Source organism: Natrarchaeobius versutus (genome assembly GCF_041205745.1).
GTDB classification, from domain to species: Archaea; Halobacteriota; Halobacteria; order Halobacteriales; family Natrialbaceae; genus Natrarchaeobius; species Natrarchaeobius versutus.
In genome coordinates, this window is record NZ_JBGFCC010000001.1 from 842,045 (window position 1) to 957,387 (window position 115,343).

The 115,343-nt window shown below is 63.2% G+C and carries 91 protein-coding genes, 1 tRNA gene and 1 pseudogene (2 of these 93 running past the window's edge); 35 read left to right on the forward strand and 58 right to left on the reverse strand.

The annotated features are described in order from the left end of the window. Both AB7C87_RS04220 and AB7C87_RS04225 read left to right on the forward strand, forming a co-directional pair. Positions 1 to 732, forward strand: partial view of a dihydrodipicolinate synthase family protein gene (locus AB7C87_RS04220; protein WP_369728146.1) — the 3' portion only. Its footprint begins 441 nt before the window's first position; 732 of the gene's 1,173 nt are visible here — the last part of the coding sequence; its start codon lies beyond the left edge, outside the window; it ends in the stop codon at positions 730 to 732. Between the two features lie 127 nt (positions 733 to 859). Then, on the forward strand, positions 860 to 1,798 hold the full coding sequence (locus AB7C87_RS04225) for a dihydrodipicolinate synthase family protein (protein WP_369728147.1): 939 nt from the start codon (positions 860 to 862) through the stop codon (positions 1,796 to 1,798). A 45-nt stretch (positions 1,799 to 1,843) separates the two neighbouring features. Here the strand turns inward: AB7C87_RS04225 and AB7C87_RS04230 are convergent, their stop codons facing one another. Together AB7C87_RS04230 and AB7C87_RS04235 are read right to left on the reverse strand one after the other, a co-directional pair. Beyond that, the gene (locus tag AB7C87_RS04230) at positions 1,844 to 3,091 is read right to left on the reverse strand and encodes a mandelate racemase/muconate lactonizing enzyme family protein (RefSeq protein WP_369728148.1); all 1,248 of its coding nucleotides are present in this window, start codon (positions 3,089 to 3,091) and stop codon (positions 1,844 to 1,846) included. A gap of 84 nt (positions 3,092 to 3,175) precedes the next feature. Next, complete coding sequence (locus AB7C87_RS04235) at positions 3,176 to 3,949, reverse strand: IclR family transcriptional regulator (protein ID WP_369728149.1); 774 nt, start codon at positions 3,947 to 3,949, stop codon at positions 3,176 to 3,178. Between the two features lie 291 nt (positions 3,950 to 4,240). Here AB7C87_RS04235 and AB7C87_RS04240 point away from each other — a divergent pair, with 291 nt between their 5' ends. Next, positions 4,241 to 4,966, forward strand: a complete 726-nt coding sequence (locus AB7C87_RS04240) for a ThuA domain-containing protein (RefSeq protein WP_369728150.1) — start codon at positions 4,241 to 4,243, stop codon at positions 4,964 to 4,966. A gap of 94 nt (positions 4,967 to 5,060) precedes the next feature. Here AB7C87_RS04240 and dgoD (AB7C87_RS04245) read toward each other — a convergent pair whose 3' ends face one another. Further along, on the reverse strand, positions 5,061 to 6,242 hold the full coding sequence (gene dgoD, locus AB7C87_RS04245; protein ID WP_369728151.1) for a galactonate dehydratase: 1,182 nt from the start codon (positions 6,240 to 6,242) through the stop codon (positions 5,061 to 5,063). Between the two features lie 138 nt (positions 6,243 to 6,380). Here dgoD (AB7C87_RS04245) and AB7C87_RS04250 point away from each other — a divergent pair, with 138 nt between their 5' ends. Together AB7C87_RS04250 and AB7C87_RS04255 are read left to right on the forward strand one after the other, a co-directional pair. Beyond that, positions 6,381 to 10,148 carry a hypothetical protein gene (locus AB7C87_RS04250; RefSeq protein ID WP_369728152.1) on the forward strand — a complete coding sequence of 1,256 codons (3,768 nt, stop codon included), beginning with the start codon at positions 6,381 to 6,383 and terminating at the stop codon, positions 10,146 to 10,148. Between the two features lie 394 nt (positions 10,149 to 10,542). Next, positions 10,543 to 12,375: an RICIN domain-containing protein gene (locus tag AB7C87_RS04255; RefSeq protein ID WP_369728153.1), complete on the forward strand. Its 1,833-nt coding sequence runs from the start codon at positions 10,543 to 10,545 to the stop codon at positions 12,373 to 12,375. Positions 12,376 to 12,459: 84 nt separating this feature from the next. Here AB7C87_RS04255 and AB7C87_RS04260 read toward each other — a convergent pair whose 3' ends face one another. Next, the gene (locus tag AB7C87_RS04260) at positions 12,460 to 13,455 is read right to left on the reverse strand and encodes a Gfo/Idh/MocA family protein (protein ID WP_369728154.1); all 996 of its coding nucleotides are present in this window, start codon (positions 13,453 to 13,455) and stop codon (positions 12,460 to 12,462) included. A 479-nt stretch (positions 13,456 to 13,934) separates the two neighbouring features. Between AB7C87_RS04260 and AB7C87_RS04265 the strand changes: the two genes are divergently transcribed. Further along, positions 13,935 to 14,672: a GNAT family N-acetyltransferase gene (locus AB7C87_RS04265; protein WP_369728155.1), complete on the forward strand. Its 738-nt coding sequence runs from the start codon at positions 13,935 to 13,937 to the stop codon at positions 14,670 to 14,672. A gap of 16 nt (positions 14,673 to 14,688) precedes the next feature. Here the strand turns inward: AB7C87_RS04265 and AB7C87_RS04270 are convergent. Beyond that, positions 14,689 to 15,098: pseudogene (locus AB7C87_RS04270) on the reverse strand (DUF2267 domain-containing protein). Positions 15,099 to 15,247: 149 nt separating this feature from the next. On the opposite strand from AB7C87_RS04270, the gene AB7C87_RS04275 reads away from it, so the two are divergent. Then, positions 15,248 to 16,426 carry a redox-regulated ATPase YchF gene (locus AB7C87_RS04275; RefSeq protein WP_369728381.1) on the forward strand — a complete coding sequence of 393 codons (1,179 nt, stop codon included), beginning with the start codon at positions 15,248 to 15,250 and terminating at the stop codon, positions 16,424 to 16,426. Between the two features lie 404 nt (positions 16,427 to 16,830). On the opposite strand, the gene AB7C87_RS04280 is transcribed toward AB7C87_RS04275, so the two are convergent. From AB7C87_RS04280 to AB7C87_RS04290, 3 genes are all read right to left on the reverse strand, one after another. Continuing rightward, complete coding sequence (locus AB7C87_RS04280) at positions 16,831 to 16,971, reverse strand: hypothetical protein (RefSeq protein ID WP_369728156.1); 141 nt, start codon at positions 16,969 to 16,971, stop codon at positions 16,831 to 16,833. Between the two features lie 25 nt (positions 16,972 to 16,996). Further along, positions 16,997 to 17,185: a hypothetical protein gene (locus AB7C87_RS04285; RefSeq protein WP_369728157.1), complete on the reverse strand. Its 189-nt coding sequence runs from the start codon at positions 17,183 to 17,185 to the stop codon at positions 16,997 to 16,999. Positions 17,186 to 17,362: 177 nt separating this feature from the next. Continuing rightward, positions 17,363 to 18,223: a UbiA family prenyltransferase gene (locus tag AB7C87_RS04290; protein ID WP_369728158.1), complete on the reverse strand. Its 861-nt coding sequence runs from the start codon at positions 18,221 to 18,223 to the stop codon at positions 17,363 to 17,365. A gap of 68 nt (positions 18,224 to 18,291) precedes the next feature. On the opposite strand from AB7C87_RS04290, the gene AB7C87_RS04295 reads away from it, so the two are divergent. Further along, positions 18,292 to 19,980 (forward strand): thiamine pyrophosphate-binding protein, encoded by a 1,689-nt coding sequence (locus tag AB7C87_RS04295; protein ID WP_369728159.1) that lies wholly within the window; start codon positions 18,292 to 18,294, stop codon positions 19,978 to 19,980. A 107-nt stretch (positions 19,981 to 20,087) separates the two neighbouring features. Next, a complete protein-coding gene (locus tag AB7C87_RS04300; RefSeq protein WP_369728160.1) occupies positions 20,088 to 20,978 on the forward strand; it encodes a pentapeptide repeat-containing protein in 891 nt (296 codons plus the stop codon). Between the two features lie 9 nt (positions 20,979 to 20,987). On the opposite strand, the gene AB7C87_RS04305 is transcribed toward AB7C87_RS04300, so the two are convergent. The 3 genes from AB7C87_RS04305 to AB7C87_RS04315 all read right to left on the reverse strand — a co-directional run bounded on the left by AB7C87_RS04305 (position 20,988) and on the right by AB7C87_RS04315 (position 24,896). Then, the gene (locus AB7C87_RS04305; protein WP_369728161.1) at positions 20,988 to 22,442 is read right to left on the reverse strand and encodes an FAD-binding oxidoreductase; all 1,455 of its coding nucleotides are present in this window, start codon (positions 22,440 to 22,442) and stop codon (positions 20,988 to 20,990) included. A 152-nt stretch (positions 22,443 to 22,594) separates the two neighbouring features. Then, entirely contained in the window at positions 22,595 to 23,644 is a 1,050-nt protein-coding gene (locus AB7C87_RS04310; protein WP_369728162.1) for a hypothetical protein, read from the reverse strand. A 583-nt stretch (positions 23,645 to 24,227) separates the two neighbouring features. Next, the gene (locus AB7C87_RS04315; protein ID WP_369728163.1) at positions 24,228 to 24,896 is read right to left on the reverse strand and encodes a CDGSH iron-sulfur domain-containing protein; all 669 of its coding nucleotides are present in this window, start codon (positions 24,894 to 24,896) and stop codon (positions 24,228 to 24,230) included. Between the two features lie 113 nt (positions 24,897 to 25,009). Between AB7C87_RS04315 and AB7C87_RS04320 the strand changes: the two genes are divergently transcribed. Continuing rightward, entirely contained in the window at positions 25,010 to 25,432 is a 423-nt protein-coding gene (locus AB7C87_RS04320; protein ID WP_369728164.1) for a CoA-binding protein, read from the forward strand. 202 nt (positions 25,433 to 25,634) lie between these two features. Next, positions 25,635 to 25,922 (forward strand): DUF8152 family protein, encoded by a 288-nt coding sequence (locus tag AB7C87_RS04325; protein ID WP_369728165.1) that lies wholly within the window; start codon positions 25,635 to 25,637, stop codon positions 25,920 to 25,922. 16 nt (positions 25,923 to 25,938) lie between these two features. On the opposite strand, the gene AB7C87_RS04330 is transcribed toward AB7C87_RS04325, so the two are convergent. Both AB7C87_RS04330 and AB7C87_RS04335 read right to left on the reverse strand, forming a co-directional pair. Then, a complete protein-coding gene (locus AB7C87_RS04330) occupies positions 25,939 to 26,904 on the reverse strand; it encodes an NADPH:quinone reductase (RefSeq protein WP_369728166.1) in 966 nt (321 codons plus the stop codon). A 343-nt stretch (positions 26,905 to 27,247) separates the two neighbouring features. Then, complete coding sequence (locus tag AB7C87_RS04335) at positions 27,248 to 28,414, reverse strand: pyridoxal phosphate-dependent aminotransferase (RefSeq protein ID WP_369728167.1); 1,167 nt, start codon at positions 28,412 to 28,414, stop codon at positions 27,248 to 27,250. Positions 28,415 to 28,535: 121 nt separating this feature from the next. Between AB7C87_RS04335 and AB7C87_RS04340 the strand changes: the two genes are divergently transcribed. After that, positions 28,536 to 29,183, forward strand: a complete 648-nt coding sequence (locus AB7C87_RS04340; RefSeq protein WP_369728168.1) for a DUF6517 family protein — start codon at positions 28,536 to 28,538, stop codon at positions 29,181 to 29,183. Positions 29,184 to 29,650: 467 nt separating this feature from the next. Here the strand turns inward: AB7C87_RS04340 and AB7C87_RS04345 are convergent, their stop codons facing one another. The 9 genes from AB7C87_RS04345 to AB7C87_RS04385 all read right to left on the reverse strand — a co-directional run bounded on the left by AB7C87_RS04345 (position 29,651) and on the right by AB7C87_RS04385 (position 38,544). Beyond that, a complete protein-coding gene (locus AB7C87_RS04345) occupies positions 29,651 to 30,484 on the reverse strand; it encodes an SDR family NAD(P)-dependent oxidoreductase (RefSeq protein WP_369728169.1) in 834 nt (277 codons plus the stop codon). Between the two features lie 2 nt (positions 30,485 to 30,486). Further along, positions 30,487 to 31,641, reverse strand: coding sequence for a galactonate dehydratase (gene dgoD, locus AB7C87_RS04350; RefSeq protein ID WP_369728170.1), 1,155 nt, complete (start codon positions 31,639 to 31,641; stop codon positions 30,487 to 30,489). A gap of 2 nt (positions 31,642 to 31,643) precedes the next feature. Next, complete coding sequence (gene melA, locus AB7C87_RS04355) at positions 31,644 to 32,951, reverse strand: alpha-galactosidase (RefSeq protein ID WP_369728171.1); 1,308 nt, start codon at positions 32,949 to 32,951, stop codon at positions 31,644 to 31,646. Between the two features lie 80 nt (positions 32,952 to 33,031). After that, positions 33,032 to 34,177: an ABC transporter ATP-binding protein gene (locus tag AB7C87_RS04360; protein ID WP_369728172.1), complete on the reverse strand. Its 1,146-nt coding sequence runs from the start codon at positions 34,175 to 34,177 to the stop codon at positions 33,032 to 33,034. 73 nt (positions 34,178 to 34,250) lie between these two features. Then, positions 34,251 to 34,691, reverse strand: a complete 441-nt coding sequence (locus tag AB7C87_RS04365) for a hypothetical protein (RefSeq protein WP_369728173.1) — start codon at positions 34,689 to 34,691, stop codon at positions 34,251 to 34,253. After that, a complete protein-coding gene (locus tag AB7C87_RS04370; RefSeq protein WP_369728174.1) occupies positions 34,688 to 35,341 on the reverse strand; it encodes a DUF624 domain-containing protein in 654 nt (217 codons plus the stop codon). The genes AB7C87_RS04365 and AB7C87_RS04370 overlap by 4 nt, the downstream gene beginning before the upstream one ends. An 11-nt stretch (positions 35,342 to 35,352) precedes the next feature. Then, on the reverse strand, positions 35,353 to 36,213 hold the full coding sequence (locus AB7C87_RS04375) for a carbohydrate ABC transporter permease (protein ID WP_369728175.1): 861 nt from the start codon (positions 36,211 to 36,213) through the stop codon (positions 35,353 to 35,355). Beyond that, on the reverse strand, positions 36,213 to 37,205 hold the full coding sequence (locus AB7C87_RS04380) for a carbohydrate ABC transporter permease (protein ID WP_369728176.1): 993 nt from the start codon (positions 37,203 to 37,205) through the stop codon (positions 36,213 to 36,215). Before AB7C87_RS04380 ends, AB7C87_RS04375 begins: the two co-directional genes overlap by 1 nt. A gap of 22 nt (positions 37,206 to 37,227) precedes the next feature. Further along, entirely contained in the window at positions 37,228 to 38,544 is a 1,317-nt protein-coding gene (locus AB7C87_RS04385) for an ABC transporter substrate-binding protein (protein ID WP_369728177.1), read from the reverse strand. 259 nt (positions 38,545 to 38,803) lie between these two features. Here AB7C87_RS04385 and AB7C87_RS04390 point away from each other — a divergent pair, with 259 nt between their 5' ends. After that, the gene (locus AB7C87_RS04390; RefSeq protein ID WP_369728178.1) at positions 38,804 to 39,577 is read left to right on the forward strand and encodes an IclR family transcriptional regulator; all 774 of its coding nucleotides are present in this window, start codon (positions 38,804 to 38,806) and stop codon (positions 39,575 to 39,577) included. A gap of 954 nt (positions 39,578 to 40,531) precedes the next feature. On the opposite strand, the gene AB7C87_RS04395 is transcribed toward AB7C87_RS04390, so the two are convergent. The 5 genes from AB7C87_RS04395 to AB7C87_RS04415 all read right to left on the reverse strand — a co-directional run bounded on the left by AB7C87_RS04395 (position 40,532) and on the right by AB7C87_RS04415 (position 46,795). Continuing rightward, on the reverse strand, positions 40,532 to 41,395 hold the full coding sequence (locus tag AB7C87_RS04395) for a 2-oxoacid:ferredoxin oxidoreductase subunit beta (protein WP_369728179.1): 864 nt from the start codon (positions 41,393 to 41,395) through the stop codon (positions 40,532 to 40,534). Next, on the reverse strand, positions 41,395 to 43,149 hold the full coding sequence (locus tag AB7C87_RS04400) for a 2-oxoacid:acceptor oxidoreductase subunit alpha (protein ID WP_369728180.1): 1,755 nt from the start codon (positions 43,147 to 43,149) through the stop codon (positions 41,395 to 41,397). The genes AB7C87_RS04395 and AB7C87_RS04400 overlap by 1 nt, the downstream gene beginning before the upstream one ends. A gap of 467 nt (positions 43,150 to 43,616) precedes the next feature. Next, positions 43,617 to 44,852 (reverse strand): aminotransferase class I/II-fold pyridoxal phosphate-dependent enzyme, encoded by a 1,236-nt coding sequence (locus AB7C87_RS04405; protein WP_369728382.1) that lies wholly within the window; start codon positions 44,850 to 44,852, stop codon positions 43,617 to 43,619. A 191-nt stretch (positions 44,853 to 45,043) separates the two neighbouring features. Next, positions 45,044 to 46,108 carry a biotin synthase BioB gene (gene bioB / locus AB7C87_RS04410; RefSeq protein WP_369728181.1) on the reverse strand — a complete coding sequence of 355 codons (1,065 nt, stop codon included), beginning with the start codon at positions 46,106 to 46,108 and terminating at the stop codon, positions 45,044 to 45,046. Positions 46,109 to 46,207: 99 nt separating this feature from the next. After that, a complete protein-coding gene (locus AB7C87_RS04415) occupies positions 46,208 to 46,795 on the reverse strand; it encodes a hypothetical protein (RefSeq protein WP_369728182.1) in 588 nt (195 codons plus the stop codon). A gap of 259 nt (positions 46,796 to 47,054) precedes the next feature. On the opposite strand from AB7C87_RS04415, the gene AB7C87_RS04420 reads away from it, so the two are divergent. Further along, positions 47,055 to 47,972 carry a hypothetical protein gene (locus AB7C87_RS04420; protein WP_369728183.1) on the forward strand — a complete coding sequence of 306 codons (918 nt, stop codon included), beginning with the start codon at positions 47,055 to 47,057 and terminating at the stop codon, positions 47,970 to 47,972. Positions 47,973 to 48,118: 146 nt separating this feature from the next. Here the strand turns inward: AB7C87_RS04420 and sucD are convergent, their stop codons facing one another. The 3 genes from sucD to AB7C87_RS04435 all read right to left on the reverse strand — a co-directional run bounded on the left by sucD (position 48,119) and on the right by AB7C87_RS04435 (position 50,907). Continuing rightward, complete coding sequence (gene sucD / locus AB7C87_RS04425) at positions 48,119 to 48,991, reverse strand: succinate--CoA ligase subunit alpha (protein ID WP_369728184.1); 873 nt, start codon at positions 48,989 to 48,991, stop codon at positions 48,119 to 48,121. Further along, positions 48,988 to 50,139: an ADP-forming succinate--CoA ligase subunit beta gene (gene sucC / locus AB7C87_RS04430; protein WP_369728185.1), complete on the reverse strand. Its 1,152-nt coding sequence runs from the start codon at positions 50,137 to 50,139 to the stop codon at positions 48,988 to 48,990. Before sucC ends, sucD begins: the two co-directional genes overlap by 4 nt. 210 nt (positions 50,140 to 50,349) lie before the next feature. After that, positions 50,350 to 50,907 carry an Rrf2 family transcriptional regulator gene (locus tag AB7C87_RS04435; RefSeq protein WP_369728186.1) on the reverse strand — a complete coding sequence of 186 codons (558 nt, stop codon included), beginning with the start codon at positions 50,905 to 50,907 and terminating at the stop codon, positions 50,350 to 50,352. Positions 50,908 to 51,068: 161 nt separating this feature from the next. On the opposite strand from AB7C87_RS04435, the gene AB7C87_RS04440 reads away from it, so the two are divergent. Further along, the gene (locus AB7C87_RS04440; protein WP_369728383.1) at positions 51,069 to 51,887 is read left to right on the forward strand and encodes a UbiA family prenyltransferase; all 819 of its coding nucleotides are present in this window, start codon (positions 51,069 to 51,071) and stop codon (positions 51,885 to 51,887) included. Positions 51,888 to 51,938: 51 nt separating this feature from the next. Here the strand turns inward: AB7C87_RS04440 and AB7C87_RS04445 are convergent, their stop codons facing one another. From AB7C87_RS04445 to AB7C87_RS04465, 5 genes are all read right to left on the reverse strand, one after another. Next, positions 51,939 to 52,166, reverse strand: a complete 228-nt coding sequence (locus tag AB7C87_RS04445) for a DUF5795 family protein (RefSeq protein WP_369728187.1) — start codon at positions 52,164 to 52,166, stop codon at positions 51,939 to 51,941. A gap of 74 nt (positions 52,167 to 52,240) precedes the next feature. After that, positions 52,241 to 52,489 carry a DdfA family disk-determining factor gene (ddfA, locus tag AB7C87_RS04450; protein ID WP_369728188.1) on the reverse strand — a complete coding sequence of 83 codons (249 nt, stop codon included), beginning with the start codon at positions 52,487 to 52,489 and terminating at the stop codon, positions 52,241 to 52,243. A gap of 98 nt (positions 52,490 to 52,587) precedes the next feature. Next, positions 52,588 to 53,385, reverse strand: coding sequence for a winged helix-turn-helix transcriptional regulator (locus tag AB7C87_RS04455; RefSeq protein ID WP_369728189.1), 798 nt, complete (start codon positions 53,383 to 53,385; stop codon positions 52,588 to 52,590). Positions 53,386 to 53,476: 91 nt separating this feature from the next. Continuing rightward, positions 53,477 to 53,860 carry an ArsR/SmtB family transcription factor gene (locus AB7C87_RS04460; RefSeq protein ID WP_369728190.1) on the reverse strand — a complete coding sequence of 128 codons (384 nt, stop codon included), beginning with the start codon at positions 53,858 to 53,860 and terminating at the stop codon, positions 53,477 to 53,479. 566 nt (positions 53,861 to 54,426) lie between these two features. Further along, positions 54,427 to 54,501, reverse strand: a tRNA-Glu gene (locus AB7C87_RS04465). A gap of 462 nt (positions 54,502 to 54,963) precedes the next feature. Between AB7C87_RS04465 and AB7C87_RS04470 the strand changes: the two genes are divergently transcribed. Then, positions 54,964 to 55,701 carry a fumarylacetoacetate hydrolase family protein gene (locus tag AB7C87_RS04470; protein ID WP_369728191.1) on the forward strand — a complete coding sequence of 246 codons (738 nt, stop codon included), beginning with the start codon at positions 54,964 to 54,966 and terminating at the stop codon, positions 55,699 to 55,701. A gap of 22 nt (positions 55,702 to 55,723) precedes the next feature. Here the strand turns inward: AB7C87_RS04470 and AB7C87_RS04475 are convergent, their stop codons facing one another. Next, the gene (locus AB7C87_RS04475; protein WP_369728192.1) at positions 55,724 to 56,011 is read right to left on the reverse strand and encodes a DUF357 domain-containing protein; all 288 of its coding nucleotides are present in this window, start codon (positions 56,009 to 56,011) and stop codon (positions 55,724 to 55,726) included. A 149-nt stretch (positions 56,012 to 56,160) separates the two neighbouring features. On the opposite strand from AB7C87_RS04475, the gene AB7C87_RS04480 reads away from it, so the two are divergent. Beyond that, on the forward strand, positions 56,161 to 57,189 hold the full coding sequence (locus AB7C87_RS04480) for an aldo/keto reductase (protein WP_369728193.1): 1,029 nt from the start codon (positions 56,161 to 56,163) through the stop codon (positions 57,187 to 57,189). Between the two features lie 261 nt (positions 57,190 to 57,450). Further along, a complete protein-coding gene (gene grxC / locus AB7C87_RS04485; RefSeq protein WP_369728194.1) occupies positions 57,451 to 58,770 on the forward strand; it encodes a glutaredoxin 3 in 1,320 nt (439 codons plus the stop codon). 246 nt (positions 58,771 to 59,016) lie between these two features. On the opposite strand, the gene AB7C87_RS04490 is transcribed toward grxC, so the two are convergent. The 5 genes from AB7C87_RS04490 to AB7C87_RS04510 form a co-directional block, all read right to left on the reverse strand. After that, on the reverse strand, positions 59,017 to 59,238 hold the full coding sequence (locus AB7C87_RS04490; protein WP_369728195.1) for a hypothetical protein: 222 nt from the start codon (positions 59,236 to 59,238) through the stop codon (positions 59,017 to 59,019). Between the two features lie 1,108 nt (positions 59,239 to 60,346). After that, on the reverse strand, positions 60,347 to 63,292 hold the full coding sequence (locus AB7C87_RS04495) for a BGTF surface domain-containing protein (protein ID WP_369728196.1): 2,946 nt from the start codon (positions 63,290 to 63,292) through the stop codon (positions 60,347 to 60,349). Between the two features lie 294 nt (positions 63,293 to 63,586). After that, positions 63,587 to 65,365: a S8 family serine peptidase gene (locus tag AB7C87_RS04500; protein WP_369728197.1), complete on the reverse strand. Its 1,779-nt coding sequence runs from the start codon at positions 65,363 to 65,365 to the stop codon at positions 63,587 to 63,589. Next, positions 65,362 to 65,916 (reverse strand): hypothetical protein, encoded by a 555-nt coding sequence (locus AB7C87_RS04505; protein ID WP_369728198.1) that lies wholly within the window; start codon positions 65,914 to 65,916, stop codon positions 65,362 to 65,364. Before AB7C87_RS04505 ends, AB7C87_RS04500 begins: the two co-directional genes overlap by 4 nt. Positions 65,917 to 66,211: 295 nt before the next feature. After that, a complete protein-coding gene (locus AB7C87_RS04510; protein WP_369728199.1) occupies positions 66,212 to 69,574 on the reverse strand; it encodes a surface glycoprotein in 3,363 nt (1,120 codons plus the stop codon). A gap of 1,092 nt (positions 69,575 to 70,666) precedes the next feature. Between AB7C87_RS04510 and AB7C87_RS04515 the strand changes: the two genes are divergently transcribed. Next, complete coding sequence (locus AB7C87_RS04515; RefSeq protein WP_369728200.1) at positions 70,667 to 71,725, forward strand: hypothetical protein; 1,059 nt, start codon at positions 70,667 to 70,669, stop codon at positions 71,723 to 71,725. Between the two features lie 165 nt (positions 71,726 to 71,890). Here the strand turns inward: AB7C87_RS04515 and AB7C87_RS04520 are convergent, their stop codons facing one another. Both AB7C87_RS04520 and AB7C87_RS04525 read right to left on the reverse strand, forming a co-directional pair. Then, positions 71,891 to 74,344, reverse strand: coding sequence for a BGTF surface domain-containing protein (locus tag AB7C87_RS04520; RefSeq protein ID WP_369728201.1), 2,454 nt, complete (start codon positions 74,342 to 74,344; stop codon positions 71,891 to 71,893). Between the two features lie 888 nt (positions 74,345 to 75,232). Next, complete coding sequence (locus AB7C87_RS04525) at positions 75,233 to 75,874, reverse strand: TetR/AcrR family transcriptional regulator (RefSeq protein ID WP_369728202.1); 642 nt, start codon at positions 75,872 to 75,874, stop codon at positions 75,233 to 75,235. A gap of 298 nt (positions 75,875 to 76,172) precedes the next feature. Here AB7C87_RS04525 and AB7C87_RS04530 point away from each other — a divergent pair, with 298 nt between their 5' ends. The 4 genes from AB7C87_RS04530 to AB7C87_RS04545 all read left to right on the forward strand — a co-directional run bounded on the left by AB7C87_RS04530 (position 76,173) and on the right by AB7C87_RS04545 (position 83,192). Next, a complete protein-coding gene (locus AB7C87_RS04530; RefSeq protein WP_369728203.1) occupies positions 76,173 to 77,807 on the forward strand; it encodes a COG1361 S-layer family protein in 1,635 nt (544 codons plus the stop codon). Positions 77,808 to 77,816: 9 nt separating this feature from the next. Next, positions 77,817 to 80,513 carry an efflux RND transporter permease subunit gene (locus AB7C87_RS04535; protein ID WP_369728204.1) on the forward strand — a complete coding sequence of 899 codons (2,697 nt, stop codon included), beginning with the start codon at positions 77,817 to 77,819 and terminating at the stop codon, positions 80,511 to 80,513. 129 nt (positions 80,514 to 80,642) lie between these two features. Next, positions 80,643 to 81,695 carry a hypothetical protein gene (locus AB7C87_RS04540; RefSeq protein WP_369728205.1) on the forward strand — a complete coding sequence of 351 codons (1,053 nt, stop codon included), beginning with the start codon at positions 80,643 to 80,645 and terminating at the stop codon, positions 81,693 to 81,695. A 402-nt stretch (positions 81,696 to 82,097) separates the two neighbouring features. Next, positions 82,098 to 83,192, forward strand: a complete 1,095-nt coding sequence (locus AB7C87_RS04545; protein WP_369728206.1) for a hypothetical protein — start codon at positions 82,098 to 82,100, stop codon at positions 83,190 to 83,192. A gap of 77 nt (positions 83,193 to 83,269) precedes the next feature. On the opposite strand, the gene AB7C87_RS04550 is transcribed toward AB7C87_RS04545, so the two are convergent. Beyond that, positions 83,270 to 84,061: a VOC family protein gene (locus AB7C87_RS04550; protein WP_369728207.1), complete on the reverse strand. Its 792-nt coding sequence runs from the start codon at positions 84,059 to 84,061 to the stop codon at positions 83,270 to 83,272. Between the two features lie 84 nt (positions 84,062 to 84,145). Beyond that, entirely contained in the window at positions 84,146 to 85,516 is a 1,371-nt protein-coding gene (gene nrfD, locus AB7C87_RS04555; protein ID WP_369728208.1) for an NrfD/PsrC family molybdoenzyme membrane anchor subunit, read from the reverse strand. 252 nt (positions 85,517 to 85,768) lie between these two features. Between nrfD and AB7C87_RS04560 the strand changes: the two genes are divergently transcribed. Continuing rightward, the gene (locus tag AB7C87_RS04560) at positions 85,769 to 86,398 is read left to right on the forward strand and encodes a TetR/AcrR family transcriptional regulator (RefSeq protein WP_369728209.1); all 630 of its coding nucleotides are present in this window, start codon (positions 85,769 to 85,771) and stop codon (positions 86,396 to 86,398) included. An 81-nt stretch (positions 86,399 to 86,479) separates the two neighbouring features. Here AB7C87_RS04560 and AB7C87_RS04565 read toward each other — a convergent pair whose 3' ends face one another. Beyond that, the gene (locus tag AB7C87_RS04565) at positions 86,480 to 87,118 is read right to left on the reverse strand and encodes a GNAT family N-acetyltransferase (protein WP_369728210.1); all 639 of its coding nucleotides are present in this window, start codon (positions 87,116 to 87,118) and stop codon (positions 86,480 to 86,482) included. A 350-nt stretch (positions 87,119 to 87,468) separates the two neighbouring features. Then, the gene (locus tag AB7C87_RS04570) at positions 87,469 to 88,023 is read right to left on the reverse strand and encodes a DUF192 domain-containing protein (RefSeq protein WP_369728211.1); all 555 of its coding nucleotides are present in this window, start codon (positions 88,021 to 88,023) and stop codon (positions 87,469 to 87,471) included. 241 nt (positions 88,024 to 88,264) lie between these two features. Between AB7C87_RS04570 and AB7C87_RS04575 the strand changes: the two genes are divergently transcribed. Then, positions 88,265 to 88,627 (forward strand): hypothetical protein, encoded by a 363-nt coding sequence (locus AB7C87_RS04575; protein ID WP_369728212.1) that lies wholly within the window; start codon positions 88,265 to 88,267, stop codon positions 88,625 to 88,627. 196 nt (positions 88,628 to 88,823) lie between these two features. Here AB7C87_RS04575 and AB7C87_RS04580 read toward each other — a convergent pair whose 3' ends face one another. Beyond that, positions 88,824 to 90,470 carry a cation:proton antiporter domain-containing protein gene (locus tag AB7C87_RS04580; RefSeq protein WP_369728213.1) on the reverse strand — a complete coding sequence of 549 codons (1,647 nt, stop codon included), beginning with the start codon at positions 90,468 to 90,470 and terminating at the stop codon, positions 88,824 to 88,826. Beyond that, the gene (locus AB7C87_RS04585) at positions 90,463 to 92,184 is read right to left on the reverse strand and encodes a cation:proton antiporter domain-containing protein (protein WP_369728214.1); all 1,722 of its coding nucleotides are present in this window, start codon (positions 92,182 to 92,184) and stop codon (positions 90,463 to 90,465) included. The genes AB7C87_RS04580 and AB7C87_RS04585 overlap by 8 nt, the downstream gene beginning before the upstream one ends. A gap of 319 nt (positions 92,185 to 92,503) precedes the next feature. Here AB7C87_RS04585 and AB7C87_RS04590 point away from each other — a divergent pair, with 319 nt between their 5' ends. Continuing rightward, entirely contained in the window at positions 92,504 to 92,938 is a 435-nt protein-coding gene (locus AB7C87_RS04590; RefSeq protein WP_369728215.1) for an SHOCT domain-containing protein, read from the forward strand. Positions 92,939 to 93,116: 178 nt separating this feature from the next. Here the strand turns inward: AB7C87_RS04590 and AB7C87_RS04595 are convergent, their stop codons facing one another. From AB7C87_RS04595 to AB7C87_RS04605, 3 genes are all read right to left on the reverse strand, one after another. Continuing rightward, entirely contained in the window at positions 93,117 to 93,476 is a 360-nt protein-coding gene (locus AB7C87_RS04595) for a hypothetical protein (protein ID WP_369728216.1), read from the reverse strand. Between the two features lie 236 nt (positions 93,477 to 93,712). Then, positions 93,713 to 95,536, reverse strand: a complete 1,824-nt coding sequence (locus AB7C87_RS04600) for a Na+/H+ antiporter NhaC family protein (protein WP_369728217.1) — start codon at positions 95,534 to 95,536, stop codon at positions 93,713 to 93,715. Between the two features lie 272 nt (positions 95,537 to 95,808). Continuing rightward, the gene (locus AB7C87_RS04605) at positions 95,809 to 96,918 is read right to left on the reverse strand and encodes an OBG GTPase family GTP-binding protein (protein WP_369728218.1); all 1,110 of its coding nucleotides are present in this window, start codon (positions 96,916 to 96,918) and stop codon (positions 95,809 to 95,811) included. Between the two features lie 149 nt (positions 96,919 to 97,067). Here AB7C87_RS04605 and AB7C87_RS04610 point away from each other — a divergent pair, with 149 nt between their 5' ends. After that, positions 97,068 to 97,271 carry a VNG_1110C family protein gene (locus tag AB7C87_RS04610; protein ID WP_369728219.1) on the forward strand — a complete coding sequence of 68 codons (204 nt, stop codon included), beginning with the start codon at positions 97,068 to 97,070 and terminating at the stop codon, positions 97,269 to 97,271. A gap of 24 nt (positions 97,272 to 97,295) precedes the next feature. Here the strand turns inward: AB7C87_RS04610 and AB7C87_RS04615 are convergent, their stop codons facing one another. Beyond that, on the reverse strand, positions 97,296 to 100,025 hold the full coding sequence (locus tag AB7C87_RS04615; RefSeq protein WP_369728220.1) for a PAS domain S-box protein: 2,730 nt from the start codon (positions 100,023 to 100,025) through the stop codon (positions 97,296 to 97,298). Positions 100,026 to 100,211: 186 nt separating this feature from the next. Here AB7C87_RS04615 and carB point away from each other — a divergent pair, with 186 nt between their 5' ends. Then, entirely contained in the window at positions 100,212 to 103,397 is a 3,186-nt protein-coding gene (carB, locus tag AB7C87_RS04620; protein ID WP_369728221.1) for a carbamoyl-phosphate synthase large subunit, read from the forward strand. 27 nt (positions 103,398 to 103,424) lie between these two features. Here the strand turns inward: carB and AB7C87_RS24190 are convergent, their stop codons facing one another. Further along, positions 103,425 to 103,538: a DUF7577 domain-containing protein gene (locus AB7C87_RS24190; protein WP_440590504.1), complete on the reverse strand. Its 114-nt coding sequence runs from the start codon at positions 103,536 to 103,538 to the stop codon at positions 103,425 to 103,427. A 487-nt stretch (positions 103,539 to 104,025) separates the two neighbouring features. On the opposite strand from AB7C87_RS24190, the gene AB7C87_RS04625 reads away from it, so the two are divergent. Together AB7C87_RS04625 and AB7C87_RS04630 are read left to right on the forward strand one after the other, a co-directional pair. After that, positions 104,026 to 104,298 (forward strand): winged helix-turn-helix domain-containing protein, encoded by a 273-nt coding sequence (locus AB7C87_RS04625; protein ID WP_369728222.1) that lies wholly within the window; start codon positions 104,026 to 104,028, stop codon positions 104,296 to 104,298. A gap of 98 nt (positions 104,299 to 104,396) precedes the next feature. Further along, a complete protein-coding gene (locus tag AB7C87_RS04630; protein ID WP_369728223.1) occupies positions 104,397 to 104,567 on the forward strand; it encodes a hypothetical protein in 171 nt (56 codons plus the stop codon). Positions 104,568 to 104,765: 198 nt separating this feature from the next. Here AB7C87_RS04630 and AB7C87_RS04635 read toward each other — a convergent pair whose 3' ends face one another. After that, positions 104,766 to 105,953, reverse strand: coding sequence for a M24 family metallopeptidase (locus tag AB7C87_RS04635; protein WP_369728224.1), 1,188 nt, complete (start codon positions 105,951 to 105,953; stop codon positions 104,766 to 104,768). Between the two features lie 225 nt (positions 105,954 to 106,178). On the opposite strand from AB7C87_RS04635, the gene AB7C87_RS04640 reads away from it, so the two are divergent. From AB7C87_RS04640 to aroA, 3 genes are all read left to right on the forward strand, one after another. Then, positions 106,179 to 107,342, forward strand: a complete 1,164-nt coding sequence (locus AB7C87_RS04640; RefSeq protein WP_369728225.1) for a LolA family protein — start codon at positions 106,179 to 106,181, stop codon at positions 107,340 to 107,342. Between the two features lie 114 nt (positions 107,343 to 107,456). Then, positions 107,457 to 107,846 (forward strand): hypothetical protein, encoded by a 390-nt coding sequence (locus tag AB7C87_RS04645; protein ID WP_369728226.1) that lies wholly within the window; start codon positions 107,457 to 107,459, stop codon positions 107,844 to 107,846. Positions 107,847 to 108,175: 329 nt separating this feature from the next. After that, positions 108,176 to 109,465, forward strand: coding sequence for a 3-phosphoshikimate 1-carboxyvinyltransferase (gene aroA / locus AB7C87_RS04650; RefSeq protein ID WP_369728227.1), 1,290 nt, complete (start codon positions 108,176 to 108,178; stop codon positions 109,463 to 109,465). A gap of 163 nt (positions 109,466 to 109,628) precedes the next feature. Here the strand turns inward: aroA and AB7C87_RS04655 are convergent, their stop codons facing one another. After that, positions 109,629 to 110,282, reverse strand: a complete 654-nt coding sequence (locus AB7C87_RS04655; RefSeq protein ID WP_369728228.1) for a bifunctional 4-hydroxy-2-oxoglutarate aldolase/2-dehydro-3-deoxy-phosphogluconate aldolase — start codon at positions 110,280 to 110,282, stop codon at positions 109,629 to 109,631. Positions 110,283 to 110,436: 154 nt separating this feature from the next. Continuing rightward, positions 110,437 to 111,498: a TrmB family transcriptional regulator gene (locus tag AB7C87_RS04660; RefSeq protein ID WP_369728229.1), complete on the reverse strand. Its 1,062-nt coding sequence runs from the start codon at positions 111,496 to 111,498 to the stop codon at positions 110,437 to 110,439. 145 nt (positions 111,499 to 111,643) lie between these two features. On the opposite strand from AB7C87_RS04660, the gene AB7C87_RS04665 reads away from it, so the two are divergent. Continuing rightward, entirely contained in the window at positions 111,644 to 113,689 is a 2,046-nt protein-coding gene (locus AB7C87_RS04665; protein ID WP_369728230.1) for a DUF7997 domain-containing protein, read from the forward strand. 88 nt (positions 113,690 to 113,777) lie between these two features. Here AB7C87_RS04665 and AB7C87_RS04670 read toward each other — a convergent pair whose 3' ends face one another. Further along, on the reverse strand, positions 113,778 to 114,914 hold the full coding sequence (locus AB7C87_RS04670) for an ABC transporter ATP-binding protein (protein WP_369728231.1): 1,137 nt from the start codon (positions 114,912 to 114,914) through the stop codon (positions 113,778 to 113,780). Between the two features lie 276 nt (positions 114,915 to 115,190). On the opposite strand from AB7C87_RS04670, the gene AB7C87_RS04675 reads away from it, so the two are divergent. Continuing rightward, a protein-coding gene (locus AB7C87_RS04675) for an extracellular solute-binding protein (RefSeq protein ID WP_369728232.1) crosses the window boundary here: on the forward strand, positions 115,191 to 115,343 show its start. It continues 1,047 nt past the right edge of the window; only the first 153 of its 1,200 coding nucleotides appear in the window; it begins with the start codon at positions 115,191 to 115,193; the stop codon falls past the right edge of the window.

A 115,343-nucleotide genomic window follows, 5' to 3' on the forward strand; every position in this document is an offset into this window, starting at 1 on the left:
GAAACCCACGTCGACGCGGTCGGCGACGACGCGACCATCGTCGGGGGCGTCGGCGGAAGCCTCCGCCACGCACGACGGCTCGCGAGCGCCTACGAGAACGTCGGGGCCGACGCGGTCATGGTGATGCACCCCGGGCACACGTATCTCCACGAGGCCGGCCTCGAGACGTACTACCACCGCATCTGCGACGCCACGGATCTCGGCGTGGTGATCTACAAACGGGGGCCGGAGGTCACTCGAGGGGTACTCGACGAGCTGAGCGAACGCGAGGAGGTCGTCGCCGTCAAGTACGCCGTCGACGACGTCGAGGCGTTCTCCCGCGCGCTCGAGGGCTCACCAGGGGAGGTCGCCTGGATCAACGGCATCGCCGAACGGTACGCGCTGTCGTTCGGGATCGAGGGTGCGGACGGCTACACGACCGGGATCGGCAACTTCGTTCCGCGGGCGACGCTTTCGCTCTTCGAGGCGATCCGCGACGGTCACTGGGAGCGCGCCCGGGAGATTCAACGGTCGCTCCGGCCACTCGAGACCCTCCGCGCCGAGTCGGGCGAGGGAAACGCGCTTCCGGCGGCGAACAACGTTCCCGTCGTCAAGTACGGGATGGACCGCGCCGGCTACGTCGGCGGTCCGGTCCGGCCACCCCTGGTCGACCTCTCCGAAGCGGACCGAGAGCGAACTCGACGACTCCTCGAGGGAATCGACGCCACACCAACCGAGACGGTTAGACGATGACCGATTCCTTTGTCGCGGGAGAATCCCGCAAACCAGGGCGTCGAGCGGCGGGTTCCGTCCCCCATCACGATAGCGGACGTATGCCACAGCCGATGGGTTTATACCATAAGCGGCGTACGACACGTACATGACCCTGTCCGCCAGTCAGGTACAGGAACACCTCCGCGGGGTCGCCGTCGGTCTCCTGACACCGTTCGACGACGACCGCCGCATCGAACACGAAAAAATCGACGAGAACGCGCGGACGCTTTCCGGGAAAGGGATCGACACCTTCCTCGCGTCGGCGAACATCAGCGAGTACCACTCGCTCTCGCGCGAAGAGCGGGTCACCGTCGCCGCGACGTGTACCGACGCGCTCGCCGACGACGACTGCGTCCTCGCAGGCGTTGGTGGCAACACGAGCGAGGCACGAGAGCTCGTCACGGCGTACGACGACGTCGGCGTCGACGCGATGATGATCATGCCACCCGATCACACCTACGTCCACGAGCAGGGGTTGCTCGAGTACTACCGCGAGATCGACGCGGCGACCGAGACGCCGCTGGTTCCGTACGTTCGCGGCTTCGATCCTTCCGTCGAGTATCTCGCCGCACTCACCCGGATCGACGGCGTCGTCGGCGTCAAGTACGCGCTGAAAGACCCCGTGAAACTGGGGGCGGCTATCGGTGTGGCAGACGACGACGTCGTCTGGGTCGACGGTCTCGCCGAACCGTACGCGGTTTCCTTCTGGGCCGAGGGCGCCGAGGGATTCTCCGCGGGCGTCAGCAACTTCCGACCCGAGATCGGCCTCGCGCTGTACGAGGCGCTCTCGAGCGGCGACTGGGAGCGCGCCCGCGCTATCAGAAACATCTGCGTCCCATTCCAACGGTTCAGAGACGAAACCGGCGAGAACAACGACATCGACGGCGCGATCAGCGTCTCCGCCGTCAAGAAGGGCCTCCAGCTGGCCGGCCTCCACGGCGGCCAGGTCCGCGAGCCCATCAAACCGCTCTCTCCGGACGGCGAGTCCCGCGCCGAGGAGCTGTACAACCAACTCGAGGACGATATCGATCGACTGATCGGCTAACGGAGACTGCAATCGAACGCGTCGAGCGCTTGGACCGTCGCCGGTTCAGCGACGGTCGTCGTCGTACCGGAACTCGGTCCACGGACCGTCGACGAACGGGTACGTCTCGAGGACGTCGAGGGTTACCTCGATGCCGAGGCCGGGTCCGTCGGGTGCGGTCAACGTCCCGTCTTCGACCGCGGGCGCTCCCTCGAGGATGTCGAACGCGAGGTCGAATGGGTACATCCCCGGATCGGGTTCGGCCTCGATGAGCGGATCGTCGGTGAAAACCGGGTACTCGAGGAGCCGAACGTCGGGAGCGGCCGCCACGAGGTGTGCGTTCGCGATCAGTCCGAGCCACGTGCCGAAGTTGTGGGGGACGAACTCGACGTCTCGGCCGCGACAGTACTCGATCGCGGGTCGACAGCCGGTGTACCCCTCGTGGTGGCGGACGTCTCCTTGCAGGAAGTCGACGGATCCCGTCTCGCCCAGTTCGCGGAGCGATTCCGGGGACGGCTCGCTCTCGCCGCCCGCAAGCGCCGCGCCGGTCTCCGCGAGGTCGGCGTATCCTTCCCGGTCGGCCGGCTCGACCGGCTCCTCGATCCAGTAAGCGCCCGCCGCACTCGCGTGCTCGACGAGGTCGCGGACAACGGCGGCGTCGTAGGAGTCGTCGGCTTTCCACCAGGTGTGAACGTCGAGCATGATCTCCATCTCGTCGACCGCATCGACGAGGTGGTCGACGGTCTCCCGGTCACCCGCCGGGCCGATCCCCGGACGGTACTTGTAGCCGAAAAAGCCCTCGCGCTCGAGAACCTCCGCCTGCCGAACGTAGCCCTCTGGCTCCATGTACATCCCCGCGCTCGCGTAGAGGGGCATCTCCGTCGTCGGGTCGGTTCCGTACTCGTCGGCGAGCAGGTCGTAGATCGGCGCACCGAGTTCCTTTCCCCGAAGATCGTACAGCGCGACGTCGATAGCCGAGATCGCCTCCGTCCGGAGGTGTGTCGGGAGATCGGTCCGCGAGAGGATCGCCGCGGCGTCCTCGATCGCCTCGAGAGTCTCGCCCTCGAGTGCGCCGGCGACCGCCCCGTCGACGACGTCTGCGAACGTGCCCTGGGAGTCGCCCTCGAAGTACTCTCGCATCGCCGAACTACTCGCGCCGGCCGTCGAGAACCCGCGCGCGCCGTCGCCGGTCTCGACGACGACCAGAACGACGTCCCGCTTGTTCAGCCGGCGAGTCCCGCCGGCGAATCGGCGGTCCTGTGGCGGGTCGATCGGCGACGACAGTGCGTATCCGCTCACGGCACGAATGTCCATACCTCGACATCGTCGGCCAAACTGATAAATTGCGTGTGATTCCCGTCGTCGAACCGTTTACGGGACGCGAGGCGAAGCCACCGACTACGAAAATTTCGAGTTGAGTTCGATGATGTTTGCCGCACGCGTGACGTATTCGGAGAGCTCACCGTGGAGCCGTTCGTCGGTGAACCGACTCGAGGGACCGGTGAGGCTGACCGCGCCGAGGACGGACTCGCCGTCGGTCACCGGGGCGGCGACGCAACGTAGCCCCTCGAAGTTCTCCTCGTCGTCGATGCCGTAGCCGCGTTCTCTCGTGCGCTCGAGTTCCTCGAAGAGCGCGTCGGCGCTGGTGATCGTCTTCGGCGTCGACTCCGTGAACTCGGCCGACTCGACGTGCGTTTGAGCGCGTTCGGGGGGCATGAACGCGAGGATCGTCTTGCCGAGTGAGGTCGAGTGCAACGGCTGTTGGGTGCCGACGCGGGAGGCGGTGACGACGGCCCTGTCGCCGGCCGCCTTGTAGAGGTAGGACACCTCGCCGTGTTCTCTGATTCCGAACTGGGCGATCTCGCCGGTTTCTTCCGCCAGCTTGTCGACTTCCGTCCGGATCACGTCGTAGTTTTCGACCTGTTCGCGCACGTGATTCGCCATGTCGAGGACGCGCAGACTCAGCCGGTAGCCGTCACCGTCCCGGACCAGGATCTTTCGCTCCTCGAGCGTGCGTAGGTGGCTGTGAATCGTGCTCTTCGAGTGGCCCAGTTCCTCGGCGAGTTCGGTGACGCCGACGCCGTTGTGCTCCTGGAGGACGTCGATGATGTTGAACGCGATCTCCACCGAGCGGATCGTCCGTCCGCCGTCGCCCTGGGAGGTGCTTGCCATACGATACCAATGGAAAAGACCTCACATAAATGTGTTCCCACGTCGGGAACTCCTCTCGATTCGAAAACGGCTGGCGGACGTCACTCGAGAGACTCGTTCGGCGTTTGAAGGAGGCTCTCGTCCGACGATCGAACGTTTCTCTCTGGCGAATCCCCCACGGCTCAGACGGATGTGTTCGAATCTCCGGGTTTCTCACGGGCTATCGCGGATCGAACGGGTGAGAGACGACGTGATCGAGGAGGACGATGGAGAGCCAAACACTTTTCGTGGTCACCGCCGACTACTCCAGCGATGACAGTGCGCGTGACCGTCTGGAACGAGAACGTACACGAACGAGAGGAAAAAGCGGTCGAAAAACGGTACCCTGACGGCATCCACGGCGCCATCGCGGACGCGCTTTCCGGGGAGGGGCGGACGGTTCGAACCGCGACGCTCGAAGAACCCGAACACGGACTCACCGAGGACGTACTCGCGGAAACCGACGTCCTCGTCTGGTGGTCACACTGTGCGAACGACGAGGTGAGCGACGTGGTCGCCGGGCGGGTGGTCGACCGCGTCCACGAGGGGATGGGATTTATCCCCGTACACTCGGGGAAGAACTCGAAGCCGTTCAAACGATTGATGGGGACGACCTGCAACATCAAGTACCGCCACGGCGGGGAGACCGAACGGATCTGGGTCGCAGACCCCGGCCACCCCATCGCGGACGGCCTCGAGGAGTCGTTCGAGGTTCCCTCGACGGAGATGTACGGCGAGCCCTACGACGTCCCCGAACCGGATCGGACCGTCTTCATCTCGTGGTTCGAGGGCGGCGAAGTGTTCCGCTCCGGGCTCTGCTATCGGCGCGGACGCGGGCGGATCTTCGCGTTCCGCCCCGGCCACGAAGAGTACCCGATCTTCTATCAGGACGAGATTCGACGGGTGCTCGACAACGCCGTCGAGTGGGCCACACCGACCGAAGGCTCGAGTACCGTCTGGGGCGAAGTCGAGCCCGAAGAGCCCCTCGAGGAGGAATAGCGGCGGACTTCGCGGCGAGAAACGAACGCCGTCGTTCGCTGGTGATCCCGGAGTCGGGTTCCTGTCGTTCGCTGGTGATCCCGAAATCGGGTTCCTACCGTTCACCGACGCTCCCGTCCGCCCGGTAGCCCGGCGATCGGTCGAACGCCAGATCCGTACCCGCGAGTTCGCGGACCCGGTCCTCGTCGACGTCGATCCCGAGACCCGGCCCGTCGGGCAACTCGAGGAAACCGCCGGTCCGCTCGAAGACGTCCGGATTCCGGAGGTAGCTCATCGCGCGGTCGTCCTCGAGGATCGTCTGTTCCTGAATGAGGGCGTTCGGCGCGGCCGCGTCGACGTGCAACGACGCCGCGAGCGCCACCGGCCCGATCGGGCAGTGGGGTGCGATCGAGACGTCGTACGTTTCCGCCATGTCGGCGATCTTTTTCGTCTCCGTGATCCCGCCCGCACTCGAGACGTCGGGCTGGACGACGTCGACCGCGTCGGCCTCGAGTAATGGGCGAAACTCCCAGCGCGAGTAGAGCCGTTCGCCGGTCGCGATCGGAACCGACGTCCGGGCCGCCAGCCGGTCCATCTCCCCGACCTGTTCCGGCGCGAGCGGTTCCTCGACGAACATCGGATCGAACGGCTCGAGGGCGTCGACGAGCCGGGCGGCCATCGCCTTCGAGGCGCGGCCGTGAAAGTCGAGAGCGACGTCGACGTCGGGGCCCACGGCCTCACGAACCGCGCCGACGACTTCGGCCGCGCGTTCGACCGCCGACGGCGTATCGACGAGTTCGAGCCCGTCCGTCGGAACGAGCTTTACGGCGGTGTAGCCGGCGTCGACGTGTTCGCGGGCTTCCGCCGCCGCCCGCCCGGTCGCCTCCGAGGCCTCGAGCGAGACGTCGCCGTGTGATCGGACGTGCTGGTAGACGCGGATCCGATCGCGGGCCGGCCCGCCGAGTAGTTCGTACACCGGCAGTCCCGCGGCGTTCCCCTTGAGATCCCACAGCGCCTCGTCGATCCCCGCGATCGCGCTCATCTGGACCGAGCCGCCCCGATAGAAGCTACTGCGGTACATCGCTTGCCAGAGCCGTTCGATCGCGGACGGGTCCTCGCCGAGGACGTACTGGTGCATCAACTGGTCGACGGCGTTGGCCGTCGCCGGCTGACTGTCGCCGGTAAAGTGCCACTTCGTGTAGACTTCGCCCCAGCCGACCCGGCCGTCGCTCGTCTCGAGTTTGAGAAGTTGCCACCGCGGCGGGACCGCGTACAGCTCGTAACTGGTGACTTCCATCCCGTCGGGGTGTGACTCGTTCGCTATTCAACGTTTCGACGTCGCGCCCGGCGTGCTGGGAACCACAGTATTCTTATTGTAAATAATCCTAGAATATCTTTATTTGCTATTACCAAAACTATCGAACCGTCGAGAGCCATGACATACCAAGACAGACGAACGTTCATGCAGACAGTTGGCGTCGGGAGTCTCGGCGCGCTGGCGACCGGAGCGGCCGGAACCGCGGCGGCGGAGACGACGATCACCGTCGACGGAGGCGGATACGACGTCTGGAACGACTACGATGAATTCCACTACTACTACGCGGAACTCGATGGCGACTTCGACGTCGCGGTCGGGATCGATGCCCTCGAGGACACCGACGAGTGGGCCAAAGCGGGCCTGATGATTCGCGGAACGCTCGCGGACGACGCCGCTCACGCACTGATTCGGAAGACACCCGGCCACGACACGTCCCTGCAGTGGCGGCCGACCGATGGCGACGACGCCCGCAGCACCACCTCGGACGAGGGTGAAGACCGAAGCGAGGTCCCTGGTGGCACGATGGCGGCCGACTACCAGCGACTCGTCCGCGACGGCGACACGATCCGCGCGTACGGCTCGAGCGACGGGACGAGCTGGACGCGGATCGCCGAACTGCCCGCGGACGAACTCGACCTCGCCGAGTCCGCCTACGTCGGGCTGGCGGTCACCAGCCACGATCCCGGAACGTTGTGTACCGCCGAATTCTCGGAGTTGTCGGGACTATCGCCGTCCGCAAACGGTGACGTCGGCGACGTCGAGGTAGCCGGAAACGTTTCCGAGAGCCCGAGCGAGGAGGACGAACTCGCCGTCTCGACGGGGTCGGCCGCCGACGTCGACGCCACTTCGGCGACGCTGGGGGGCTCGCTCGACGATCTGGGCGAGGCGGAGTCGGCGGACGTCTCCTTCGAGTACCGCGAGAGCGGGACCGGCTCGTGGTCGGCGACGTCCCCGACGACGCTGTCCTCGCCGGGCTCGTTTAGCGACGGGGTTTCCGGGCTCGCCGCCGAAACCGACTACGAGTTCCGGGCGGTCGCCGAAGCCAGCGACGGCGACCGCGACGAGGGATCGATCAACGCGTTCACGACCGACGAGGCCGACGAGCCCGGCACGTTCACCGTCGAGGGTGCCGGCGACGACATCTGGGACGACGCCGACGAGTTCCACTACTACGTGACGGACGTGGCGGGCGACTTCGACGTCACGGTCGGGATCGACGACCAGGAGGAGACCGACGAGTGGGCCAAAGCCGGCCTGATGGTCAGGGAGTCGCTCGCGGACGACGCCGTCCACGCGCTGATCCGGAAGACGCCGGGCAACGAGACGTCCGTCCAGTGGCGACCCGAAACCGGCGCGGACGCCGGTAGCACGACCTCTGACCTCGGGGAAGGCGAGACCGAGGTCCCCGATGGCACGATGGAAGCCGACTACCAGCGCCTCGTCCGAGAGGGCGACCAACTGCGCGCGTACGGCTCGAGCGACGGCGACGACTGGACGCTGATCGTCGAACTCGTCCTCGGCGAGGATCTCGAGTTGCCCGAGCGCTGTTATCTCGGTGCGGCGGTTACCAGTGCCGACGCTGGAACGCTGTGTGCCACGCAGTTCGTCGATCTGGCGGGCGTCGAACCGACTCACAGCCTCGACGTCGGTGACCCCTCCGTGGCTGGCGCCGTCTACGGTCCCGACGGCGAGTCGGTCGACAATCCGCCGCTCGCGGTGACCGGCGAGGTCGCCGATCGGACCGAGGACGGCGCGACGCTCCACGGCTCGCTCGAGGCGCTGGGCGGCACCGATTCGGTGGACGTCTCCTTCGAGTATCGCGAGGCCGGCGCCGCGGGCTGGACCACCACCGGCTCGGAGACCCGGTCGTCGACCGGCGAGTTCGACGAGGATGTTTCTGGATTGGATACCGACGCCGAGTACGAATACCGTGCGGTCGCGGTCGCCCCCGACGGCAACCGCGACGAGGGTGTGATCGCCACGTTCGCGACGCTGGCGCCGGACAGCGATCCGGTCGTGGAAACCGACGGTGCGTCGAACGTCAGCGCCTCGTCGGCGACGCTCGAGGGGACGCTTCTGGACACCGGCGGACACGCGGAGTCGGCCGAGGTGTCCTTCGAGTACCGCGAGATCGGCGCGGACGACTGGACCGAAACCGACCGGGAGACGATCGCGGATCCGATCGAGGACGGCGAAGCGTTCGTCCGGACGGTCGACGAACTGTCGGCCGAGATCGACTACGAGTTCCGCGCGGCCGCCGAGGCCGACGACGGCGACGCCGACGTCGGCGAGACGCTGTCGTTCACCACCGGCGAGCCCGATCCGACGATCTCGACCCACGATGCGACCGGCGTGACCGACTCCGCCGCGACGCTCAACGGCGAGGTCGACCTCGGCGGCGCCGGCCACGCCGACTGTCACTTCGAGTACCGCGAGACCGGCGCGGACGACTGGATCGAAACCGACGACGAGCGCCTCTCGTCCTCCGGGACGTTCAGCCGAACCGTCTCCGATCTCTCGAGTCAGACCGACCACGAATTCCGGGCGATCGCGGCGCTATCCACCGGCGACACCCACGTCGGGTCGATCAGTACGTTCGACACCGAAGAGACCGAACCGGTCGCCGACGACGAGGTGACGATCGGCAACATCGGGGCGGACTCGCCGAGTTCGCCGATCGCCCCCGACGACGGCTTCGCCGACACGAGCTGGATCACCGACGGGCCGCTGGCGGTCATCCGGGTCACCACCCTCGAGCCGGAAGGCGAGGGGTCGTTCAAGTGGGCCTGCGAGGTCGGCTACGACGAGATCGACAAGGAGGACGCCCACGGTCGGCTGATCGTCTTCGAGGTCGGCGGCGTCATCGACCTCGAGGGCAGGGACATCGAGGCCGAGCGCAAGAACATCTACGTGGCCGGCCAGACCGCGCCCTCGCCGGGAATCACGATCATCCGCGCGAACAAACCGGGCGTCGAGTTCGACGAGGCGAATCACTTCGTCCAGCACATCCGTTCGTGTCCGGGCGACCAGATCGGCGAACCCGCCGATCCGCTAGTCGCCGGCGACGACGCGTTCAACCTCTGTTTCGACCACTGTACGGTGTTCTGGGGCACCGAGGAGTCGATGTCGGTCAACGCCGGCGACGACAGCGAGGACATCACGTTCTGTAACAACCTGATCGCCGAACCGCTGTTCGACTCGCCGGTCCACGGTGGCGACGACCAGCGCGCCTACGCAACCCTGTTCGGCAACGGCATGGACACGGGCGCGATCCTCGGCAACCTGTACGCCCACACCTGGAGTCGCAACCCTCGCCTGAAAGGCGGAACCGAGGCGACGGTTGCCAACAACGTCTGGTACGACTTCGAGCGCGGGATGCGGATCGGCGACGACCAGGACGACCCCAACTACGTCAACGTCGTCGAGAACCACTACCGCGTCGGCGACGCCGCGGACTTCGACCGGCCGATCGTCTACACCCGACACGACGAGAGCGATCCACCGATCTACATCCACCACGAGGGCAACGAGTACCACGACGACTACACGCTGATCGATACCGACGACGTCTGGGAGATCCAGGACGACCGCATCGACGAGTACTGGCCCGACGGACTGACGACGATGGGCGGCGACCCGTACGAGCAGGTGCTCTCACACGCCGGCGCGCGGCCGGCCGAACGGATCGACCACCTCGAGGAACGGATCGTCGCCCACGTCGAGAACCGCGACGGGGGGATCATCGACAGCCAGGAGGAAGTCGGCGGCTATCCCGAGTTACCCTCGACCTACCGCGAACTGGACATTCCGGACGGCGACGTCACCGACTGGCTCCGCCAGCACACGAGGGCCGTCGAGGTCGGTGACGTCGATCCGCCTGACTGATACTGTCGGAGGGAAGTCATAGGGATTATCGTCGCCAGCCGAGGATGTCGGGATCTGGTCTTCGGCGGTGTATCGTGGTTCTTCGTACGAGAACGATGAACTCCGACGATAATCCCTATCAGTGAAGAGAATTCGCCGGACTGGAGCGGCGAACTCTCAGAATAGTTCCCTCCGGCAGTATGAACACGGAAGCCATTCGTGGCGCGCCGAGACGACCAATCGGTGGTCCGCCCGTCCGCCACAACGTGGAATTGGCACCCGATACCGATCGGAACCCGATTCACCGACGCTCACTCGAGAGAACCAGACGCAACAGGACGCCGAATACGACTACAGCCGAACCGGATCGGGAGAACGCAACCGAACGCGATAGAGAACACAAATCACCACACAGATGACGAAGAAACCGACCGCAGACAGGGACCACGACGCATCGCCATCAGACCGCTCTCGCCGAACGTTCCTCGGCCTCGCGGGCGCGACGCTCGCCGCCGGGTGGGTTGGCACTGCTAGCGCCGATTCCCACTCGATCGAGGTAAGCCTAACCGAGAACGTCGGCGCCGACTCGCCGAGTTCGCCGATCGCCCCCGACGACGGCTGGGCCGACACGGGCTGGATCACCGAGGAGACGCTCCAGGTCGTCCGGGTGACCACTCTCGACGCCGAGGGCGAGGGATCGCTCAAGTGGGCCTGTGAGGACGTCGACGGGCCGCGAATCGTCGTCTTCGAGGTCGGCGGCGTCATCGATATGGAAGGCGGGGACATCGAGGCCGAGGAGCCGTACCTCTACGTGGCCGGCCAGACGGCTCCCCCGCCGGGAATCACCGTGATTCGGACGACCAAACCCGGCTTCGAGTTCGACGAAGGCAACATGTTCGTCCAGCACATCCGCTCGCGGCCGGGCGACGACGTCGAGTACGGCGAGCCGGCGGACGCGATGGTCGTCGGCGACAACGGCTACAACGTCGCGTTCGATCACTGTTCGGTGTCGTGGGGGACCGAAGAGAACATGTCGGTCAACTCCGAGCCGTCGATCAGCGAAGACGTCACGTTCACCAACAACCTCAACGCGGAGGGACTGTTCGACTCGCCCGTTCACGCCGACGACGATCAGCGGGCGTACGGAAGCCTGATCGGCGAAGGGACCGACCGTGTCGCCATCCTCGGAAACGTCTACGCCCAAAACTGGAGCCGCAACGCGCGGATCAAAGGCGGGACGTCCGCCGTCGTGGCGAACAACGTCCAGCACAACTTCGAGCGGGCGACCAGACTCGGCGGCGATAGCTCCGAGACGACCAGCACGAGCGTCGTCGGAAACGTCTACACCGAAGGCGACGCCTCCGATACGGGCCGACCGATCGTCTACACGGGTCTCGGTGATGGCGACCCGCCGGTAGAGGCCTACGTCGCCGACAACGAGAGCGGTCCGTTCTCGATGATCGACGGTGATTCGCCGATCGATCAGCTCTCGAGTCCGTCACACTGGCCCGACGGATTCGACCCGATCGGCGGCGACGTGTTCGGCAATCGACTCGAGGCCGTCGGCGCCCGACCGGCCGAGCGGACGTTCCACGATCAACGCATCGTCGACGACGTCTCGAACGGCGACGGAACGATCATCGACAGCCAGGCGGAGGTCGGCGGCTACCCCGATCTCGAGTCGACGTATCGACCGCTTACCGTTCCCGAAGACGACGCGGCGTTTACCGACTGGCTCCAACAACACACCCAGGCCGTCGAACTCGCGTCCGTCGACCCGCCAGAAGGGAACGACAGCGGCGGTGAAGAGCCGGCACCGATTCCCTCCGGGACGTACTGGCTCGAGTCGGTCCACAGCGGCAAGGCCGTAGAAGTCTTCGAGTGGTCGGGTGAGGACGGCGCCACCGTCGTCCAATGGGAGCAGTTGGGCGGCGACAACCAGCGGTGGGTCGTCGACCACCTGACCGACGACGTCTATCGGTTCGAGAACGTCTTCAGCGGGAAGTATCTCACCGTCGCGGACGGATCGACGGACGACGGCGCGAACGTCGTCCAGTGGGAGTGGACCGGCGGCGACCACCAGCGATTCCACGTCGAAGCGATCACGGGCGACGAGTACGCCGTCCGTCCGGTCCACAGCGGCTCGTCACTCGACGTCGAGGGGTTTTCCACCGACGACGGCGCCACCGTCGTGCAGTGGGAGTATCACGCCGACGACAACCAGCGCTGGCGGTTTCACGAGCCGTAGGAATCAGACGCAAGCACGAGCGCTGATCGTCTTTGCGTCGCCGGCGTGCCGTGAGCGTCCCAGTACCGAAAAGCGCGGTCCGCCTCAGGTGTGTTCGGCGAGGTCACGAACCTCGTCGACGCGGACCGGCCGCTCGAGGGATGCCGAAGCGTAGGCGGCGAGAACGACTTCGATCGCATCGCGGGCGTCGCGAGCGGTGACGAACGGATCGTTGCCCGTCTCGACGGCCGCGACGAAGTCTCGGATCTGGCCCTCGAGTCCCGTTCCGCCCGGTGGCGACTCGAGATCGGGTTCGACCGTCTCGTCGCCGAGTACGAACGTTCCCGAGTTGTACGAGCCCGCGGTGGCGTTGAGTTCGACGCGTTCTCTGATTGCACCCTGGACGGCCGTCGTCGCCGAGATGGTTCCGAGTGCGCCGTTTTCGAACGCGACGTCGACGGTGGCGACGTCCTCACACTCCATCTCCTGGACGAGGGTATCGGTGGTCGCGTCGACGCGCTCGATGCCGCCGGTCAGCCACTGGAGGAGGTCGACGAAGTGGACCGCCTGCTGGAGCAACACTCCGCCATCGAGATCGCGGCCACCGTGCCAGTCGTCGTAATACGACCGCGATCGGTGATACTTGACCGCGGTATCCGCCAGCACGAGATCGCCGAATCGCCCCTCATCGAGCCACCGACGCGCGGTCACGTGCTCCGGCGAGAACCGCCGTTGAAACACACCGCCAAGCGTCACGCCGTGGTCGTCGGCGACGTCGATCATCCGGTCGACCCGATCGATGTAGACGTCCAGGGGTTTCTCGACGAGCGCGTCGACGCCCGCTCTGGCGGCATCGATCGCGATCTCCGCGTGAGTTCCGGACGGCGTACAGACGCTGATCGCGTCGAGGTCTTCGGATTCGAGCATCTCGAGGTGGTCGGTGTATCCGGCCGCGTCGAACGACGACCCAAAGGAGGCGACCGACGACTCGGTCGTCGCGGCCCCGGCAACGAGCGTTGCGCCGTCGATCCGGTCGACGTACTTCGCGTGTGCGGATCCGAAACCGCCGACGCCGACGATTCCGTACCTGACTGTTGTCATCGTCTCTCCGTACTGTCGGTCCCACGTGTTATATGGCTACTGGTAACCGATACCACGGATATTAGCGGGACGTCAGAAGAAATAAACAGAAATAAATTTATCATTCGAATTGAGTACCTGTGAGTAGAATCTGACTAGTACGATAGCGTAGGTATTTCATTCGAGAACGTCCGTTCGCCCATAACTTCCGCCAAGTGTGCCAGGAAGCGATTCTATCGCGGTATCTCCCTCGAGAGGATGACCTCGACATTACTCGGTCGATACAATCCGAGAGTCGGAATTTCGGTCAGATAATGGCCCAGATCCCACAATACCAGCGTACTCGACCAAACCGACTACCAGATCTCGAATCAGGTAACTATTCTGAGAATTCTGAAGTTCGAAGTCGATATTCCAAGAGATAAACACTGCACTTGTTTTAATATCGACTCGAGCGACCGCCGAGAAAGGTTAAGTATCGTGGGACGTCAGTACACACCATGGATTTCAGCGAAACGCTCGAGTTCGGTCACGCGGATCGAAAGCGGATCTACGAGTTCGTCGAGCGACAGGGGGCAGTCGATCCCGAGTCCGTCAGGGAACGACTCGACATCGAGCAGAGCGCGTTCCGACACCACGCCGCGATTCTCAAGCGCGACGGTCGTCTCGCGGAGGAACACGGCACGCTCCGGGTGACGATCGACGCCGGTGCCGAAGAGGAGTACGTCTCCGAGGACCTCGAGTTTCACATCCGTCCGGCCAGACAGGAAGACCTCACGGGGATCGTCGGCGCGATCCGTCAGGTCGCACAGGAACGGACGTACATCGAAGCCGAAAGCGTCGCCGACGAGGTCGACCACGAGGAGACCCTGCTCCGGCACAACGAACTCGAGTCGCGGATGTTCTTCGTCGCGACCGTCGACGACGAGGTCGTCGGCTGGGTCCACCTCCACGCACCGGAAGTCGAGAAGCTGAGCCACACCGCCGAACTCACAGTCGGCGTCATCGAGGAGTATCGCGGCCACGGGATCGGGTCACAACTGCTCGCCCGCGGGCTCCAGTGGGCCGGCGCCAACGAGTACGAGAAGGTCTACCAGAGCGTCCCCTCGACCAACGAGCAAGCCATCGCGTTTCTGGAGGAACACGGGTGGACGACGGAAGCGGTCCGTGAAGACCACTACAAGCTCAACGGCCGGTACGTCGACGAAGTGATGATGGCCGTCGAACTGGATCGCTGACTGACAGCAGTCCGTTTCAGGCGGGGCTTTCCTCCTGTTGGGCGATCTCGAACAGATCCTCGTATCCCTCGTCTTCGGGTAGCTGATCCCTGATATCGTCGAGTGCGCCGTCGGTGACGCCCTCTGCGACCACGTCGAGGACGACCTGCGCGTGGAACGTCGCGTCGGCCGGGTCCTCGTCACCGATCCCCTCGCGCTCGGCGACACGACCGACGAACCCGTCGAACCCGAATCGCTCGACGTCGTCGATCTCCTCGAGGAATCGGCCGAGTTCCTCGGGAAGTTGGGCACGGAGGTTTTCGGCTTGCCCGGTTGAACCCGCTCTGAGAGGGTAGTCAGGGTCGCTCGTGAGACGCCAAGCGCCGCTTCTCGAGAGTCGAGCTGTGCACGGCGTTGTAGCTCGTCGATGAAGTCGTCGTACTGCATACGCGGACGTTCCCGCCGGGATTTGACAGCGTGTAACCTTCAGAAGAACGGTGGTGTCCCGCCGGCTCGGGTCGGATCGCCACGGACGAGCACCGTTCGTCGGGGTCGGAATCGAAAGACAGTTTGAGGAAAGGATGCTACGGGGCGTCATGCTCTCGATCGCGCTTGCCGGGAAGCCAAACGCCGGCAAGTCCACGTTCTACACGGCGGCGACGATGGCCGAGGTGGACGTCGCCAACTACCCGTTCACGACCATCGACGCCAACCGGGGGGTGAGCTACGTTCGTACCGACTGTCCTTGCCTCGAGCGCGAGGAACGCTGTAACGCCGACGACTGCGAGGACGGCAAGCGCTACGTGCCGATCGAACTACTCGACGTCGCTGGGCTGGTCCCCGGCGCACACGAGGGGAAAGGGCTTGGCAATCAATTTCTCGACGAACTGACGAACGCCGACGTGATCGTCAACGTGATCGACGCCTCCGGCGGGACCAACGAGAAGGGCGAACCCGTCGATATCGGCGCACACGACCCGCTCGAGGACATCGACTTCGTCGAAGAGGAGATGGACCTCTGGCTGGCCGGCATCGTCGAGAACAACTGGGAATCCGTCGAACGAAAATCTCGCTCGCCGGATTTCGACATCGACGACGTGTTAGCCGACATGCTCTCGGGCTTTGGCGCCTCGCCGACCCAGATCGCGACCGTCCTGCGTGAGCTCGACTACCCCGAGGACCCAATCCAGTGGGACGACGACCACCGCGAGGAACTCGCCCGGCTGGTTCGCGAACGCACGAAACCGATCGTCGTCGCGGCCAACAAGATCGACGTCGCGCCCGAGGAGAACGTCGAGAAACTCCTCGAACTCGACAAGCCGGTTATCCCGACGACGGCGGAAGGCGAACTCGCGCTCCGCCGGGCCGCCGAGAACGACCTCGTCGCGTACGACCCCGGCGACGAGACGATCGAGATCGGCGATGGCGTCAACGACGCCCAGCGGGAAGCCCTCGAGGGGCTGGCCGAAACGATGGCCGAGTGGGACGGCACCGGCGTCCAGTCGGCACTCGATTACGCCGTCTACGACCTGCTCGAGCACGTGACGGCCTACCCGGTCGAAGACGCCAGCAAGTGGTCCGACGGGAGCGGAAATATCCTGCCCGACGCCTTTCTCCTGCCCGAGAGTTCGACGCCGGTCGACCTCGCCTACAGCGTTCACTCCGACATCGGCGACGGCTATCTCCACGCCGTCGACGCCAAGTCGGGCCGTGAGGTGAGCGACAGCTACGAACTCGAGGAGGGTGACGTGATCAAGATCGTAAGCACTAATTGACAATATAATAATAGTTTGCGATCGCTACATCTCACGACCTAAGCCGAGTGAAACGGTACAGATATTGCCCACATTGATGGTATTACTGATTCGCTGAGAGATTCTCCCATCCTCGATATTTACCGACGCCAATAACGAGTAACACGACTCCGACAGCGATCCCTGCAAATCCGAATACTCCTACCGATTCTGCCGAATCAAGGACCACCATGGAACCGAGTAAGAGAGCTGATAACCCCATAAGCACCGATCCCACTCCAAACCGTTTCGCTTGTTCCATAGGACAAGTCCTGCAGCAATCTTCAAATTCCTTTCCAAGAAACACTGAAAGATGATACAGTTGACCGAAAGTGGACATACGCACCGACGGAATCGTGACCGCTAACTGATAGAGCTGTAGTTCGTTACTCGGTTTCGAGCGCGTCGTAGATATCTCGATTTGCGTCCCGGTCAGCTGCTGCTACCCGCCGGACGAGTTCACCTCGGATATCCTCCATCACTTCATCGAGTGGAGTATCGGACTCTGAACGTTCCTTGGTCGCCATAGCTGCTGTATCGTCGCGACTGCGGTTAATCGTTCGGGTTAGACGAATCGCCGGTCAGTTCGTCCAGTCCGTACCTGATGAGGTCATCACGCCACTGTTCAATCTCGCCTGCGAGGTCGATTAAGTCAGAGTACGCTTCCATTTCCGTCGCGAGGTCGTACCACCGGTCGACGAGCTCCTCGAGATCGTTCGCGGTGGCTTCGACGAGTTTCATACGGTGATTCCTCGATGCTCGTTTGTCAGGTTTCACCCGGTGTGATGTGTGCTGGCACACGACTCGAGTGGTCTCCGAGGGTCCGCGCACACGTCGACATTCGAAACCGGCAGCCAGACGTCGAAATCGTCGAATACGACTCGAGTTCGAACACGTCGGATCGAACTCGAGTCGCGCTCACCCGAGCCCCGGGAGCGGTTCGAACCACACCGCGGCGACCAGGACGGCGAGGAAGACGTACGAGCCGCGGATGAGCAACATCGTCGCGAGTTCCGGGCCGGCCCGGCGTGCGACTGCGGCGACCACGGCGAACGCGAGCGCGGCCCCAACGGCGCCGGGTGGAAAGACGTCGACGGCGACGAGCGCGACGACCGCGAGTAAGGCGGCGATCATCAGCCCGTAGGCGACGCCGTAGGCGCGAGACGGGCCGACGACGACGGCGACGGTTCGTTTCGCGATCGTGCGGTCGTACTCGTAGTCCTGAGCGTCGTCGATCACCTTGATCCCGGAGAGCAAGACGAGAAAGACGATCGCAAAGCCCACCGGAACCGGTGTCAACGTCCCGGCCTGGGCCGCGAAGCCACCGATGATCGCCAGGGCGATGCCGAGCGGGTAGCCCGTCGTCGCCGTCAGCGGATTCATATCCAGCTGGGGGGCGTGGTGGTAGGCGATCAGCCACGTCGGGACCGTGAGGGCGACCGCGAGCACGTTGGCGAACGCGGCGAGCAGGAGACAACAACCGACGAACGCCGCAGTCGAGGCGACGAGCCCGGCCCGACAGCCGCGTTCGGTCAACGGATGGTCGTCGTCCTCCCCCCGAACGTGGAAGTCGACGTAGCCGTCCTTGAGGTGTGCCGTGTACACCGCGGCGAACATCGCGCCGACGTGGACGGCAGCGATCAGCGGATCGACCGATCCGGCGAGGATCGCCCCGAACAGCGACGCCGCCAGCGGCGGGAGCATGAAAACCGGGTGAATCTGCGACCAGAACGCCCGGACCGTCGCCTCTGTGCCGACGCCGTCTCGCGCCAGGGACATACCGGTCGTGACGACGAGATAAGACATAAAACACACAGGTTATACTCCCTGGCGTCTCACGAACGAGCATGGTCGATAGCTACACCGGAGCCGACTGCTTCGTCGACGCCCTCGAGTCCTACGGCGTCGACTACGTCTTCGGGAATCCGGGGACGACGGAGCTTCCGATCCTCGAGGCGATCGGCGAGAGCGACCTCGAGTACGTCTTGGGGCTCCACGAGGACGTCGCCGTCGGGATGGCAGGTGGGTACGCACAGACCCGCCGGTATCACTCCCATCGCGACGAGTCGGTTCTGCCGGTCGGGGTCGTAAACCTCCACGTCGTCCCCGGACTGGCCCACGGGTTAGGAAACCTCTACGCCGCGAAGATGACCGGTGCACCGTTGGTCGTCACGGCCGGCAACCACAGCACGGACTTTCGCCACGAGGAGCCGATTCTCTCGGGCGAACTCGCCGGCATGGCCGAGGGGTTTTGCAAGTGGTCCGACGAGGTACTCGACGCGAGCGCGCTCCCGACGATGCTCCGCCGGGCGTTTCGCGTCGCGTTGACGCCCCCAACCGGCCCGGTCTTTCTCGGCTTGCCACTCGACGTAATGATGGCCGAGACCGACGCTCGACCCGAGCGACTTGGGCCGATTCCGGACGCCGGCGGCGGCGATCCACGGCAACTCGAGCGCGCCGCGTCGTTGCTGGCCGAGGCCGACGAACCGGTGATGGTGGTCGGCGACCACGTAGCCCGCTCGGGCGAGGGGGCAGTCGAAGCGGCGGTTGACCTCGCGGAGGCGACCGGCGCCCGCGTCCACGGCGAGATCATGTCCTGTGAGGTCAGTTTCCCGACGGCACACGGGCAGTGGGTCTCACACCTTCCCGCGGACGAGGAGGTCGTCTCGTCGCTTCTCGACGTCGATACGGTCGCGTTCGTCGGCTGTTCGACGAACACGACGTTCACCCGCCACGAGGGCGCACTCGTCGGCTCGGAGACGACCTGCATCCACGTCGGCGACGACGCCTGGCAACTCGGCAAGAACCAGCCGGCCGACGCGGCGATCGTTGGCGATCCGGGACGCACACTGGACGAACTCGCCGACCGAGTTCGACCGAAGATCGGGGGCGAGACCGTCGAAACGCGACTCGAGACCGTGGCCGCGGCCCGCGAGCGCATCGAGTCGTCGGTCGCCGCCATCGACGACCGCCGGGAGGACGATCCGCGAGCGTCGAAGGGACAACTCGTCGACGCGATGGAGCGGGTCGCCGGCGACGCGTTCGTCGTCGACGAGGGCGTAACGGCGAAGTTCGCCATGTTGCGTCGGTGGGATCTCGAGCCGACGCAGTACCTCTCGAACAAAGGCGGCGGGCTCGGGTACGGCCTTCCGGCGTCGGTCGGCGCGGCGATCGCGGAGAGCCAACGCGAGAGAGCGCGGGACGTCGTCGGATTCGTCGGTGACGGCTCGTACCTCTACTATCCGCAGGCGATCTACAGCGCGGTTCGGGCCGGCGTCGACCTCACCGTCGTCGTTCCCGACAACCGCAACTATCGGATCCTGAAGGACAACACGCTCTCCTTGCTGGGCGGCGAGGAAGACGATCACGCGTTCGTCGCCACCGACTTCGAGCCGCCGGTCGATCTGGTCGAAAACGCCGAGAGCCACGGCGCCGCCGCGACCCGCGTCGAGACGCCAGATTCGATCGAGCCGGCGCTCGAGGCCGCACTGTCTCGAGACGGCGTCGACGTCGTCGACGTTCTCGTCCACGACTGACCGCTGGCTGTCGGTTTCAGCCGATTCCCCTCGGGTGTGCGTCGACCGCAACTGACTTGGGAGATGCGTCACCTTCTCTCATCGACGAAAACCCGCCCTCCCAACCCATGCAATTCGATCGCGACCACCGACCGACGGAATCACGGACGTCCAGGCGACGACTGCTCGAGCGGCTCGGAGCCGTCGGTACGACCGGAGCCGCCGTTGCGCTCGCGGGCTGTCTCGCGAGCGGCGACGTCCAGACGATGGAGTGTAACGGCCACACGGTCGAACCGGAGGCCGACCTCTCGGGAGCCGACCTCTCCGGCTGTGAACTCACTGGCGCCGATTTCACCGAGGCGGATCTCTCGGGGGCCGACCTCTCGAACGCCGATCTCAGGGACGCAAACTTCTTTTTGGCGGAGCTCTCGGGGACCGACCTCTCGGGAGCCGACCTCCGGGGGGCCGACCTCCTGGTGAGCGCCCTCGCGGCGGCGACGCTCGAGGGGGCGAACTACGCCGGAGCCGATCTCTCGGGGAGAATTTTGGTCGGCGACGACCTCTCGGGAGTCATCCTCGAGGACGGCGATCTCTCAGGATCGAATCTGACGGATGCCGACTTCTCGGGAGCGGACCTGACCGGAGTCGACTTCACCGACGCCACGCTCTCCGGGACCGATTTCACCGACGCCACGCTCTCCGATGCCATCTTCGAAGACGCGGTGATCGAAGACGTGACGTTCGCGGGAATCACGGCGAGGCGCGTCGACCTCTCGGAGGTCGACCTCTCCGGAATGGAGATGTCGGGCGTCGACCTCGCCGAGAGCGACTTCACGAGGGCTGATTTCTCCGAGTCGACGCTCACGGAGGCGAACTTCGAGGGGGCCGACCTCTCGGTCGCGGACTTCACGGATGCAGATCTCTCCGGGGCGAACCTCGAGGATGCGAACCTCAGGAGCACCGTCACGTCGGGCACCGACCTCTCCGGTGTGACGTGGCACGACGGCTCCCAGTGGTAGCCCCGACGGTTACTGATCCCCGTCTCGGCCGGCGTCGGCGACCGCGTCCGGTCCCCGAACCCGGTTTCCCTCGAGCGTCTCGGGGAAGATCTTTCCGGGGTTGAGCGTATCCGTTGGATCGAGCGCGTGTTTGATCGAACGCATGGCGTCGACCGCGCCGCCGCCGTGTTCGGCCTCGAGGAACTCGCGTTTTCCCTCGCCGATGCCGTGTTCGCCGGTGACCGTCCCGCCTAGCTCGAGTGCCCGTTCGACGACCGTCCGATAGACGAGTTCGCCCCGTTCGACGGAGTCGGGATCGTCGGGGTCGACGAGGACGCTGTAGTGGAGGTTTCCGTCGCCCGCGTGCCCGTAGCAGGGCGTAAGAATGTCGTGATCCTTCGAGATCCGCTTCGTCTCGCGGACGATTTCGGGATAGGCGCTGATCGGGACCGTCACGTCGCCGGGGTGTAAGGGCACGAGGTCGGGATCGTAGGTATCGACGGCGAAGGCGATCTCCCGGCGGGCTTCCCAGAGGTCGGCCATCTCCCCCCGATCGGCGCTCGTCTCGAAGCGCACGACGTCGTGTTCCTCGAAGATCGTCCGACAGAGCGCGATCTCCTCGTCGATACCGTGATTTGCGTGAAACTCGAGGAAGACCGTCGGCGCGTCGGGGAGGCCAGTGTCGAGGTACTCGTTGGTCATCCGCGTACTCAACGCGTCGAGCAGTTCGATCCGGGCGACGTCGACCTCGGTGCGGATCGCCTCGGCGATGGCGCTCGTCGCGTCCTCGAGCGTCTCGAAAACGGCCCGGCCGCCGCGGATCTGGGCTGGGCGGCCGGCGAGTTCGAGCGTCGCTTCGGTGACGACCGCGAGCGTCCCCTCGCTTCCGATCAGGAGGTCGGTGAGATTGTATCCGCTCGAGGTCTTGGCCGCCCGCGTGCCGGTCTCGATGACGGTACCGTCGGCGAGGACGGCCTCGAGGCCGAGCACCCAGTCGGCGACCTCGCCGTACTTGACCGTCTGCATGCCGCTGGCGTCGGTCGCGATCATCCCGCCGATCGTCGAGATGTCCCCCGAGGACGGAAGTGGCGGGAAGAAGAGGCCGTCACGGGCGACGTGGTCGTCGACGTCGTCGCCGATAATGCCGGGACCGACGTCGATCTGGAAGTCCTCGGGACGGTAGTCGACCACGGCGTCCATCCGGGTGAGATCGAGGCTGATCCCACCGTGGGCCGGCACCGCGTTTCCCTCGAGACCCGTCCCCGCCGCGTAGGGCGTTACCGGGACGTCGCGGTCGGTCGCCGCCGCCAGAACGGCCGAGACGTCGGCGGTCGACTCGGGCCAGACGACGGCGTCCGGGAGTACCGCCCGGCCCTGTTGTTCTGCCCCCCAGTCGGCGGCGTGTGTCTCTCGTCTCGTCTCGGCGAACGATAGCTGATCGTCCACGAGCTCGAGGTCCTCGAGGAACGAACAGTCGTGTTGCATAGCGGATCGTTGGAGAGGGCGCCTATCAACGTTTGCGGCGGCCGGGCCAGCGATCCGATGAGTCGAACAGAGGCGGGACCGCTGTCAGGCGAAACGTGAACACCAATGGACATCGAACACTCACTCTTGTGGCAAATCTTGGTCTTACCATCTTACCGCCAAGAGAAGCCCTGTGAGTCGCCAGGGGGTGTGAGTGGACTCGAGGGGAGGTCACCGCCGGGGTCAGGATCGTTGTACGCCTTCGGCGCGACGTCGTTCGGGGCGTTCGGGTAGAACAGTGATGCGATCGCGTGGAGGTGCTCGCGGCCGACGTCGAGTTCGAACTGTCCGCCGCCGAACAGCTGTATCTCGTGTTTACGACAGTAATCGATCGTCTCGAAGAGTGACTGCACCGAACCGAACCGGGACGGCTTGATGTTGAGCCACTCCGGTTCCCAGGAGAGGTCTTCGACCGTCTCGACACCGCGGATCGGGTAATCCCAGGTCACGCGCGGTTCGTGTCCCTCGAACAACGGTCGCGTTTCGTCGTTCAGTTCCGGATCTTCGATGAGGGCCTCGGGAAACCCCTCGATAACCCGCTCGTACAGCGCCGGGTCAGCAGGTTGATCGACCGTCGTGCCGTGATACTGGCCCTTGAGGTCGAGGGTCCGTACCGCGTCGGTCGCCGCCAGCCGCTGGACGACCTCGTCGGTCCACTCGGAGGTCGGGTCGAGTTTGAACTCTAGGTCGGAGTCGCGGTCGAGCCAGTCGAGCACTCGATCGCCGGTCGGCGGCTCTTCCAGGCGCGTACTCACGACGAATCGAACCGGATCGTACGTGCGATCGAGCTGGTCGGCGAGGTTCGTGTCGGCCTGTCTCAGCGCGAGGTCGAGCGCGGCGCTCTCGAAGGCCCACTGCCGATAGTTACGAAAGATCGACTGGTTCGGTTCGTTGTCGAGGAAGAAATCGATCTCGGATACCCGATCCGAAAACTCCTCGAGCGTGTACTCGCCCGTGACGGGAAACTCCGCTGTAGTAGCGCGAAGGGCGTCGTGTGCGTCGTTGTCGTATGTTACGTCCTCGCCGCGGCCGACTTCGCCCTCGCCGTGTAACGAGACGATGGTCGTCGCTCGAGTGAAGCCACTCGATGTGTCCCGCTCGCGGCTTTCGAGATCGTAGTCTTCGATTTCGAGTTCGAGATCGGAGACCTGTTCGTACAACATTGTGACTCATCTTTTCTCCTGGCGCCATTAATACCCAAGCGTAACAAGTAACAAACCTACCAACAGTTGTGTCGTTCGGTCAGCAGTTCGGAGTCAGGGGCTCCACCAGAAGCCGACGTTTTTCGTGCGATCGGCCACGGTGGCGATTCGGCATGGCCGTCGAATTCGCCGACCTCGTTTCGGAGTCGAAGGTCCGGAGTCGTAGGAAACGGTGGTATACCGGTATCCCGCTTCCTGACGCCGTGTAAGCGCTCCGACGGACGTCGGCGCAGTCTCGACGACGTCGAGGATGTCGTCTTCGGTCACTCCGGCCGCCTCATAGATTTTTGATACGCGACGAACTGAACGGAGCCTTCGGTCAACTCCGAAATCTCGTCGGCGTTCGGAGTTCGACTGTCCGAGTTCGATCCCGGAGGCATTCACGACGACTGCGACGACATCCATCTCGACGGACTCATCGTCGAAAATACCGTTGGCGTACCGAATCGCTGCGTCTTGAACGTCGGCTGTCCAACAGCTACGTGAAAGACGGTCTTCATAGCCGTCCGTTGAACGGGAACCGGGACGCGTTTTCGCTACCGAGCTAGTCGGGCGACAGGTCGCTCGAGAACCCGATCTTCGCGTGCGTGCCGTCACAGTCTGGTTTCTCCTGTGAACCTCCACACCGGCACAGCGAGCCACCGCTATCGCACGATTTCGACCCTCCGTCCTGTCCCTGCATTTCGAATCGGCCTTCGATACGGAGTGGTCCATCGGGTACCGGCGTCACCCGTACGGTACCATCCACGTCGGGATGGTCCGCAGTAGATTCGTCGGCCGAGATCGTCCCAGACGCTTCAAATTCGGCGTCCTCGTGGCTATTGTCACAGAGCGGTTTGTTCGAGGATGCGCCACATCGACAGAGTGCAACTCGCGTCTCCTCGAGCAAAACCGTCCCGTCGGAAGCCGTGATCTCGACGTCGCCCGAGAGGTACAGCGGTCCGTCCGGGACGACCGAAACTGTGTTCCGTTTCGGTACCGGTTCCTCGTACTCGGCGTCAGGCTGTTCGAACTGCAAGGCGCCGGTCGGACAGTCCATGATCACGGATCTAAGCTCCTCGACGGCAGCCTCGTCGGGCTCGATCCACGGTCGCTTGTCGGGATCGAACACGTTCGGCAGTCCGCGGACACACTCCCTCGCGTGAATGCATCGATTGACGTCGTACTCGACGACGATGTCCTCGCCGAAGTACTGGTGAATGTCTTCTTTCATTCTGTCCGCTACTGGGACCTACGCAATCGCGGGATACAAGGGTTGTGATGCGTTAACAAACATGTACCCGTTGCCAGCGTAATACTGATTCCGGTCGTTGCAGTACACAGCGTATGCCGATCGAAACCCCCGACGAACTCCGTCGGATTCTCGCATACGAACGGGTCGCCGTCGTGGGAGCATCGACATCGCACGAAAAGGCCGCACACATCGTGCCGGCGTACCTCCAGCGTCATGGGTACGAGATACGGCCGGTCAATCCGACTGCGACCGAGATCTTCGGCGAACAGGCCGCCGACTCACTAACTGACGTTGCGTCCCCCATCGACATCGTCGAAATCTTTCGGCCGAGCGAGGAAGTTCCGGAAATCGTCGATGAGGCGCTAGATCGTGATGATGTGGAGGCGATATGGATGCAGCCCGGAATTCGGAACGACGAAGCGACACGAGCGGCCGAATCCGCCGGCGTCGATGTCGTACAGGACCGCTGTATGAAGGTCGAACACGGCCAGCTAATCCGCAACCCGATGGACTGATTCGGCGGGACAAACTGCCATCTTGTGTCTTCGATACCCCGGCTGGTCGAGTTACTGATCGCACAGCCCACGGATCGCCGCTCCGTTCGTCGTCGCGGTCCTCCCGTCAGTCGAACGCGTCCTTCTGTCGATCAGGTGTCCACTGACGTGCAGCGGCTACTCGAGGGAAATACTCACGGCTATCGGATCCGTTGTCAGTAGCATGACCGAGCACTCGAGGCCGCTCGAGCGCCAAGCGACCACCGTCTACGAGCACCTGTCCGCGACCGCCGAGTTGCCCCTAGAGCGCGACGTGAGTCGCTGGCTCGGCGAAGCGCAAGCGGTTGCAAACGACGCCACCACGGACGGACTCGAGGCGGAGACGATCCGAAAGCGCATCGGACAGGTCGACCAACTGCTCTCGGAAGTCGATGGAACGGGTCACGACAAAGCGGACCGACACGTCGAGGTCGCCCGTGGGATCTGTCGGGAGATCCTCGAGGAGCCCTAATAGACCAGAAAGCGGATCAGGGCTCGAGAACCAGTTTCCCGAGGAAGCTGTCGTTCATCACGTCGCGCTGGGCGTCGGCCACCTCCTCGAGGTCGTACCGACGGGCCACCTCGATCGACAGCGCGCCGACGTCCATGAGATGGGCGACGCCACGGAGCGCCACCCGGAGGTCGGGCGTGTTGAACATACTCATAAACTGGTAGGAGACGTCCTTCGAGCGGGCGGCGCCGTCGTTCGTAAACGCCGGATCGGGGCTGTTCTCGCCGATGCCGACGACTCGAGCGCCGGTCGCGGCGACGTCCGCGTCGAACTGGAGGTAGTCGTCGAGGCGGTGGTCGAGGATCACGTCGACGCCGCCATCGGAGGCCTCGAGCACCGCGTCGGCGAGGTCGTCTCGGCCGTAGTCGAGGACGGTCTCGGCCCCCAGCGCCTCGAGATCCTCGTGGTACTCCTCGCTGGCCGTCGTGATCACCCGGGCGCTTACGGCGTTTGCGATCTGGACGGCCGCGTGTCCGACGCCGCCGGAGCCGCCGTGGACGAGACAGTACTCGGCAGGCTGGAGGTCGGCGTGGTCGATCAATGCCCGCCAGGCGGTGACGGCGGCGACGCCCGCACCGCCGGCCTTGACGAGGTCTGCGCCGTCAGGCAGATGGACGACCCGGTCCGTTGGGATCGTCGCATACTCGGCGGAGGCGCCCTGCTCCGTCGCGTTGCCGATTCCGGTCCCGTACACCCGGTCGCCCGGCTCGAAGTCCTCGACCTCGGAGCCGACGTCGGCGACGACGCCCGAGACGTCGACGCCGGGCGTAAACGGCAGACCCACGGGTTCGTACGAGCCGTCCCGGAAGTAGGTGTCGACGGGGTTGACGCCCGCCGCGGCCACCTCGAGGAGGAGTTCGTCGTCGCCGGGTTCGGGTCGATCGATCTCGTCTACACCCAGTACGTCCGCGTCACCGTGTTCGTGAAGGCGTACAGCGCGCATGTCGTTCGAGTGGACGGATTCCGCCGGCATAAGAATACGTATCCAAACGGTCACTCGAGGCGTTTTGCGAGGCGATCCTCGAGGAGTTCGCCACGAAGAACTGACACGAAGTGCTGTCCCGCTCTGTCGATCTGATCGCTGGAGTGATATCGGTCGCGCCGGTGACGACCACACCAGAGGTCCGACAGCTCCGGACAGGCCGCCGACAGCTCTGGACAGACCAACTGACAATTCTGGACAGACCGCCCGACAGCTCCGGGCGGGTGTGATACACACACACCAGTTTATCCGGGGAATTAACGGTCGCTGTCCGTTGTTTTTACCGGAAGTCCGGTGTCCGACGCTATCGGACCGCGGCCGTCGCGTCGTCGATGATCTCGAGGGCCTCCTTCAGATCCTCCGTTCCCGTCGCGTACGAGAGGCGGGCGTACCCCTCGCCGTTCGCGCCGAAGGCACCGCCGGGAACGACGACGACGCCGCGTTCGAGCACCTCGTCGCACCAGCCGTCGGGAACTTCGGGCATGACGTAGAACGCACCCTGTGGCGTGGGGACCTCGAGGCCGGCGTCCTCGAGACCGTCGAGGACGAGGTCGCGCCGGCGTTCGAAGGTTTCGACCATCTCCTCGACTGGGTCGTGTGGACCGGTCAGGGCCGCTTCGGCGGCGTACTGGGCGGGTGCAGAGGCACAGGCCTGGGCGTACTGGTGGACGCGGAGCATGCGCTCGATCCGACGATTGGACTGCGTCGCGTCTCCGTCGTGCGGGGTGGAAGGCGAAGCCGTCCCAGCGGCGACCCAGCCCAGCCGCCAGCCGGTCATCGAGTACGTCTTCGAGCAGGCGCTGACGACGACGACGTTGTCCGTCTCGGCGAACTCCATCGGCGAGCGGTGAACGCCGTCGAAGACGATGTGTTCGTACACCTCGTCGGAGAGACAGAGCACGTCGTGTTCGTCCGCGATGCGAGCGAACTCGCGCATATCCGCTTCGCTCTGAACCGCTCCAGTCGGGTTCGCGGGGCTGTTGACGACGAAGACCGACGTCTCGTCGGTGATCGCCTCCTCGACGGCCGCGGGATCGAGCGTCAGATCGTCCCGAAGCGAGACCGGCTTCGGCGTTCCGCCGGCGATCTTCGTCAGCGCGTCGTAGGAGACGAACCCAGGGTCCGGGAAGATGACTTCCTCGCCCGGGTCGACGTGGGCCTCGAGCACCAGGTGGAGCGCTTCGCTCCCGCCTGCGGTAGCGATGACGTTTTCGGGATCGATCTCGAGGCCGTACTCGCGCTCGTAGCTCGACGAGATGGCTTCCCGCAGGCTCCGCGTCCCCTTGTTCGACGTGTAGGCGTCGGTTCGACCGCTTTCGATGGCCTCGATCGCCGCCCGCCGAACGTGTGGCGGGGTCGGGAAGTCGGGCTGGCCGATACCGAGGTTGATCGCGTCCGCGCCAGCCGCCTCGAACACTTCTCGAATGCCGCTGATCGACACCTGCTCGACCCGGTGTGCAAACTCCGTCATGCCTAGAGGGGTGGTGCCGACCCCGATAACTCTTGATGTGTTTCGCTCTCGAGAGCCCCACACAGCCCACGACGTCGAGCCACAACGGTTACGTAGTTTCTATTCGACAGTTGAGACACTAATGCAACTGACGAGGCGAGCCGTACTCGCGACGAGTACGGTCGGACTGTTCGGACCGACGTCCGGGTGGCTCGAGTTTGCACTGGGGAGTGGCCCCCTCGAGTTCGAGGGTCAGCGAGTCGCACCGACCACAGACGCACTGGCCGAGACCGGCTACGAGGAAGACGACGTGAGAACGGAAACGATCGACGAATCCGTCGAGTTCGTCGTCGAACGTGACGTGCGAGCGTCCGTCTGGGTCTCCGAGTACACGAAAACCGGGATCGCTGGCGACAGCGAGTACGACTCGAGTGCGTTCGTCGCCGTCTCGGTACCCAGAATGGAGGCGTTCGGTCGAACCGCCGATCCCGTCTCGGAGATGAGCGAGGAAGCACTGATCGGCGAATTCGCCGACCGGGCGAACGGCGACGTCGAAGACGTCGAGTACGTGGAGTCGTTCGACCACGAGATCCTCGGCGAAGACCGCACCGTCAGTCGACTCACCGGGATCGCACGTCGACCCGGCGAGGTGGTCGACGTCGACATCACGCTCGCGTCGTTTCCACACGGCGACGATAGCATCGTCCTCCTCGGAATCCACCCCGAGTCACTCGAGACGCAAGCGGCCGCCCTCGAGACGCTGATGAGCGCCGTCGAACATCCGTGGTAGGTCTACGGCGGTTACCGGACGGACGGTTCCGTTCGCCACCGCACAACGAATCGTAACTCGTCCCCCAACAACCTCGACGCAGTCTCGAGTACGCCCTCACCCAAAACACCAATTCGTAGATGTTTTCCCCGAAGTCAAAGCAACGAATTCTGTCCTTTTTTGAGAAACAAATATGGGCGTGATCCCGACTCAGAGACCATTAACGCACTAATTTTGGATTCTGTAAGACTTATTCAGCGAGACAGGCCAATCTGCAGTCGATCGACTACACCTGGAAATATCCGTCCGACAGGCAATCATTACGCAGTATTAGAATTAGAGATGCAAAACAGCCACTCAGAAGGATAAATTTCACATTCATAATTGAAATCTGTCTCTTGTACGATCTGTGGGCTCGCACAGTGACCATGTGGCGGGTCGTCTCCCGTCATCGACGTTCGCCAACCGAGTCGTAATCGAAACGGCGCTCACGCGTCGTTGCTGTAGGTGAGGAACGTCTCGTCTTCCATCACCGCCGTCCGGCCGCCGTCGACCAGGAGGCTCGAGCCGGTGACGAACGCGGCGTCGTCGCTCGCTAAAAACGCCGCGACGCCCGCGACGTCCGCCGGCTGGCCGATCCGACCCAGCGGATGGATCTCCTCGAGTGACTCGTAGCGCTCGCCTTCGAGTTCGGCGCGGGTGCGCTCGACTTCGATCCACCCCGGGTTAACCGTGTTGGCGCGAATCCCGATCGGTCCGAGTTCGACGGCCATCGCCCGCGTCATCCCGTTGATCCCGGCTTTCACCGCGTTATAGGGGAACGTATTCGGCATCGTCGCGCCCGCGTGGTTCGAGGAGACGTTGACGATCGACCCGCCCTCGGGGAGATGCTCGAGTGCGGATTTGACCGTCAACCAATAGCCCCGAAAGTCGGTCTCGACGACGAACGCCCAATCCTCGAGGGACGCATCGGAGACGCCGGTTTCGGTCTGAACCGCGGCGTTGTTGACGACGACCTCGATGGTCCCGTATCGATCGGCGGTCGCCTCCACGAGAGAGTCGACGCTGTCCGGCTCTCGAACGTCGACGGGGACGAACGTCGCTTCGCCCGGTGATGGAGAGTTTGTAATCTCGTCGGCGACCGCTCGGCCCTCGGTTTCGCTTCGCCCGGAGACGACGACGTTCGCCCCCTCCTGTGCGAACCGACGAGCGATCCCGGCACCGATACCGCGGGTCGAACCGGTGACGATCGCGGTTCGGTTCTCGAGTCGACCGGCCATCGGACTGCTCCGCTTCGTCGATCGTTCCGTTCGTCCGGCCATCGTTACCACTCCGTCACGCTCCCGTCGTCCCGTCGCCAGACCGGGTTGTGCCAGTTGACGGTTCGTTCGGCCTGTTCCGCTAAGTACCCCTCGTCGATGTCGATGCCGAGGCCGGGGCCGTCCGGAGCGTCGATAAACCCGTCGTCGTACTCGAAGACGTGCGGATCGGCGAGGTAATCGAGTACGTCGGTGGTCTCGTTGTAGTGGATGTTCAGACTCTGTTCCTGAATCAACGCGTTCGGCGCGATGGTATCGACGTGGACGCAGGCGGCGAGTGCGATCGGTCCGAGCGGACAGTGTGGCGCGAGCGCGACATCGTAGGCTTCGGCCATCGCCGCGATCTTCTTGACCTCGGTGATCCCGCCGGCGTGAGAGAGGTCGGGTTGGATGACGTCGACCGCACCGTTTTCGAATACCTCCTTGAAGTCCCACCGCGAGTACATCCGCTCGCCCGTCGCGATCGGAATCGTCGTGTGGGCGGCGATGTCGGGTAAGGCGTCGTTGTGTTCGGGGAGCACCGGCTCCTCGATGAACATCGGGTCGTAGGGCTCCATCGCCTTCGCGAGGCGTTTTGCCATCGGTTTCGAGACCCGACCGTGGAAGTCGACGCCGATATCGATTTCGGGGCCGACGCGCTCTCGGACCTCCCGCAGGCGGTCGACTGCATTGTCGATCACCGCGGGGTTGTCTACGCGCCGGAGTTCCGAGGTCGCGTTCATCTTCAGCGCCGTGAACCCACGATCGACCTTCTCCGCGGCCGCGTCCCCGACCTCCGAGGGCCGGTCACCGCCGATCCACTGGTAGACACGGATCCGGTTTCGGGCTTTTCCGCCCAATAGCTCGTAAATCGGTGCGCCGAAATGCTTTCCCTTGATATCCCACAGCGCCTGGTCGATGCCGGCGATGGCCGACATGAGAATGGGACCGCCACGGTAGAACCCGCCGCGGTACATCGTTTGCCAGTGGTCCTCGATTCGGTGTGGGTCCTGGCCGAGCAGGTAGTTCTCGAGTAGCTCCTCGACGGCACCGCGGACGGTTTTCGCACGCCCCTCGACGATCGGTTCGCCCCAGCCGACGGTCCCGTCGGAGGTCTCGACCCGAAGGAACAGCCACCGGGGCGGTACTTCGTACAGTTCGTAATCGATGATCTCGGTCATAGTTACTCGAGTCTCGGCAGATAGGCTTCGTTCGCGTCGATCAACTCCTCGGTCATCGCGTGGATCTCGTCCAGCGTGAGTTCCGCCGCCGTGAGGGGATCGAGTTTGACCGCCCGGTGGACCGCCTCGCGGTCGTTCTCGAGGGCGCCGTCGACGGCCAGTTGGTGGACGTTGACGTTGGTCCGATTGAGCGCGACCAGCCCTGTAGGTAGGTCGCCGACGCGACAGGGGTGGACACCCGTCCCGTCGATCAGGCAGGGGACCTCGACGCAGGCATCCTCGGGGAGGTTCGCGATCGTCCCCGTCTCGTTCGAGACGTTCAGATTCAGTCGACGAGGCGTATCGGTCTCGATCGAGTGGATGATCCGCGAGGCGTACTCCTCGGAGCGTTCGATCGTCACGTCGTCGACGTCGACGTCCGCGAGTGCGTCGTCCCGTTCGTCCGATCGCTCCTTCCAGCCCTCGAGGTACGTCGCCGTCGGCATCCGCCCGGCGTAGCCGGTCCCCGTCATCTCCTCGATGGTTTCCGGGTCGGTACGGAAGTACGGGAGATACTCGCTTACGTGGTGGCTCGACTCCGTGACGAACGCGCCGAAGTGATCCAGCATCTCGAAGCGAACCGTATCCCGTTCGTAGATTTCGTCGTCGGTCATCGCCTCACGCAGTCGGGGGTAGAGATCCTCTCCCCGGTGCTCGAGGGTGAGAAACCAGGCCATGTGATTGATGCCGGCAACCCAGTACTCGAGTTCGTTTGCCGGAACGTCGACGTACTCGGCGATCGCAGACGCCGTGTGCGGAACGCTGTGACAGAGGCCGACGACGTCGACGTCGGTCGCCTCGTCGATCGCCCGACAGCAGATTGCCATCGGATTCGTGTAGTTGAGCAAGAGTGCGTCCGGACACAACTCCTCTACGTCCGCGGCGATCTCGAGCATCGTCGGGATCGTCCGGAGCGCACGAAAGATGCCGCCGGGCCCGAGCGTATCGCCGATGGCTTGCTCGACGCCGTAGGACTCGGGGATTCGGATCTCGTTCTCGAAGGGTTCGGTTCCGCCGACGTTGATCATATTGAGGACGTAATCCGCACCCTCGAGGGCCTCGCGACGGTCCGTCGTCGACTCGACCGACGCCTCGAGGTTGGCGTTTTCGACCATCGCCTCGGCGACCCGCGCCGTCTGCTCGAGGCGATGCTCGTCGACGTCCATCAACGCGATTTCGCTATCCGCGAGCTCGGGAAACGAGAGAACGTCGCCGACGATCGTCTTCGCAAACACCATACTCCCGGCACCGACGAGGGCGATACGTGTCATGTATTAACAACTCGACGGTCGACAACTAAATGTGTTCTGGTCTCGGCGTTCATGGGTTATCTGGTCTCGGCGTTTAGGAGTTACACGTTCGGAACGGAGGGCTCGTCCCGGCCGATCGCACCGATTCGGTTCAAAATCGCCTCGTCGGTATCCCGATCGAACAGGTGGATTCGGTCCTCTGGAATGACGATCTCGATCGTCTCTCCGGGCTCGTAGGTCGAATCCCCGGGAATACTCGCGGTACACGAGACGTCCCCGATATCGAGATAGACGTACGTCCGTTCGCCGACCGGTTCGGTGACGCTGACGTCCGCACGGATGCCGTCGTCAGCGCCTGTCGCCACTCGGATATCTTCGGGTCTGATTCCGAGGACGACGTCGGTAACGGGATCCGTGATTCGATCGACGGTCTCCTCGCCGAGGGCGTATTCGAACGCCGACGTTCGTATCGTCGCCCCCTCGTCGGCGTGCTCGATCTTTCCGTCGATAAAGTTCATCGACGGCGAGCCGATAAAACTGGCGACGAACCGACTGTCGGGGTAGTGATAGCACTCGAGAGGGGAGCCGATCTGGCACAACTCCCCGGCGTTGAGGATCGCGATCCGGTCGCCCATCGTCATCGCTTCGGTCTGATCGTGCGTGACGTAGACGGTCGTCACGTCGAGTTTCTGCTGGAGGTCCTGTAACTCGGTTCGCATACTCGCGCGCAGTTTCGCGTCGAGATTCGAGAGCGGTTCGTCCATCAAGAACACCGCCGGATCGCGAACGATGGCCCGTCCGAGCGCGACGCGTTGTTGTTGCCCGCCGGAGAGCTCCCCCGGCGTCTTCTCGAGGAGTTCCTCGATGCCCATCATCTCCGCCGCGTCGTCGACACGTTCGTCGATCTCCCCACTCGAGAGATTCGTCGTCATCTTCAGCCCGAAGGACATGTTCTCGCGGGCGGTCATGTGTGGGTACAGCGCGTAGTTTTGAAACACCATCGCGATGTCTCGGTTCTTCGGTTTTTCGTCCGTTACCTCCCCGTCGCCGATCCAGATCTCGCCGTCGGTCGTTCGTTCTAAGCCGGCGATACAGCGCAACGTCGTCGACTTTCCACAGCCCGAGGGGCCGACGAGAACGAGGAACTCGCCGTCTTCGATCTCGATCCCGAGATCGCTGACCGCAACGATCTCGTTTCCGTCTTTTTCGAACGTCTTTGTTAATTCACGGAGCGCTACGTGTCCCATACACCCACGTCAAACGTGCACATGCAAAAGATTATTGATTGGGCGTGGTCCCCAGCGACGAATCGCCAAGCGATTAGACGCCGATGACCCACGGAAGAAACGACACCGAGAGATAGAGAAACCACTGGACTGACCACGACAGACCGAGCCACAGAATTCCCCACGGGGCCGACCCGATCGTCGGTCGAACCGGCCACTCCGCGCCGGGGTTGCGTTGGACGCGAGGATAGACGAAGTCGAGGACGAAGTGAGCCACCATTCCGAGCGTGACGAAGTGGACGAACGTTACCGCCGCTCCGTCGACCCCCGCCGCCGACAACGCGACGAACGCGACCGTCGGTGGGAGAAACGTATGAAAGAACCACGAGCGGTGAACCCGTTCGTCGGCGGCGTCGACGTCCGGAAGAACGACGCCGACGAGCAGTCCGAAGAGAAACACCGGGTGGTAGCCAACGAGGAGCGCGACCGCGCCGAAGGGAGCGACAACGGCGAGACGGCGAGCGTCGATCCTCATGTTCGTCTCGCGAGGGACGTCTTGTAGCGCGATGGGTCGTTCGCCTCGAGTTCGTCGTACAACACCCCCTCGAACACCACGAGGAAGCCGGGAGCGAGCAACACCAGGATCGGGGGGAACGAAACGGCGACGGCGACGGAGAGCGCGAGAAGACACGTGTAAAGAACCGCGACGTCGAACGCTCGACCGACCGTTTCAGGCAGGTATCCGACTGATCGCCGCAGTCCCCACGACCGGTGGTCGACGGTGATCGTCGCCACTCGAAGGGACACGAAGAGGCTACACAGACACAGGTAGACGCCGACGGCCGCACCGAGGAGCGCGGGGACGGATCCGCCCTCGAGTGCGAGTGCCAGATACGCCCCCGTCACGAGCGGAACGAAGACCACGAGGGCAGTGATCGGAAGCCCCCGCCGGCGGTTCTTCCGAACCGACCGGAGGAAGGTTCGGAGGACCTCCCGTTCGGAGGGATTCCCCGAGGGGAGCGTTCTGATCGTCTCCGAGAGGGCGAGTATCGCCGGGCCGACCGTGACGACGGCAAGAGAGACGGCCCAGAAGGCGACGCTGAGGACGACGACTGACGTGATCTTGTAGTAGGTGAACTTGATGGCGAGAGAGAGCGCCGGACCGAGTCGAATGTGAGTCGTCATCGTTTGACGTGTTATCCCTTCATTCCACTTAAGGTCATTCCTCTGATGAAGTACCGCTGGGCCGAGAGGAAGACGAGGATGATCGGGACGACCATCACCGTCGCCGCGGCCATCACCAGTCCCCAGTCCTGCGTGTATCGGCCCTGGACGGCAAACAGTGCAACCGGAAGCGTAAACATCGACTCCGAGGAGGCGATGATCAGCGGCCACTCGAAGTTGTTCCAGGAGAACATGAAGGTGAAGATACCGAGCGTCGCGACCGCCGGTTTCGCCAGCGGGAGATAGATGTAGTAAAACACCTGTAGTTTGTTACAGCCGTCGATTTTGGCCGCATCACCGAGCGCCGACGGCAGGCTGAGAAAGTGCTGTCGAAGGAGGAAGATCCCGAACGGACTCGCGGCGAACGGGACGATCAACCCGCGGTACGTATCGACCCAGCCCAGATTCGCAAGCAGGATGTAGACCGGAATGAGCGTGACCATTCCCGGAATCATCATCGTCCCGATGAACGCCAGAAAGATCTTTTCGCGCGCGAAGAAGTCCAACTTGGCGAACGCATAGCCCGCGAGCGTATCGAAGGTCACGTTGAACAACGTCACCGTCCCCGCGAGGATGAACGCGTTCAGGAACCACCGACCGATCGGCACCTCCTCGACGAGCGTGAGAAAGTTCTCGAGGGTCGCCTCGGCTGGGAAGACGACGACGAGACCGCCCGACGGGTTCTGTGAGAGCGCACTCGTTACCGTCCACCAGAACGGCGCGACGAGCCACAGTGCACCCGTGATGACGAGCGCGTACAGACCGAGTTTCTTCGCCCAGTACACCGGGCCGGACCGGGCGTATCCCGGGTAGTGATAGTTCGACTTCGCCATCAGTAGTTTACCTCCTCGTTCCCGCGAACGGTGTACTGGTAGTAGCTGAACGCGAAGATGATGCTAAAGAGAACGAACGCCATCGCGGCCGCCTCGCCCATCTGTCCGTGTTCGAACGCCTCCTGGTAAATGAGCATGGCAATCGTCGTCGTCGCGTAGTACGGTCCGCCTTCCGCGAAGGTCATCGCGATCGCGAACACCTGAAACGAGCTGATGATCGACAACACGATGACGAAGAAGTACGTGTTCTGAAGGTTCGGCCAGGTCACGTGGCGAAACCGTTGCCAGCCGTTCGTTCCGTCTATTCGGGCGGCATCGTAGAGTTCCTCGGGAATGTTCTGTAGTCCGGCGAGGAAGATGATCATGTTGAATCCGATCCCGCCCCAGACGGCGATCAACATTACGGCGAACAGTGCGGTCGATGGATCACCGCCCCAGTTGTGCGCCAGTCCGATCGGCTCGAGGACGGTGTTCACGATGCCGTCCTGGTTGAGAATCCATCGCCAGATGATGGCACTGACCGCACCGGAGAGCATGACCGGCATGAAATACGCCGCGCGGAACAGTTGCTTCTGTCGGATGTCGCGATCGAGCAACAGCGCCGCACAGAGCCCGCCCGAAATCGCGAGCGGAACGGTTCCGATGGTGTACGTCGCGGTCTGTTTGACGGCGTGCCACCACAGGTTCGTCGTCGGCGTGTCCAGTACGGCCCACCCATCCGCCCACGGGGCCGGCGTAAGAATGCCGACGTAGTTGTCGAGGCCGACCCAGTTCGGATCGGCGGTCAACACGTTCCAGTCGGTAAACGAGAGGTAAAACGCGAACAGTACCGGGCCGAACAGAAAGACCGAAAAGACCACCAGGTTCGGAAGGACGAACAGAAACGCGGCGAGATTGTCCTGGTTGCGTTCGCTATCGAACACGCGTTCGAATCGTTCGATAGACGATCCGAGCGTCTGCCTGACGCGGCCGAAACGGGTCCGTACACTCATGGGAGATCGTCTCGTTTGTCTCCTATGCCTCGATCGTCTCGTTCACTTGCGCTTCGATCGTCTCGAGTGCGTCTCTCGGGGGAACCTCCCCCATGATGACGCCTTCGATCTGGGGATTGATGATGTTGAATATCTCTCGCGTGTGCGGCCCGAACTCCCAGGAGCCGAGTCGGGGGCTGTCGGCCATCTCGAAGAACGTCTCGTAACGGTCGTCCTCCTCGTAGAGTTCGACGTCGTCGCGAAGCGACTCGTGGATCGGGATCGCGATACCCGTCTCGAGCCAGGGCATGACGCCGTCGCCGAGCAGGTACTCGACGAGGCGTACCGCTTCGTCGTAGTGGTCGGTGTCGTTCGAGACGGCGAACCCCGCACCGAAGACGAAGTTTCCAAACTCCTCTCCATCAGGTCGAGGCGGTTGCGCCAGGCCGATGTCGTCGTCGAGTTCGGGATAGTTGTCCGTTATTCCCGTAAGTACCCAGCCTCCGCCGGTCACCATCGCGGCGTGTCCCTCGCCGATCCACGCGTCTTCGGTTTCCGGACCGACCTCCGTGTTGAGGCCGATCAGTTCGTCCTCGCGAAGCTCGACCAGGAACTCGAGGACCTCCTCGGCTTCGTTGGAAGCGACCACGCATTCGGTCTGGTCCTCGTTCATGATCCGGCCACCGTTGGCAGCCAGCCAGGCGTACCAGATGTATCCCGCGAACAGTCCCTCCTCGTACATGACGAACGGATAGTCGACGGCGCCGGTTTCCTGAATTCCCTCGAGTGCGTCCCGAAAGTCACTCCAGGTTTCCGGGAACTCCTCGTATCCCGCCTCCGCCAACGCCGTTTCGTCGTACATAACGCCGAGGGTCTGGAAGTCCTTCGGAACGTACGGAAGGCCGTCGACCGGTGTCATAGCGTCCAGAACGTCCTGATCGAAGTCATCGAGGATCTCCTGATCGAAATCGCCCTCGAGATCGGCGACGGTCCCGGCGTCGGCGTACGCCGAGATCGCTTCGCCGCCGACGAAGAACGCGTCCGGCTCCTCGCCGGCACCCATCATCGTCTGAAGCCGATCCTCGTAATCCTCCGGAATGTGCATGAACTCGATCGAGATCTCCTCGTTCGATTCGGCAAAGCTCTCGATCTGCGATTCGACGGTTTCGCGCTCGACGCCGCCGCCCGACGTCGAGAACTGGAGTTCGATCTCACCGTCCCCGAACGCGGATTCCGCGACGTCGTCGCCGTTTCCGCCAGAATCGTCGTCCAGTACGTTCGCACAGCCAGCGAGGCTGGCGATCGAAACACCCGTTGCAGTCCCGACTACCGATCGGCGTGTCAACTTATGACGTGGCATCTCCAGGCCGGATTTTCTCACAATATATTATAAGTGTTTGCATTCCTCCATTGTGGGGACGAATCAAACGTGTTGGCGACACCACGGCGTCGGCCGCCCTATCAAAGTGAACGTCGAACGAGGTTGTTTCACAATAGCAAACGAACGAGCGACGAACTCGAGTAAAGCCTATCCCGTGGCGAGCCTCGAGTCCCGACAGGGACCGTCCGATCGTTTCACAGTTCGAAATCATTATAATTGATCGGCTGAGTTATGTGGTATGACAGATGATCCGGTACCGATTGGCTCCCTAGAGACGAGTGGCCGCATCATCGACGTACTCGTCGAAGATGGCGCGTCCGGAGTTACTCACGTGGCCGGCGAGACGGGGATCTCCAAGGGAACGGTTCACAAACACCTCTCGTCGCTTCGAACGCTCGGATACGTGGTCAAAGACGGGACGAGTTACCGGCTGAGCTTGCGATATCTCGGAATCGGAAACCGCGTCCGAATGCGCAACGAGCTCTACCAGATCGCGAAACCCATCATCGACGAACTCGCCGAGACGGTGCGAGCGACGACGAATCTGATGATCGCGGAGAACGGTTTCGGCGTCTACGTCTACCGCAACGGCGAGGCGTCCGAGTGGAGCGGCCATCTTCCCGCCGTTGGCCAGCGCGTCCACCTGCACGCGACGGCCGGGGGGAAGGCGATCCTCTCACAGTACGCCGAAGAGCGGATCGACGATATCGTTACGACCCACGGCCTAGCGCAACTGACCGGGAAGACGATCACCGACGAACGCGAATTCAAACGAGAGCTCCGATCCGTACGCGACCGCGGCCTCGCGTTCGAGCGCGGGGAACACCTCCCGTCGATCCAGTGTGTCGGTTCCCCTATCGGGAACTCCGACGGACCGATCGGTTCGATCAGCGTCTCCGGAAGTATCGACCGAATGAGCGGAAAGAAACTCGAGGAGGACTTTGCGGGTCTGGTCGTCAGCAAGGCCAACGAGATCGAAGTGGCGTTGCTGAAGAACGATTTCGATCCGTGAAACGAACGTGCGGATCGACACCCACTCGCTCGGGGAGGCCGTATCGACGACGATCCGCGGCGACCGTTGTTTCCCAATATGAAACAGCCTGATTACAGGCGTATGGTTGTAATCCCGATAGTAGACCGGACAGCTGGTATCGTCGGTGGAGTCGGTTATCTATCGAGGCCGACCCATTGCTCCCGAACGTAACGAGCGGACGATCAGCTACAACCGAACCCACGACTACCAAAACATACCAGATAGAAATACATATAATTGGTATATCTACATTCCAAGTGGCGACAGGACCGTAGTTCAGATTATCCACGGAATGTAGCCGAAAGCGAGAGATCTGCATACGGTCGTCATTGGTATACATCCATAGAGCGCCCAGTCAACAACTTTCACATCGAACGTCGTTTCTACGGTACTTGGGCCCGAAATAGGCGGTTTGAGCGCTATTATGGTGCATATCCGACCGATCCGATCGGAGAGATAGCGGCCCCATCGGGACGTAAAAGTGTCTTCTCAAACACATAATTTGTGTTTTCTTTTTCCATATATACCAAATTACTTAATTCTTCTAGCGATCGGGCCGGCGGGCACTGCCGTCCGAAGAGACCGGCCACTACGAGGGAGGCAACCCGTGTGGACCGGGTGTCGTGAGGACGGATCGACGACGATCGAACACTGGCCGCTCGTGTCACTGTCGCTTTCCACCTCGAGGTAGTGACCCCCCTCCCGCCAGAGCCTGGTGCGGTTTGCTGTACCGATCTACCGGTGTACTCACAGACCGATCGCGATCGTGCTCGAACTGACCGACAGCAGAGCCGGTGAATTGCCTCAAGGTCACGCCCCGAGGTATTCTCCGATACCGTCTGATAAATCCCTGTCTCGAGGGGACGGTCGTCCGTTCACGGATATCACTCGAGGACCAGATCAGTCGAAAAGCGAGACCCAAAAACGAGGGTGTCAGTAGAACTCGCGAACGAGGTCCATGGCGTCCTCGGGAGCCCCGTCGGGGATCTCGGCCATGTTCTCGGTGACCCCGTGTTGTTCGTGGTACGGCACGGAGTTCTCGTCTCTGTACATCACGCCCTGGTACTCCTTTTCGTTGTCGAGGATCACTTTCTTGGCGGCCTCGTAGTCGTTTGGATCGTGACCATCCTCTTTGAGGTCGACGAGCGAGTCGCGGAAGTAGTCGTACGTGTCGACGTCGTTGAACGTGACACAGGGGCTGAAGACGTTGACGAAGCCGAACCCGTCGTGCTCGATCGCCGCCTGGACGATCTCCTGGTGGCGAAGCGCGTCGGAGCTAAACGATTGGGCGATAAACGACGCGCCGGACGCGAGCGCGAGCGCGAGCGGGTTCACGGGGGGCTGTTTCGGCCCCTCGGGGGTCGTGGAGGTCTCGAAGTCCGACCGCGAGGTCGGCGAGGCCTGGCCCTTCGTCAGCCCGTAGATACGGTTGTCCATGACGACGTAGCTCATGTCGACGTTCCGGCGAACCGCGTGGACGAAGTGACCGGCACCGATCGAGTAGCCGTCGCCGTCTCCGCCGGCCGCCATGACCTCGATATCCGGGCGAGCCATCTTCACGCCGGTCGCGACCGGGAGCGCACGTCCGTGAACGCCGTGAAGCGCGTAGGAGTGCATGTAGGTCCCGATCTTTCCGGAACAGCCGATCCCGGCGACGACGAACGTGTTGTCCGGGTCGTTGCCGGTCTCGGCTAGGGCTTTCATCATGCCGTTCATCGTCCCGAAGTCGCCACAGCCGGGACACCAGGTCGGTTGCTTGTCGGATTTGAAGTCGGTGAATCGAACGTCGGAGCTCATTATGCTGGCACCTCCTCGGAGAGTTTTTCGGTGATCTCCACTGCGAGTTCGTCCGCCTTGAAGCGGACGCCCGTGTACTTGTTGATTCGTTTGACCCGCTCGAGGACGTCGTGTTCGATGACGTCCGCGAACTGGCCGGTTGCGTTACACTCGACGACGATGGTCTCGTCGGCGGCCTCGACCTCCTCGGTGAGATCCGGTCGGGGGAAGATGTACGGAACCGAGATGATTCGCACGTCGATCCCGTCGTCCTCGAGATACTCGAGGGCTTCGACGAGTGCACCCTCGTTGGATCCCCAGGAGACGACGAGCGTATCCGCGTCGGGATCTCCGAACTCGCGGTAGTCCCACTCTTCTTGTGCTTTTGCCGTCTCGACCTTTCGGTTGCGCTTGTCGACCTGGTGGACGCGCTCGTCTTCGTCTTCGGTTCGGCGTCCGAGTTCGTCGTGTTCGAGGCCGGTCGACATGTGCGCCGCGTCGGTCGTTCCCGGAATCGCACGGGGGCTGACGCCGTCGTCAGTTACCGCGTGTGCGCGGAACCGCCCCTGGGCGTCGAGCCACTCCTCGACCTCGTCGTCTTCGACCAGTTTACCGCGGTCGATCTCGACGTCGTCCATGTCGAACGCTTCGGGCGGGAACGTCTGCTCCGTGACCGCGAGCGCGAGGTCGGCGACGACGTAGACCGGTGTCTGGTACTTCTCGGCGTAGTTGAACGCCTCGACGGTCTTCCAGAAACACTCGGAGATCGTCGTCGGCGCGACGACGAATCGCGGAATCTCGCCGTGGCCGCCGTACAGCGTCATGTTGAGATCGCCCTGTTCCTGTTTCGTCGGCATCCCGGTCGAGGGACCGGAGCGCATCACGTCGACGATGACCAGCGGCGTCTCGCTGGTCGCGATCAGGCCGAACGTCTCGGTCATCAGGTCAATACCGGGGCCAGAGGTTGCCGTCATCGATCGCGCGCCCGCGCGAGCGGCGCCGAGTGCCATGTTGATCGCCGAAAGCTCGTCTTCGGCCTGGACGACGTGACCACCGTACTCCTCGATTCGGCCCGTCAGATACTCCATGACGTTCGTCGCCGGCGTGATCGGATAGCCGGCGTAGAACCGACAGCCCGCGGCGAGGGCGCCCATCCCGATCGCCTCGTCGCCGTTCAGGAGAACGTAGTCGTTGTCGGTCGTCTCGACGTCGTACTCGAGGTCGGAGAGATCGTAGTTCTCCTGGACGTACTCCTGGCCCATCCGGGCCGCCTGTTTGTTGTTCTCGACGATCTTCGTGCCCTTGCCGCCGAAGCGTTTCTCGAGGGCCTCGTCCAAGTACTCGACGTCGAAGCCGACGAGTTCACACGCCGCGCCGAGCGCGACGACGTTGAGCATGATCGCTCCCCCGGCGTCCTCCGCGAGCGACTTCAGGGGGACGTCGACCGCGGTGATTTCGTCGGGAATCTCGGCCTCCCAGGATCGTTCGCCGTCGTATATGACGGCGCTTCCCTCGTGGAGTTCGTCGAGATTTTCGTCGATGGTCCGCTGGGTGAGCGCGACCAAGATGTCCAGGCGATCGACGACGCTCTGGACCTCGTCGACCGAGGTCCGGATCTTGTAAGCGGTGTAGCCACCACGAATCCGCGAGGCGAAGTCTTTCGACGTGAACACGTGCCGTCCGGCTCGGGAAAGTGCCTGAGCGAAAATCTTTCCGGTGGAGTCGATACCATCTCCGGCCTCGCCTCCGATCGCCCAGTTGAGATCCTCAGCCATGTTATGCCGAACCTTGCCCCCAGTAAATGAAAAGGCTTCTGAAACCCCAATCGACAACCACAATTACTTTCTGATACGTTGGTCCAGAACCGGAGCGTCTCGATCCGGTTCTAACAATTGAGTTAGACGAGGGCATACCGTTACATAGCGATCGACGCGCGACCGGTTTCCGAGAGTACCCGTTGTATACACACCGTATATAAGAAGTGGAGAACGAAGAGCGAGTGGGTTTCCTTCGAGTCAGCGGCGAGATACGCACGATCACTCGCAACCAACTGACGGGCACGGTGGTCCGCGTACGAACCGCCGTTCGTCCGATTCACGAATTCGGGACAGAGGGAGACGACAGCCACCGCGACTCGACGCGTCAACGGGTCCGATACCGCCGCGGTCGAACGCGCGCCACTCGACGCGAAGTCCAGTCTCGAGGCGCAAAACGAACTGGTTACCGACGCAAGCGATCGCACTCAGTAGAGACCCACTCGCTCGCCCGCATCTTGGAACGCCTCGAGACAGGCCACGATGTCGTCTCGATCGTGGGTCGCCATGGGGTTGATGCGAACGACGGCCTGACCATCGGCGAGCTCGGCGTCCGTCGAACCGGCGGCCGGTCGGCTCACCGGCGGAACGACGATATCCCGATCGGCGAGTTCCTCGACCAGCGTGTGTGCGTCGTCGGGGCTCTCGAGAACGACGGGGAGGATCTGTGAATCACCGGACACTCGAACCCCCATCGCCTCGAGGCCGTCTCGGAGGTGGGAGACGTTCTCCCAGAGCTGTTCGCGTGCGTCGCCGTGGCGGGCGAGGTGTAACGCCTCGCTCGCGGCCGCAGCAGCCGGCGGCGCGAGGCCAGTCGAGTGGACGAACGGGCGTGCAAGCGAGAGTACGCAGTCGATCAACGCGTCGCTTCCAGCCACGTATCCGCCCTGGCTGGCCAGCGCCGCCGAGAGGACGCCCATCTGGACGTGGACGCGATCATCGAGGCCTTCGGCCTGGACGATGCCACCACCGTCCGCGTACAGGCCCGTTGCGTGGGCCTCGTCGACCATCACCCAGGCACCGAACTCCGCCGCCAGGTCACAGATCGCCTCCAGGGGCGCGACGGCGCCGTCGGCGGCGAAGACGGAGTCGGTGAGAATCAGCCAGGATTCGTCGCCGCCGTCGGTGACGACCCCGTCGGCCCGTTCCACTCGGTCGACCAGTTTCGATCGCAGGTCGGTGACGTCACAGTGGTCGTATACGATCGTCTCACAGCCGGCGAGCCGACAGCCGTCGACGAGGCTCGCGTGGTTCGACTCGTCGGCAAACACGACGTCCGGCGCGAGCGCGGTGATGGTTCCGACGTTCGCGGCGTAGCCGGACGGGAACGTGAGCGCCCGTTCACAGCCGGTCGCCTCCGCGAGCAGTCGCTCGACGTCGCGGTGGACCATCGTATCACCGGTCACGTGTCGACTGGCACCGGCGCCGGTTCCGACCGTCGCGGCGGCCTGTCTGGCTGCGTCCTGAACGCGCTGGTCGTCGGTCAGCCCGAGATAGTTGTTCGAGCCGAACACCAGCGCCTCCGCCGACTCGAGCACCGGGAGTTCACTGCCGGTGGGCGCCGCGAAGTAGCCTCGTTCGGCGACCCTGTCGGCGGGCGATAGCCTCCGTTTCTCCCCGAGGTCTGCCAGCCGATCCTCGAGGTCGAACCCGCGGTCTTCCATTCGGGTGAACGGAGTCATCGCCGCCGTTTCACTTTCACGGTTCCGGCCGAGACCGCCGATCCTCGGCTGAGGGTGTCGACACGCCGTTGGTTTCCCTCGAGGGAAACGGCGTGGCGGTGTCGCTATCACTCGAGCCGGCACGTTCCGTCGGACGGACTGCTGTGAGTCAGTTGCGGGGGAGCCACGTCCCGTCAATCGTCGTCCGAGGTGGCCGCCTCTCGAGTCCGGATCTCGTCGGGATCGAACGCGTTTACCTCGCGGTTCGGCTCGAGACCCGCGCGGTCGACGACCTCGAGGTCCGCCGCGGCGGACTGGCCCCCGGTCGTGAGGTAATCGCCAGTGAGGAGACCATCGGCGCCGGCCTCGAGCGCCAGATGCTGTTCGTCGGCGTCGAACGCGACCTCGCGGCCGCCGGTGAGACGAACCCGGGCGTCGGGGTGGAGCATCCGGTAGACCGCGACCGTCTTGACGATTCCGTCGGTCGTCACGTCGGGTTCGCGCTCGCCAAGCGGCGTCCCCTCGATCGGGTTCAACACGTTGATCGGGACCGAGGAGACGCCGATCTCCTGAAGTGCGATCGCCGCCTCGACGCGATCCGCCGGCGTCTCACCCATCCCGAGAATAACGCCGGCACAGAGGTCCATGCCGGCCTCCTTGGCGACCTCGAGCGTCCGCACGCGGTCCTCGAAGCTGTGGCTCCCGACGATTTCGGGGAAGTACCCTGGCGAGGTCTCGATGTTGTGATTGTAGTGGCCGATCCCTTCGGCCGCGAGGATCTCGGCTTCCTCGCGTGTGAGGATACCGAGGGAGGCATCGACCGCCAGATCGCACTCGTCACGGACGAGTCGGATCGACTCGAGTACCTCCGCCCACTCCTCGGGTCGGTGTTCTTTCGAGACGCCTTTCTCCGCGACCACGATACCGAACCGCTGGGCACCGTCGCGTTCGGCCCGCTTTGCGGCCTCGAGGACCTTCTCCGGCCCGAGAAAGCCGTAGGTGTCGATACCGGTGTCGAAGTGGACCGACTGGGCACAAAAGCCACAGTCCTCGGCGCAGTTGCCCGCCTTCGCGTTGACGATCGAACAGGCGTCGACCGTCCCGTCGCCGAACCGATCTCGGACGACCGCACCGGCCTCGACGAGGGGCTCGACCGGCTGTGCCATCAACGCGATCCCGTCGGTCCGGTCGAGATGCTCGCCCGCAAACAGTCGCCCGAGCGCCTCGTCGACCGTCTCGTTTCCCGTTTCGTAAACCACACTAAGTGATTCAGTTGACGAGACTATAACTGTTGGTGTTCGAGACGGTCACGAGGGAGTGGGTTTCACCCCGGCGGCCGGCCGGTACGAACGGCGCGCTCACCCCTCGAGTTCGCGCGTCGAAACGGCGTCCGTCTCGTCGTCGTACTCGGAGTCGGCGTCCCCCTGACGTTCGACGATCGAACTCGGTTCGGGTTCCACGAGCCGAACTCGGTCGGCGTCGGGTTCGAGCCGATAATCCGGCCCCGGAAACTCCCGGGGACCGACGTCGAACCACCGTCCACCGACGTGCTTGTGGACCTTCCACCGACACGGGTCGTGGCTGAACCGGCCCTCAGATCGGTTGTGCAGTTCGAACGTGACCCGGTCGCCGTCTCCGATCGGTTCGGCCGACGGCTCGAGGAAGATCGCCGTCCGGTCGGGATCGATCTCGCGGGACGCGACGAGTCGGTCGACGCCGCACTCGGGGGAGCCGTCCGGAACAGTCCCGTTCGGCGGAAGCGTTCGATCGTTTTCATCGGATCGGCCTTCGCTTGCGTCGTCCGCCTCGCTTTCAGAATCGCTCGAGCCGTCCGAATTGGTATCACTGCCATTCTCCGAAGATCCGTCGCTTCCGGCCTCGAGACAGTCGGCGAGGGAGACGACAGCGGTTGCGGTAAGGAGGGCGCGTCGTGTCCCGCGGCGCATATCCCCGCTTTTTCCCGGACTGGTAACTGTTTTGTCGTTTCCAAAGAGACGCGAACGTTCTCACTCGAGCGAACCCGACCTCGGGCAACTCCACGGATAGTACAGTCGATCGGCGAAAAAGTGATCGTTCGTCAACTGGTTTCGGAACGCGGATCGGAAATCGGCCGACACGTTAATAGGCTCAGTCTCTCAGGTAACGTGACTGAAAAAATTCCAAAACTTAATTATCTGTGATAATGTAGTGGTAAAGAGCGAGTCCATGACCGACAGTACGATCGAAAACAAACCGGGCGACGGCGGGTTCGACGTCGGTTCGAGCGCCGACGAGTTATTCGGGGAGATCGCAGAGGACCCCCTCGAGACCGACGTCGATCGAACCGACGAGGTCGAGTCGGACGACGACGACGACGAGGGCGTCGAAGACCAGACGGCCGCGACCGTCTTCGGACAGCTCAAAGACGAGGTCGGTCACTCCGAAACCGACGAGTTGCTCGTCGGCGAGAGCCCCGAGGACATCATCGCGAGCGCGGACGAACCCGAGCCGGAGCCGTCGGTCGACGACGACCTGCTCGTCGACGAAGAGGAGTTGACGAACCTCCTGTTGACCGAGCGCACGAAAGGCGAGGAGTTCCTCTGGGTCGACGCCGGAGAGGACGACGACGCGACCGAAGCCGACGGCTCCCAACCGGAAGCGAACGCCTCGGCCGACGCGAAATCGGAGGGGACAACAGAAGACCCTTCGAACGCCGCCGAATCGACGGACGCCGACGATGGGGCGGCGACCGAGACCCCGCGCTCGGTTCTCGAGACGAACGCCAAACCCGACGAGGGCGACCGATCGATCGATTCCGGCGGAGAGACGGCGGAATCGAACCGCTCGAGTACGTCCACGGTCGCCTCGGGAGCCGACGCCGATGGCCCGGAGGCCGGCGAAATAGAACCCGTCGATCCGGAGTTTTCTGACATCGAACCCGAAGGCATCGGGTTCGCGGACAGCGACTCCGAGGACGGGACGAAATCCATCGACTCCCGAGCCGACGCCGAACCCGCCGAGACGGACGAAACCGACGACGCGGCGAACGAGTCGGAATCCGAGACCGAACCGTCGGACGACGCGGACGATGCCCCGACGGGCTTTTTCGGTCGACTCCGCGCGAAACTCGCGAGCCTCTTTTAGCTCCCCCCGCCGGTCATGGACGACGGGGAATCGTTGCAGTGTTACTCTCGTTTTGGCGCGTACGAACGCCACTCGAGAGACGAGACGGTCAACTGACCGAGATCGTTCGTTGACGACGTCGAAAAAGTCGAGCGAAGCGGTGTCGTCTACGAGAGGTACTCTTCGATGTGGTCGGCGACCTCTTCGGGGGTGTCGCCGACGGGGACGCCCGCGTCGTTGAGCGCCGAGATCTTGCTCTCGGCGGTTCCGGTGCCGGAGCCGGAGACGATCGCGCCGGCGTGGCCCATGCGCTTGCCCGGTGGCGCGGTGCGGCCCGCGATGAAGCCGGCGACGGGCGTGTCGACGTGTTCGTCGATGTAGGCCGCCGCCTCCTCTTCGTCCTCGCCGCCGATCTCACCGCACATGACGATAGCCTCCGTCTCGTCGTCGTCCTCGAAGAGCTCGAGTGCGTCGACGAAGTCGGTGCCGATGATCGGGTCGCCGCCGATACCGATCGCGGTGGTCTGACCGATGCCGCGGTTGGTGAGGTTGTCGACGACCTGATAGGTCAGGGTGCCGGAACGGGAGACCAATCCGACGTTCCCGTCGGCGAAGATGTTCCCCGGAAGGATGCCGAGTTTGGCCTCGCCGGGCGTGATGAGGCCCGGACAGTTCGGACCGATGAGTCGCGTGTCGGTCTCGGAGAGGCGCTTGTTCACCCGAGCCATGTCCTGGGTCGGGATTCCCTCCGTGATCGCGACGGCGAGCTCGAGGTCGGTGTCGAGGGCCTCGAAGATGGCGTCGCCCGCGAAGGCCGGCGGAACGAAGATGACCGACGTATCGGCGTTCTCTTCCTCGACGGCCTCGTGAACCGTGTCGTAGACTGGAACGCCGGCGGCTTCCTGGCCACCCTTGCCGGGGACCGCGCCAGCGACGACGTTGGTGCCGTACTCGATCATCTGTTCGGCGTGGAACTTGCCTTCCCCACCCGTAATTCCCTGTACCACGACGCGCGTGTCGTCGTCGACTAGTACGCTCATTGTTCGCTCACCTCCTCAGCGTAGGAAACAGCACGCTGAACTGCGTCCTCTAGGGTCTGTTCGACCGTCACGAGGTCCTCGTTCAGAATCTCCATTCCCTCTTCCCAGTTCGTTCCGGCCAGACGGACGACGACGGGCTTTGGAATCTCGTCGAACTGCTCGAGTGCTTCGTTGATCCCCTTTGCGACCTCGTCGCCGCGGGTAATGCCGCCGAAGATGTTGAAGACGACCGAATCGACGTTCTCGTCCGAGAACACCATATCGAGTGCGTTCGCGATCCGGTCGGCCTTCGCGCCGCCACCCACGTCGAGGAAGTTGGCGGGCTCACCACCGTAGTGGTCGACGAGGTCGAGCGTCGTCATGACGAGACCCGCACCGTTGCCGATGATCCCCGTGTTCCCCTCGAGGCGGACGTAGTCGAAGTCGTACTCGTCGGCCTTCTGCTCGAGTTCGTCGCCCGAGGCGGCTTCCGATTCCATCTCGGCGAGTTCGGGCTGGCGGAACAACGCGTCCTCGTCGACGTTCATCACGGCGTCGGCCGCGATGACCTCGTCGTCGGCCGTCACCATCAGCGGGTTGATCTCGGCGTCGGAGCCGTCGCGGCTCGTCCAGAGATCGTAGAGCGTCGTGAGCACGCTCGAGACGTCGCGGGCGACTGCCTGGTCGACGCCGGCGTCGTAGACGGCCTTGCGGGCCTGGTAGGGGTGCATCCCGAAGGACGGGTCGATATGCTCGCGGGCGATCGCATCGGGGTCCTCCTCGGCGACCTCCTCGATGTTGACGCCGCCGCGAGTGGAGACCATCGCGACTGGCTTGCCCTCGCCGCGGTCCATCGTGATACCCACGTAGAGTTCGTTTTCGAAGTCGACCGCTTCCTCGACGAGGACCTGATCGACGTGGTAGCCTTTGAGGTCCATTCCGAGAATCGAGTTGGCCGCTTCGCGGGCTTGTTCGTCGTCCTCGACGAGTTCGATGCCGCCAGCCTTCCCACGGCCGCCGACCTGTACCTGCGCTTTGATTGCGACTGGATACCCGATCTCCTCGGCCGCGGCGAGAACGCCGTCGACGTCGGAGGCGAGTGCTGACGCCGGCGTCGGGATTCCGGCGTCGGCGAAGACGTTCTTCGCCTGATATTCGTGGAGTTTCATAGCCATTCGAACGGCGGTGCCCACCTTGCTTAAATCCTGTTAGTTTCCACTCGCACCCCGATTCCCCCGACGAGTATCAACCCTGTTTGCCACATCCGTTCAGATAGGAACGAATACCACACATATTTCTGCCAGCGTTCAACGTCGACGGGAGAAACGCGCCCAGTCGTCCGAACTCGAGTCCGAATATTCCACCGGATTCGGATCGAACTAATCCGGGGTATTCACCGGGGAGTCGTGAGCGTCCGAAGACGCTCCTGTCGCCTCGAGACGTGCGACGTCTAACAGGATGCGGTTTCGTGACGGTTCGACCGCCTCGATTTCACCGGCGATCAACAGATCGACGTGGGGCATCGCCCCGATCGCGATCGCATCACCCTCCCCGAGGGACTGTACCGATTCCTGAAATCGAATTCTCGCTCGACACAGCTCCGGATGGTGAACGTTCGTAAACGTGATGTCGTCGACGACGGCGTCGACTCGATCGAACTCGCGGGCGAGAACCGCCGTTTCGGGGTCGTCGACGGGCTGTCGATCGAGGATGTCGTAGGCCGCGTCGGTCGGCTCGTAGCCGCCGTGTGGGCCCGGTACGCCCTCGACGAGACCCAGCGAGTTCAGACTCGACATCTGGTTGCGCACGGTTCGCGGTTCGCGGTCGATCGTCGCGGCGATCGTCTTCGCGGGGACGGGAGATTCCTCACCCTGATAGCCGTTGACCAGCGCGGTGAGAATCGCTCGCTGGCTGCTCGTCAGATCGATCGTTACCATGGTTACTGACGGTTCGTGGTCCACCGTAAAGAGTGCGGCGCAGAGCCAACACAATTGCCAAGTCCGTCCAGTTACTAGGTCTCCGAACGGAGTCTACTTCCGATAAAACCGACGTGACTACTCAGAGTGATGGATCCGGATCGCGGTGGCCTTCGTCGATACTGGACGTGCTCCGCACGCTGGTCCACACGAACGTCTTCATCTCGCTGGCGACGGTGAGCGTCGCGATTACGACGATTGCTCTCATCGGCCTCCCGTTCGATCCACTTCCGCTGTTTATCGTCTTCGCGGCGACGATGTTCGTCTACAGCATCAACCGGATCACCGACATTGAGGAGGACGAACGGAACGTTCCGGAACGCGCGTCGTTTACCAAACGATACGGTCGGCTCTGGCTGACGATCGGATCGGTTCTCTACGTCGGTGCGATCGCCGCCGCCGTTGCACTCGGGATCCCCGGTGCGGTGTACCTGCTCCTCCCGGCCGCGGTAGCTGTCGGCTATTCGATCGGCATCAAACGCGTCCTCCTCCTCAAGAACTGTTTCGTCGGCTTCGCCTGGGGCGTGATCCCGCTCGGCGTCGGCTACTACTACGGTCAACTCCTGAGCGTCGAAATCCTGTTTCTCGCCGGCTACGTCGGCGCGATGATCACCATCGCCGCGGTCGTCTTCGACGTCAAAGACATCCCGGGCGACCGCGCGGAAGGGATCTCGACGGTTCCGAACACGCTCGGACCCCGGCGGACTCGGCTCCTCTCGGGAGTCGCGACCGTGGCCGTCGCCGCGGTCGTCGTCGCCTTCGTCGCCTCGAGCGTGCTCCCGACGAGATACCTCGCCGTCCTCGCGATGAACGGCTACGTCCTCTGTTACGTGCCGTTCGCGACGCCGGATCGCGGGCCGCTGTTCTACGGGTTCGTCGTCGACGGCGAACACGTCTTTCTCGCCGCGGTCGTCCTCGCCCTCGAGTGGCTCGTCTGGTAGCCCACACTCGAGACGGTATTTCGACCACTTCCCCCAGGTGAACGCCGAGAATCAGTCGCGGTCGGTTTCACTCCACGCACAGTCCTGGCACTTCTGGCCGACGACGAACTCGGTGACCGACGGCATGTACCCCACGGACAGAACGTCACCACCGCACTCCGGGCAGTCGCGGTCGGCCTCCGAAATCGATTCGGCCTCCATCACCGGCTCACCCTCGATTAGTTCCGCGAGCGCCTCTGCCGTTACCATTCGTCCCTGAACGACGCGGTTTTCGCTCACGGGTCGTACTGCGAACGCCATCTCCCTAAGCGTTTCCAGGGAGATACGGATCGATCGGTCGGTGAGACGGTGTCTTATTCGATCGTCACGACCGTTTCGGCGCCGAACTCCACCGTGACGTCGTATCCCGCGTACCGAAACTCGACTCGTCCGCTTCGGACAGTACCGCGTCGCGTCTGTGCGAAGACCGACGAGAGCGCGTCGGGGTCGATCGTTTCATAAAGCGGCGGGAGCACGACGGGATCGACGTCGTCGAGTTTCGCCACTTCGGTGACGATCCGTTCACACACCCCGACAGATTCGAGTTGAAGGACCCGTCTCATTGCCACCTACGGCCACACTAAAGCGTTAATAGGTTTCGATATCGTTTTCGACCGAGTGTTGGCGCCTAGAGAACGTACTCCGAGAGGGACGTCCCGGATCAATCTGCTCCTTCCCGGGCCGTCACATCGGGTTCGACGGGATCGGATCCGGGGCCGGAGTTCGGCTTCTCGGCTACCCGACCCCCGATCAGCGCTCTCTCGACGTCCGCGGCCAATCGGTTGACGACCGAGCGCCCCTCCCGCTCGCGCTCGACGAGCCCATCCTCCTCGAGTCGATCGAGGTGGTGGCTTACGGTGCTCGGATCGCGCTCTACCGTCTCCGCCAGTCCGCTGACCGAATCCGGACCCTCGGTCGCCAGCGCATTGAGGACGGCGGCAGTCGCTTCGTCGTTGAGCGCGGCATCGAGTTCGTCCGACTCGGATCCGATCGGGAAGTAGCGGCGACGACCTCGGATATTCTTTCGCGAGACCAGGTTCTCGAACTCGAGAACTCGGAGGTGGTATCGCGCGGTCTGCATCGGGACGGCCGTCTCGTCGCCGATTTCCGCGAGAGACGTGCCGGGAGAGTCACGAACGTATTCGTAGATCGTCGAACGCGTCTCGTGCTCGAGGGGGTCGTCGTCGCTGAACCGTTGATAGCCAACCAGGGCGAATAGCCGCGTCGCCCACTCGTGGCACAACGCTGTCACCGCCGAGAGCATCGATCCACCGCCTCCGGCGACGGAGCCAGCGGAGAGAAACACAGACGTTCCCAGCCGCCGCAGGGGCGCGGCGACGGCCAGCACGAGCATCATCGCGAGCGCGACTGCGGGTAGCGTGTTCCTGAACATTGCACTCGGATCGTGGACGGGGTACTGAAAGAGGGTTCTCACAGATCCATCCAAACGTTCCCTCATCTGTCGGCGACCTGGGGGAAATCAACGGCTACAGCGTTCTCGAGGCGTAATCCGTCTCCACGTTGGCGACAACCGACGGCGATCCGATCGGCTACCCTGTTTCCATCGAAGCCGCGAGATCCAGAATCTCGAGTGCGGCGGTGTCCGCGATCCGGTAGTAGCTCCACTTGCCTTTCTTTCGAGACTTGATCAGCCCGGCGTCTTTCAGTTTCCGCAGGTGCGTCGCGACCGTTGACTGGGGTGCATCGAGGACGACCTGGAGTTCACACACGCAACACTCACACTCGCGAAGGGCGGCGAGGAGCCGCAACCGGTCCTCGTTCGCGAGCGCCTTGAACACCGCCTGTTGGGTCTCGGCCGCCCCGTCGTCGGGTTGGAGCCCGCGGAGCGATTCGACGTGGGCCTCGGTCTCCCCACAACAGAGTCGATCCAGCGTCTCGTAGGTCTCCTCGTCCAGCGAAAGCGAGTCGGACATATCGGTCACTCACGGTTCGTTGTTCGCAGACACTCCTGTCTCTGTCGGTTCATCGAACGGAGATCGCTCGAAAAGGGGGGAATTCGTCGGATTCGATCGCGATCAACGGGTCGCCTCGAGTTCGCCGTCAGAATGGATCGACCGTCCTCGATTCGAGTGTGGGTAGGACAGCCGGATAATAGTCAGAATAGACCGCCGTCAAACGATGTTAGTGTGTCCAAAAGAGCTTCGTCTGGGATTTGAACCACGCGAAGACGGTCGTCTCGCTTCGCTCGGCGCTACGACTTCTCTCCTGCAAATCACATCCGTGCGCGCTTCGTTCGCTCGAAAACTCGCTCGCTGTAGTGCTCCGTCTGGGATTTGAACCACGCGAAGACGGTCGCCTCGCTTCGCTCGGCGCTGCGACTTCTCTCCTGCAAATCACATCCGTGCGCGCTTCGTTCGCTCGAAAACTCGCTCGCTGTAGTGCTCCGTCTGGGATTTGAACCACGGTCGGAGCGAAGCTCCTCCCTGATTAAAATCCAGAACGTGCGCTTTCTTCATCGTCACTTCGTTCCTCAGAAGAATGCTCCGTCTGGGATTTGAACCCAGGTCATCGGCTCGAAAGGCCGAAATGATTGGCCGGACTACACCAACGGAGCGTGCGTTCGTACGCATCCACAGGTTGCCGAGGCCTAGTAAAAAGCGTTCCGTTCCGAAGGCGTCGTGACACGCACCGACACACTCGAGTCGACGGGCGGACGTTCCGACACCCAATTTTCGCGTTCGTACCCACGACTACATCGCTCTCAGCGTTCGTACGCGCGGACAGTCCGTGAGCAAAAGAAGTCGTTCGAACGACCGCTGGTCGTTCGTGATGACGAAAATCGAAGATTTTCGAACCATGAGCGAGAACTGCGGCGGCGAACGGAGCAACGATCCGTGAGCCCTGCGATCAGTGCGGAACTCGTTGCAGTCGGTCCGATAACTGATGCGGCCTGCGCGTCTCGATCGATCGCTGACCCAGGGGAGTCGACCGGTACCGACCGATCGCAATCCGTACGAAACCGGGGAAACCGCCGCCATCTCAACGCTTTTCACGCCGGGGAACGCATCCATCGGCCGTGAAATACGTACGATTCCGCGATCCGGCCGGTGCGATTCGCCGCGGCGAGTTCGAAAACGGTCACGTCCAGTTCGCAAACGAGAGCTACAGCCTCGAGAGCGACGATATCGACGTCCTGGCACCGTCCGACCCGTCGAAGATCGTCTGTGTCGGGCGCAACTACGCCGCCCACATCGACGAGATGGGATCCGAAACGCCGGATCGGCCGGTGTTGTTCCTGAAAGGACCCAACACGGTCGCCGGTCACGGGGATACCGTCACCGTCCCCGCCGGAAAGGATCGAATCGACCACGAGGCCGAACTGGGCGTCGTCGTCGGCGAGCAGTGTCGTCACGTCCCCGAATCCGAGGCGATGGACGTCGTCGAGGGCTTTACGTGTCTCAACGACCTCTCGAACCGCGACGACCAGGAGAAAGAGCAAAACTGGATCCGCGGCAAAGCCTTCGACGGCGCGGCGCCGATGGGTCCCGTGCTCGCGACGCCCGAAGAAGTCCCCGACGACGCGTTCGTCCGTGCGCGGGTCGACGGCGAGACCAGACAGGACGGCTCGCTCGAGCAACTCATCTTCCCCATCCCCGAACTGATCGCCGAGATCACGACCTACCTCACGTTAGAGCCCGGCGACGTCATCGCGACCGGAACTCCGGAAGGCGTCAGTCCGCTCTCCGACGGTCAGACGGTCGAGATCGAAGTCGAGGGGGTTGGCACGCTCGAGAATACGGTTCGAGTTCCGTAGGACGGGGCGGTCGGGGACCGTTCTACTCTACGGTAAACAGGTGGCCCTCCGTCGGGACGTCGAACAGACCGACGCGGGCGCCGGCATCGAGCCACGCGTGGCCGTAGGAAAACGCCGCGAGCGCGTTGACGAGGTCGTCGTTCTCCCGGAAGTGTTCGCCGTCGTGCAGGTAGGAGTCGGCCATCTCGTAACACTCCGCGGCGGCCTCGGCCATCGGCGTCCCCTCCGGCGGTGCGATCGTCGCCTCCGCGAGCGCTTCGGCAAGCAGCTCGCCGTAACGATCCGTCTTCTCCTCGAGATCGGCGGCCATATCGGACCATCGACCCTCGAGTGCCTAAAGCCGTCGTCACGACCCTGCGTGGAGTGTCGAGGGCCAGCCAGGGGAGTCGCGGACCGAAATTGCGGGCGACTCGAGCGACGAGAGTCGGCTTTAAGGCCGCGCCCCGAGTGCCACGAGCCATGGAGTACCGACGACTCGGACGGACGGGGATACGCGTTTCCGAACTCTGTTTCGGAACCTGGCGCTTTGGCAAGGAGACCGGTGGCGTCCTCGAGACGGATCGTGCGCAAGCGCACGAACTGCTCGATACGGCCTGGGAACAGGGCATCAACTTCATCGATACGGCGAACGTCTACGGGACGCCACACGGCACCAGCGAGGAGTACGTCGGGGAGTGGCTCGACGACTACGACCGCGAGGACGTCGTCGTCGCCTCGAAGGTGTACTTCCCGTTCGACGGCCGGGGCGAACCCGGACCGAACGACTCGGGGCTGGGGCGGAAACACGTTCGAGCCCAGATCGACGGCACCCTCGAGCGACTCGGCACCGACTATCTCGATCTCTACTACGTTCACCGCTGGGACGACGAGACCCCGATCGAGGAGACGATGGGCGTCCTGACCGACCTCGTCCGCGAGGGTAAGGTCCACTCTCTCGGTGCCTCGACGATGGCCGCCTGGCAACTGACGAAGGCGCTGTGGGCGAGCGACGCCGAGGGACTCGAGCGCTTCGACGTCACACAACCGCTTCACCACGCCGGCTACTACGAGGACGTCGCCGACTATCTCGAGGTCTGTGCCGACCAGGACCTGGCGGTCTGTCCCTACTCGCCGCTGGCCGGCGGATTTCTCACCGGAAAGTACGAGCGCATCGACGAGGACGACCCCCAAGCCGTCGAGGGACCCGACGGCGCTCGCGGGAGTTTCGACGACTTCTTCGGCGACTGGTACGCCTCCGAGCGCGGCTGGAAGGTACTCGAGGCGGTACGGTCCGTCGCCGAGGAGGTCGATGCGACGCCCGCTCAGGTGTCGCTTCGCTGGCTGGCCGACTGGGAGGAGTTCACCTGCGTCCCGATCGTCGGCGCACGAACCCCCGACCAGCTCGAGGAGAACGTTGCCGCAACCGAGGTCGATCTCTCGGACGAACAGTGGAACCGAATCATGGACGCGCGGTACCGACCGGACGGCACTCGCTGGGGTCACGGGTAGGCCGTCGGCCGAGTACTCGTCGCTCGAGTCGGACGGGAGTTCGACGCCGAGAGCGACGACGGCCCGCCGCCACTCGCGTCGCGAATTCGTTTCGTCGCGCCGACGACGACCGAGTTTCCGGTCGACCGCAGGGGATGGATAGGCGACCGGTACCGACCCATAGCTGTCCGTCGAAGGTCGGGCGAGGCGACCGATCTCGCAGAATCACCTGCAGGGAACGCAACTCGTATACGCCCCGTATCCCTATACGAAATCAGACAGATGAGCGACCAGCCTCGAGTCGAGATCTATACGAAAGAAGACTGTCCGTACTGCGACAAGGCCAAGGACCTCTTCGACAGCAAGGGAATCGAGTACGAAACGTACAACGTCACCGGTGACGAGGAGCTGTTCTCCGAGATGGTCGACCGCGCCGAGGGCCGCAAGACCGCCCCCGAAGTGTTCATCGACGACGAACTGATCGGCGGCTGGGACGACACCAGCGCGCTCGAGCAGACGGGCGAACTCGACGAGAAACTCGGGATCGAAGCCGACGAGACGGACGACGTCGTCGAACACCGCAAACTCATCATCGCTGGTACCGGGATCGCCGGCCTCACCGCGGCGATCTACGCCGGCCGCGGCGACAACGACCCACTGGTTATCGAGGGCGACGAACCCGGCGGCCAGCTCACCCTCACCACGGACGTCGCGAACTATCCCGGCTTCCCCGAGGGGATCAGCGGCCCCGAACTCGTCAACAACATGAAAGCGCAGGCCCGCCAGTTCGGCGCCGAGTTGAAAAACGGCATCGTCGACTCCGTCGACGACTCGAGTCGCCCGTTCCAGGTCGAACTCACGAACGGCGACGTCTACACCGCCGACGCGATCATCGCCGCCTCCGGTGCGAGCGCCCGCACCCTCGGGGTGCCCGGCGAGGACGACCTCATGGGCTACGGTCTCTCGACGTGTGCGACCTGTGACGGCGCGTTCTTCCGCGACGAGGATATGTTGGTCGTCGGCGGCGGCGACGCCGCGATGGAGGAGGCAACCTTCCTCACGAAGTTCGCCGACACGGTCTACATCGCCCACCGCCGCGAGGAGTTCCGCGCCGAACAGTACTGGGTCAATCGCGTCCACGAAAAGGTCGAAGACGGCGATATCGAGATCATGAAAAACACCGAGCTGATCGAGATCCACGGCTCCCAGGCGGAGGGCATCGACCACGTCACCCTCGTCGAAAACGAGAAGGGCCACCCCACCGACCGCCTCGAGGACCCCGAAACCGAGGAGTTCGAGTTCGACGTCGGTGCCGTCTTCTTCGCGATCGGACATACGCCGAACACCAGCTACCTCGAGGACACCGGCGTCGAGATGGACGACGAGGGCTATCTGCGCACCCAGGGCGGCGACGGCGGCGGCCAAACCGAAACCGACGTCCCCGGCATCTTCGGCGCCGGCGACGTCGTCGACTACCACTACCAGCAGGCGGTCACCGCGGCCGGCATGGGCTCGAAAGCCGCCCTCGACGTCGACGAGTATCTGGAAGACGTCGAGCGCGCCGACGCCGCCGGTGTGGAAGCCGCCGCGGCCGACGACTAAGAGCGGTTAGGGCACCGACGTCCGGCAGTTCCCAGCCGGTCTGTTCTCGGATAACACCACCACGACCGCAGACGGGTCGCGGATCTGCCAGTATCCTGGGTCGGACGACTCTCTCGAGGCAATCTGACTTTTCGTTTCGTTCCTGCTCGAGGGAGTACTGACCGATGAAACATCCAGTGACCACTGAATGTCGATTCTCCCGACTCAGCTTCCGCCGATAGCGTGTCGCCTCGAGACGGGCCGCACTTAGCGTGGCCCGTCCCGGCGACGACCGCCGAGTCTCGTTTCGAACGCGACGGGACGGCCGAGGACCGCCGGCGAGACGCGACAGCCACACGGGATCGCCACCCCCTCGAGTGGATCCCGAACGGAAACCACCGAGACGCCCCGCCCACAGGAGGGACACGGCGGCAGGGTGGCCTCGCGTCTCGCGTCGCTCGCGAGTGTGAATCCCCCCTCGTCGCTCATCGCCGCCCCCCGCCGACGCGAGCGCCCCCAATCGTGAACTCGAGCGTGCGTTGCTCGAGTCTGTGCTCGCCTGGCTCGAGGTCGCGTGGCTCGTCGATGTCCCGTCGCGCCAGGAGTTGCCACGATTGCGGAGCCGTTGCGGTCGCTATCGGTCGAACGCGGGTCCTCGGCCGTGCGGGACGTTTATGTCCCGGAAGAGTGTATGCAATCATGGCAACTGAGCCATCCTGGTTTGGAAGCCACGTCTCGGGTGCTCTAACACCCGGGGCATTTGTGCGTAGCCCCTGACGACGCGTAGAGGGTGACTTCCGGTCGAAATTACCGCACAGAGTGACTTATATCTACTGGTGATTTCTCGAAGAGAACACGTTTTCGCGGGTAATCAAGTACAGCTGAAGGCTGTCACAGTCGGATCGTTCGACGATATGACGGCAGAGAGCGATACTGTCTCGAGTGGCAGTTGAGGCGACGGTCCCAGCCGACTCGATCGCTCGAGCGCCTTGCCAACACACTATCCGGCCGAGAGTGACGTCTGGTCGGAGGAAGTCCGGGGAACGTCTGGTCGGAAGAGGTCCAGAAGATACGTCTGGCCGGGAGCGCGGCTCGAGCACCGCGAGAGCCGCACTCCCCGGGGAAGGGCAGGCCGCTGTGCGGAACCTGGTGGACTGAAAGGGCGAGTCGGGCTCGCGATCGCTGTGGCGGCCCTATCCGACCGCAGGGAGGATATCCGTCACAGCGGACGCGAGCGCGGCGAGGGCTTTCGTCGTGGGATCGGTAGATGAGACGACAACGGTGGGTTTGAAAGTACTACAAACCCCGAGTCGCCCAACTAGGGACGTCGTCGACCGACTCGACTTCGGTCGCGATATCCACGCTCACCTCGAGCGACAAATTACCGTATACCGAGTTCACTGTACGCAAACGATCACGCAACTCGAGATGTAGTAAGAACCCCGCGTTGACTCGAGGACACTGTCTGAGACGCACTCGTCGGCTCGAGCGGATCGGACAACTGGTAGGGAACGTGACGCTGTCGCTGTCGGCGTAGCGTCGCGAAAAATGAAATCGTAAACGAACAGCCGGACGAAGTCCGGTGGTTAGCTACCGATTAGTTCTGGCGGCGGAGTGCCAGCATCGCGGCTGCGAGGAGCGCGACGAGGGCGACGGCAACACCGAAGCCGGGGATGTCGTCATCGTCGGCTGGTGGCTCGTCGTCACCGTCGTCAGTAACTGCTGGCGTGTCGTCAGTGTCTGCTGGCGTATCGTCAGTGTCTTCTGGCGTATCGTCAGTGTCTTCTGGCGTGTCGTCCTCTTCGTCAGCCTCGTCACCGTCGTCGTCAGTCACGACTTCGTCGACGAAGATACCGTCGGCGGAGTCGATCGTGCTACCGCCGACGCGGTAGTTGACGACAGCCTCGGTGTCGGTCGAGCGCTCGCTGAAGTCGGTCGACTCGGCGGTGAAGCTACCGTCGCTGTCGATTTCGACGTCAGGGTCGTAGACGAAGCTCGACTCGCCTGGCTGGTTCGAGATTCGGAGGTGACCGTCGGTGCCGGGTGCAACGTTGGTCGTACCGGTGATCTCGAAGTCGTCGCTTGCTTCGATCTGGACGAGTTCGTCCTCATCGAGGTGGTCGAAGACAGCCTCCGCGTCCTCGAGGGTGAACGTCGTCGAGACGGACTGCGTGGAGTCAGGCTGGTAGTACGGGAACGCCGCGGCGTCGCGGTCGCCGTCAGCGCCACCGAGCCAGCTGCGTTCGCCAGTGTCTTCATCGAAGCGGAAGCGGTCGTCACCGTCGGTCTCGTACTCGAGCTCGACGTTGAACTCGTCACCGCTTTCGATGGAGCGGTCGAATGGCTCGTCGCTCGTGTCGACGATGATGAAGAGTTCACCAGCGTCGTTGTCGACGAGCACGTAGACGTCGCTTTCGTCAGCGCCCAGGTCGATCTGGTTCGGGTCCTGGTTGCCGTGGCGAACCTGGTCTTCGATGACCAGGTTCACACCCTCACCGCTGTCCTCGAGGAGCTCGTTGAGCACTGCGACTTCGTAGCCGTCCTCGAGTCCGTCGTTGAGGTCGTTGCTGTTCTCTGCGTAGTCGACTGCGGCGAGGAATCCGTAGATACCCTCTGCCTCAGCGTTGATGACGAGCTGGTCGTCGATCGCGACGTTCTCGCGCTCGGTCAGCTTGTCCTGCAGTTCGGAGACGTTGGTCTCCTCGTCAGCCGAGTCGCTTGGGCCGACCCACGTCGAGACGGAGCCAAGCTGCGGTTCGACGAGGTCGAGGATGGCGTGGCCGATCTCGTTGTTAACGTCGGACTCGCCGTCCTCGACGATGAAGTGACCGTCGCTGTCGACAGTCATGTCGTAGTCAGTACCCCACTGAAGCGGTCGTGGGATCTGATCGAATCCGTCCTCGTCGTCTGCGTCGATCAGGTCGAGTTCGTCGAGGTACTCCTCGTAGGTGAGGTAGTCCTCGTCGACGTCATCCTCCCAGAAGTGTGGGTTGGCAGCGTCGTCGAAGCCACCACTGTGGAGGTAGCTCTGGGCGATGTCATCTTCCGAGTAGATGACCTGGTCGTGTTCGGCGTCTGCGGCGCCGAGCGTTCGGGTGTTGAGCGTGAACGTCACTTCGCCGTTGTCGCTGTCATCTTCGATGTAGAAGATGTCGACGAAGCTGCTCTCCTCGTCACCGAACTGGATGTAGGCGTCGTCGGTGTCCTCGAGTTCGACGGTGAACTCGACGAGGTCACCGGAGGACTGCGTGTAGACGCTGTCCTCGAAGTTCGCTTCGGCGTCGGACTCCGTCACGGAGATGTTAGCCGTCGCGGTTGCTTCGGTGTCAGTCTCTTCGAACTCGAACTCGTAGTCGTCGTCGTCGATGCCGTGGAAGTCGACATCGTATTCGTCAGTGTCCGTGATACCGACGAATCGGATCTTCTCGTCGTAGTCATCTTCGTCTTCGTCGAAGATGGCGACGTTCAGGTCACCGAACTCTTCGTCGGTTCGGTCTTCGCTACGGAGGAAGTCGACTGCATCCTCGTAGCTGACGCCTTCGACGTCGTCGATGTCGTCGTCGTCGTCGACGACGTCCTCAGCGAGACTCTGGAAGTCGCTGCTGGATCGGTCGACGAAGATGCCGAACAGTTCGTAGTCCTCGAGGTCGCCGTCAGCGCTGACGTCGATGCTGTAGAAACCACGCTCGGTCTCGATCTCGAACTCGGTCACCGAGTTGGGACCGGAGTCCGTCACCGAATCGTCGTCGAAGGCCGCGTCGACGTCGAGTACGTTGACGTAGAAGGTGTTGGCCTGGGTCTCGTCGACGCCGTCGATGTCGACGAAGTAGTAGCCAGTGTCGAGGCTGCCGGTGTCAACGACGATCTCGCCGTTGCCGTCGGAGACAACCTGGCGGACGCGGTCGGTGCCGTCGAAGTCACCGTCGTCGAAGCCGTCGACGGCGATCAGGTTGTATGCCGTGTTAGGCTCGATCAGGTCACCGGAGAGCGTCACTTCCTGGCCCTGCCATGGGTCGTCCTCGTCGATGTGGAAGTCGCCAGGTCCGTCACCGTTGCCCGGTGCGGGGTCGGCGTCGTCATCGACGACGATCGTGTCAGTGCCGATCTGCTCGACTTCTTCGTTACTGCTGAGGGTGACGCTCGCTTCACCGGAGATATCGAACTCATCTCCGTCGTCAGCGTTGCTCGGGATCGTCACCGTGTAGACGACTTCAACGGACTCAGCCGAGCTCCAGACGAGCTGGACCTCGCTGTCCGAGGCACCAGGGGACTGCCCCATAGCGCCGTCGTCGTCATCGATTTCGACGTTCTCGAACGCTGGGTCGAACTCTTCATCGAGTCCGATCAGCGCGTCGTCTTCGGATGCCGTTACCGTTGTCGTAACCGTAACTTCGTCGCCGGGAGCAGCGGTTCCCTGAACGGTACGATCAGTATCATCAACCTGCGCGGCGGCTGGCATCGCGGCAAACGACATAGCCACCACTGAGATGATCATGATCGCAACGAGGAACACGCTGCGGAACTTCTCTGCTTTATCTGTCATATTTGTAGGGTCTCGTTTCCGAGATGGCTCCCATTTGCCGGAGCGGAGGACACCATCTCGTACACTGCGAAATCTTGTAATGGTTTGTTAAATGCTTTGTGTTTAGGAGTCAAGTTAGTCCTGGCGGAGTAATACGGTCTAGTGCGGATGTAGTTAGCCATTATGGTAGAATATCGCCACATTTCGTGATCCTCGAATAGAATTTCGCCTTATCGATAACGATTCGAAAACCCGGGTCAGAGCAGGGGATGAACGGGAAAACCAACAAGAGTCCCCGTTCGGTATCGGGTACCATTACGCAAAGAAGGCTTCAATTACAGCAACAAGTGTCGGTCCGTTAACCGCGTCGGTCGTGAAGAAATCAAGTATCGCTTGCTCGAGTTCGGCCCCCCCAATCCCTCCATCGGGGTTACGAAGTTCCTCGATGTATCCCTCGTTAACGCCAGTAAACGGCTCATTAGCGCCGATCGAGGCAGTCGAGTTAATCAACCCACCACCGACATCGTACTCCGAAGAGGGGGCTGGTTCGCCGACCCGACCGAAGTCGATCGGATCGATGTCTGCACCGTCTCGAATACTGGAGGAGACTGCTTTTGCATCGAGCGACGAATCTGAACCACGCACGAGCGCCGCGAGTCCACCGACGTGTGGTGCGGCTGCGGACGTCCCGGCGTAGGCGTCCGATCCGTACGCCGTGGTCGATACACCAGTCGGCGCGGCAACGTCGATACCGTTTCGACCATCGAGCGTCGGCCCACGAGAGCTGTAGGATGCGAGGGAGTTATCGTGGTAGTTCACCGCCGCGACGGACATCGTTCGATGTCCGACAGCGGGCGAAATCACGCTCGATTCCGGCGTCGTGAACACCGGTTGGCTTTCGGGGACGAACAACTGCAACTCGTGATCACCGCTGGCCCCTACGTTTGCGACTGCCACAGCGTACGTACCGGTAACGGGGGCTGGGCGTAAGATTTGTTCAGCCGGGGTTCCGGAGAGATGGCTGGTGGACGATTCTTCGACGACCAACCACTCGCCTCCATCGTATATCAGCAACACGAGATTGTAGTGATCGGTCGTATGCTCCCAGTCGTCCCACGCGAGTGTTGCCCAGATCGGTTGCCCAGCGCTCATCGGGTGTGCATCGTTCAGCGGGTTAACGTTATTCTCGGGATCAAAGTAGTGTAGCCCCATCCCCTGTCCGTCGAACGTACCGAGATAGTGTTCGTCTCGACTATTTCCGGCGGCGTTCACCCAGACGATGTCGTCGTCTTCGACCGCATCGTCCGCGACGCTCGCGATGAATCCACTCCCGTCGTTCGGTTGGCCGTAGAACCCAGCGGACATGACGACGACGTCGACGTCCGATTCGGCGAGCCAGTCGACCGCGTTCGCGTAGCCGATCTCGGTATCCATCCGGGCGAGGTACAGATCGGCGTCCGGAGCGACGTCGACGACGATCTCCGCGGTCGCAGTTCCGTGTTCGTTGTCGTCGCCGTTTTCCACCGATCCATCGGCAAACGATCGCGCATCGACGACGTTGTCGGCGATTTCGTCGTTGCCGACGTCGAAGCCGGTCGGGTCGAGAATTCCGACGGAGACTCCGTCACCGGTCACTCCGTCGGCGTGGATCTCGTTTGCCCCGATCGTCTCGACGCCTTCACTGACTGTGCCAGCCACGGCGATCGACGCCGGACGAACGCTGACCACCCACTCGAGATCGGCGATCGAATCGGCATCGGTACCGTCTGCCTCGAGTTCCACGCGGTCGCCGTACGTGCCCCCCACGTTTCCGTACTCCTCGAGGCGGGTCGTTCGTTCGTCGGTCAGCTCCGTCACTTCGACGACGAGTTGTACCGAACCGTCCTCGCGGTCAGCGTCGAAGGAGTCGATCTGGGCGGCTGTCGTCGACGGTCCCGAGTCGGATAGCTCGTGTTCGATCTCGATCGTCTCGACGAGTTCCGACTCGTTTATCGACGGCCCGCCGGCGGCTGTGGCGGGCGAGACGCCGACGGCAACCAGTCCGATGCCGGCGATCGCGAGCAGGAGGATGGCGACCGAGAAGCGACGGTTCATCGAACTACGACACCCCTACGACCGGCTCGGTGGATCGAATACGACAGCACCAGGGCGATCGTCGCGATCGCCGGTGTCCAGCTACCGAGTGCATCGTCGTTCGAGTCGGAATCCGCTTCGTCACGATGAGGCTCGGACTCGGCGTCGGAATCCGCTTCGTCACGGGTGGGCTCGGCGCCAGTGTCCGTTTCGATCGACTCCGTCTCGAGGTCCGCGGACGTGTCGTCTCGGTCGGATTCGTTCGACGAGTCGTCGGCCATCGGAACGGCTTCCTGGGGCGGGCGGACGTACTGGACGCCGTCGGCCGCCGCGAGGTCGCGAAGGTGATCGACGGCGACCGTCGCTTCGACGAGGGTCTTGCCGCCCCCGGTGTACGATCGTTCGACCGTCGCGTCGTATCCCGAGGGAAGCGCTCGGTCTTCCTCGAGTTCGACGACGACGAGAACGCCACCATCAGAATAGTGTAGACCGCGCGTGTCCGCGTGGGCGGCTGGATCGGACGCGTTTGCGAGTTCGTCGAGAACGGGTGCGAGTGAGTTCGTTTCGTACATATCTGAAGGATCGCTCACGGCTTCGCCAGCGGAGACGGCACCCACCGAAACTGAAAATATCATAACAACAATAATCAGAAATGAAGGGTGGCGTATTCCCCGTGCAGAACCGTCAGGCATAGGAGAATGTATTTGTTCGAAGCGATAAGTGTTATGGCAGAGTGTAATTCAACTCGAGGATAGTATTCCGATTCTCGACGTCCCCGTCGTCGTCACTATCCGGTGAACACACGCAAAAAATCAGAAATTGAGTCGATTCCTGACCGCTGTCAGGAGAGCTGCTGTGGAAGGCAGCTTATTCGAAGAACAGCTGGATGACGGCCTCGAGCGTTGGACCGTTGACTTCGTCAAGCGCGAAGAAGTCTTCGATCGCCTGCTCGAGTTCAGCACCGGCGATGTTGCCGTCTTCACCGGAGAGTTCATCGATGTATTCTTCGTTGACTTCGGATGGTTCGTCACCGTTGTCGTCACCGTTGTCGGGATCGTCAGTGATCGGGTCAGCATCGACGATCACGATGTTACCTTCGACGGTGAAGCCTGGTCGCACGTCGCTGGCACTACCGGCACCGTTTTCGCCGGTTTCGAGCTGGTAGCCGCGGATCGTGTTGTAGTCAACACCGTTGAACTGACCGCCAACGAACTCAGACTGAGCTGGGACGGCCGGGAGCGTGTACTGTGCCTCACCATCCTGCTCGGACGGGAAGGTCAGTAGCGTTGCGGCGTCTCCCCCGACAAGGCTGACACTCGCGAAGTCGGAGAAGTCGTAGGCGGAGAGTTCCTCACCGGTGACGTTCGCCGTAGCGGTTTCGTTTCCGTCGGCGTCAGTCTGGATGATCTGGAACTCTGCGTCGAGGACTTGCTGTTCGGAGTAGCCCTGCAGGTTTTCGGTTGGCTCGATGGCGTACGAGTTGCCGTCGAGGTCAGAGAACTGCTCGACGAAGACGACCGACTGCGGAATCGGGTCGTTCTCGTCGTTAGTCACGATACCGGAGATCGAACCTTCTTCGTACGCGACGACACCAACGAAGTGCTTGTTGGTGGAGTCCGTCGCGGATCCATCGTTGGTAAGCACTGCGTCGATGGACGTGTGGCTGCTGGTACCGTTCAGGTCCGTCTCGAGGTAGACAGTCGCCTGTCCATCCTCGCCGGTGTTGATCGTAACCTCGCCGTCGTCGGATTCGACGATTTCGCCACCGTCGACGTCGATGAACTCACCTTCGAAGTAAGTGTCAGCGACGGAGATCTCGACTTCGGCTTCGGTGGAGTCGGAGTGTTCGTTGTAACGGGTGACGACGTCGAGGACGTCGACGGAGCCGTCACGCGGAACCTGCTGGTAGTGTTCGTCGGTCTGGTTGTCGAACTCGGCGACGTCGCCGTTCTCGTAGAGACCGACGTTCGTGATGTTCACGTAGCCGGGTTCGACGTCGATTTCGTTCAGGTTGAAGTTGTCACCGTCGTTGTCGTGCCATACGAGGCCGTCCTCGGTGGCACCAACCTCACGGTACTCCGTGGTGTAGCCAGTTGCCTGGGCGACAACGGTGTAGTCGACACCGAGCTGACCGTCGGTGTGGAGACCGTTGAGGTAGTAGTCACCGAACGCGTCCGTCTCGGAGACCATCGTGATGCCGTCGTAGTCCGAGGCGTCACGAATCAGGTCCGTGATGTCCTCAGCTTCCGAGTACGTCAGGTCCTGAGTCGTCTCGAAGTTCTCGAGGGAGTGAGTAACGTTACTGAAGCTCTCGGAATCAGCGTCCTCGTTGACGAATACCGAGTCACCGTCGCTGGATCCGGTAGTCGCGTTAGGCGCGGTGGCGGACTGCTGGAGCGTGTAGTTACCGGCCTCGTGTGGAACGACGCCGATCGCGACTGAATTCTCAGCAGAAACTTCCCTCGAATCAACAGCGAATCCAGAACCGACGCTACCGTCGGAAGCGTTCAGTGCGGGAACGTTCGTAATGCGAACGTTTTCTTCTTCACCTTCTTGGATAGCGACGCGATATTCAGTGGCCGAATCGAGGATGTCGACTGCTTCACCGGAGTCAGCATCGACGACACGGTAGAACTGGATGTCGTGTTCTGAGTTAACCTGCCATTCGTAGGCCTCGTCGAAGAACTGGTCTTGGTTGAAGGTGTACACCTGTGCACCCTCGAGTCGGTCCTGTCCGCTTCGGACGATACCGTCAATTTCACCCTCGCCGTCGAGGATGAAGTTCACGGTGGCGTCAACTTCGAGGTCTTCACTGGTCTCAGTGAAGGTGACGTCAGCGGACTGGATCACGTCGGAGCTAGCGGTGAAGACCGCTTCACCGTTCTCGTCGGTATCGACGGTCGTGGAGTCCCAGTTAATGTTGTCACCCTGGTCTTCGACTTCGATGGTTGCGCCCTCGAAGGCGTCACCCTCGTCGTCGTCGACAACGCTGACGGTGAATTCGGCTTCATCGTCACCGGTCGCGAGAGCGGTGGACGATTCGGGATCGACGTCGATGTCGCCCGGCACGATCTGGCGGACGAGACGAACGTCGAATCGTTCGGTCGAACCAGCTTCAACGGGGGCGGTACGAGCGAACGAGCTAAATGGAGTGCCGGTTACCTCTTCGGCTTCAGTTGCGTTGACTTCGACCGTGTAGTCAGTCTCGGCACCGACGATTGGCACTTCCTGGGTGTATTCGTCGTTGCTACCGCCTACGTAGATGGGGGACTCATCGATTTCTTCACTACCACCATCGTAGTAGACTCGAATTGGAATGTCGGAAGCGTTGTCGACACGCTCACCGGCGTCATCACGAAGGTCACCAGTGATGAACGCAGTGTTGTCGGAGTTAGCGATGTCGATCGTCCCTTCCGCAGAGCCACCTTCGGACGCGAAGATACCGTGGTCGGTCTGTCCAGTAGCCTGACCGCTCGGGATACTAACATCGAACTCGACCGTCGTGTTTTCACCGGCACCGAGCGTCACTTCTTCTTCGTTATCTTCGAAGGTCGAAGTGGTGTCGTCAAGTCGGTAGTCAACCGTTTCGGTTGCTTCCTCCTCTGCTGGGTTTTCGACGAGCGCGCTAACGGTGATCGTATCACCCTGCTCTGCCACAGGAGGCGCTTCGAGTTCGCTGACCTCGAAGTTGTCCTCTTCTGCCTCAGTCGTGCTGAAGGAAGCGGTGTCGGATGCCGTGTTGTCTTCAGTGTCTCCGAATTCAACGGTAACATCGTGATCGCCTGCGTCAGGGTTCACGATGTTGTTGATCGTGACAGTGGGGGTGTCGCCGTCACTAAACGTAGTCGCATCTGCGCTGAACTCGATGGAGTCCGCTTGGACATTGACCGACGTAACGTCAATGTCGTCTCCAACGTCGTCCTCGAAGACTACGTCAGCATCGTCGACGTTGCTGAGATCGATGTTCCCTGCGTCAGAGAAGTCAATCACAGCAGATTCGACTTCTGCTTCGTCATCGATGACGGTTACATCGATGGTGTATTCTGTCTGTTCGCCTTCGACATCGTCACCGAGGACAACGTCCCCGTCACCGACTTCGATATCTGCTGTATCAAGTGCCGCCGCCGAGCCCACAAGGGCAGTGGACATCGCCACGACGGACAGCACCATAATCGCTGCGAGGAACGCCGCGCGTCCCTTTTCACGATAAGTTATGTCGTCTCTTGTCATATTTGTTGAGTATGTTCGGTGTTCCTTTCGCCGGGGCGGCCACGCTCGAGTTCCGATCGGTAACGTAACGTTGAACGTCCGGTCGGACGATCCCCGATCGTACTGACTTGCCTGACCATGGGTAGGGGTACGGCACGTATGTTCAGAGTCGTGTCTTATATAGTTTGTTGTCTTTCTCTGCAAATCATATGACTGGTATCGAATAGGTAATCTCCTATTTCCGATCGGAACAGAATCCAGTCTCTCGAATATTTGCCCGCTCGAGTCGCTCGGAGACGGTTCGGATACCCCGGCGGTCTCACTCGAGTTCGTATCACGGGTACGGTAATACTGCTTTTTTACGAACGGGTACGCAACACATAGATCAGCGCAGTGATTGCTTACGCTCGAGTGCTCGAGATCGAACCGCCGTTGGCTCAGATTGGGTGGCGTCGTCGTAACTCCCAGGCCGGAGCGCAGTTCGGTCGATCGACTCGAGAAGGCCACAGAAGCACCCTGACCAACGATCCTCACCGACGTATCGGTGACCCCCCACCCCAACCGAGATTCATCGCGGTCGAAAAAACCGCGGGGTGTACCAGTTACAAATCTATGACAAGAGACGACTGGTACTGTCACCGAAAGGCGGATGGTTAACGGTAGCTCGCCCTGGTACCCCTACCCACTGCGGCGGGGATCGGCGAAACGCGGGAGAGCAGGGCGGTACCCCATCCGTCCCCGCCACATCGGCGTAAGTAACCACTGCTTATCAACTTGTTTAATCCCAGTAATGAAAGTCAGGATTTCCGACGGATGTGACGGAAAGTACGAATACCTCGATCGTTCGCCGTCCGATCGTCGGTATCGACCACTACTATTTCGAGTTCCGTGACCGACCGGGCTGTCGAAACGCTCGACCGCCGATCAACGCGGCGGTCCTCCACACCGATGGACCCGGCTTCAGAGGAGCAAATCCCGCGACGGCCTCGAGTGACGACCACTGAGACGGTCTCCTGTCAGGAACACGCCGACTCGAGTGAGTACACAGTCGTGAGTTTCACCGACTGATGACTGTCGGTAGATCTTACACGCGCGTTGTGATCCGATCACGGTATGTCGTCGAAAACGGGGCAGACGGGACGAATCGGCCGACGATCGTATCTGGCGGCACTCGGCGCGACCCTCCTCGGGACGAGTGCGACCACCACCGCCGCGGCGTCGGCGTACGATACCGTCACCGTCGGGAACGGAAACCGGTACGTCTGCGAGATCGGCGCGGGCGAAACCCTCGAGAACACGCTGTTCGACGTCACCGCACCCGGCGCGGGGGTGACGATCGTCGCGAAGCAATCCGACTGGACGATTCGAAACGTCGCCGTCGAAGGGGAAGTCGACATGGGCAACGCCACGATCCTCGGGGTCGCCGACACTGACGGCGCCACCTCCCGCATCGAGAACGTCTACCTCGGCGACGGCTCGGTCTACGAGGAGAAGGGTGCGACCGGGATCTGGGTCGACCCCGACCACGACGGGCACCTCGAGATCGAACGGGTGAACGTCCAGGACATGAGCGACAACGCCTTCTACTGTTCCGCGCCGGGCACCGACTGGGGGAGCGGCGGAACGGTCGCCTTACGCGAGTGCTACGCCGCGAACTCCTGGGTCTCCCAGTACCGGGTCGCCGAGGGGAGCCTCGAGAACTGCGTCGCCGCCGTCACCGACGACCGGGAGTACCGCCGCGGCAGGGGCCTCTGGGCGTGGTCGCCCGGCCCCGTCGACGTCGAGGGGTGTCAGTTCGCGATGAACGGCCACCACTACTCGTTTGTCGCGGGCGCGAACGACGACGGAAGCCGGATCGACGTCCGTGACACGGGGTGGGACGACGAGTTCTACGGCGGGTGGACGACGAACGGCGACGGCACCGTAAACTTCGAGGATGGGAACGACACGGATCCGAAACGTAAGGTTCCCGACGGATGTCCAACGTCTCCCGAAGACGTTTTCGGCGAGGAGGACGACACCAACGTAAACGAAGAATACATAGACGAGCTTCGCGACGAGGATGGAGAAATCGGTGGTCCCGAACTCGAGCAGGCGATCGAAGACTTCTTCGCGACCGACGAGGTCAACGGTCCGACGCTCGAGGTCATAATCGAGCTATTCTTCGCATAACACGGGCCACCAACGACGAAGACGACAGCCCTGTTAGAAAATATTCTATGGTCGACGTTAATCGAAACGGGACGGAAGGTACCGACCGTTCTCGGTCGAGTATACTTCTCACCACGCGGCCGGTTCAAAAATGAGTGGAATTCGGCGCTCAACGACGTGTGTCAGTTATCGCCGTCGGAGCCCAACCATAACGGCCGCGAGCAACGCGACGAGCGCGACTGCAACGCCGAATCCGGGGATGCTGTCGTCGGTCTCGGTCGGTTCGTCGTCACTCTCGACCGGTTCGTCGTCCGACTCGATCGGTTCGTCATCGCCCTCCGCTGGTTCGTCGTCCGTTTCGGCCGGATCGTCATCGCCTTCCGCTGGCTCGTCGTCCGACTGCTCGAGTTCGTCGACGAAGATGCCGTCCGCGACGGTGATCGTCTCGGTGCCGACGCGGAGCTCGATCGACGTCTCGTCGTCGACGGCCCGTTCGCTGACGTCGACGGTGTCCGTCTCGAAGTGGCCGTCGGCGTCGATCTCGGCGTCGGTGTTGACGAGGAACGACGCCGTCTCGCCCGCATCGGAGAGTCGAACCATCGCGTCCGAGCCGGGCGCGACGTTGGTCTCGCCCGTCAACACCACGTCGTCGCCGGCTTCGATCTGCACCAGACCGTCCTCGTCGACGTTGTGGAACGTCGCGTCGGGTTCGACGACGGCGAACGTCGTGCTCACCGCCTGGTCGGCGTCGGTGGGCAGGGTCGGGAAGGCCGGGTCGTCCCCGCCGCCCGCGCCGCCGTCGAAGGCGCCGGAGCCGAACTCGTAGCGCTCGTCGGCGTCGGTCTCGTAGGCGACGTCGACGGCGAACTCATCGCCGTGGTCGACCGAGCGGTCGAACGCCGAACTCGAGTCGGTGTCGACGACGACGGACAACTCGCCGGCCTCGGGATCGACGAAGACGTAGACGTCCTCGTCGTCGGCCGTGAGATCGAGGGTGGCCGGGTTCTCGTTGCCCGTCGCGCCGAGAGCCTCGACGTCGAAGGCGACGCCCTCGCCCTCGAGTTCGGTAACTTCGTGGAGGGTGGTCGCCGAGAAACCGTCCTCGAGTGCGTCCCAGTCGCCCTCGTGGGCGACCATGGCGCCGGAGAGGCCGGTGGCCTCGACTTCGATCACCAGTCGGTCGCCCTCGGCGACGTCCGCGCGCTCGGTGAGGCCGTCTCGAAGCTCCTCGAGGTCGTCTTCGTCGGCGGCGTCGCCGGGTGCGACGTGCGTGCTAACGGCATCGAGTCGTGGCTGGACTAACTCGAGGGTCGCGTAGCCGATCTCGTCGTCGACGCTCGACTCGCCGTCCTCGACGACGAACGCGCCGGTGCCACTGGCCGTGAGGCTGTACTCCGTGGGCTGGAGCGGCCGGGTCAGCTGTTCGTCGGGGTCGTCACCGCTGTCGAGGAGGTCGAGTTCCTCGAGGTATGCGGCGAACTCGCCCTCGAGTTCGTTCGCGGGATCGACCTCGTCCTCGTAGAACGCGGCGGACTCGACCTCGTCGCCGCCGCCGTGGACAAGGCTCTGAACCACGTCGTCCTCGGAGTGGACGACCTCGTCGGCAGACGCGCCGGGAGCGCCGGCGGTGCGGGTGTTGAGCGCGAACGTGACGTCGCCGCTGTCGTCGTCGTCCTCGAGGTAGAGCACGTCGACGAAGTTCGCGTTCTCGTCGCCGAGCTGGACGTAGGCGTTGTCGGCGTCCTCGAGGTCGACGGTGAACTCGACGATATCGCCGGCGGCCTGCGTGTAGACGCTCTGGTCGAAAGCGGCACCGACGTCGTCGTCGACGACCGTGATCGACGCGCTGGCCGCGGCCGCGCTGTCGACGGATTCGAACTCGACGTCGTAGGCGCCGCCGTCGACGTCCGCGAAGGAGACCGACTCCTCCGTGTCCTGGAGGTCGACGAGGACGATCGTCTCGTCGGCGTCGTCCTCGTCGGACGCGTACAGCGACGCGCCGAAGGGACCGAACTGGGTCTCGCCGGGGACGAGTTCGTCGTCCTCGACGGTGGCGCGGTTCTCGCTTTCCATCGCTTCCTCGAGATCGTCCTCGTCGGCGAAGATCGTGAACAGCTCCTCGGCGTCGAGGTCGCCGTCGGCGCTGACGTCGACGGAGTAGAAGCCGCGGTTCGACTCGATCTCGACGTCGGTCGTCGACTCGTCGCCGGCGTTCGTGACCTCGTCGGCGTCGAAGGACGCGTCGAGATCCTGGACCTCGAGGTGGAACGTGTTCTCTCGAACCTGGTCGACGCCGTCGACGCGGAGGGTGTAGTCGCCGCCCTCGAGGTCGTCGGTGTCGATCGTGACGACGCCGTCATCGTCGGCGACGACCTCCCTGATGAACGTCGTACTCGAGACGTCGTCGCCGTCGAACTCGTCGACTCGCTCGAGGTTGTACGCGGTGTTCGATTCGATTGCTGTACCCTGTACCGTTACGTCCTGGCCCTGCCAGGCGTCGTCGTGGCTGTACTCGACGCCGTCCGACGCGGCGGCGGCGCCGGCGAACGCGGAGGACATCGCGACGACCGAGAGGACCATCATCGCAGCGAGGAACGTCGCTCGTCCCGTCGTGCGATTCGAACGTGAGTGTCGTGTCATACTGAGTGTGTTTGGATCTGCTAGTTCGCGGGCTGTAGGCGCCCAATCGAGAGAGCACCGGCTCTGTGGCCGGTTCTCGATGCGAGGCGCCCGGTAGGGGTACTCCGGCCTTCCGATCATCCCGGCATAAGCTTTCCTTTCCGGACAGTCCAGTTTCGGATAGCAATGACGATCGACGAATTGCTCGCGAGTTGAACCGTAACTGACCGAACCGGCTCGAGATCGGCGTACCGAGTGACGATCGGCAGTCGTCCCCGACGGATCGATTACTCGTCGGACACTCGTCGCATTCGGGTTTTTGTTACGCACGCGACAACAGACGAAGCGAGTCCCCACGAGCGAATCTGTCTGGGGAGGGGGCGGTGCCGGGCGATAGCGGCGTTGGCACCGTTTGGCTACAGTAACAACTGCAACAATGTACACACTGATCGCCGAGCTCACGGGTCACTGGGTTCCCCGTTCGCCGTTCCGCGGTCCTCACTCATGGTTCGAAAATCGAAGATGGTCGTCATCACGAACGACCGCTGGTCGTTCGAACGACTTCGTTCGCTCACGGGTCACGTTCGTTCCCCGTTCGCCGTTCCGCGGTTCTCGCTCATGGTTCGAAAATCGAAGATTTTCGTCATCACGAACGACCGCTGGTCGTTCGAACGACTTCTTTCGCTCCGAACCGCGCACGCTCCGAACCGCGCTCGCTCCGAACCGCGCACACTCCGAACCGCGCTTTTCGTCTGGCGAGCAGGTGTGCAAGACCTGCAGTGGCTAGTATCGGTTCTGGACGGAACCGAGAAGTCCCCCGACACTCGAGGCCGGGTCGTCCGACCGCCGGCATCGATGCAACAGCAAAACGGACCGCGGTTACACCGGAAACAATGCACGGCGGCCGTCTCAGCAGTCTTCGTCGAACAGTCGAACAGCTACGTCGTCTGCGTACACCTGTGTCTCGAGAAACCTCGCCAGTTCGGCGCGGACGTGGTCGATCCACGGCCGCTCTCCGTCCTGTTGGGTCGCACGACGCACCAGCGACCCGAACACCATCGTGTTGAGGATGGCGGCGACGCGGTCGGGGTCGCGATCCTGAAAGACTCCTTGGTCGATCCCCGCTCGAAGGATCGTCGCGAGGTGGCGTTCGAACACCCGATCGCTTCGGGCGAAGTGGCGTCCGTAGTCGTCGTCGTGGACGGCCTGGGACCGCAGTTCGACGAGCGACGCGATGAACTCGTACTCCTCTTCGGAGAGGTCCTCGACGAGCCCCCAGCCGAGAAACGACTCGAGGCGGCTTCGGGGGTCGGTGATCTCCTCGTCGGTGAACTGCGTTTCGAACTGATCGAGCATGTAGGACAGACAGGCGAGAACGAGGTCGTCCTTGCTGTCGTAGTGGCGATAGACGAGCGACGGGCTCTTCTCGAACTCCTCGCCGATCGCGCTGATCGTGAGATCGGCGTACCCGTGTATCGAGAGCGCCCGGTAGGTCGCGGCGAGGATCTGTTCGCGAGTGTCCTCGGGATCCGAAAAAAACGACTCAGACACGATTATCCCCGGTTCTCGAACCGAACGAGACTCGACGGGAACGGGACGATTTCCGAGGACGGACGGTCCCGGTGGAACGACAGCGAGTGGCGTGACATGCGTCTATACCTCTGATCTCGAGAGACGACCGTATAAACGATGTGATTGAACGTTCAATCACAAAAGCTATAGGCTGACCAAAAGGATACACGATAATGAGCTACGTCGTCCCTGATACGTTCCGGCGGATCGACCGCGACCGTCCGGACGTGCTCTCCGCCGACTCGTACATCAATACCCGCATAGCGAGGTGTCGACGGTGATCCCGGATCGACGAACCGTTGGCGTCGCTACGGTGCTCGTCGTGGCCGTCTTCGGGATGACCGTCGGTGTGGTCGGCGTCAGTGGACAGGAACTCCCGAGCTCCGGTGGTGGAAGCGGCGGCGAACTGACGCGGGGTGAGCCGGACATCGACGTCTTCGTCCCCGAACCCGAACTCGCCGCTGGCTCCGAGGAGGCCCTCGAGGTTCAGGTTCAAAACCAGGGGAAGCTCCGCCTCGGGACGAACCGTGATCGGGTGACGATCGCCCGCGGCGTCACCGTCGACGTCGTCGACGACGGTCCCTTCAACGTGAAATCCGACAAATCCGGGCTGGGATCGTTACAGGAGGGACAGGTCGGAACGACGACCAAGCGGATCGAAGCGCCCGGGGACTTAGAGTCCGGATCCTACGACATCACGGTCGAGGTCGACTACTCCTACACGCGACAGGTCTCCGACGGCGGAAACGCCGCTCAAGAGCGGACGGGAAGCGAACGCGTCCACCTCACGATCGACGTCTCCGACGAAGCCCGCTTCGAGATCACCGACGTCGAAACCGACGTCGAGCCGGGCGGCAACGGACCGGCGACCCTCGAGATCGAGAACGTCGGCTCCGAGACCGCCAATCAGGCCCGCGCGACGATCACCGGCGGCGGCGGGGTCGTCGTCGACGGCGAGGCGGCCGAGGAGGTCCTCGGCGACGTAGCGCCCGGCGACAGTACGACGGTGACCGTCGACGTCGACATCGCGGAGACGACCAGCGAGGGCCACAAACCGCTCGAGGTCGCGGTCAGCTACCGTGACGGGTCGGGAATCGAACGCGAGGCCAGACCGGAGACGGCGAGTCTCGCACCCGCGCCCGAACAGCAGTTCTCGATTTCGAACCTCGAGGATACGCTCTCGGTCGGCTACGACGGCATCGTCACCGGCGAGATCACCAACGACGGACCGCGAACGGTCGGCGATGCCGTCCTGATCGTCGAGCCGATGAGCGACTCGCTTCACGTCGAGGACACGCGATACGCGCTCCCCGAATTCGAGCCGGGTGAGACGGTCGCGTTCGCCTATCCGACCGACGTCAGCGGACAGGCCGACGCCGGTCCGCGCCAGCTTCGGTTCACCGTCGAATACACGAGCGGCGACCGCTCGACCCGGACCGACGGCCCGATCTCCGAGCGCGTCGTCGTCGACGACCGACAGGACGAGTTCTCACTCGAGACCGTCACGGCCACTGTCGGCCAAGGGGAGACAGCGCCGTTCGTTCTCGAGATCACGAACGAACGCCCGGAGACGCTCTCGAACGTCGACGCGAAACTGTATACGAACAGCCCGATCGAGACGAGCAACGACGAGGCGTTCGTCCCGGAACTCGAGCCCGGTGAATCCGCCGAGATCACGTTCGACGTCTCCGCGGCTGACCACGCGCCGGCCGAAATCCACCCGGTCGAACTCGACTTCCAGTACGATACCGAACGCGGGAATACTGAGGTGTCAGGCACCTATACACACCCCATCGAGGTCGAATCCGTCTCCGACGACGGTGGAACCAGCCTCGGGACGATCGTCGTCCGTGGCATGGCCGTCCTCAGCGTCGTCGGACTCGGCATCGGTCTGTGGATTCGGAGACGGTAATCACGACCGATGACAGACACCGACCGGCCGGCCGAAAGCGACAGCGATTCCGGCGATCAGGCCCACGAGACGGATCCACAGCGCGAGTCCCTGGAGGGCCACGGTGGCCGGTGGGACCGTCTCGACCCTCGTCGCCTTCTCCGTGCGATCCGAGGTCGCGGTGAGCGCGGTTCCTCGAGCCCCGATTCCCGGGAAACCGACGCTCCAGATCCTGGAATCCGAGAACGCGGCACGTCCCACGCCAACACGGACCCGTTCACTCGCCGGGTCAACCCGCTGATTACGAACCGACCGTGGACGCTCGTCGTCGTCTTCGTGCTCCTGACCGGCGTCTTCCTCGGCGGCGCCCTCGTCGGTGGCGGCGACCAGGAGGCCGGCACCGACCAGTTCACCGAGGATTCGGAGGCCCAACAGGCGTTCGACGACATGCAGGAAAACTTCGGCAACAGTGGTCGGGAAACCGGCGGAGACTCCGCACAACTGTTCATCGAAGACGATCGGAACGTCCTCTCGAAGCCGAACCTGTTACGAATGCTCGAGTTCCAGGATCGAGTCGAGAACGAAGGCGGTCTGCGGGTCGAGTCGACGACGAGTCCGGCGTCGCTGACCGCTCAACAACTCGATCCGTCCGCCGAAACCTCAGAGGAGCAATACCGGGTCATCGACCGCGCCTCTCAGCGCGAGATCGACGCCGCGATCGCAGCCGCCGACGAGGAGGCGGGACTGCCCGTGAGTACGGATTTCACTCGGGAATCGGCGTCGGCCAACGTCGCCCAGATCGCGATCACCTACGACACGGCGCCGATGGCGGATACGAGCGACAACGCACACCTCCAGTTCCAGACTCAGGAGATCGCAAACGACATCGACGGCTTCGACACCGACGAGAACGTCGTCATCTTCGCCGACGCGATACTCGAGGAGGAGATTCTCCAGTTGCTCGGCGATACGGCCATCGTCGTCTTCCCCGCGGCCATCCTCCTGATCATGTTCTTCCTGATCGTCGCCTACCGGGATCCGATCGATCTCGGGCTCGGGCTCGCCGCGCTCGTGATGACGATGATCTGGACGTTTGGCTTCATGGGATTCGCCAACGTTCCGTTCTCCGACTCGCTGATCACCGTCTTCCCGCTGTTGCTCGCCGTCGGGATCGACTTCGGGATACACATCATCAACCGGTATCGCGAAGAACGTGCTACCGGTGCGTCGATCGAAGACTCGATGGGGATCACGACGAACCAGCTCACGGCCGCCTTGCTGATCGTCACTATCACGACGGTCTTCAGCTTCGCCGCGAACATGGTCAGCGAGATGAACCGGGAGTTCGGTCTCGTCGCCGCGGCGGGAATCATCTTCACCTTCCTGCTGTTCGGCGTCTTCCTCCCCGCCGGCAAGGTCGGCTGTGACCGTCTGCGCGAGGGGACGCGGTTCCCCGAGTTCGGAACCTCCCCACTCGGCAAGGAGGACTCGTTTCTCGGGAACGTGCTCCCGGTCGGCGTCAAAATCGCCCGTGTCGCACCCGCGGTGTTCCTCGTCGCGATGCTTATCGTCGGCGGAAGCGCCGCGGTCTACGGCACCGGCGTCGACACCGAGTTCGACCAGGAGGCCTTTTTCCCCGACGAGGATCGAATCGAACAGTACCAATCGCTTCCCGGCCCGCTCGCTCCCGGCGATTACACCTTTATGCAGGTTCTCGATCACCTAGAGGAGGACTTCGAGATGAGCCTCGACGGGACGGTGACGATATACGTCGAGGACAACGACCTCCGGTCGGACGGCGCACTCCGGGAGATCGATCGATCGCTCCAGAACCCCCCCGACGCGTTCCAGACCGATGGACGACAGGCTGACGCCGACAGCATCCTCTCGATTATCGACTCTCAGCGCGCGGTCGATCCCGAGTTCGCAAGAACCGTCGAGCGCTACGACTCGAGTGGCGATGGCGTCCCCGACCGAGACGTCGACGTCGTCTACGACGAACTGTTCGCCACGGACGCCGGCGCCGAGAGCCGACTAACGACCGACCGGAGCGCGACGCGCATCGACATTCGGATCGACGTCGACGCCGAACAGGACGAAGCCGTCGCCGACGGTCGAACGGTCGCCTCCCGAATGGGTATGGACGCGACGGCGACGGGACAACTGGTCATCTTCGAGGCGGTGATCAACGAGATGACCGATGCCGCCGTCCAGAGTCTCTTCGCCGCGTTCGTCCTCACGACGATCTTCCTGATCCTTTCCTACTGGTGGCTCGAGGGGAGAGCGATCTACGGCGTCCTCAACCTCGTTCCGGTCCTGTTGTCGGTCGCGTTGCTCGCCGGGTCGATGCGGTTTTTCGACATTCCGCTCACGCCGATCAACGCGCCGATCCTCTCGGTGTCGATCGGACTCGGCGTCGACTACACGGTCCACTTCATGCACCGGTTCGTCGACGAGTACGAGGAGGGCAAAGACGCCCACAATGCGTTGCTCGTCACCGTGCGCGGAACCGGCGGCGCACTCACCGGGAGTATGCTCACGACGGTCTGTGGGCTCGGCGTGTTGTACTTCGCGTTGATCCCGTTGATCATGGAGTTCGGCGTACTGCTCGCACTCGGCGTCTTCTACGCCTGGCTCTGTTCGATCATGGTTCTCCCCTCGGCGATCGTCGTCTGGGACCGCCTCGAGAACGAACGCGCGATAAACGACCACGTTCCGTGGGCCTGATCGGGGTCGCTCGAGTCAGACGTTTTCCACTCCGACACCGTAGGCAATAGCCTATAGTTTTTATACGATAGTGCGGGTCGAATTAATATGGGCGTAAACCGCCGCGGTGTGCTCGGAGTAGTCGGAACGATGGCGACGACGTCGACCAGTCTCGTCTCGGGCTGTCTGGATACGGCCGAACTCGACGACAGCGACAGTGGCGGTACCGACAGTCGCGGGTACGAACGATGGATGCAACCGGACCACGGCAGGATCGACTTCGAGTACGTCGGCTGGGACTCGGTGAGGCCACTCGGGGACGTCACCGCTGGCTTCAGGAACGCGATGATCGGCGGGACTGTCGACAGGGATCTGGCTCGGGAAGCGTTTGACTTCGTTCCCAAGCGGCCGATACGCACTCTCCAGATGCTTCCCCACGGGGTGGGTGTCGGGCTGTTTGGCACCGGGCTAGAAGGGATCGCGTACACCGCAGACGGGGCGAACGAGGGAACGGTCGAGTTCGGAGACGATTTCGGGGACGTCGAAGTCGAGATTCGATCGTTCGAGTCGACGGTCGACGAGCTGTTGCGAGTCGACGACGCGATGATTCTCACGGGCGAATTCGACGTTGCGGAGGTCGGCGAGAGGATAACCGACGACCCAACCGACACGTCCGACGCAAAAATCGAGTACGAACGCACGGACGAGATCGGCGATTACGAGTGTTACAAGGTAGTCGATAGCAGCTATCCTCTGGCGTCATCTCAAGAGCTACTCGCGGTCAGCGAGGAGGCGATCATCGGCAGTCAGTTTATCGACGCCGACAGCTGGGATGAGGTTCGAGAATCCGTCGGTGAAGTCGCCGAATCCGACGGGACGGCGATCGACGAGAAACTCGAGTTCCTCCTCGAGACCGCCCGACACGGAGACGTCGTCGTCGGAAGTTACGACCACGCGAAGTCCGCCGAGTTCCGGAACGGCGAGGACTGGATGGAGGAGACGAACAGCATCGTTATCTCACTCGAGTCGACGGATTCGACGGTCACGAACGGAGCGTTCGCCGCAACGTTCGACGACCTCGATGACGAGACCGAAGCGACGCTCAAATCCGATCTCGACACCCCCGACGGCGACGTCGACATCGATATCGACGACGAGCGAGCGACGGCATCCGTCGTGTGGGACGAACCCGTCCTCGAGTGAGGTTCGAACCGTCAACTCCGGTCGCTCGAGACTGCGTACGGTCGAGGATGGAACCGAGCGGAGAAACCGGGTGGCGACGTCCGTGAGTCGTTCCCAGTTATAGTACCCACTGACAGTCATTGCATACCCGCTCGCGATAATCCGCCCGGAGACCGCCCAAACGGGTCGGTCTCCGGATAATGGCTGCGAGCGGTGTGTGGATCGTTTCAGTTGTTACTATACAATATCGACGCCCTCAGAACGGAAACACCGAGTCTGTGGGGGTCGCCTCGAGAACGAACACTCGGCGACCGATCACCTTCCGTGGGCCTGATCGGGGTCGCTCGAGTCACGCGTCACGCCCGGATAGTTTTCAAAAGATATATCCTATAGTTTTTATACTGTAGTCCATCCCGAATTAATATGGACGTGAATCGGCGCGGTGTGCTCGGAGTAGTTGGAACGATGGTGATGACGTCGACTGGTCTCGTCTCGGGATGCCTGGACACGGTCGGACTCGACGACAGCGACAGTCCCGCCTACGAACGGTGGTTGCAGACGGACCACGACGGGATCGAGTTCAGGTACGTCGACTGGGAATCGGTTCGGTCACTCGAGGACGTCGACACCGATTTCGAGGCGGCGATGGCCAACGCGAACGTGAACGACAGTCGACTCATGGAAGCGTCCAGCCTCGTGTTCGAGTGGTCGTTGGGTGGTCTGTACAGCCTCGCCAGCGGAACGAGTATGGGTCTGGTCGGGACCGGGTTGGAAGGGGTCGTGTACACCGCTGGGGGGGAAGAAGATGGAACGATCGAGTACGGAGACGATTTCATGAGTGTCGAGGTCGAGATTCGATCGTTCGAGTCGACGGTCGACGAACTCCTGATGGTCGACCATGCGATGATCATCACGGGCGAGATCGACGTTTCGGAGGTCGGTGAGAGGATAACCGAAGGCCCGAACAATGCATTCGGCGTGAAATTCGAGTACGAACGAACGGACGATATCGGCGACTACGAGTGTTACGAGGTGGTCGAGAACGACCATCCGCTGACGTCACCACACGAGCTACTCGCGGTCAGCGAAGAGGCGATCATCGGAAGCCGATTTATCAGCGCCGACACGAGAGATGCAGTTCGAGAGCCCATCGATACGATCGTCGAATCCGACGGCACGGCCATCGATGGGGAACTCGAGTCGCTCCTCGAGACCGCCGGACATGGAGATATCGTCGTCGGAGGGTACGACCACACTGAGTCTCAAACGACGGAGTCGACCGATAACCAGTACGGTGAGGGCAGGGTGGAGGAGGAGACCGGCTTCGTTACGTCCCTCGAACTAGAGGACTCGGCGGTCACGAACGGAGCGTTCGCCGCAACGTTCGGCGATCTCGATGACGAGACCGAAGCGACGCTCGAATCCGAGCTTGACACCCCCGACGGCAACGTCGACATCGATATCGACGACGGGCGAGCGACGGCATCCGTCGTGTGGGACGAACCCGTCCTCGAGTGAACGGCACTCGGACCGTCAACATCGGGTGATCGGACCGTCAACACCGGGCGCTCGAGACCGTACGCTCGAGGACGACGTCAGAACGGGAACAGCGACTCTGCGTCGGGGTCGCGCTCGAGCAGTTCGATCTCGTGGCCGTCCTGACCTTTGGTAAAGGCGTACATGTCGTCGTTGCTCTCGGGGTCGCGGTAGTCGTCGGCCTCGCGGGTCAGAAGCTGGTCCCAGTCTTCAGCCAGGTCGTCGACGCGGACACAGAGGTGTCCCCAGGCGTCGCCCATCTCGTAGCTCCGGCCGTCGTAGTTGTAGGTGAGTTCGACGGCCATCTCCTCGTCGGCCGCGTCCTCGGGTTTCACGAAGTAATTCGAGAACGTGTCGGCCTCCCAGCGGCCGGTGTGTTCGTACTCGAACTTTCGCGTCCAGAAGCCAAGCGCCTCGTCGGCGTCCTCGACGCGGATCATCGTGTGATCGATCGACCACTCCGCGCCGTAATCGCGCTTGACGATCTCGATCTCGTGGCCGTCGGGGTCTTTGACGAACGCGTAGTTGTAGTCACAGGACTCGGGATCGCGATAGTCCTCGACGCCCTCGTCCATCAGTTGCTGGTAGCGCTCCTCGAGTTCGTCTTCGGGAACGCGGACGGCGATATGCCCCCAGGCATCGCCGACCTCGAGCTCGTCGTCGCCCTCGTTGTGGGTCAACTCGAGCATCGCGCCGTCCTCGTGCATGTCTTCCGGCCCGAGGTAGACGATGGTGAAGCCGTCGCCCTCGTACCGGCCTTTCTCCTCGTAGGACAGGTGAGTCCGGTACCACTCGAGGGATTCGTCCAGGTCAGTCACGCGGAGCATCACGTGGTCGAGCGTTCCGTCCATGGGCGAAACCACGCGTGCTCGAGCCAAAAACGTGGCGAAGCCGGTGGTCTGGGGCGAAACGGCCGCCGGCCGAACGGGAGAGTGTTACGATTCTTCGTGTCCGGCAGACTCGTCCTCCCTGAGATGTTCGACGGCGTGAAGTTCGACGACCGGAACGAGTTTCGAGACAATGAGGAAAAACAGCGTGACCAGCCCGATGGTTCCGACCAGCGAGAGGAGCTCGACCGCACTCGGGAAGTAATCGCCCGGCGTCGCTTCGTAGATGCTGAACGTCGGGTACCAGAAGCCCGAGAGGACGAAGTACGTCTTCTCGACGAGCGTCGCCATCAACACGAACACACTGGCGACGATCGCCCGCGTCTTGCTAAATAGCGATGGGCGAAGGACCGTCGCGAAGATGAACGCGAGGACCCCCAGGACGAACAACATCGGGACGACGTACATCGGGTGTGAGAACTTCGAGGAAGTCGCGGTCGCGTGGTCGACCGTCGGTGAGAAGCTCCCCGCGGTCAGTTGCTGGAGCTGGAGCCAGAGAAACAGCAGGCAGAAAAAGCCGAGCCACAACAGGAGCCCGCGGAAGATGTCGTCGGTGATGATGTGATCCCAGTCGTAGGCGCGCCGGAAGGCGTACGAGACCAGGATGACGCCGCTGATCGCCGACGTCAGCGCGATCGTCAGGAACTGCGGTCCCTGGATCGCCCCGAACCAGCTCGGGTAGTTCGGCAGGACGGCGAACAGCCACGGAATCACGCCACCGTGAAGCAACAGTGGCGCCATGATGATGATCGCCAGCGCCACCCACCAGACCATCCGCTCGATGACCTCGTCTTCGTTTTCGGTGTAACCGAGGGTCAGCATATCGTAGACGTTCCCGTAGAGGTCCGGAAGCTGGACGCCCCGAATCTCCGGTGCAAAGGACGGAAGCTGACCGCGCAGGCGCGAGATGTCGTAGCGAAGCGTCAATCCGAGGTAGGTCGCCGTCAGCACGAAATACGCCGTGATAACCGTCACGTCCCACACCAGCGGCGAGTTGTTCACCGTGATGTGGTAGTGACCGAGGATGCTCGTGACCATCCGGTCGGGACGGCCCATGTGGACGAGAATGTAGAAGCCGGCGGCGGAGAGGCCGGCCAATGTCAGTAGTTCCGCGAGCCGAGCCACCGGCATGTACCGATCCATCCCCAACAGGCGCACGGCCGCCGAGAGGATGATCCCGCCGTGGGCGATCCCGACCCACCAGATCATCGCACCGATATAGAGCCCCCAGGTGACGCCGCCACCGCTTCCCCAGTCGGAGAGGCCGGTGACAATCAGTCCTCGCTGAAGCTGGGAGGCCCACGCGACCAGCCACGCGAGCAAGGCCAGCGAAGCGATACCGAACGTGAGGTAGAACCCCCTCGTCGTTCGCCGTAACGGACGCAAAATATCCTCGGTTTGGGGTACCTTGGTGCTCATCGGCGACGCTCCCGTCCCTTCGCGACAGTGGCCGATCGTACGTTCCCCACCGGAAGTCGTCGTTCCGTTCCCGGTGCACGAGACGCCGTCGTTCGGGCGAATCGTGGACTCGAGGCCATCGGCACGATCCGTCGGCGATCGATTCTATTGTTCGACTGAACGAACGTTCGGTCCATGGCCGAACGAACATTCGGTTAGTTCTTAACTGTTCGGATTGCCTTTATACCCGAGTCGACCGAACGGACGGTCAGGATGACGACGTTCGCCGAGCCGTTTGCAGAGCCGGAGACGAGCACGGAGGAAATCTTCAGGGCGACGTATCTCGTCCTCCGGGATCACGGATACGCCGGGGTGTCGATCCAGCGGATCGCCGACCGCATCTCGCTGAGCAAGTCGACGATCTACTACCACTTCGACGATAAGTACGGCCTCCTCATGCAGTTCTCCGAGGAGTTGCTCACCTGGTACATCGACCGGCTGTTACTCGATCACGGGGGGGACGCTCGAGACAGTCTCGATCGATTACTCGATCTCGTCTTTCTGGGCGAAACCGCCGACGGCGTCCCCTTCGAGGAGGTGTTCGCACCGGGATACATCGCGACGATCATGGAGATGCGCGCACAGGCGATTCGAAACCCCGAGATGCGCGAGTACGTCAGCCGGACCGACGAGGTGATCCGCGGCCGGATTACGACGTTGCTCGAGGCCGGGATCGAGGACGGCACCGTCAGTGAGACGGATCCGGACGCGGCCGCCGGATTCTTGTTTGTGCTGCTCGAGGGGGCGCTCCTCCTTCGGCTGTGCGGGGAAGACGCCGACTGGCTGGCGGACGCCCGGTCGATGGCCGACGTCTATGTGAAGGAGTTAACCACTGAGGGGTGAACGGGATATGCGTTTCGGGACGCGAGCAGTTGTAGTAACGACTGAAACTGTTTGCACACTGATTGCACAGCTGTCGTGGGGTCAGGTGCCCACTGACTCTCGGTGGCTACTATCAGTCCCGGGTGAATCCTCGACCGCTGTCTCCCACTCGGTGCGAAGGAGCCCGTAACACACCTCGTCGACGTACTCGCCGTCGACGACGCTGACCTCCCGCCGTCGACCCTCGCGGACGAATCCGAGACGGTCGAGCACGCGCCGCGAGCCTTCGTTCGGCGCGAGCGCACGCCCCTCGAGGCGGTGCAAGCGCAATTCCGTGAAGGCGTACTCGACGAGCAATTCGGTGGCCGCCGTCGCGTAGCCGTTGTGCCAGTGGTCGGGTCCGATCACGAATCCGAGGTTCGCCCATCCGCGGGGCTCCTCGAGCGGGACCAGCCGAACCCGGCCGACAGGATCGCCGTCGGCGCAAACCAGGAGATCCACGCGGCCGCTCGAGATGCCGTCGTCCGCCCACTCCTCGTACTCCGTCCGGGAAGTGGGAAATCGGAACTCGTCGATGTACCGACGGATATCCGGATGGTTCATCCACCGACGGACGGTCTCGACGTCTTCGGATTCGATCGTCCGCAATTCGACTCGCTCGTCGGCGAGAAACACTGCACCGGGCATTCTATCGACCCCCCGCTCGAGGCGAATCCCGTTCGCGGGTCGGGGACGATTCATCAGTCCTCCCCGTCGGCATACGACGGCACTCGAGGCGTCCGTGGCTGTTGGCGTCGATGCTTGCGGTTCTGTGCGTCCGTTCTCCGGTGTCGCAGTTTGGTAACATGTTGTCGTCGCTGGGTACTCGAAAGCGATCCGAGCGAGAAAGCGAGGGAGCATCGCGGTCGGGGTCGCCGGGTGAGGCCCGGTTACCTCGACGCTGCGACACTGGTCGCTCTCCGTGGATCCCGCCAACGCCACCCGCGGAGAGCGACCATCGTATGTCGAACAGTTTCTGTCTATTATTTAACGGTTTCTATCCCGACGGTTCGCGGATTCGCGCCGTCCAATCGGCGATCTCTCCGTCCGTTCTACTGGTCGAACTGTAGGACGTCACCCTCCTCGACGTCGCGCTCTTCGGTCCACTCGTAGACGGTTTCCAGTACGTACTGTCCGCGTCCGGGATACGTTTGCTCGAGCCCGTCTTCGTCCGGTCCTGGCTCCGGCGCGTGGTGGATCTCCGTGATAACGCCTTCGTCGTCGGCGAAGACGATGTCGATCCCAAACGACATCTCCGGCATGGCGAACGTGCGGTCGTCGACCTCGTCGTAGACGAACAACATGGCACACTCCTCGGACAACGACTCGGTGTCGCTCAGCCCGAGCTGTTTCCGTTCGGGCGTATCGGCGATCGCCGCCGACACCGCACCCAGTTCTTCGCCGTCCGGCGTCGTCACCCGTACCTCGGTCGATCCGTACTCCTCGTGGGCGTCGGTCGTACACTCGGGGTCCGGCGAATCCGGACTCTCCCCCGACTGTTCGCCGCCATCGACGGCCTCGAGACAGCCGGCGACGGCAATTCCGATCGTCGCGGCGAGTCCGGAGAGAACGGTTCGTCGGTTCGACGAGACGGGGCGAAACGTCATTTCATCAGCCACCGACCACGACCAGCGTGATAACTCGCGGTGGTGTGCAAACGGGCTCGAGAACGTCAGGGGTGCGACACTCTCGAGACTCGAGGGTCACCCTCCTGGACGGCGTTCAGCGCCGAACCGATCGCTTTCGGCACCATCGAGAGCCGGATTCGGGAAGGTCGGGGACAGGGTGGTATTCTCTCGCGGCTCCTCCGAGGGAAACAGATATTGGATTTCCAACTGAAATCGAGGTATGGACACCGATGTCGAAAACGACACCGAACGGATACTGAACGGCCTCGTCGATCGATCCGCCGTCCCGTTGCTCGCGTTTTTCGTCGCCTTCTACCCGCTGTCGATCCTCCTCGGTTCGGTCGTCGACAGCGTGTGGGAGATACCGGTGTTGGGGACCGCGTACGCGGTCTACTTCACCCTCGCGTTTACGATCCCGGCCGCGCTGACGATCCCCGTCACCGAGGCGCTGATGGGGACGAACGTCTACTACGCAGGGACCGGGCTGACGGTCGTCGCGCTCGGAACCTGTTACCTCGGACTATCGCTCGCGAGTTCGGGACTCTATCGGGCGGTGAACAGGTTCGTTCGACGCCGAGCGTAGGGCCGAAACGGTAGTGAAGCACGTCCTCGACAAAGCATTCGCGGCGGTGTTCGTCATTTGCTCTGGCGTCGAACTCGAGTCGCTTCCGCCGAACGCCGAATCCGATTACTCCCGTTTGACGTCCGACACGGAGACGCGATCGGGTTCCAAACCGGTATGAGTTCGTACCAACCTGATTTGACCATCACACCACCGTTCACTCCACGGACGTTTCGACGTATGCCCGACCCCGCTGGAGGAATTCCTCGCGAGCGATGTCGCCGTCCAGAAGGCCCTCGAGGTCGTCGCCGACGCGTTCGGCCGCGATGGCGTCCGGATAGACGACGGCGGTGGCGCCGCGCTCGAGGAACTCGGCCGCCGCGTCCGTGCCGTCGACGCGAACGATCCGCGGCGTCTCCGTCTCGAGGTCGACGACCGCCTCCGCGCGGTCGCGTTCCGGCGTGAGCGAGACGACCGCGACGGCGTCCTCGAGTCGCGCGAGTTCCCAGACGCGATCGTCCGACAGGTCGCCGTAGACGGAGTTATCACACGTCCCTCGGATCGTCTCGAACAACGTGGGGTCGTCCTCGACGACGAGCGTCGGCCGGTCGAGACGCGAACAGATCTCGAGGACGCCGCGCCCGCCGTGTCGAACGTCGACGACGATGACGTGATCCGTGAGCCCGTCTGTGACCCGTGCCCGCTCGGCGATCGATTCGCCGAGCACCCGAAAGAGCCCGTATTCGCGCATTCGGCGGGAGAGTGCTCCGGCGTGGCGGCCGGTGTACGTCGCGACGATCATCGTGATCGCCGCCCCGAGGACGATCGCGTCGAACAGCGGCCGAACGATCCACCCCGCGACGAGCGCTTCGATCGCGATGAAAAGCGTGAACGCGCTCACCTGGTCGAGCGTGAGACCGGTTCGAAGTGCCGTTCGACCGTCGAATCCGGTTCTGATCAGGATCAACGCGACGAGAAGCGGGTTCACCACGAGAACCGCCGCGACCAGCGCGACCGTATACCCGACCGTCTCGAGCGTCGGGACGGCGAGCAACGCGCCGACGGTGACGAAGAAAATCGGCGTAAAGAAGTCCTCCAGGTCGTCGATGGTGTCGACTAACTCGAGGGAGTGCGGGTAGTCGTCGGCGATCGCGATGCCGGCAGCGAACGCGCCGACGACGATCGAGAGGTTCGCGAGTTCGGCGAGCGCGATGAACCCGATCACGAACGAGATGCCGACGAGCATCATCACCTCGGAATCCCCGCGCAATCTGGCGGTCAGCCGGTGAAAGAGGAGGTATCGAATCCCGACTGCGAGTGCGACCATCCCCGCCGCCACCGCGAACTGCTGGACGGCGGGCGTCGCGGCGTAGACGAACGCGCTCAACCCGACCACGACGAGTACGCCCAACACGTCCTCCGTGAAGTGAATCGATTCGGCGAGGCGTTCGTAGGTCGGACGGGTGCCGGATCGTTCGTCGAGGTAGCTCGTGGCGACGAGCGACGAACTCAGGGCGGCGGCGACGCCGAAGTAGACGGCGTTCACCGCATCCAGACCGAACGCCAGGCCCGCGCCGACGCCGAGTACACCCACGAGCGACGCCTGGAGGACGCCGACAGCCGCGCTGAGACGGCCGCTCGAGCGAAACGCCTCGAAGTCGACGTGGACCCCGAAGAGGAAGACGAGAAACGCGATCCCCCACTGGGCCAGATCGAGCAACGCGGTTTCGTCGATCACCGCACCCGCGAGGATGCCGGCGACCAGGTAGAACGGGATCACCGGGAGCCCCTTCTGGGCGGCGAAAATCAACAGGACCGCCGCGAGCCCGAAGATCAGCGTCAGCGCGAACAAGATCTCATACATCGCGCTCACCTCCCGTCGCCGCCGATCCCGTCGCGCGTGGCGATCCGTCTCGCGCCCGGTCGTTGAGTTCGGCGAGTCGAGCCTCGAGCGCGTCGGGATCCTCGAGTTTCTCGAGGAGTTCGCCGATCTCCTCGCCCAAAAGCGCGCGACCGACGACGACGTAATCCGCGCCGACGTCGGCGAGGATCGACGCCTCCTCGTCGGTCACCGCCGCGACGATCGTCAGCGCATCCGCCGCGTCCTCGATCAATCGTCGGTTGACGTCCGGGCGTTCCGCCGCGCTGACGACGACGTCGGCACCGGAGAGGTTCGCCTCCTGGCGGACGTCGCCGTGTCTGGCGTTGCCAAAGATGAATCCGTACTCCGCGTCGGTGAGTTCCTCGACGTACTCGGCGCGGTCTTCGACGACGACGACCTCGTCGACCGCATCTTCCAGGACGTCCGCGAGTTCGCCCGTCAGCCGGCTGTATCCCACGACCACGGCGTGATTCTCGTACTCGAGCGGCTGTGCATCGACGGTATCCTCGCGTTCGAGGCGCTGGAGGAACGGCTGGACGATGCTGTAGAGCTGGCGATTGTACAGCACGTAGTACGTCGAGGTCGGCATCGTAAGCAACGCCATCAGGCTGAGAAAGCCGAGGATTCCTTCCTCGACGAACCCCTGCTCGAGCGCGAGCGCGCCGAGGACCAGCGAGAACTCGCTGACCTGGAGCATCGAGATGGTGCCGAGAAAGGAGGTCTCGACGTCGAAGCGCTGGCTGTAGAAGAGCCCGAAGACGATGACGAAGTTGACGGCGATCAACAGGACGCTGGCGACGATCGCCTCCTGCCAGTACGCCAGTAGCTGGTCGACCTCCATCTGGAGGGCGATGCTCGCGAAGAAGACGGCGATAAAGAAGTTCGTCGCGGGGCGCATGCGCTCTTTGAGCTCCGTGCTGTAGGGGAGTTGTGCGAGTGCGAGCCCCGCGAGGAAGGCGCCGATCTCGATGGAGAGATCGAGCGATTCGGCCGCGAAGATGAAGACGAACGCCCAGGCGATGCCGACGGTAAAGAGCGTGCTCTTGTTGGCGGCGCTCGCGCGCAACAGCGCGGGGAGAAAGTACGTGCTGGCGAGAGCGGCGACGACGCCGATGACGCCCATCAAGAGGAACACGCGACCGATGCTGAACGCGATCTCACCGACGTTATCGACGGTTCCGACCGCGAGGATCGCAAGCGCCATCACGAGGTAGATGTCCTGGAAGATGAGGACGCCGACGTCGACCTTACCGTAGAGCGTCTTCAGGTCGTCCTTGTCGCCGAGGACCTTGACGATGATCGGCGTCGCGCCGAACGTCGTCGCCAGCGCGATCATCAGCGACTGAAAGAGCGTAAAGCCGAGCAAGAGGGCGATAACCGTCGACGCGACCGCCTGGAGGATCGCCTGCCCGACCGCGATCGCGCCGACGGGGCGGGCGATCTCCCTGATGTCGTCGAAGCGCATCTCGATCCCGAGTAAAAACAACAGGAAGCCGAGCCCGAGTTCGGAGACGATCTCGATCAGCTGATCGCCCTCGCCGACGAGGCCGAGGCCGATCGGCCCGACGACGACGCCCGTCAGCACGTAGGCGACGATCGTCGGCTGATTCAACAGCCTGGCGACGTAGCTCAGCGCCGTCGCCGCCACGATCAACAGCGCGAAATCCGCCGCGAGAGCGATGCCGCCGAGGGACACGTTAGGGATCTCCCCCCAGTGCGAGCAGTCGTCGAATCACCGGTGTGATACCACGCTCGAGGGAAACGACGACGCAGATCCGTATTTTTGTTCGGCTGGCACATGAGCGGCGTCGGTACCCAGCCGCCGTGTGGAGTCCGTTCCTTGGCGGACGGATTCCAGAAAAAACGCCCAAACGAGCGAGTGGCAACTCGAGAACGAGCGATGAGAGAACGCGGATTTCCCGTCGTATCTTCGCCTCGTGACCAGAGAACCGTAGAGACCAACGGCGACGGCTCATCCGAACCATTTTTCGTACCGCGTTGACACGTTATGCTCGATGTACGACCTGGTCCATCGGTACGCCCCGGACAGTCCCGCCGGCCGAACCGCTGTCGCCATCGTCACCTCCCTGTTCGGCGTTCCGGCGTTTGTCTTCGGTGTTCTCGCGTTCCTCGGGGCCCCCCTGGTGGGGCTCGTGTTTCTCGCGTTGAGCGTCCCAGCCCTCGCTATCGCCGGCTGTTTGACGCTCGGCGTCGTTCGACAGGCCAACGAGGCGCCGACGGCGACGCCGCTGACCGAACCGAGAGCGGACGAGGATGGAAGCGCGCGAACGGACGCGGAAACCGAACCGCCGATCGAGACGCTCCGGCGACGGTACGCCGCGGGGAAACTGGACGACGAGGAGTTTCAGCGCCGACTCGACCGACTTCTCGAGACCGAGACAGCGGGCAAAGAACACTCGCAGACGGACCTCGAACCCGCGCTCGAGTAAGCGGCTGATTCTCCGGCGGACGGAATCAGCGGGGTCAGTCGAGGGTATCAGTATCTGATCGCGACGCCTCCGCTGTTCGTCGGAACTCCGACGTCGTCGAGACGAAATCGACGGCCCTCGAGCACCCCCGCGCTCGAGGCGGCCGCCGAGGAGAAGAGTCGGAAGCAACACTCGCGGATCACAGAGGGTCGGAAGCAACGCTCTCGGATCGTCGAGAGTCGGGAAGCCGGATTCGCGGATCGCTACCCCCAGTCGGATCCGCGAATCGACGCCGGTGGTGACCGACGTCCCAGCGCACCGTAACCGGCCGACCGGTGCCGACGACGCGCTCGCTCGAGCGAACGCGGCGAGGCCCATCGCTGTCCCCTGCCGACGGCTCGACCCTCGAGACGGGTCGCGGTCCGTCGGTCACCCCCCGGAGATTCGTCTCTCGAGTGACGAATCCGTAGAACGACGCCTCGAGACGCATCGCTCCCCGCGGCCTGCGGGCGGTTTGGCGTGCGAGACGTTTATGTCTCGCGAGCGGATACGCAATCATGGCTTCGGCCAACCGGTGGAAGCCACGTCTCGGGTGTGTCCGCACCCGGGGCATTTCAGCGCATGCCCCTTGCGGCGAGTAGAGACGACGACTTCCAGGGTATTCTATCGCGTTGAGTGACTTATATCTACTGGTGATTGTTCTGGATTATTGGCGAACAGTGTCGAAGGCGTTCACAGTCGAGATTCTCGAGGACCGATCCGATCCCGAGTTTCGTACCGGCTCCGAATCCGCAGTTACGGCTCCGAGGACTCCTCGTCGGCGTCGTCCGTAACAGCTCTATCGTCATCCGTGACAGTGCCCTCGTCATCCGTAACAGCTCCATCGTCATCCGTGACGGGAGAGTCACGCTCGCCGTCTCGAGCGCCCGAATTCCGCTCGGAACCCCGGTCGTCGCCGGAACCCGGAGCGTCGACCGCCCGCGCCGTTGCGCTCGCCGTCGGCTCGAGGCCTTTGCGTGCGGCGTCGAGTGCCGAGAGGCCGTAGACGAGGCCGACGAGGACGACGACGCCGAGTGGGAAGAAGACGATCGGACCGACGCCGGCGTAGCCGTAGAGGACGTAACAGAGGACGACGACGACCAACACGGTCGCGGCGTAGTACAACTGCGTCCGGACGTGATCGACGAGGTCCGCGCCGGTGAACGTCGAGGAGAGGACGGAGGTATCGGAGATCGGCGAGGCGTGATCGCCGAAGATCGCCCCCGAGAAGACCGCGCCGACGAGCACCGGCATGAGGTCGAACGTGCCGGTGAGTTCGTAGGCGACCGGGAGCGCGATGGGGGTGACGATGCCCATCGTCGCCCACGACGACCCCATGGTGAACGAGACGAACGCGGCGACGAAGAGGACGACGATCGGTAGGAGGGCCGGCGAGACGACCCCCTCCGCGGCGCCAGCGACGTACGCGCCGGTGCCCAGGTCCTCGGCGACCGCGCTGATCCCCCACGCGAGGACCAGGATCGTCACCGCCGTCAGCATGAGTTTGAATCCCTCGAGCACCGTCCCGACGCCGTCGCCGAGATCGAACAGACCGTACGCGAGCCCGATGAGAATCGCCGTCAGCACCATCGCGAACGAGCCCCAGACGAGCGCGGCGGCGAAATCGCCCGCGCCGACGACGTCGACGAGGACCTGGACGACGCCGTCGTCGGCCATCGCCGCCTCGAGGGATGTCGTCGCACCCGCCTCCGCCTGCTCCTCGAGCCAGGACTCGTAGCCGGTCCAGAACGCGCCGGCGAGGGTGACGATGATCAGGACGGCGATCGGCGCGACGAACGTCCGGAGCATCGGCCGGTCCTCGATCGGCTCGCCCAGTTCCGCCTCCACCCGCTGGAGGGGCTGTGCGCCCTCGCGGTTGACCCGACCCGTTCGCCACGATCGGTGCTCGGCGTCGAGCATCTCCCCGTAGTCCCGCCGCGAGAGGACGATAACGCCGACCATGACGATCGCCAGAAGCGAGTACGTGTTGAACGGAATCGACCCGACGAACGTCTCGAACAGCCCAGGCGTTTCGACGCCGTGGTCGTCTTCGATGACGGCGTACCCCTCGCCGATCATCGACAGCTGGAACGCGACCCAACTCGAGATGCCGATCGTCGCGACGGGCGCGGCCGTCGAGTCGACGATGTACGACAGCTTCTCCCGGGAGATGCGCATCTGATCCGAGAGTTCGCGCATCGTACTGCCGACGATCGCGGTGTTCGCGTAGTCGTCGAAAAAGAGAGCCATGCCCAGGACCCACGTCGTCACCCCCGTTGCCCGCTGGGTCTCGAGGCGCGTCGTCGCCCACTCGCGGACGGCGCTTGCCCCGCCGAGTCGCCAGATGAGCGCAACGCCCGAGCCCAGCAACAACGTGAACACGAGGATCTGGGCGTGAAAGACGTCCGCGATGGCCTCGACGATCCACTCGAACGTCCGCCCGATTCCGAGACTCCCCGTCGCGATGACGCCGCCCGACCAGATTCCCAGAAACAACGCGAGGATCGGTCGTCGCGTCACGATCGCGAGGACGATGGCGAGCACCGGCGGAACGAGCGAGAGCGCGCCGAACTCGGACATGCGCTATCCTCCACCGAACGAACGGATAATGCTACCCAATCACACGGAACGAAGACGCTCATCGGTTCCGAGGAGTGTTCGTGATCCTATAGTAGCCACTGAACGTCATTGTACACCCGATCGCCAGACGGAGCGGCGATCGGTGTGTAAATCGTTTCAGTTGTTACTATAGCACGGACTCGAGTCGAGCGTGTATCGATCGTCACCGGCGGATCGTTACCGGCGCTACTGACGGACGCTACCGACCGCTACCGGCGAATCGTTACCGACCGCTACCGGCGCAGAATCAGCTTGAGGACGTCCTCGTCCTCGAGGACGTGGTCGGTGCCGACCTGTTGTTCGTCGTGGGTCGCACTCGGTCCCGTGATGCGGGCGAATCGGAACCGCTGTTCCATCTCGCCGCCGAGTTTCTCGATGGCCTCGCCGACGGTCGTCTCCTCCTCGATGACCAGTGGTTCGTCCCAGTCGATGCCGCGACCGGGTTTGTTCATGTAGACGCGAGTGAGTCCCAAATTGTCCCAGATGCGGTCTTTGAGCGCCTCGAGCCCTCGCTCCGCTTCGGCGCTGATGAAGGTGACCGCTTCGGGGTCGAGGTCGCGCTCTCGGAGTTGTTCGTCGACCGTCTCCTTGTACTCGGGTTCGATCAGGTCGACTTTGTTGACGCAGGTGATCGAGGGGATGTACTCGCGGTTGTCCATCAGGCCGTCGATCAGCCGATCGATCGTGACGTTCTCCTGGAGGTTCAAGTCGGCGTTGACGTAACCGTGTTGGCGCAGGACGTCGCCGATCGTCCCCTCGTCTAGGTCCTGGTCGGTGCTCGAGGTGATCTTGATGCCGTCTTTGATCTTCGGCCGGACGGTTACCCGCGGGGGCTCTTTGTCGACGCGGATGTTGATGTCGTAGAGCTCCTCCTGTAAGCGGTCGTACTGGTCGATCTCGAACACCGAGAGCACGAAGACGATGAGGTCGGCGTTTCGGACGACCGCGAGCACCTGCTGGCCGTCGCCACGACCCGACGCCGCGCCCTCGATGAGCCCCGGAACGTCGAGCATCTGGATGTTCGCACCCCGGTGTTTGAGCATCCCGGGGTTGACGTCGAGCGTCGTGAACTCGTAGGAGCCGGTCTCGCTTTCGGCGTTGGTCAGCGAGTTCAAAAGCGAGGACTTACCGACGCTTGGAAAGCCAACCAGCGCGACCGTCGCATCGCCGTGTTTCTCGACGGAGTAGCCGGTGCCGCCGCCGGCGGAGCTCTGGTTCTCGAGTTTCTCCTTTTTCTCCGCGAGTTTCGATTTCAGCCGGCCGACGTGGGCCTCCGTCGACTTGTTGTAGGGCGTGTTGGCGATCTCCTCTTCGATTGCATCGATCTCCTCCTTGAGCCCCATTTGTCTGTATCCAGCCGGCGGCGCGGAAAAACACTTTCCATGCGACCGCGCCCGATCCACCACTGACGGGCGAAGCATATCAACCATTACCAATCCAAACGGAAATTCGACACGCATAAATCATGAGGGATTGAATCGAATCCCGTAGAATGCCTAATCCGACGCGGCTCCGCGATAGTACCCAGATCGTCCTCAGACGCGAGACCGTCGAGAGTCTCGAGTGTGACCTCGAGGGCGAGTTCGCCGTTACCGTCTTTCAGGAGAGCGAAGAGTACTATCGAATCATCGGAAGCCCAGTCGAGATCAAAGCCGCAAGCGAGTTTCTCTCGCGTCGAGGCGTCACCGTCCACTGACCACGCGATCATCACCACGACAGGTCATCGATCGTCGGTCGAGACGACCAGCCGCAGTCCGCCCAACTCACTCTCGTCGACGTCGATCGTCCAGCCGTGGGCGTCGACGACCTCGGCGACGATCGCCAGCCCGAACCCCGTGCCGTCGGGCACCGTGCTGTAACCCGATTCGAACACCACGTCGCGCTCCTCGGGCGGGATTCCCGGGCCGTCGTCGTCGATCTCGAAGCCGCCCTCTGTCGCCGACACCGTAATCGTCACGTCCTCGCCGACGTGCTCGCGTGCGTTTCGAAACACGTTCTCGAAGAGGACGGTGAGCCGATCCGAGTCCGCGTCGACCGTCAGTAACGGCGTCTCGAGGACGACCTCGAGTTCCGAATCGACCGATCGCCGCGCCCGTCGGACGACGGTCTCGAGGTCGATCGGCTCCGTCTCGACGAGTCGGTTCCCGCTCCTTGCAAGCCGGAGGACGTTCTCGATGAGTTCGTCCATCCGACCGAGCGCCCACTCGATCTCGTCGACGTGCGTGCTCTCGGCGGGAACGCCGTCGATCGCCTCGAGATGACCGGAGGCCAGCGTCAACGGGTTTCGCAGGTCGTGAGCGACGGTTTCGGCGAACTGCTCGAGACGCTCGTTCTGGCGCTCGAGTTCCCGGCTCCGATCGGCGAGTTCTGTCTCCCGCTTTGCGCGCTCTAAGGCCGCCTCGACGTTGGCCGCGAGGATCTTCGCGAGCGTCAGCGCCTCGTTGTCGAAGTCGTTTGGTTCGGTCGAACTCACGATGAAGACGCCGTACTCGCCGAGTGGGACGTGCACCTCACTTCGGATCGGCGTCTCCGGGTTCCGAACGTTCGGATCCCGCTGAACGTCGCCGTGAGCGATCGGTTCACCGGCCTCGTAGGCGTCCCAGGCGATCCCGCCGCCGGGTTCGATCGTCGGAACCGAGCCGAGCAGTTCGATCAGCCCGTCGGTCGTTGCGACCGGCGCGAGCCCGCCGGCGTCGGAATCGAAGAGATGAACTCCCGTGAGTCGAAGGTCGAGCGCGTCTCGGGCGACCTCGGTAGCGACTTTCGCGACTTCCTCGCTCCCCTCGGCACCCATCAGTCGACGGGTCCCATCGTGGAGTTGCCGAATCCGTCGTTCGCGCTCCTTTCGTTCGCTGATATCCCTGATCACGCCGACGCTGCCGGCGAACGATCCGTCCTCGTCGATCAACGGGGAGAGGTTATCCTCGGCGAGATACCGGTCGTCGTCCGCCGGTTCGACCGCCATCTCGAAGGAATCCCACTGTCTGTCGTCGTCCGCGAGCAACTCCGCGAGGAGGGTCTTCGCCCGCTCGACGTCCTCGACGGGAATGTACTCGGTTGCGTGTGAACCGACGATCGCTTCCCGATCGTCCCCGAGTGACGCCGCCATCGCGTCGTTGATCATCTCGATTCGGCCCTCGGTGTCGAGGACGTACATCGGATCGCCGACGGTCTCGACCAGCGTCCGGTAGCGCTCGAGATCCCGTTCTCGGCGTTTGCGTTCCGTGATATCGGTGTAGATGGCGTACTCGTGGACGTCGTCACCGACCTCGACCGCGAACCCGCGAAAGAGAAACTCCCGTCGCCCATCGGCGGCGATCCGCTCGACTTCGGCCGAAACGACGGTTCCCACACCGGCGTCGTCGTAGATCGCGATCGGTTCGCCATCGTCGGGGACGAGCAGATCGTCGATCGATTCGTCGACGAGATCCGACCGGTCGCATCCGAACGTCTCCTCGAAAGCGGGGTTGACGTCGAGGACTCGTTTCGACCTGAATCCGACGAGTACGACGGCGTCCGGAACGGTGTCGAATAAGGAGCGAAATCGATCCCGTTCTGCTTCGAGCGCCCGCTGTGAGCGTATCCGCTCGATCGTCGAGCCGACGTGCGTACCCAGGTGATCGAGCATTGCGACGTCGGCGTCGGTAAACGGTTCGGTGGCACTCGAGACGGCCTGAACGGCGCCGACGGATCCGATCGGAACGCTGACGATCGAACGGTTCTCCGAGACGTGGCGGTCTTCGAGAAACGAAACCGTCTCGATTCGCTCGGCCTCGTCGGACCGATAGACGCGTCCTGCGAGTCGTTCGTGCGTCTCGCGTCCAGCGGGCCAGACATCGGACGGATCGCTCGTCGAAACCACCTCGAGAGAGCGTTCCGTGGACGATAGATCCGGGTTCTCGGCGCGGACGAACAGCGCGGTGAACTCGGCGTCGAGGAGCCGTTGTGCCGCGTCGATCGCCATCCGGTAGGTCTCCTCGACGGTCGTACACGAGAGGAACTCGAGGGAAACCTCGTGGACGGCCTCGAGATCGTCTCGTTCGCCGTCGTTCGTCGTCGCCGCCACGATCTGGTCGGCGAGCCGTTCGAGTCGGTTCGAACAGTCTTTCGGCGCGTAGCCGTCCGCGCCGGCCGCGATCGCGTCAGCCGCGATTCGTTCGTTTCCGTCGGTGTGGACGACGACCGGTAGCGTCTCCCGTTCTAACTCCAGTAGCGGCGACCTCGCCGCGTCACCCGCGCGTTCGTACTCGGTGACGATGCAGTCGTACTCGGGTCCGGTTGCGTCGGCTATCGCGGCGCGAGCGTCGTCGACGGTGGCCACGGCGTCGACGGATTCGATCGCCGCGTGACCATCGAGTTCTCGTTCGATCGTAGACCGCTCGCTCGGATCCGAATCGACGAAGAGAACGGAAAACGGCCGCTGTGAACGACCGGTGCCGGATCCACCCATCACGTCGTTATCGAATAGTCGGTCGGATTTCTTATAAGACGTTCGGCCCCTCGAGTCGGCCGAACGCGGGTGAGGACGTCTCCTCGACGAGCGATCGGGAAAATTCGAATTTCGAAAAGTGGTTTCGAGAATCGTACTGTTTCGTGGGGCTTATTACGATGTACGAACTCCGGACGAACAAGACCAATGAGTACGGACACCGACGGAGCGGAGACAGGGGATGGGCGCACGATACTGCTGATCGGGAGCGGCCCGATCCAGATCGGGCAGGCCGCCGAGTTCGACTACTCGGGCGCACAGGCCTGTCGCGCACTGCAAGAGGAAGGCGCGGAGGTCGTTCTCGTCAACTCGAATCCCGCGACGATCATGACCGACCCGGAGATGGCAGATCGAGTCTACATCGAGCCGATCACGACCGACGCCATCGCCGAGATTATCGCCGAGGAAAACCCCGACGGCGTCATCGCCGGTCTCGGCGGTCAGACCGGGCTGAACGTCACCGCCGAACTCGCCGAGGAGGGCGTCTTAGAGGAGTATGACGTCGAAATTATGGGAACGCCGCTGGACACCATCTACGCCACCGAGGACCGCGATCTGTTCCGCCAGCGCATGGAGAAGATCGGCCAGCCGGTCCCCGGCTCGACGACCATCTCACTCGAGGAGGGCGAGGAAGTCTCGGAACTCACCGAGGAGGACCTCCGCGAGCGCGTCCAGGCGGCCGTCGACGAGGTCGGCGGTCTGCCGGTGATCGCCCGCACCACCTACACCCTCGGCGGATCGGGTTCGGGCGTCGTCGACAACTTCGACGAACTGCTCGCTCGGGTCCGCAAGGGGCTTCGCCTCTCGCGCAACAGCGAGGTCCTGATTACGGAGTCCATCGCGGGCTGGGTCGAGTACGAGTACGAGGTGATGCGCGACGCCGACGACTCCTGTATTATCATCTGTAACATGGAGAACATCGACCCGATGGGCATCCACACCGGGGAGTCGACGGTCGTCACGCCCTCCCAGATCGTCCCGGACGAGGGCCACCAGGAGATGCGTACCGCCGCACTCGACGTCATCCGTGAACTCGGCATTCAGGGCGGCTGTAACATCCAGTTCGCCTGGCGCGACGACGGCACCCCCGGCGGCGAATACAGAGTGGTGGAGGTCAACCCCCGCGTCTCCCGCTCTTCCGCGCTCGCCTCCAAGGCGACCGGCTACCCGATCGCCCGCGTCACCGCGAAGGTTGCCCTCGGCAAGCGCCTCCACGAGATCGAAAACGAGATCACCGGCGAGACGACCGCGGCGTTCGAGCCCGCGATCGACTACGTCGTCACCAAAGTTCCGCGCTGGCCCAAGGACAAGTTCGACGACGTCGACTTCGAGCTGACGACGGCGATGAAATCGACCGGCGAGGCGATGGCGATCGGCCGCACGTTCGAAGAGAGCCTGCTCAAGGCCCTCCGATCCTCGGAGTACGAACCCGACGTCGACTGGGACGACGTCAGCGACGAGGAACTCGAGGAACAGTATCTCGCCCGTCCGTCGCCGGACCGTCCGTACGCGATGTTCGAGGCGTTCGAGCGCGGCTACACCGTCGACGACGTCGTCGAGTTGACCGGTATCTTCGAGTGGTACACCGAACGCTACGCGAACGTTGCGGAGTCGACGCTCGCCGCCCAGGAAGGTGACTTCACCGAGGCGGCGATCGTCGGCCACACGAACGCGACGATCGCCGCGGCCGCCGGCACCGACGTCGACACGGTCGAGGGCGACGTCCCCGGTCGCACCTACAAACAGGTCGACACCTGCGCCGGCGAGTTCGAAGCAGAGACGCCGTACTACTACTCCGCGCGCAAAAACGAGTTCGAGGCTGGTCCGCTGATCGGCGACGCCGCCGCGGGCGAACTCGAGGTCGAGCGCGACGTCGAGAGCGTGATCGTCGTCGGCGGCGGCCCGATCCGCATCGGGCAGGGCGTCGAGTTCGACTACTGTTCGGTCCACGCGGTCCAGGCGCTTCGCGAGGAAGGGATCGACGCCCACGTCGTCAACAACAACCCCGAGACGGTCTCGACGGATTACGACACCTCCGACGGGCTGTTCTTCGAGCCGATCACCGCCGAAGAGGTCGCCGACGTCGCCGAGGCGGCCGACGCCGACGGCGTCATGGTCCAGTTCGGCGGCCAGACTTCCGTCAACATCGCCGAACCGCTTCAAGACGAGATCGAGCGCCGCGGCCTCGAGTGTGAGGTCATGGGCACCGCCGTCGAGGCGATCGACCTCGCGGAGGACCGCGACCGCTTCAACGCGCTCATGGACGAACTCGAAATCGCCCAGCCCGAGGGCGGGACGGCCGTCTCGAAGGAGGAAGCGCTCGAGCTGGCCCACGAGATCGGCTACCCCGTGCTCGTCCGTCCCTCCTACGTCCTCGGTGGCCGCGCGATGGACGTCGTCTACGACGACGACGAACTCGAGACGTACATCGAGGAGGCGGTCCGCGTCAGTCCCGGCAACCCGATCCTCGTCGACGACTTCCTCGAGGATGCGGTCGAACTCGACGTCGACGCCGTCGCCGACGGCCGCTCGGTGTTGATCGGCGGCATCATGGAACACGTCGAGAGCGCGGGCGTCCACTCCGGCGACTCGGCGTGTATGATCCCGCCGCGCTCGCTCGACGAGGACACCTTAAAGCGCGTCCGCGAGGTCACCGAGGACATCGCCGAGGCGCTGAAGACGAAGGGGCTGATGAACGTCCAACTCGCCGTCACCGGCGTCGGTGAGGACGAGAAGAGCGAGGTGTACGTCTTAGAGGCGAATCCCCGCTCCTCGCGTACCGTCCCGTACGTCTCGAAGGCCACAGGCGTTCCGATCGCCAAGATCGCCGCGAAGGTGATGGCCGGCGAGACCCTCGAGAGTCTCGGCGTCGAAGAGCAGATCCCCGAACACACCTCGATCAAGGAGGTCGTCCTGCCGTTCGACCGCCTGCCGGGGTCGGACCCGCGTCTCGGCCCGGAGATGAAATCGACCGGCGAAGTGATGGGGACTGCGAGCGAGTTCGGCACCGCCTACTGGAAGGCCCAACAGGCCGCCGGTAACGCCGTCAGCGAGGGAACCGCGGTCGTCGATCTCGACGTCGACGGCTTCGAGAACCACTTCGAGGTCGAGGAATTTGACGACGTCCCGGCGGCGATCCGCGAGGGCGACATCGACTTCGTCGTCAGCCGCGACCGCGACTCCCTCGAGATGGCCGTCGAGGAGGAGATTCCGTACCTCTCGACGGTTGCCAGCGCGAAAGCCTACGTCGAAGCGCTCGATTCGTTCGACGGCGGACTCGAGGTCGCCGCGGTGACGGATCGCCCACACCGCGTCGAAAACTGGGGCGAATAATCCGGGCTGAACGTCTCTCTTTAGTTCCTACGGTAACGACGGAAGCGTCCGAAGACAGTGACGACAGTACGTATAACAGGACTCGTTTTCGGTTCCACAGGCGCGGCAACTGACGATCCGGTCGCTCGAGGACGATTGCATACGTCCCTCGAGACGCCTCGAAACCGGATAGCGCTCGGCCCGACGGCTGCAAGCCGATCAGTTATCGGCCGCTTTGGCGCGCGACCGGCTCGAGGGACGTTGGATCGATATCTTTCCGAGCCGCAACAGCCCTGACGACATCGACGACGACTGAATTCGTCGATGCGTGGTTTCGTCCGATCATCGGTTCACCCGGGGCTTCGGTGACAGTGTGCGCGGTACGAATTCGACGGCCGGTTTCTCGATCCAAACCGCCACAACCGTGACGAGGTGGCCTTCGGAACGCTGTTTCTCTGCCCTCGAATCGTTCGAAGCAGACCTCATTACTGATCAGTCTCTCGTACAAGTTCAAGATTGGCTATCTTTTCGTAACTATATCGTGATTTGAGAGTTCCTATATAAGTATTCGTGGAGGTAAAGTCAACGAGACTAACATCGGAAACGCCGTTCTCTGGCGAAATGCGTGCTCGCATTCGATGGCTCACACGTGTCGATATGGCGATTCTCGAGTACCTCGACGGGCACGAGCTATCGACGTTCGAACAGCCGCCCGGCCATCGCGGCGAACATCGAAACGTCGTCTGGACACGTTCGTCGCCGCGTTCGGACGCTCGCCGCCGCTGACCTCCTCGAGCGCACCGACGATACCGCAGGCTACTACAGAATCACGGATCTCGGAAGACGATATTTGAGGGGAGAACTGACGGAAGACGAGCGGGAGACGCTTCGGGAGTACGATCCTGACGCAACCGGCGAATAAGGCTCTGTTGAAATCCTTAATGATTTATAGATTCAGTCGGTAAGTACAGGTCATACAGTGATCAAAACCAATATTAATTGACAGCTTGCAATGAAGGTATGGAGAACATCATCATTCCAGTACTTCGGTTCTTAATGTCGCTTGTCGTTCTCTTCGGATTCATCACTGTTGGCTCATTATTAGGTACAACGCTGGCTCTCCGCTGGTATCATGAAGACGAGCAACCGGGCATGTCTGCATCAGTTGATATTCTTCGTAGACTCATTTGAACTACTCAATATGCACGTGTAGTGTTCAGTAGATTCACGTGAACAATTCTCTAAAGAAGAGGATTTCAACAGAGCCGCGAATAACCGTCGTTACTCCTCAGCCAGTCGGGTCGTCTGGGGCGCCCCCTCGTACGGAAACCGCACGCAGACGGCGAACCGGTCCTTCGATCACCATCCTCGTGGGTGGATTGGACCGCCTCAGTGTGCGACCGGCTCGAGTGCCACCGGATACTCGGTCAGGTTCTCGTAGCCGTCCTCGGTGACGACCACGAGGTCCTCGATGCGGACGCCGCCGACGGCGGGGTCGTAGATCCCGGGTTCGATCGTGATCACGTGGCCCGCCTCGAGTTCGCCGCCGGCGGGCGAGATGCTCGGCTCCTCGTGGATGTCGAGTCCGACGCCGTGGCCCGTGCTGTGGATAAATCCGGTTTCGGCGCTCGGATCGCTCCGAAGCGTCTCGTAGCCCGCCTCCTCGATCACGTCGCAGGCGGCGTCGTGAACGTCCGCGCCCGTGACGCCGGCCTCGACCGTCTCGAGGGCGGCCTCGAACGCCCGCTCGGTCACCTCGTAGCGCCGCCGGGCCTCCTCGCCGGGGTCGCCGCGGGCGAACGTCCGAGTCATGTCGCCGAAGTAGCCCGACTCCTTGTCGCGGGGAAAGATGTCGATCACGATCAGTTCGTCCGCACGGAGCGGACCGCTCCCCCGGTCGTGGGGGTCGGCGCCGTCGGCGCCACAGGCCACGATGGTCTCGTCGAGCCCACAGCCGTGTCGGAGGAGGGTAACCTCGATCTCCTCCGTGACGCGCTCGCTCGTGAGGGGCTCGCCGCCGTGGACCAACAGGCCGTCGTCGACGTCGGCCTCGGCGATCAACCCCTCCGCGGCCGCCATCGCGGCCTCGTTCGCCCGCTGGGTCGTCGCGATCCGTTCGATCTCCCACTCCGTTTTCGTCGCGCGAATCCCCTCGACGATCCCCTGCGGTTCGACCGTCACGGCGAGCCCGCGCTCCCGGAGGCCGTCCGCGGTTCCCGCCGGGAAGCTTCGTGGAACCGCCACCGACTCGACGCCGTGGTCCGCGAGAAACGCCTCGAGCGCCCGGATCTTCGCCCCGTACCGTCCGTGTTCGGCGGCCAGTTCCTGGTAGTCGTAGGCGGCGAGGCGGGTGACGGAATCGGCGTTCGCTTCGGCGCTCGCCCGACCGTACTCGAGGCCCGAGACGAGCAGGTGAACGCCGTCGTCGGTGACGACCGTCTGGTAGGGGTCCGGCGCGGTAAAGCCGGAGACGTACCGCTGGTCCGAATCCGTCGCGTCGTCGTCGATGCAGTAACCGTCGACGCCTTCTTCCTCGAGGTACTGCCGGAGCGCCGAGAGGTCGGCCGCTACGTTCATGCACCGTGTTCCGACCGGCGGCCACATATACGGTTCGCTGTCACGGCTCTGAGACGGTAGCGAAACAGTCGCTCTCGAGATCGACGGTCGACGCCCGAGCCGACGTCGGGTAGTCGTCCACGACTGTGACGGCGTCCAGCAGATCGAACGCGGGAACCTCGACCTCGGGCGACCTACTAGTTCGAAAATCAACACGTTTATCGAACCTCCAGCGAACTGTCGCGTATGCGCCGACGACGGCTTCTGGTCGCGACCGCGGGAATCGGTCTCGCCGGATGTGTCGCGGTTCCCGGTGTCAACGACGATCCCTCCGGGGAGGAACTCCTCCAAGACGCGATCGAGACGCGAACCGACCTCGTCGACCTCGCGGCGCGTCGAACCCTGAGCGCCGAAACGCCCGACGGTACGTCGACTCGAGTCGAGCGGGTTCGACGTCGACCGCCGGGCGAGCGGCGAATGGAGGTCGTCGACTCCGAGAATCCCGCAACTCCGCCGGGGACGACGACCGTCAGGAGTCGCGCGGTGACCTGGACGTACGATCCGGCCGTGGACGAGGTGCGCGAACGTCACCATCCGAACCGGGTCGTCGCCGACGGAACGCGCCTCGCACTCGAGGCGCTTCTCGCGGAGTACGACCTCGCCTACGAGGGGGTCGAACCGGTCGACGGCCGGGATGCCCACCGGATCGAGGCGACGCCGACGTCGGCAGACGTCGGGCGATCGATCGAACTTCTTGTCGGCGAGACGGTGTACGCGATCCCGCTCGAAGCGACCGAGGCCCTCGAGGAGGCGACGGTGTCGCGGACGATCTGGATCGACGACGAACACCGCTACCCCATCAAGGAACGGGACGCGGTTCGCGACGCTACGGGGACCCTCGTTCACCGGCTGACGGTTACGTACGAGAACCTCGCAATAAACGCAGGCCTCGAGCCCGAGACGTTTACGTTCACGCCGCCGGCCGACGCCGAACTCGTCACGACTGGCCTCGAGCCGGCGGGGATCTTCGACTCGCGCTCTGTGGCCGGCGAGGTCACCCCGTACGACCTTCCGAATCCCGACGTTCCGGACCCCTACGACCTCGATCGGATCACGGTCGTCGACGAGGGAGACGACACGGGAACGACGGCGACGTTCTGGTACGTCGCGACCGAGGGGCGGCCACGAGAGCTGTACGTCGCCTGTCGCGACCACCAGCGCTTCGACCCGGACGTCCTGAAGGAAATCGAGTTCGACGGGCGAACGGCGTACCGCCGGGACGGACGGATCGAGAGCGTCTTCTGGGCGTGCAACGGGACGAACTACGAGGTCTCGAGTCCGGTCGGTGACGTCTCCGTGCTCGAGATTGCCTCCTCGATGGGCTGTCCGCAAACCTCCGTCCGACCGTGAGCAGATGCTACGGGACGGGCTTGCCGAGTACGAACGAGAAACTCGATCCGTAGGGAGAGGCGGTTCGTGTTAGCTATAGGTAATGTTTTAACGGTACAGATACGTTTGGTGTGTATGACCGTATCACGATCTGGAGACGGTACCCGAACCGTCGATCGGTGGGACGAGGTGTTTAGAGCGGTCTCGGCGGAGCCGCGCCGTCAGCTGATCGTTTCGGTAATGGACTGTCCGGAGGGGGAACCGGCGTCGTTACCGGAAGCGGCAGTATCCCAAGAGCTGTCGATCGATCCGAGGCGCCTCCGAAACGAGTTGCAACACGTTCACCTGCCGCTTTTGTCCGACCTGGGATTCGTCGAGTGGGAATCCGATCCGTTCGTCGCGTTTCGCGGTCCGCGTTTCGAGGAGGTTGGAGCTATCTTCGAAGCGTTGTACGACTCGTCCACCGATCTCCCCGATCCGCTGGTCGTGGGCTGTCGACGGCTCGAGCGGGAGCGAAACGCATAGCGGCACTCGGGAGCGTGAGCGGGCTGGTTTCATACGATTTGCTGTGACGATGTACCGGTGTGCCCGCAGGACGACTCGCGGTTGCACCGTCAATGACTGACAGTAGTCCGTATCAGACGGTGGGATCCGCGCCCGTTCCCGACGACGATCGGGTTCGCGCATCCGAGTGACCGATCGGTACTCGTACCTTCCCAAGCGTCGACTGGTGAGAGAAATCGACATCCATCGCATGATTTCGCCCATCAGTTCAGGCTTGTCAAAGCAGTAGGGACTCCGTCTCCAGACAGACGATCGGTACCGGTATAGGGAATCCACCCCACAGACCGACCATGAACGTCACGATCTCGCCCTCGAGCGTCGAGGGGACGGTTCGGGCACCGCCGTCGAAGAGTTACACCCACCGAGCGATCCTCGCCGCCGGCTACGCCGAGCGAACGACGGTCAGCGACGCACTGTGGAGCGCGGACACCCGGGCGACCGCCCGCGCCGTGGAACTGTTCGGCGGCGACGTGAGCCGAGCGGAAGACGGCACGCTCGAGATCGACGGGTTCGACGGCACGCCGGCGGTTCCGGCGGACGTCATCGACTGTGAAAACAGTGGGACGACGATGCGACTCGTCACGGCGACGGCCGCGCTAGCCGACGGCACCTCGGTGCTCACCGGCGACGGATCGCTTCGCTCGCGTCCGCAGGGCCCGCTCCTCGAGGCGATCGCCGACCTCGGCGGCGAGGCCGAGAGCACTCGTGGAAACGGCCAGGCACCGTTGGTCGTTACCGGCCCCATCACCGGCGACGCGGTGTCGATCCCCGGTGACGTCTCCTCGCAGTACGTCACGGCCCTGCTGATGGCGGGCGCCGTCACCGACGACGGGATCGATATCACGCTCGAGACCGAGCTCAAGTCCGCGCCGTACGTCGAGATCACGATCGAGTTGCTCTCGGCGTTCGGCGTCGACGTCCGCCGGACCGACGACGGGTTCGCCGTCGACGGCCGCCAGCGCTACGACGCCGAGGGCGGAACGTACGCGGTTCCGGGGGACTTCTCGTCGATCTCCTACCCGCTCGCGGCGGGAGCGATCGCCGGCGACGGCGGCGTCCGAATCGAGGGTGCAAACCCGAGTGCACAGGGTGACAGCGCGATCGTCGAGATCGTCGACCGGATGGGTGCGGACGTCGACTGGGACCGCGAGGCGGGGACGATCGACGTCGTCACCGACTCGCTCGAGGGCGTCTCCGTCTCCGTCGAGGATACGCCGGACCTGCTCCCGACGATCGCCACCCTGGGTGCGGTCGCCGAGGGCGACACCCGAATCGTCGACGCCGAACACGTCCGCTACAAGGAGACCGATCGCGTGAGCGCAATGGCCGAGGAACTCGGGAAACTCGGCGTCGAGACGACCGAAGAACGCGACTCGCTGACGGTCCACGGGAGCGAATCCGACCTCGAGGGGGCGGCCGTCGACGGCCGCGGCGACCACCGGATCGTCATGTCACTCGCGCTCGCGGGACTGGTTGCCGACGGCGAAACGACGATCGCGGGTGCCGAACACGTCGACGTCTCCTTCCCCGGCTTCTTCGACGCGCTCGAGGGGCTCGGCGTTAACCTCGAGCGATCGTAACGTCGAAAACGCAAAGGGGTGATTCGCGTCGCATCTCCGTCGAACGCGGGCTATAGTCGCCACTGAAAGTCAATGCACACCCGATCGCCAGACGAATCGGCGATCGGTGTGTACATCGTTTCAGTTGTTACTATAGTACCGTTCTAAAGAGCGGTCCAAGCGCTTATGCAGATCGGGCGCCCTGGACGGCGTCGACGAACGCGGCGGCGGTCTCTCTGACGCGGTCCATGTCGCCGTCCGCGATCGCGTCGTAATCGACGATCGCGCTCCCAGCGCCGACGGCGACGGCACCGGCGTCGAAGTACTCCGCGACGTTGTCGGGCGAGACGCCGCCGGTCGGGATAACGTCGACGTCGCCGAGTGGTCCCTGGAGCGCCCCGATGTGACCTGGGCCGACCGTCTTGGCGGGAAACATTTTGAGGATATCCGCACCGGCTTCCATCGCCGTGACGGCCTCCGTCGGCGTCATGACGCCGGGCGCGGAGAGAACGCCGTGGCGATTGCACGTTCGGATGACCTCGACGTTCGTATCCGGCGCGACGACGAACTCGGCGCCCGCGTCGATCACGGCCGCCGCGGTCGGTGCGTCGAGAACCGTTCCTGCCCCTACGACAGCGTCGGTCTCAGCGAGTTCGCGATCGATCGCGGCGATCTGGTCTGCGGCCCGGGTTCCGTCGGCCGTCACCTCGAGGGCGCCGACGCCGGCGTCGTGGATCGCCCGTGCGACCGGCACGATCTGGTCCTCGTCGATGCCCCGAAGTACCGCGAGCACGCCGCTTTCGGCGATTCGGTCCGAAACCTCGCGCGCGTCGGTCATTCGTCTCCCTCCGCTCCCGTTTGCGATCCCACGTTCGCCACTACTCGATCGTTCGAAACCGACTCTCGGTTCCCGGATGCTAATCGTCTCATCACGATCCGTCGATTCGCCACCCCGGGCCAAAACCGTTACTCACGAGCGAGGAAAAATCGGTCTACTCCTCGAGTCGACGGATCGTCACCGTCTCGGCTTCGAAATCCTCGAGGAACGCGCCGGTGCCGCCGACGGTGTAGCGGTCGCCATCGACGGCGAGTTCGAACGCGTTCTCGATCGGGAGCGTCGACGTCGCGGGCCGGACGAGGCTCTGGCGGACGTCGACGACCTCGCCCGTAAGCGTCGACGGAAGGTCCTGATTACCGACGGGCGAACCGGTGACCTCCGCTTCGATCCGGGTATCCGTCGCCCGATGTAGCGCGAGCTGGAAGACCGCGTTTCGAAAGCCCTCGACGGTCCGGGGGAGCTCACTCGGCGTCGTCACGTAGCGTTCCTCGGCCGTCGGCCAGTAGTTCGCCAGAAACGATCCCGCGAGCACGGGCGCAAGTTGGGGCTGAGTGAGCGAAATCGCGCGCGTATCGCTTCCGGAGTTGGTGAGCATCTGACTCGGCGCGAGCAGTCCGTGTTGCTTGTCGACCGTCAGCATCGTCGGGACGAGCGCATCCCAGGTCCGAACCGTGCTCGCGGTCCCCGCGAGCGAGGCGATATCTAGTCCCTCACCCTCCGTCCCACCCAACAACAGCAAGACGAGAACGTCCCGTTTGACGGTCTCCTCGAGCGTCGATCGGATCTTCGGGAGCACGTTCGCCGGAAGCGAGAGCGTCACCTCCGCCTCGGCGCCGGCGAGCAACGTCTCGATCCGTTTGACGACCGTCTGTCGGGATTTGATCACCTCGAACTGTTCGCTCGAGCGTTCGGGCGTCGAGTACCGCGATCGAAGCTCCGGCTCCATCTCCCGGACGTCACGCGTCAGCCGGTCGACGACCGTCTCGGGGTCGATGGGACGGATCACCGTCGGCACCGTGTGGTCGTCGACGGCGACCAGGCCGCGCTCCTCGAGTTCCTCGCTGATGCTGTAGACGTACCGCTTCGAGACGTCTGCGGCGTCGGCGATCGCACTCGCTTTCGACTCGCCGTGGTCGAGGATCGCCAGATACGTATCGATCTCCTTCTCGGAGAGACCGAACCGCTCGAGGAGTGCCGCGAGACCGTTGTCATCCATGAATCTTCAGTACGTCAGAGGTTGCAACTCGAGGTGAAAAAATCCCCGGTCGGCCGCGGCGTCGATCGACACCGACCGTTCGGTGAAAAGTAAGAACACATATTACAACAAATTTTAATCGGGTGGGGTCGTAGTGGGGAGTACGATGGAACTTCACAGCGCCCTGAACGACGTCAAACGATCGCGGGGGGATTCCCGCCGATTTCCGGGAGAACGACGGTCGACGGCCGGTCTATTCTCCGGCCTCGACGACCGACTCGTTCACGTCGCGCCCGATGGCTCGCTCAGGGACTACTCGTACCCGCTTACCGGACTGGCCGGGATCGAACGGTCGCGCTTCGGGCTCGAGGTGGACGGCACGATCCACTGGTTCGACGGCGGACGACAGCGCTACGTCGACGATACCGCGGTCGTCGAAACCGTCCACGAGGTCGACGACTACACCCTCACGCAGTACGACTTGACCGTCGACAGAACCCACCTGACTCGTATCGAGTGCTCGAACGCTATCGATGGCGCCGACGTCGCGCTCCGGGCGTGTCTCGGGTTCGCACCGGAGGGCCGCGCCGGTCGCGTCGGCCAGCTTCGCCACGGAGACGCGGTCGAGATCCACCACGACCGCGAGCGGGATTTCGTGGCTGCCTCGACCGGTGCCACCGTCACCGGACGCGTCCCCGAACAGTTCGAGGAACTGCTCGCGGCCGAGCCGAGTAACTTTCCGCGGTCGACCGACGACGGCCGATACGAGGAGGGGCGACTCAGCCCGATCGCGATTCTCGACGTCAGCCTCGAGGGGACGACGCCGGCTGCGACCATCGCGACGGTGCTTTCAGAGCCGGACGACGGCCGAGCCGTCGGCCTGGAACGCGCCCGTGCCGCGGCATCCGACCACGGAAGCACGGACGCGCTCCTCGAGGCGGGACGCGAACAGTACGACCGACGGCTTCCCGACGACACCAGTGCGGACGGCCTCGAGGGAATCGCCACGGATCTCCGCGTGCTGGCGTTCCTTCGAGCGGGAAGCGGCGCCCGGATCGCCGGCCCCGAGTTCGATCCGTTCTTCCGGTACACCGGCGGCTATGGCTACACCTGGTTCAGAGACGACGCGGAGATCTCGTCGTTTCTTCTCGAGGCCGACCACCGGGCCGACATCGGATTATCGGAGTGGCACCGCGAGAGCGCGCAGTTCTACGTGGAGACGCAACTCGCCGACGGAACCTGGCCCCACCGCGTCTGGCCACACAACGGGCGGCTCGCACCCGGCTGGGCACACGGCCGGGTGGAGGACGGGGACGCGGGGTCGATCGACTACCAGGCCGATCAGACGGCGAGCGTCGCGACCTTCCTCGCGACCTACCTGCGACTCGTCGACCCGGACGACGACGCGGTTCGGGACGCGCTGATCACCACGCTCGACGGCCTCGACGCCGTCCTCGAAGACGACGGCCTCCCGGGTCGCGTCCAGAACGCCTGGGAGAACATGACCGGGCGGTTCACCCACACCGCGGCGACCTACCTCGAGGCGTACGCGGCGATCGCCCGAGCACCGCTTCCGGACGACCACCGTGATCACGCACGCGAGCAGGCCCAAACGGTCTACGAGGGGATCGACGCCCTCTGGCTCGACGAGCGTGGGCGGTACGCGTTACGGCTCGAGGGCGGTGAACTCGACGGCCGACTCGACGGGAGCACGTTCGCACTGGCGTCCGCTCACCGGGAGTACGACGCCCTCGCAGACGTCGACGACGGTCGAATCGGCCGACTCTGCCAGCACGTCGAGACGACGCTCGAGGGACTGTATCGCGACCCCGACGGGCCGATCGAAGGAATCGCACGGTTCGAGGGCGATCCGTGGCGGGTCAACGACCAGACCGAACCGAAGATCTGGACGGTGACGACCGCCTGGGGGGCACAGGCTGCGGCCGAACTCGGCCAACTCCTCGAAGGTCGCGACACCGAGGTCGCCGCCAGTTTCGAGGACCGGGGACGCGAGTTACTCGCGCTCGTCGACCCAGACGGACCGCTTCGCCGAGCCGGTGGCTACCTTCCCGAACAGCTGTTCGACGACGGGACACCCGACAGCGCGACGCCGCTCGGGTGGCCCCACGCCCTCCGGATCGCGACGGCGACGGCACTCGAGACGACCGCTCGAGTCGAAGAGGCGTCGAGTCGACTCCCTGCACGCGAGTAACGAGGAACTCCTCGAGCGGCCACTGGCGGAACGTTTTGGTCGGAGAAGCGATTACAGACGAAAATTCGGTCGTCGATTCGTCGACTCGCTACGGCGTCGCAGTTGGCGTCTCACCCTCGACGCCGAAGACGTCACGTCCGGTGTCGTGATCGAACAGGTGGACGTCCGCCTCGTCGAACGTGAGCGAGACGCGGTCGCCCGGCGAGAGGTCGACGCCGGCATCGACGCGGGCGATGAACTCGTCGTCGACGTCCAGGTGGAGATAGCTGTCCGAGCCGACCGGCTCGACGACGTCGATCGTCGCCGTGATCGCGTTTTTCGAACCCGCATCGGTGACCGAAACGTTCTCCGGACGGATGCCGAGGGTGTACCGATCCGCTTCGAGCGAAACGTCGTTGCGCTCGGCGTACCCTGCGGAGAGTTCGAACTGGAACCCGCCGGCGGGGTCAGATAGCTGGAGTCGTCCGCCCGTGGCGTCGACGGCGACGTCGAGGAAGTTCATCGACGGCGAGCCGACGAAGCCCGCGACGAACTCGTTGACCGGGTTCTCGTAGACGTCAGTCGGCTTCCCCTGTTGCTGGAGCGTGCCATCGTTCAAGATGACGATCCGGTCGCCCATCGTCATCGCCTCGTGTTGATCGTGGGTGACGTAGACGGCCGTGATACCGAGTTCGTCCTGGATGCGCTGGATCTCGGCGCGCATGCTCGTCCGAAGCTTCGCGTCGAGATTGGAAAGCGGCTCGTCGAACAGGAACAGATCGGGTTCCCTGACGATCGCTCGACCGAGCGCGACCCGCTGTTTTTGCCCGCCGGAGAGCTCGTCCGGTTTGTCCTCGAGAAGCTCCTCGATGTCCATCATTTCGGCCGTCTCGACGACCCGCGCCTCCCGTTCGTCCGCCGAGAGATCGGTGCTCATCCGGAGCCCGAACGCCATGTTCTCGAAGACGGTCTTGTGTGGGTACAGCGCGTAGTTCTGGAACACCATCGCGACGTCCCTGTTTTTCGCGTGAACGTCCGTTACGTCCGTCTCGCCGATCCGAATGCGACCCGAAGTCGGCCGTTCGAGCCCGGCTAACATCCGGAGCGTCGTCGTTTTCCCACAGCCAGACGGTCCGACGACGGTGACGAACTCCCCATCTTCGATCTCGAGGTCGAGGTCGTCGACGGCGACGACGGTTCCGACGTCGTACTCCTTCCGGAGCGACTCGACGCTGACACGTGCCATTTTCCGGGAGTTCGGTGAGGAGCTATAAAATGCTTTCTCAAAAAGTTCGATTTGAGATGAATTAGTACAGCATATATTTTCGAACACCAGTAGAGATCCACATGGTTTCCCAGAACGTCGACCGCCCCTCCCCGAAGAACAGCCGTCGCATATCCGGTGAGGCCACCCATAGAGCGCTAATTCGACGTCCAACGTGGTCGATACACCCCCGCTCGAGACGCCATCCTAACAATTAAATATATGAAGACATAATTCATCACTGTTTACGCCATGTCAATGGAACGCAGGCAACTACTCGCAGGGATCGGGGGAATTGCAACGCTGTCGGTCGCCGGCTGTCTCGGCGGAGACGACGACCAGCCGACGACGCTGTGGCACGACTTCTCGAACGCCGAGGAGGCCGACCTCGTCGACCACGCCGAACGGTTC

Coding starts and splice junctions, on each gene's coding strand:
- AB7C87_RS04225 (WP_369728147.1), top strand. CDS start 860: ATGACCCTGTCCGCCAGTCAGGTACAGGAACACCTCCGCGGGGTCGCC.
- AB7C87_RS04230 (WP_369728148.1), bottom strand. CDS start 3,091: ATGGACATTCGTGCCGTGAGCGGATACGCACTGTCGTCGCCGATCGAC.
- AB7C87_RS04235 (WP_369728149.1), bottom strand. CDS start 3,949: ATGGCAAGCACCTCCCAGGGCGACGGCGGACGGACGATCCGCTCGGTG.
- AB7C87_RS04240 (WP_369728150.1), top strand. CDS start 4,241: ATGACAGTGCGCGTGACCGTCTGGAACGAGAACGTACACGAACGAGAG.
- dgoD (WP_369728151.1), bottom strand. CDS start 6,242: ATGGAAGTCACCAGTTACGAGCTGTACGCGGTCCCGCCGCGGTGGCAA.
- AB7C87_RS04250 (WP_369728152.1), top strand. CDS start 6,381: ATGACATACCAAGACAGACGAACGTTCATGCAGACAGTTGGCGTCGGG.
- AB7C87_RS04255 (WP_369728153.1), top strand. CDS start 10,543: ATGACGAAGAAACCGACCGCAGACAGGGACCACGACGCATCGCCATCA.
- AB7C87_RS04260 (WP_369728154.1), bottom strand. CDS start 13,455: ATGACAACAGTCAGGTACGGAATCGTCGGCGTCGGCGGTTTCGGATCC.
- AB7C87_RS04265 (WP_369728155.1), top strand. CDS start 13,935: ATGGATTTCAGCGAAACGCTCGAGTTCGGTCACGCGGATCGAAAGCGG.
- AB7C87_RS04275 (WP_369728381.1), top strand. CDS start 15,248: ATGCTCTCGATCGCGCTTGCCGGGAAGCCAAACGCCGGCAAGTCCACG.
- AB7C87_RS04280 (WP_369728156.1), bottom strand. CDS start 16,971: ATGGCGACCAAGGAACGTTCAGAGTCCGATACTCCACTCGATGAAGTG.
- AB7C87_RS04285 (WP_369728157.1), bottom strand. CDS start 17,185: ATGAAACTCGTCGAAGCCACCGCGAACGATCTCGAGGAGCTCGTCGAC.
- AB7C87_RS04290 (WP_369728158.1), bottom strand. CDS start 18,223: ATGTCCCTGGCGCGAGACGGCGTCGGCACAGAGGCGACGGTCCGGGCG.
- AB7C87_RS04295 (WP_369728159.1), top strand. CDS start 18,292: ATGGTCGATAGCTACACCGGAGCCGACTGCTTCGTCGACGCCCTCGAG.
- AB7C87_RS04300 (WP_369728160.1), top strand. CDS start 20,088: ATGCAATTCGATCGCGACCACCGACCGACGGAATCACGGACGTCCAGG.
- AB7C87_RS04305 (WP_369728161.1), bottom strand. CDS start 22,442: ATGCAACACGACTGTTCGTTCCTCGAGGACCTCGAGCTCGTGGACGAT.
- AB7C87_RS04310 (WP_369728162.1), bottom strand. CDS start 23,644: ATGTTGTACGAACAGGTCTCCGATCTCGAACTCGAAATCGAAGACTAC.
- AB7C87_RS04315 (WP_369728163.1), bottom strand. CDS start 24,896: ATGAAAGAAGACATTCACCAGTACTTCGGCGAGGACATCGTCGTCGAG.
- AB7C87_RS04320 (WP_369728164.1), top strand. CDS start 25,010: ATGCCGATCGAAACCCCCGACGAACTCCGTCGGATTCTCGCATACGAA.
- AB7C87_RS04325 (WP_369728165.1), top strand. CDS start 25,635: ATGACCGAGCACTCGAGGCCGCTCGAGCGCCAAGCGACCACCGTCTAC.
- AB7C87_RS04330 (WP_369728166.1), bottom strand. CDS start 26,904: ATGCGCGCTGTACGCCTTCACGAACACGGTGACGCGGACGTACTGGGT.
- AB7C87_RS04335 (WP_369728167.1), bottom strand. CDS start 28,414: ATGACGGAGTTTGCACACCGGGTCGAGCAGGTGTCGATCAGCGGCATT.
- AB7C87_RS04340 (WP_369728168.1), top strand. CDS start 28,536: ATGCAACTGACGAGGCGAGCCGTACTCGCGACGAGTACGGTCGGACTG.
- AB7C87_RS04345 (WP_369728169.1), bottom strand. CDS start 30,484: ATGGCCGGACGAACGGAACGATCGACGAAGCGGAGCAGTCCGATGGCC.
- dgoD (WP_369728170.1), bottom strand. CDS start 31,641: ATGACCGAGATCATCGATTACGAACTGTACGAAGTACCGCCCCGGTGG.
- melA (WP_369728171.1), bottom strand. CDS start 32,951: ATGACACGTATCGCCCTCGTCGGTGCCGGGAGTATGGTGTTTGCGAAG.
- AB7C87_RS04360 (WP_369728172.1), bottom strand. CDS start 34,177: ATGGGACACGTAGCGCTCCGTGAATTAACAAAGACGTTCGAAAAAGAC.
- AB7C87_RS04365 (WP_369728173.1), bottom strand. CDS start 34,691: ATGAGGATCGACGCTCGCCGTCTCGCCGTTGTCGCTCCCTTCGGCGCG.
- AB7C87_RS04370 (WP_369728174.1), bottom strand. CDS start 35,341: ATGACGACTCACATTCGACTCGGTCCGGCGCTCTCTCTCGCCATCAAG.
- AB7C87_RS04375 (WP_369728175.1), bottom strand. CDS start 36,213: ATGGCGAAGTCGAACTATCACTACCCGGGATACGCCCGGTCCGGCCCG.
- AB7C87_RS04380 (WP_369728176.1), bottom strand. CDS start 37,205: ATGAGTGTACGGACCCGTTTCGGCCGCGTCAGGCAGACGCTCGGATCG.
- AB7C87_RS04385 (WP_369728177.1), bottom strand. CDS start 38,544: ATGCCACGTCATAAGTTGACACGCCGATCGGTAGTCGGGACTGCAACG.
- AB7C87_RS04390 (WP_369728178.1), top strand. CDS start 38,804: ATGACAGATGATCCGGTACCGATTGGCTCCCTAGAGACGAGTGGCCGC.
- AB7C87_RS04395 (WP_369728179.1), bottom strand. CDS start 41,395: ATGAGCTCCGACGTTCGATTCACCGACTTCAAATCCGACAAGCAACCG.
- AB7C87_RS04400 (WP_369728180.1), bottom strand. CDS start 43,149: ATGGCTGAGGATCTCAACTGGGCGATCGGAGGCGAGGCCGGAGATGGT.
- AB7C87_RS04405 (WP_369728382.1), bottom strand. CDS start 44,852: ATGGAAGACCGCGGGTTCGACCTCGAGGATCGGCTGGCAGACCTCGGG.
- AB7C87_RS04415 (WP_369728182.1), bottom strand. CDS start 46,795: ATGCGCCGCGGGACACGACGCGCCCTCCTTACCGCAACCGCTGTCGTC.
- AB7C87_RS04420 (WP_369728183.1), top strand. CDS start 47,055: ATGACCGACAGTACGATCGAAAACAAACCGGGCGACGGCGGGTTCGAC.
- sucD (WP_369728184.1), bottom strand. CDS start 48,991: ATGAGCGTACTAGTCGACGACGACACGCGCGTCGTGGTACAGGGAATT.
- sucC (WP_369728185.1), bottom strand. CDS start 50,139: ATGAAACTCCACGAATATCAGGCGAAGAACGTCTTCGCCGACGCCGGA.
- AB7C87_RS04435 (WP_369728186.1), bottom strand. CDS start 50,907: ATGGTAACGATCGATCTGACGAGCAGCCAGCGAGCGATTCTCACCGCG.
- ddfA (WP_369728188.1), bottom strand. CDS start 52,489: ATGAGACGGGTCCTTCAACTCGAATCTGTCGGGGTGTGTGAACGGATC.
- AB7C87_RS04455 (WP_369728189.1), bottom strand. CDS start 53,385: ATGAGGGAACGTTTGGATGGATCTGTGAGAACCCTCTTTCAGTACCCC.
- AB7C87_RS04460 (WP_369728190.1), bottom strand. CDS start 53,860: ATGTCCGACTCGCTTTCGCTGGACGAGGAGACCTACGAGACGCTGGAT.
- AB7C87_RS04475 (WP_369728192.1), bottom strand. CDS start 56,011: ATGGCCGCCGATCTCGAGGAGAAGACGGATCGTTACGGCGAGCTGCTT.
- AB7C87_RS04480 (WP_369728193.1), top strand. CDS start 56,161: ATGGAGTACCGACGACTCGGACGGACGGGGATACGCGTTTCCGAACTC.
- grxC (WP_369728194.1), top strand. CDS start 57,451: ATGAGCGACCAGCCTCGAGTCGAGATCTATACGAAAGAAGACTGTCCG.
- AB7C87_RS04490 (WP_369728195.1), bottom strand. CDS start 59,238: ATGAGCGACGAGGGGGGATTCACACTCGCGAGCGACGCGAGACGCGAG.
- AB7C87_RS04495 (WP_369728196.1), bottom strand. CDS start 63,292: ATGACAGATAAAGCAGAGAAGTTCCGCAGCGTGTTCCTCGTTGCGATC.
- AB7C87_RS04500 (WP_369728197.1), bottom strand. CDS start 65,365: ATGAACCGTCGCTTCTCGGTCGCCATCCTCCTGCTCGCGATCGCCGGC.
- AB7C87_RS04505 (WP_369728198.1), bottom strand. CDS start 65,916: ATGTACGAAACGAACTCACTCGCACCCGTTCTCGACGAACTCGCAAAC.
- AB7C87_RS04510 (WP_369728199.1), bottom strand. CDS start 69,574: ATGACAAGAGACGACATAACTTATCGTGAAAAGGGACGCGCGGCGTTC.
- AB7C87_RS04515 (WP_369728200.1), top strand. CDS start 70,667: ATGTCGTCGAAAACGGGGCAGACGGGACGAATCGGCCGACGATCGTAT.
- AB7C87_RS04520 (WP_369728201.1), bottom strand. CDS start 74,344: ATGACACGACACTCACGTTCGAATCGCACGACGGGACGAGCGACGTTC.
- AB7C87_RS04535 (WP_369728204.1), top strand. CDS start 77,817: ATGACAGACACCGACCGGCCGGCCGAAAGCGACAGCGATTCCGGCGAT.
- AB7C87_RS04540 (WP_369728205.1), top strand. CDS start 80,643: ATGGCGACGACGTCGACCAGTCTCGTCTCGGGCTGTCTGGATACGGCC.
- AB7C87_RS04545 (WP_369728206.1), top strand. CDS start 82,098: ATGGACGTGAATCGGCGCGGTGTGCTCGGAGTAGTTGGAACGATGGTG.
- AB7C87_RS04550 (WP_369728207.1), bottom strand. CDS start 84,061: ATGGACGGAACGCTCGACCACGTGATGCTCCGCGTGACTGACCTGGAC.
- nrfD (WP_369728208.1), bottom strand. CDS start 85,516: ATGAGCACCAAGGTACCCCAAACCGAGGATATTTTGCGTCCGTTACGG.
- AB7C87_RS04560 (WP_369728209.1), top strand. CDS start 85,769: ATGACGACGTTCGCCGAGCCGTTTGCAGAGCCGGAGACGAGCACGGAG.
- AB7C87_RS04565 (WP_369728210.1), bottom strand. CDS start 87,118: ATGAATCGTCCCCGACCCGCGAACGGGATTCGCCTCGAGCGGGGGGTC.
- AB7C87_RS04570 (WP_369728211.1), bottom strand. CDS start 88,023: ATGACGTTTCGCCCCGTCTCGTCGAACCGACGAACCGTTCTCTCCGGA.
- AB7C87_RS04575 (WP_369728212.1), top strand. CDS start 88,265: ATGGACACCGATGTCGAAAACGACACCGAACGGATACTGAACGGCCTC.
- AB7C87_RS04580 (WP_369728213.1), bottom strand. CDS start 90,470: ATGTATGAGATCTTGTTCGCGCTGACGCTGATCTTCGGGCTCGCGGCG.
- AB7C87_RS04590 (WP_369728215.1), top strand. CDS start 92,504: ATGTACGACCTGGTCCATCGGTACGCCCCGGACAGTCCCGCCGGCCGA.
- AB7C87_RS04595 (WP_369728216.1), bottom strand. CDS start 93,476: ATGATTGCGTATCCGCTCGCGAGACATAAACGTCTCGCACGCCAAACC.
- AB7C87_RS04600 (WP_369728217.1), bottom strand. CDS start 95,536: ATGTCCGAGTTCGGCGCGCTCTCGCTCGTTCCGCCGGTGCTCGCCATC.
- AB7C87_RS04605 (WP_369728218.1), bottom strand. CDS start 96,918: ATGGGGCTCAAGGAGGAGATCGATGCAATCGAAGAGGAGATCGCCAAC.
- AB7C87_RS04610 (WP_369728219.1), top strand. CDS start 97,068: ATGCCTAATCCGACGCGGCTCCGCGATAGTACCCAGATCGTCCTCAGA.
- AB7C87_RS04615 (WP_369728220.1), bottom strand. CDS start 100,025: ATGGGTGGATCCGGCACCGGTCGTTCACAGCGGCCGTTTTCCGTTCTC.
- carB (WP_369728221.1), top strand. CDS start 100,212: ATGAGTACGGACACCGACGGAGCGGAGACAGGGGATGGGCGCACGATA.
- AB7C87_RS24190 (WP_440590504.1), bottom strand. CDS start 103,538: ATGCAATCGTCCTCGAGCGACCGGATCGTCAGTTGCCGCGCCTGTGGA.
- AB7C87_RS04630 (WP_369728223.1), top strand. CDS start 104,397: ATGGAGAACATCATCATTCCAGTACTTCGGTTCTTAATGTCGCTTGTC.
- AB7C87_RS04635 (WP_369728224.1), bottom strand. CDS start 105,953: ATGAACGTAGCGGCCGACCTCTCGGCGCTCCGGCAGTACCTCGAGGAA.
- AB7C87_RS04640 (WP_369728225.1), top strand. CDS start 106,179: ATGCGCCGACGACGGCTTCTGGTCGCGACCGCGGGAATCGGTCTCGCC.
- AB7C87_RS04645 (WP_369728226.1), top strand. CDS start 107,457: ATGACCGTATCACGATCTGGAGACGGTACCCGAACCGTCGATCGGTGG.
- aroA (WP_369728227.1), top strand. CDS start 108,176: ATGAACGTCACGATCTCGCCCTCGAGCGTCGAGGGGACGGTTCGGGCA.
- AB7C87_RS04655 (WP_369728228.1), bottom strand. CDS start 110,282: ATGACCGACGCGCGCGAGGTTTCGGACCGAATCGCCGAAAGCGGCGTG.
- AB7C87_RS04660 (WP_369728229.1), bottom strand. CDS start 111,498: ATGGATGACAACGGTCTCGCGGCACTCCTCGAGCGGTTCGGTCTCTCC.
- AB7C87_RS04665 (WP_369728230.1), top strand. CDS start 111,644: ATGGAACTTCACAGCGCCCTGAACGACGTCAAACGATCGCGGGGGGAT.
- AB7C87_RS04670 (WP_369728231.1), bottom strand. CDS start 114,914: ATGGCACGTGTCAGCGTCGAGTCGCTCCGGAAGGAGTACGACGTCGGA.